Annotated in this window: 85 protein-coding genes, 2 pseudogenes and 3 riboswitches; of the genes and pseudogenes, 42 read left to right on the forward strand and 45 right to left on the reverse strand. The window is 64.0% G+C overall.

All coding sequences use genetic code 11. The features are described 5' to 3' along the window. Positions 1-311 precede the first annotated feature (311 nt). Positions 312-905 (reverse strand): cob(I)yrinic acid a,c-diamide adenosyltransferase, encoded by a 594-nt coding sequence (locus IWX85_RS16295; protein ID WP_196870419.1) that lies wholly within the window; start codon positions 903-905, stop codon positions 312-314. 194 nt (positions 906-1,099) lie between these two features. On the opposite strand from IWX85_RS16295, the gene IWX85_RS16300 reads away from it, so the two are divergent. Both IWX85_RS16300 and IWX85_RS16305 read left to right on the forward strand, forming a co-directional pair. Next, positions 1,100-2,521 (forward strand): FAD-binding oxidoreductase, encoded by a 1,422-nt coding sequence (locus IWX85_RS16300; RefSeq protein WP_196870420.1) that lies wholly within the window; start codon positions 1,100-1,102, stop codon positions 2,519-2,521. A gap of 420 nt (positions 2,522-2,941) precedes the next feature. Further along, positions 2,942-5,611, forward strand: a complete 2,670-nt coding sequence (locus IWX85_RS16305; protein WP_196870421.1) for a CHASE3 domain-containing protein — start codon at positions 2,942-2,944, stop codon at positions 5,609-5,611. Positions 5,612-5,714: 103 nt separating this feature from the next. Here the strand turns inward: IWX85_RS16305 and IWX85_RS16310 are convergent, their stop codons facing one another. Continuing rightward, positions 5,715-6,440 (reverse strand): L,D-transpeptidase, encoded by a 726-nt coding sequence (locus tag IWX85_RS16310; RefSeq protein WP_231379868.1) that lies wholly within the window; start codon positions 6,438-6,440, stop codon positions 5,715-5,717. A gap of 195 nt (positions 6,441-6,635) precedes the next feature. Here IWX85_RS16310 and IWX85_RS16315 point away from each other — a divergent pair, with 195 nt between their 5' ends. Together IWX85_RS16315 and IWX85_RS16320 are read left to right on the forward strand one after the other, a co-directional pair. Then, positions 6,636-6,986: a hypothetical protein gene (locus IWX85_RS16315; protein WP_196870422.1), complete on the forward strand. Its 351-nt coding sequence runs from the start codon at positions 6,636-6,638 to the stop codon at positions 6,984-6,986. Positions 6,987-7,031: 45 nt separating this feature from the next. After that, complete coding sequence (locus tag IWX85_RS16320; RefSeq protein WP_231379870.1) at positions 7,032-7,613, forward strand: hypothetical protein; 582 nt, start codon at positions 7,032-7,034, stop codon at positions 7,611-7,613. A gap of 435 nt (positions 7,614-8,048) precedes the next feature. On the opposite strand, the gene IWX85_RS16325 is transcribed toward IWX85_RS16320, so the two are convergent. The 9 genes from IWX85_RS16325 to IWX85_RS16365 form a co-directional block, all read right to left on the reverse strand. Further along, the gene (locus IWX85_RS16325; RefSeq protein WP_231379872.1) at positions 8,049-8,756 is read right to left on the reverse strand and encodes an alpha/beta fold hydrolase; all 708 of its coding nucleotides are present in this window, start codon (positions 8,754-8,756) and stop codon (positions 8,049-8,051) included. 309 nt (positions 8,757-9,065) lie between these two features. Then, a complete protein-coding gene (locus IWX85_RS16330; protein ID WP_036807374.1) occupies positions 9,066-10,001 on the reverse strand; it encodes a ParB/RepB/Spo0J family partition protein in 936 nt (311 codons plus the stop codon). A gap of 54 nt (positions 10,002-10,055) precedes the next feature. Then, complete coding sequence (locus tag IWX85_RS16335) at positions 10,056-10,616, reverse strand: alpha/beta hydrolase (RefSeq protein WP_196870424.1); 561 nt, start codon at positions 10,614-10,616, stop codon at positions 10,056-10,058. A 114-nt stretch (positions 10,617-10,730) separates the two neighbouring features. Further along, positions 10,731-11,495, reverse strand: a complete 765-nt coding sequence (locus IWX85_RS16340; RefSeq protein ID WP_036807379.1) for a ParA family protein — start codon at positions 11,493-11,495, stop codon at positions 10,731-10,733. A gap of 55 nt (positions 11,496-11,550) precedes the next feature. After that, positions 11,551-12,177, reverse strand: coding sequence for a LysE family transporter (locus IWX85_RS16345; RefSeq protein WP_036807382.1), 627 nt, complete (start codon positions 12,175-12,177; stop codon positions 11,551-11,553). A gap of 29 nt (positions 12,178-12,206) precedes the next feature. After that, the gene (rsmG, locus tag IWX85_RS16350; RefSeq protein ID WP_196870425.1) at positions 12,207-12,872 is read right to left on the reverse strand and encodes a 16S rRNA (guanine(527)-N(7))-methyltransferase RsmG; all 666 of its coding nucleotides are present in this window, start codon (positions 12,870-12,872) and stop codon (positions 12,207-12,209) included. Then, a complete protein-coding gene (mnmG, locus tag IWX85_RS16355; protein ID WP_196870426.1) occupies positions 12,872-14,890 on the reverse strand; it encodes a tRNA uridine-5-carboxymethylaminomethyl(34) synthesis enzyme MnmG in 2,019 nt (672 codons plus the stop codon). Before mnmG ends, rsmG begins: the two co-directional genes overlap by 1 nt. Continuing rightward, positions 14,890-15,312: a type II toxin-antitoxin system VapC family toxin gene (locus IWX85_RS16360; RefSeq protein ID WP_196870427.1), complete on the reverse strand. Its 423-nt coding sequence runs from the start codon at positions 15,310-15,312 to the stop codon at positions 14,890-14,892. The genes mnmG and IWX85_RS16360 overlap by 1 nt, the downstream gene beginning before the upstream one ends. A gap of 10 nt (positions 15,313-15,322) precedes the next feature. After that, positions 15,323-15,568 (reverse strand): type II toxin-antitoxin system Phd/YefM family antitoxin, encoded by a 246-nt coding sequence (locus tag IWX85_RS16365; protein ID WP_036807391.1) that lies wholly within the window; start codon positions 15,566-15,568, stop codon positions 15,323-15,325. A gap of 111 nt (positions 15,569-15,679) precedes the next feature. Here IWX85_RS16365 and IWX85_RS16370 point away from each other — a divergent pair, with 111 nt between their 5' ends. The 5 genes from IWX85_RS16370 (at position 15,680) to katG (ending at position 24,205) form a co-directional block, all read left to right on the forward strand. Further along, positions 15,680-16,267, forward strand: a complete 588-nt coding sequence (locus IWX85_RS16370; protein ID WP_196870469.1) for an NADPH-dependent FMN reductase — start codon at positions 15,680-15,682, stop codon at positions 16,265-16,267. Between the two features lie 217 nt (positions 16,268-16,484). Then, positions 16,485-17,669 (forward strand): beta-ketothiolase BktB, encoded by a 1,185-nt coding sequence (gene bktB, locus IWX85_RS16375; RefSeq protein WP_036807397.1) that lies wholly within the window; start codon positions 16,485-16,487, stop codon positions 17,667-17,669. A gap of 227 nt (positions 17,670-17,896) precedes the next feature. Beyond that, positions 17,897-18,823, forward strand: a complete 927-nt coding sequence (locus IWX85_RS16380; RefSeq protein WP_196870428.1) for a histone deacetylase family protein — start codon at positions 17,897-17,899, stop codon at positions 18,821-18,823. Between the two features lie 109 nt (positions 18,824-18,932). After that, entirely contained in the window at positions 18,933-21,623 is a 2,691-nt protein-coding gene (locus tag IWX85_RS16385; protein ID WP_196870429.1) for a bifunctional acetate--CoA ligase family protein/GNAT family N-acetyltransferase, read from the forward strand. A 386-nt stretch (positions 21,624-22,009) separates the two neighbouring features. Beyond that, positions 22,010-24,205, forward strand: a complete 2,196-nt coding sequence (katG, locus tag IWX85_RS16390; protein WP_196870430.1) for a catalase/peroxidase HPI — start codon at positions 22,010-22,012, stop codon at positions 24,203-24,205. A gap of 134 nt (positions 24,206-24,339) precedes the next feature. Here the strand turns inward: katG and IWX85_RS16395 are convergent, their stop codons facing one another. From IWX85_RS16395 to IWX85_RS16420, 6 genes are all read right to left on the reverse strand, one after another. Then, a complete protein-coding gene (locus IWX85_RS16395; protein WP_036807410.1) occupies positions 24,340-25,635 on the reverse strand; it encodes an acetyl-CoA hydrolase/transferase family protein in 1,296 nt (431 codons plus the stop codon). 63 nt (positions 25,636-25,698) lie between these two features. Next, positions 25,699-25,998 carry a hypothetical protein gene (locus IWX85_RS16400; RefSeq protein ID WP_036812810.1) on the reverse strand — a complete coding sequence of 100 codons (300 nt, stop codon included), beginning with the start codon at positions 25,996-25,998 and terminating at the stop codon, positions 25,699-25,701. 7 nt (positions 25,999-26,005) lie between these two features. Continuing rightward, complete coding sequence (locus tag IWX85_RS16405) at positions 26,006-26,260, reverse strand: MoaD/ThiS family protein (RefSeq protein ID WP_036807413.1); 255 nt, start codon at positions 26,258-26,260, stop codon at positions 26,006-26,008. After that, positions 26,257-27,546 carry an NAD(P)/FAD-dependent oxidoreductase gene (locus IWX85_RS16410; protein WP_036807416.1) on the reverse strand — a complete coding sequence of 430 codons (1,290 nt, stop codon included), beginning with the start codon at positions 27,544-27,546 and terminating at the stop codon, positions 26,257-26,259. Before IWX85_RS16410 ends, IWX85_RS16405 begins: the two co-directional genes overlap by 4 nt. Before the next feature lie 81 nt (positions 27,547-27,627). After that, positions 27,628-29,475, reverse strand: a complete 1,848-nt coding sequence (locus IWX85_RS16415; RefSeq protein WP_196870431.1) for an aldehyde ferredoxin oxidoreductase family protein — start codon at positions 29,473-29,475, stop codon at positions 27,628-27,630. A 12-nt stretch (positions 29,476-29,487) separates the two neighbouring features. Then, entirely contained in the window at positions 29,488-29,964 is a 477-nt protein-coding gene (locus tag IWX85_RS16420) for a 4Fe-4S dicluster domain-containing protein (RefSeq protein WP_196870432.1), read from the reverse strand. 279 nt (positions 29,965-30,243) lie between these two features. Here IWX85_RS16420 and IWX85_RS20520 point away from each other — a divergent pair. Then, a pseudogene (locus IWX85_RS20520) lies at positions 30,244-31,023 on the forward strand (DUF4394 domain-containing protein); the annotation flags it as partial. A gap of 172 nt (positions 31,024-31,195) precedes the next feature. After that, a complete protein-coding gene (locus IWX85_RS20525) occupies positions 31,196-31,762 on the forward strand; it encodes a DUF4394 domain-containing protein (protein ID WP_231379873.1) in 567 nt (188 codons plus the stop codon). Between the two features lie 69 nt (positions 31,763-31,831). Here the strand turns inward: IWX85_RS20525 and IWX85_RS16430 are convergent, their stop codons facing one another. Then, positions 31,832-32,857 carry a LacI family DNA-binding transcriptional regulator gene (locus IWX85_RS16430; protein WP_036807431.1) on the reverse strand — a complete coding sequence of 342 codons (1,026 nt, stop codon included), beginning with the start codon at positions 32,855-32,857 and terminating at the stop codon, positions 31,832-31,834. Positions 32,858-33,040: 183 nt separating this feature from the next. On the opposite strand from IWX85_RS16430, the gene IWX85_RS16435 reads away from it, so the two are divergent. The 5 genes from IWX85_RS16435 (at position 33,041) to IWX85_RS16455 (ending at position 37,082) form a co-directional block, all read left to right on the forward strand. Then, entirely contained in the window at positions 33,041-33,550 is a 510-nt protein-coding gene (locus IWX85_RS16435) for a gluconokinase (RefSeq protein ID WP_036807433.1), read from the forward strand. Next, positions 33,547-34,059 carry a TRAP transporter small permease gene (locus tag IWX85_RS16440; protein WP_196870433.1) on the forward strand — a complete coding sequence of 171 codons (513 nt, stop codon included), beginning with the start codon at positions 33,547-33,549 and terminating at the stop codon, positions 34,057-34,059. Before IWX85_RS16435 ends, IWX85_RS16440 begins: the two co-directional genes overlap by 4 nt. A 4-nt stretch (positions 34,060-34,063) precedes the next feature. Next, complete coding sequence (locus IWX85_RS16445; RefSeq protein WP_036807438.1) at positions 34,064-35,356, forward strand: TRAP transporter large permease; 1,293 nt, start codon at positions 34,064-34,066, stop codon at positions 35,354-35,356. A 47-nt stretch (positions 35,357-35,403) separates the two neighbouring features. Continuing rightward, positions 35,404-36,423, forward strand: a complete 1,020-nt coding sequence (locus tag IWX85_RS16450) for a TRAP transporter substrate-binding protein (RefSeq protein WP_036807441.1) — start codon at positions 35,404-35,406, stop codon at positions 36,421-36,423. Between the two features lie 437 nt (positions 36,424-36,860). Continuing rightward, the gene (locus tag IWX85_RS16455; protein ID WP_036807443.1) at positions 36,861-37,082 is read left to right on the forward strand and encodes a YdcH family protein; all 222 of its coding nucleotides are present in this window, start codon (positions 36,861-36,863) and stop codon (positions 37,080-37,082) included. 34 nt (positions 37,083-37,116) lie between these two features. Here the strand turns inward: IWX85_RS16455 and IWX85_RS16460 are convergent, their stop codons facing one another. From IWX85_RS16460 to IWX85_RS16490, 7 genes are all read right to left on the reverse strand, one after another. Continuing rightward, complete coding sequence (locus IWX85_RS16460) at positions 37,117-38,043, reverse strand: ribokinase (protein WP_231379874.1); 927 nt, start codon at positions 38,041-38,043, stop codon at positions 37,117-37,119. Then, complete coding sequence (locus IWX85_RS16465) at positions 38,040-39,335, reverse strand: TRAP transporter large permease (RefSeq protein ID WP_196870435.1); 1,296 nt, start codon at positions 39,333-39,335, stop codon at positions 38,040-38,042. Before IWX85_RS16465 ends, IWX85_RS16460 begins: the two co-directional genes overlap by 4 nt. Then, entirely contained in the window at positions 39,332-39,802 is a 471-nt protein-coding gene (locus tag IWX85_RS16470; protein WP_196870436.1) for a TRAP transporter small permease, read from the reverse strand. Before IWX85_RS16470 ends, IWX85_RS16465 begins: the two co-directional genes overlap by 4 nt. A gap of 11 nt (positions 39,803-39,813) precedes the next feature. Then, entirely contained in the window at positions 39,814-40,821 is a 1,008-nt protein-coding gene (locus IWX85_RS16475; protein WP_196870437.1) for a sialic acid TRAP transporter substrate-binding protein SiaP, read from the reverse strand. 67 nt (positions 40,822-40,888) lie between these two features. After that, positions 40,889-41,833, reverse strand: coding sequence for a dihydrodipicolinate synthase family protein (locus tag IWX85_RS16480; protein WP_196870438.1), 945 nt, complete (start codon positions 41,831-41,833; stop codon positions 40,889-40,891). Further along, positions 41,830-42,540, reverse strand: a complete 711-nt coding sequence (locus IWX85_RS16485) for a GntR family transcriptional regulator (protein WP_036807455.1) — start codon at positions 42,538-42,540, stop codon at positions 41,830-41,832. The genes IWX85_RS16480 and IWX85_RS16485 overlap by 4 nt, the downstream gene beginning before the upstream one ends. A 4-nt stretch (positions 42,541-42,544) precedes the next feature. Next, entirely contained in the window at positions 42,545-42,991 is a 447-nt protein-coding gene (locus tag IWX85_RS16490) for an RbsD/FucU family protein (RefSeq protein ID WP_196870439.1), read from the reverse strand. Positions 42,992-43,139: 148 nt separating this feature from the next. Here IWX85_RS16490 and IWX85_RS16495 point away from each other — a divergent pair, with 148 nt between their 5' ends. From IWX85_RS16495 to IWX85_RS16515, 5 genes are all read left to right on the forward strand, one after another. Then, on the forward strand, positions 43,140-44,144 hold the full coding sequence (locus tag IWX85_RS16495) for an aldo/keto reductase (protein ID WP_196870440.1): 1,005 nt from the start codon (positions 43,140-43,142) through the stop codon (positions 44,142-44,144). After that, positions 44,141-44,983 (forward strand): amidohydrolase, encoded by an 843-nt coding sequence (locus IWX85_RS16500; protein ID WP_036807462.1) that lies wholly within the window; start codon positions 44,141-44,143, stop codon positions 44,981-44,983. Before IWX85_RS16495 ends, IWX85_RS16500 begins: the two co-directional genes overlap by 4 nt. 46 nt (positions 44,984-45,029) lie before the next feature. Further along, a complete protein-coding gene (locus IWX85_RS16505; protein ID WP_196870441.1) occupies positions 45,030-46,232 on the forward strand; it encodes a fumarylacetoacetate hydrolase family protein in 1,203 nt (400 codons plus the stop codon). 584 nt (positions 46,233-46,816) lie between these two features. Further along, a complete protein-coding gene (locus IWX85_RS16510; RefSeq protein WP_196870442.1) occupies positions 46,817-47,644 on the forward strand; it encodes a hypothetical protein in 828 nt (275 codons plus the stop codon). A gap of 17 nt (positions 47,645-47,661) precedes the next feature. Continuing rightward, positions 47,662-48,723 (forward strand): TAXI family TRAP transporter solute-binding subunit, encoded by a 1,062-nt coding sequence (locus tag IWX85_RS16515; protein WP_196870443.1) that lies wholly within the window; start codon positions 47,662-47,664, stop codon positions 48,721-48,723. 33 nt (positions 48,724-48,756) lie between these two features. On the opposite strand, the gene IWX85_RS16520 is transcribed toward IWX85_RS16515, so the two are convergent. The 6 genes from IWX85_RS16520 to IWX85_RS16545 all read right to left on the reverse strand — a co-directional run bounded on the left by IWX85_RS16520 (position 48,757) and on the right by IWX85_RS16545 (position 55,250). After that, on the reverse strand, positions 48,757-49,812 hold the full coding sequence (locus tag IWX85_RS16520; protein WP_196870444.1) for a malate/lactate/ureidoglycolate dehydrogenase: 1,056 nt from the start codon (positions 49,810-49,812) through the stop codon (positions 48,757-48,759). A 13-nt stretch (positions 49,813-49,825) separates the two neighbouring features. Then, positions 49,826-51,352 carry a UxaA family hydrolase gene (locus IWX85_RS16525; protein ID WP_196870445.1) on the reverse strand — a complete coding sequence of 509 codons (1,527 nt, stop codon included), beginning with the start codon at positions 51,350-51,352 and terminating at the stop codon, positions 49,826-49,828. Positions 51,353-51,374: 22 nt separating this feature from the next. After that, complete coding sequence (locus tag IWX85_RS16530) at positions 51,375-52,766, reverse strand: TRAP transporter large permease (protein WP_196870446.1); 1,392 nt, start codon at positions 52,764-52,766, stop codon at positions 51,375-51,377. A 27-nt stretch (positions 52,767-52,793) separates the two neighbouring features. Continuing rightward, positions 52,794-53,348 (reverse strand): TRAP transporter small permease, encoded by a 555-nt coding sequence (locus tag IWX85_RS16535; RefSeq protein WP_196870447.1) that lies wholly within the window; start codon positions 53,346-53,348, stop codon positions 52,794-52,796. Between the two features lie 76 nt (positions 53,349-53,424). After that, on the reverse strand, positions 53,425-54,429 hold the full coding sequence (locus IWX85_RS16540) for a sialic acid TRAP transporter substrate-binding protein SiaP (protein WP_196870448.1): 1,005 nt from the start codon (positions 54,427-54,429) through the stop codon (positions 53,425-53,427). Positions 54,430-54,509: 80 nt separating this feature from the next. After that, positions 54,510-55,250: a FadR/GntR family transcriptional regulator gene (locus IWX85_RS16545; RefSeq protein ID WP_196870449.1), complete on the reverse strand. Its 741-nt coding sequence runs from the start codon at positions 55,248-55,250 to the stop codon at positions 54,510-54,512. Positions 55,251-55,449: 199 nt separating this feature from the next. Between IWX85_RS16545 and IWX85_RS16550 the strand changes: the two genes are divergently transcribed. From IWX85_RS16550 to IWX85_RS16560, 3 genes are all read left to right on the forward strand, one after another. Then, on the forward strand, positions 55,450-56,181 hold the full coding sequence (locus IWX85_RS16550; RefSeq protein WP_196870450.1) for an SDR family oxidoreductase: 732 nt from the start codon (positions 55,450-55,452) through the stop codon (positions 56,179-56,181). Between the two features lie 59 nt (positions 56,182-56,240). Then, positions 56,241-57,089 (forward strand): fumarylacetoacetate hydrolase family protein, encoded by an 849-nt coding sequence (locus IWX85_RS16555; protein WP_196870451.1) that lies wholly within the window; start codon positions 56,241-56,243, stop codon positions 57,087-57,089. Positions 57,090-57,292: 203 nt separating this feature from the next. After that, positions 57,293-58,066 (forward strand): class II aldolase/adducin family protein, encoded by a 774-nt coding sequence (locus IWX85_RS16560; RefSeq protein WP_196870452.1) that lies wholly within the window; start codon positions 57,293-57,295, stop codon positions 58,064-58,066. Positions 58,067-58,180: 114 nt separating this feature from the next. On the opposite strand, the gene IWX85_RS16565 is transcribed toward IWX85_RS16560, so the two are convergent. The 7 genes from IWX85_RS16565 to IWX85_RS16595 form a co-directional block, all read right to left on the reverse strand. Then, positions 58,181-59,536, reverse strand: coding sequence for a sigma-54 dependent transcriptional regulator (locus IWX85_RS16565; RefSeq protein ID WP_196870453.1), 1,356 nt, complete (start codon positions 59,534-59,536; stop codon positions 58,181-58,183). Next, positions 59,533-61,317, reverse strand: a complete 1,785-nt coding sequence (locus tag IWX85_RS16570; RefSeq protein WP_231379875.1) for an ATP-binding protein — start codon at positions 61,315-61,317, stop codon at positions 59,533-59,535. The genes IWX85_RS16565 and IWX85_RS16570 overlap by 4 nt, the downstream gene beginning before the upstream one ends. 308 nt (positions 61,318-61,625) lie before the next feature. Beyond that, positions 61,626-62,966 (reverse strand): dicarboxylate/amino acid:cation symporter, encoded by a 1,341-nt coding sequence (locus tag IWX85_RS16575; RefSeq protein WP_036807500.1) that lies wholly within the window; start codon positions 62,964-62,966, stop codon positions 61,626-61,628. A 13-nt stretch (positions 62,967-62,979) separates the two neighbouring features. Further along, positions 62,980-63,321: a hypothetical protein gene (locus tag IWX85_RS16580; RefSeq protein WP_231379876.1), complete on the reverse strand. Its 342-nt coding sequence runs from the start codon at positions 63,319-63,321 to the stop codon at positions 62,980-62,982. Between the two features lie 377 nt (positions 63,322-63,698). Then, positions 63,699-64,559, reverse strand: coding sequence for a transglutaminase family protein (locus tag IWX85_RS16585; RefSeq protein WP_196870455.1), 861 nt, complete (start codon positions 64,557-64,559; stop codon positions 63,699-63,701). Positions 64,560-64,618: 59 nt separating this feature from the next. Then, positions 64,619-64,936, reverse strand: coding sequence for a hypothetical protein (locus IWX85_RS16590; RefSeq protein WP_196870456.1), 318 nt, complete (start codon positions 64,934-64,936; stop codon positions 64,619-64,621). Further along, positions 64,933-65,118, reverse strand: coding sequence for a DUF1328 domain-containing protein (locus IWX85_RS16595; RefSeq protein ID WP_036807510.1), 186 nt, complete (start codon positions 65,116-65,118; stop codon positions 64,933-64,935). The genes IWX85_RS16590 and IWX85_RS16595 overlap by 4 nt, the downstream gene beginning before the upstream one ends. 465 nt (positions 65,119-65,583) lie before the next feature. On the opposite strand from IWX85_RS16595, the gene IWX85_RS16600 reads away from it, so the two are divergent. The 16 genes from IWX85_RS16600 to atzF all read left to right on the forward strand — a co-directional run bounded on the left by IWX85_RS16600 (position 65,584) and on the right by atzF (position 84,020). Continuing rightward, positions 65,584-66,693, forward strand: coding sequence for an alkene reductase (locus IWX85_RS16600; protein WP_196870457.1), 1,110 nt, complete (start codon positions 65,584-65,586; stop codon positions 66,691-66,693). Positions 66,694-66,998: 305 nt separating this feature from the next. Beyond that, positions 66,999-67,109, forward strand: a riboswitch (guanidine-I (ykkC/yxkD leader). A 52-nt stretch (positions 67,110-67,161) separates the two neighbouring features. Further along, positions 67,162-68,199 (forward strand): ABC transporter substrate-binding protein, encoded by a 1,038-nt coding sequence (locus IWX85_RS16605; protein ID WP_081932512.1) that lies wholly within the window; start codon positions 67,162-67,164, stop codon positions 68,197-68,199. Between the two features lie 66 nt (positions 68,200-68,265). After that, on the forward strand, positions 68,266-69,279 hold the full coding sequence (locus IWX85_RS16610; RefSeq protein ID WP_196870458.1) for a fatty acid desaturase: 1,014 nt from the start codon (positions 68,266-68,268) through the stop codon (positions 69,277-69,279). Between the two features lies 1 nt (position 69,280). After that, the gene (locus IWX85_RS16615; RefSeq protein ID WP_231379877.1) at positions 69,281-70,069 is read left to right on the forward strand and encodes an SDR family NAD(P)-dependent oxidoreductase; all 789 of its coding nucleotides are present in this window, start codon (positions 69,281-69,283) and stop codon (positions 70,067-70,069) included. Next, positions 70,069-70,833 carry an SDR family NAD(P)-dependent oxidoreductase gene (locus tag IWX85_RS16620; RefSeq protein WP_036807522.1) on the forward strand — a complete coding sequence of 255 codons (765 nt, stop codon included), beginning with the start codon at positions 70,069-70,071 and terminating at the stop codon, positions 70,831-70,833. The genes IWX85_RS16615 and IWX85_RS16620 overlap by 1 nt, the downstream gene beginning before the upstream one ends. 22 nt (positions 70,834-70,855) lie before the next feature. Continuing rightward, positions 70,856-71,773, forward strand: a complete 918-nt coding sequence (locus IWX85_RS16625) for a DMT family transporter (RefSeq protein ID WP_051984170.1) — start codon at positions 70,856-70,858, stop codon at positions 71,771-71,773. Beyond that, positions 71,770-72,534, forward strand: coding sequence for a creatininase (locus IWX85_RS16630; RefSeq protein ID WP_196870459.1), 765 nt, complete (start codon positions 71,770-71,772; stop codon positions 72,532-72,534). Before IWX85_RS16625 ends, IWX85_RS16630 begins: the two co-directional genes overlap by 4 nt. A 12-nt stretch (positions 72,535-72,546) precedes the next feature. Beyond that, positions 72,547-73,224, forward strand: a complete 678-nt coding sequence (locus tag IWX85_RS16635; RefSeq protein WP_370584314.1) for a cysteine hydrolase family protein — start codon at positions 72,547-72,549, stop codon at positions 73,222-73,224. Then, on the forward strand, positions 73,221-74,027 hold the full coding sequence (locus IWX85_RS16640) for an N-acyl homoserine lactonase family protein (RefSeq protein ID WP_036807528.1): 807 nt from the start codon (positions 73,221-73,223) through the stop codon (positions 74,025-74,027). Before IWX85_RS16635 ends, IWX85_RS16640 begins: the two co-directional genes overlap by 4 nt. Beyond that, complete coding sequence (locus tag IWX85_RS16645; RefSeq protein ID WP_196870460.1) at positions 74,024-74,785, forward strand: hypothetical protein; 762 nt, start codon at positions 74,024-74,026, stop codon at positions 74,783-74,785. The genes IWX85_RS16640 and IWX85_RS16645 overlap by 4 nt, the downstream gene beginning before the upstream one ends. A 335-nt stretch (positions 74,786-75,120) precedes the next feature. Beyond that, positions 75,121-75,228: riboswitch (guanidine-I (ykkC/yxkD leader) on the forward strand. 56 nt (positions 75,229-75,284) lie between these two features. Then, the gene (locus IWX85_RS16650) at positions 75,285-76,103 is read left to right on the forward strand and encodes an ABC transporter permease (RefSeq protein WP_231379879.1); all 819 of its coding nucleotides are present in this window, start codon (positions 75,285-75,287) and stop codon (positions 76,101-76,103) included. Between the two features lie 3 nt (positions 76,104-76,106). After that, positions 76,107-76,943 carry an ABC transporter ATP-binding protein gene (locus IWX85_RS16655; protein WP_196870462.1) on the forward strand — a complete coding sequence of 279 codons (837 nt, stop codon included), beginning with the start codon at positions 76,107-76,109 and terminating at the stop codon, positions 76,941-76,943. Positions 76,944-76,987: 44 nt separating this feature from the next. Then, a complete protein-coding gene (locus IWX85_RS16660; protein WP_051984172.1) occupies positions 76,988-77,770 on the forward strand; it encodes an urea amidolyase associated protein UAAP1 in 783 nt (260 codons plus the stop codon). A 58-nt stretch (positions 77,771-77,828) separates the two neighbouring features. After that, complete coding sequence (locus tag IWX85_RS16665; protein WP_036807534.1) at positions 77,829-78,479, forward strand: urea amidolyase associated protein UAAP2; 651 nt, start codon at positions 77,829-77,831, stop codon at positions 78,477-78,479. Between the two features lie 73 nt (positions 78,480-78,552). Continuing rightward, positions 78,553-82,179 carry an urea carboxylase gene (gene uca / locus IWX85_RS16670; RefSeq protein WP_196870472.1) on the forward strand — a complete coding sequence of 1,209 codons (3,627 nt, stop codon included), beginning with the start codon at positions 78,553-78,555 and terminating at the stop codon, positions 82,177-82,179. A 14-nt stretch (positions 82,180-82,193) separates the two neighbouring features. Continuing rightward, positions 82,194-84,020: an allophanate hydrolase gene (gene atzF, locus IWX85_RS16675; protein ID WP_196870463.1), complete on the forward strand. Its 1,827-nt coding sequence runs from the start codon at positions 82,194-82,196 to the stop codon at positions 84,018-84,020. On the opposite strand, the gene thiE is transcribed toward atzF, so the two are convergent. The 6 genes from thiE to IWX85_RS16705 all read right to left on the reverse strand — a co-directional run bounded on the left by thiE (position 83,999) and on the right by IWX85_RS16705 (position 90,151). Beyond that, positions 83,999-84,682 carry a thiamine phosphate synthase gene (thiE, locus tag IWX85_RS16680; protein ID WP_036807536.1) on the reverse strand — a complete coding sequence of 228 codons (684 nt, stop codon included), beginning with the start codon at positions 84,680-84,682 and terminating at the stop codon, positions 83,999-84,001. The genes atzF and thiE overlap by 22 nt on opposite strands. Positions 84,683-84,718: 36 nt before the next feature. Next, a complete protein-coding gene (locus IWX85_RS16685; RefSeq protein ID WP_196870464.1) occupies positions 84,719-85,537 on the reverse strand; it encodes a thiazole synthase in 819 nt (272 codons plus the stop codon). 222 nt (positions 85,538-85,759) lie between these two features. Then, positions 85,760-85,969 carry a sulfur carrier protein ThiS gene (thiS, locus tag IWX85_RS16690; protein WP_036807542.1) on the reverse strand — a complete coding sequence of 70 codons (210 nt, stop codon included), beginning with the start codon at positions 85,967-85,969 and terminating at the stop codon, positions 85,760-85,762. Beyond that, the gene (gene thiO / locus IWX85_RS16695) at positions 85,966-87,039 is read right to left on the reverse strand and encodes a glycine oxidase ThiO (protein ID WP_196870465.1); all 1,074 of its coding nucleotides are present in this window, start codon (positions 87,037-87,039) and stop codon (positions 85,966-85,968) included. The genes thiS and thiO overlap by 4 nt, the downstream gene beginning before the upstream one ends. A 266-nt stretch (positions 87,040-87,305) precedes the next feature. Continuing rightward, positions 87,306-89,234 (reverse strand): phosphomethylpyrimidine synthase ThiC, encoded by a 1,929-nt coding sequence (thiC, locus tag IWX85_RS16700; protein WP_036807548.1) that lies wholly within the window; start codon positions 89,232-89,234, stop codon positions 87,306-87,308. Between the two features lie 91 nt (positions 89,235-89,325). Further along, positions 89,326-89,440: riboswitch (TPP riboswitch) on the reverse strand. A gap of 60 nt (positions 89,441-89,500) precedes the next feature. After that, entirely contained in the window at positions 89,501-90,151 is a 651-nt protein-coding gene (locus tag IWX85_RS16705; protein ID WP_036807551.1) for a hypothetical protein, read from the reverse strand. Between the two features lie 281 nt (positions 90,152-90,432). On the opposite strand from IWX85_RS16705, the gene IWX85_RS16710 reads away from it, so the two are divergent. Together IWX85_RS16710 and IWX85_RS16715 are read left to right on the forward strand one after the other, a co-directional pair. After that, complete coding sequence (locus IWX85_RS16710; protein ID WP_036807554.1) at positions 90,433-91,509, forward strand: flavodoxin family protein; 1,077 nt, start codon at positions 90,433-90,435, stop codon at positions 91,507-91,509. 220 nt (positions 91,510-91,729) lie between these two features. Next, a complete protein-coding gene (locus IWX85_RS16715; RefSeq protein WP_196870466.1) occupies positions 91,730-92,302 on the forward strand; it encodes a Spy/CpxP family protein refolding chaperone in 573 nt (190 codons plus the stop codon). A gap of 481 nt (positions 92,303-92,783) precedes the next feature. Here IWX85_RS16715 and IWX85_RS16720 read toward each other — a convergent pair. Continuing rightward, positions 92,784-93,107, reverse strand: a pseudogene (locus tag IWX85_RS16720) (hypothetical protein); the annotation flags it as partial.

Genomic DNA, 93,107 nt, shown 5'->3' on the forward strand with positions numbered 1-93,107 from the left:
CGTGCTGTGCCCCAAGCGGCCAGGCCGCGTAGAGCCACGCGCGGTCAAGCGACGGCCTAAAAACATGCGCTCTTTAACCCAGCCGCGTGCCCTGCCCAAAGCCCGGCTTCAAGCCAGCCGTGCCCGCTCAATGGCTGAGGTCTGTGCTTAAGGTAGTGCCATTGGGATCAAGTCCGCAATGACAGAAAAAATGAAACCCTTCGATGAGCTGGAGCAGTCATTTCTTTGCAAGTATTTTGGCTATTAGCGCTCGCCAGTCATGCGCTGCCAGCTATTTTTTCAATAGCAGTTGCACGCAATAACAGCCCGGCTCAGGACCCGGTTGGCGCCTCTGCAGCATCGTCCTGCGCCATGCGCGCCATGCGTTCGCTTTTCCAGTACACATCGTCGCCGCCGTTCATGCGGTTGAGCACGCGCGACAGCACGAACATCAGGTCGCTCAGGCGGTTGAGGTACTGGCGCGGCGTGTCTTTCAGCGCGTCCTGCTGACCCAGGGCGACCACGGCGCGCTCGGCGCGGCGGGCCACGGTGCGGCACACATGGGCCAGCGACGCGGCCCGGCTGCCGGCGGGCAGGATGAATTCGGCCAGGCGCGGCAACTGGGCGTTGTAGGTTTGCAGCGCCTCGTCCAGCACCAGCAGCGCGCCGGGCTTGAGCAGCTCAAAGCCCGGAATCGACAGCTCGCCGCCCAGGTTGAACAGCTGGTGTTGCACCTCGACCAGCAGGTCGCGCACGTCAGCGGGCAGGTCTTCGCACAGCAGCACGCCAATGTTCGAGTTCAGCTCGTCAACGTCGCCCATGGCGTGAACGCGCAGGCTGTCCTTGGAAACGCGGGTGTTGTCGCCCAGTCCGGTGGTGCCGTTGTCGCCGGTGCGCGTGGCAATTTGTGAAAGTCTGTTGGCCATGGGAGTGAAGTGCGCGCAAGGCGCAGTGGGTTGAGAAGGTTGATGGGCAGGCGGCAAGCTTATCAAGCTTCAGCCCGGCCCAGCCGGCGATGGCCTTGCCCGCCGCAGGCTTTGGCAGCCCGGCACCCGGCCAGCGTGAAAGCACGGGTGGCGCTTCAGGTCGTAAACTCGGGCTTCCCCCTCAGGAGACACCCATGAACGCACCGCTGTTCCCCCACCTGTTGCCCGAAATCCTGCAGCGCGAGACGCCGCAGGCCCTGATCGACGCGTTGAAAACCCGCTTTGCCGAGCGCTGCTCGACCGCGCTGGTGGTGCGCGAGCAGCATGGCCGCGACGAGTCGTCGTTCACCTCGCTGCCGCCGGCTGCGGTGGTGTTTGCCGAAAGCACGCAGGACGTGGCCGACGCGGTGACGCTGGCCGGCGCGTACCACGTGCCGGTGATTCCGTTTGGCGTCGGCACTTCGCTCGAAGGCCACCTGCTGGCCGTGCAGGGCGGCATCAGCATCGACGTGAGCCGCATGAACCGGGTGCTGGCGATCCATGCCGAAGACCTGACGGTCACCGTGCAGGCGGGCGTGACGCGCAAGCAGCTGAATGAAGAAATCAAGAGCACCGGCCTGTTTTTCCCCATCGACCCCGGCGCCGACGCGACGCTGGGCGGCATGAGCGCGACGCGCGCCAGCGGCACCAACGCCGTGCGCTACGGCACCATGCGCGAGAACGTGCTGGCGCTGGAAGTGGTGACGGCCAGCGGCCGCGTCATCCGCACCGGCACCCGCGCCAAGAAGTCCGCCGCCGGCTACGACCTGACGCGCCTGATGGTCGGCAGCGAAGGCACGCTGGGCGTGATCACCGAAGTCACGGTCAGGCTCTACCCGCTGCCCGAGGCGATTTCAGCGGCGATCTGCTCGTTTCCGGACATCGAGGCGGCAGTGCGCACGACCATCGAGATCATCCAGCTGGGCGTGCCGATTGCGCGCGTCGAGCTGATCGACGCCAACACCGTGCGCATGGTGAACGCCCACAGCCGGCTCGGCCTGCGCGAGGAAGCCATGCTGCTGATGGAGTTCCACGGCACGCCGAACAGCGTGAAAGAGCAGGCCGAACTGGTGCAGGAACTGGCCAGCGGCCAGGGCGGCAACGCCTTCGAATGGGCCAGCACGCCTGAGGAACGCACCCGGCTGTGGACGGCACGGCACAACGCCTACTTTGCCGCCATCCAGAGCAAACCCGGCTGCCGGGCGATTTCAACCGACACCTGCGTGCCGATTTCGCGCCTGGCCGACTGCCTGCTGGAATCGGTGGCCGAGGCCGACGCCAGCGGCATTCCCTACTTTCTGGTCGGCCATGTCGGCGACGGCAATTTCCACTTCGGCTACCTGATCGACCCCGACAAACCCGAAGAACGTGAAACCGCCGAAGACCTGAACCACAAGCTGGTGGCCCGGGCGCTGCGGCTGGAAGGCACCTGCACCGGCGAACATGGCATTGGCCTGGGCAAGATGGACTTTTTGCTGAGCGAGACGGGCGACGGCGCGGTGGACATGATGCGCACCCTCAAACGCGCACTCGATCCGAAGAACATCATGAATCCGGGCAAGATTTTCGCGTTGTAAAAATATGCAGATTTGATTATTTTTTATCTTATTTATCGTTTTTATCAGTTTAAATGATACATTTTGTTTTTTAAGCCAAGAAAAAAAGACTGCTGACACCGCCTGACCTGAAGATCTGTCTGCGGCGTAACGCATCGCTTATCCGCTGGGGTACAGGCACCGTATCGCACTGCGCTATTAAAAAATTAGCAATAAAACCCGGTATTGCAGCACTTCCAGGAAGTCCTGCTGGATTTTCGTCGGCACACGGCGTTGCGTGGGAAGTGTGAATACCTGTCAAGATGCCTCGATTCCTGACCGCTTGACTTCTTTTGCTGCCGATGACACCCCTTCACGTTCACTTTCACTTTTTCGAACAGCCCGCTTCCGGTGTGCTGCCGCAGTGTGCCCAAGCACTGGTTTGCCCGGTCCGGACGCGCCATGACCACGGCTGAACTCGCAGCCGACAGAACGGCGCAGCAGATGCATGAAAGCGCCGTGGCCGGCGCGCCGCCCGATGCCATCAAGCGCAGTCTGGTCAATGGCTTGCTGATACTGGTGCTGGCCTGCCTGGTCGGCGTTGGCGGGCTGGCCTATCGAAGCATGCAGGCGGCGGCCGTTTCGGCACAGCGCGAAGCGCAGAGCCGCGCGATCATGTCGCAGCTTGATGATTTCCTTTCCAGCCTCAAGGATGCAGAGACCGGGCAGCGCGGTTTCCTCATCACCGGGCAGCCGGAGTACCTGAAGCCTTACCTGGAGTCCGTGGGCGTGTTCGCAGCCCGGCTGGAGAGCCTGCGCCTGCTAACCACGGGCAATGCCCGCCAGCAGCAGCGGATTGCCGCGCTCACGCAGGGGCTGGGGGAAAGAATGGAAATTTTCAAAGAAACCATCGCCGTGCGCCAGATCCAGGGCCTGCTGGCCGCCAGCCAGGCGGTCACGGCGCTTGCTGGCAAGAACATCATGGACCCGCTTCGTGCGCTGGTGGCAGAGGCCAAGGCCGAGGAAACTCAAAACCTGAAAAGCCATGAAGCCCAAAGCAACGCCGACAGCCGCCGCACGCTGCAAGCGGTGTTGCTTGGCGGCACGCTGGGCGCGCTGGCGCTGCTGCTGCTGTTTGTCTGCCTGCGCCGGGAACTGGCGCGTCGCCAGCAGGCCGAAAAGGCACTGCGGCATGTCGACTCGCAGTATCAGATGTTGTTCAACTCGATCGACGAAGCCTTTTGCATCGTCGAAATCATTTTTGACGACGGCAAAGTGCCCGTCGACTATCGTTTTCTGGAAGTCAACCCGTCCCGTGGAAAGCAGACCGGCATGTCGGATGCCAAGGGAAGGCGGATGCACGAGCGGGTTCCCGACATGGAGTCGCACTGGTTTGAAATCTATGGAAAGGTCGCCCTGACCGGCGAGCCGCATCGCTTTGTCAACGAAGCCAAGGGAATGGATGGCCGCTGGTTCGATGCCTATGCCTTCCGGTTGGGGGGTCATGAAAGCGGGCGCGTGGCGGTTCTTTTCCGCGACATTACCGACCGGATGAAGTCCGAAGAGGCCATGCGCCAGAGCGAGGCGCGTTTTCGCGCCCTGTTTGACTGGGGGCCGATTGCCATTTTTTCATCCGACGCTGCGGGGCGGCTGCAGGAATGCAATCGTGCGGCGCTGGAGCTCTGGGGCGCCGAACCGGTGGTCAGCGAAGGCGACAGCACATTTTTCACGGCGCAGGGGGTCCGTCTTCCCGACGGGACGCTGACGCCCACCCTGCAGGCCCGCACGGCCGAGGTGCTCAAGGGCAACATTCCGGCGGTCTATGACGAAGCGTTCGTGATCGAGCCACCTGCCGGCCCGAGCATGATCGTCATCACCCATGTGGTGCCCCTGGTTGGCAAGGCGGGACACATCACCGGCGCCATCACCTGCTGCTATGACGTGACCGAACGCGCCCGCCTGCAGCGCGAGACTGTCGAACAGGCGCAGGCGCTGACGGACCTGCACCGCCGCAAGGACGAGTTCCTGGCCATGCTCAGCCATGAGTTGCGCAACCCGCTTGCGGCGCTTTCCAATGCAATGCAGCTGCTGCGCCTGCCGGCGGACGCCGACCCGCTTCAACAACACAGCCGCGGCATCATGGAGCGCCAGCTGAAAAATCTCAAGCACCTGGTGGACGACCTGCTGGACGTTTCACGCATCACGACCGGGAATGTGCGGCTTCGGCTGGAGCAGGTCAGCCTGGACAGCATCGTGGAAAACGCCGTGGAGGCGGTCAACCCCCTCATTGCGGAACACCGGCATGTGCTCACGGTGTCCCGGCCGCCAGAGCCGGTGTTTGTGCATGCCGATGCCGCGCGGCTGGAACAGGTACTGGTGAACCTGCTCACCAATGCGGCCAAATACACCTCAAGCGGCGGTCACATCGGGTTGAACGTTGAAATCGAACCCGTGGCCAGCGGCGCACACGCGCAAGCACCCATGGCGACGATCCGGGTGCGCGATACCGGCCTTGGCATGGCGCCAGAGCTGCTGCCGCGCATCTTTGAGCTGTTCACGCAGGCGGACCGTTCGCTGGACCGCTCGCAAGGCGGGCTGGGCATTGGCCTGAGCCTGGTCAAGCAGCTGGTGGAACTGCATGGCGGCACGGTCACGGTGTCCAGCACCCTTTCCCGGGGCAGCGAGTTTGTCGTTCGGCTGCCGGTCATGCGGGCAGCGCTGGCGCCCGCTTCGCCCGCTTTGGTCGGCAGCGCCCAGGTGCCCGCAAAGGCAGCACAGCGCATCCTGGTGGTCGATGACAACGTCGACGCCGCACAGAGCCTGGCCCTGCTGCTGGAAATGACCGGCCATTGCATCTGGCTGGCTTACGACGGCCCGGCGGCAGTGCAGGCGGCGATTGACTGCCAGCCCGGCGTGATCCTGCTCGACATCGGCTTGCCGGGGCTCGACGGCTACAAGGTGGCGCAGCGGATTCGCCGGCTGGCCGGGCTCAAAAACGTGGTGCTGGTGGCCCTGACCGGTTATGGGCAGGATTCCGACCGGCAGCGTTCCCAGGAGGCCGGCTTTGACCACCACCTGGTCAAGCCCGCCGAGTTCGGCGAGATCGAGAAAATTCTGCTGGCTGTTGCCTAGCAGCCCTGCTTTGCCGCTGCGCCTGGCCCGTTGCCTGGCTGGTGGATGCCATTTGCTCGCCAGCTTCCCGCCTGAGTGATTCGCCTGTTGCCGCCGAAAGTTGTCATGGCGCCAGCGTCCTGCCATCGGCCAGGCCGAACAAGGTGCCCACGGAGCGGGTTTCGGGCAGCACGTAAACAATGGCCGGCTTGAGCCCGAACACCGGTTTGATCCGCGCGTCATAGAACGCGGCAGGGACGTTGACACAGCCGTAGGAGATCCGGTTGTCGGCCACCGTCGGCGTGGCCAGACGCTCCAGCCGCCGGTCGGCCTTGTTGCTGGCGCGGACGCGGTGCATGGAGACAGCCGCGTCATAGTCGATCCAGACAATGTCCTCGCCCTGCAGGTTGCGCCCCGGCTCGGACATAAAGCGGCCTGCCGGCGTGGTGCGTTCGGCAGGCCGGATGTCCGACAGCTTGCGCGTGCCGATGTCCGGCACCGAGTGGTCCCCCACCGCCAGGCCCAGCAGCACCGGCGATGAACCGAGCGGCCTGCCGGACGCGTCAAAAACATGCAGCATGGCGGCCTTTTTGTCGATGACGGCAAAAGGCAATCCGTGGTGATTGCCCGTGGCGCGAATCCACGCGGTCACCTGGGACACATCCTGTCCTACAGAAAGCGGCCGGGGCCGAGGCTCGGCGGTAGCAGACACAGCCGCAGGGGCTGCCCACGATGGCTGCGGCATGGCGAGCAGCGCCACCAGGCTTGCGCAAAGCAACGCCCCTGCCAGGGTACGCGAAAGGAAGAAAAAACGGGTTTTCAGCGGCGAAGCAACACGGCAGGCGTTCATGGAAGGAAATGGTAAATCATTACCAGCATGTCGGAAACCTGCATAGAAAAAAGCGGTCCTCTCCTACGGCGCCATACGGTCACCGCTGAAACGTGATGAAAACTGCGCTTTTTATAGTTGGGACAGCTTGCATTCGAAGCTGATCGAAAACACGCCAGGCGTGTTGACCGCAAAATTTTTCGGAAGGAAAAGACCATGAAACGTCACATCAAATCAATTTCCCTGGGAGCTTTAATGGCACTCGCGGTAGCCAGCGCATCAGCCCAGACCCCAGCGCCGGCAACTGGCGCATCGGCGCCTGACACGGTAGGCGTGACACCACGGGAAGCGGCATCGGCCATGCGGCAGGCCGTGCCACGCAGCGATACCGCCACGGTGGTGCGTACCGCACCCCCGCCTGCGCAGCGTGCCAGCGATGCCATGAGCAACAACAACACCACCACTGCAGCCCCTGCCGCCACGACCGGCAGCACCGCGGCCATGAGCGGCACGACAGGCAACCGCGCCACGGGAATGACCCGCGCAGCGCGTGCCGACCGCAACTGATTGCCCCCGTTCTTTTTGTTTTTAAGTTGAAAAAAGGAGATCATCATGAACATGAACCCCAACGCCACCCCTTACACCGGCAGCAGCAGCACGTCCACCACAGGGACGAGCAACATGGTGACGGGCCTGTTTCCGGACCGCGCCAGCGCCGAAGCCGCCTACAACGCAGCGCATACGCGCGGCTATTCCAAGGATGATGTCAACCTGGTGATGTCTGATGACACGCGCAAGCGTCACTTTTCTGACGACAGCACGGTGGGCAAGGAAACCGAGCTGGGCAACAAAGCTGCTGAAGGCGCCGGTATTGGCGGCGCCATCGGCGGCACCATCGGCGCCATCCTGGCAGGCATTGCAGCCGTGGGCACGAGCATCGCCCTGCCCGGCCTGGGTCTGGTCATTGCAGGTCCGCTGGCGGCCGCGGCGGCCGGTGCCGGAGCCGGTGCTGCCAGCGGCGGATTGCTCGGCGCCCTGATCGGCTGGAACATTCCTGAAGAGCGCGTCAAGGAATATGAAGAAGGTGTCAAAAACGGCGGCATCCTGATGGGGTTGAAAACCCGCAATGACGAAGATGCCATGCACTTTGAAAACGAGTGGAAGCAAAACGGCGGCCAGAATATCTATCGCTGACCATTCGCAGCGGCTGAGAGTCCTGAAGCCAGGGCCTTCAAAAACCGGCAAAGCGGCGTTCCCTCACAGGAAGGCCGCTTTTTTTATGTCAAGCGCCTGGGCGGCGGATAAGGTCACGAACCATGGCAATGTCCACTGCCGCCGGAGCCGGCGCCGGCGGGCAATGGCTTCGCAGTTTTCACTCACGAAATCGCATGCAGCATGAAGGTTTCCACCTGCGCATTGCCCGCTGGTTCTCAGCGATGTGCACGAGGTGTCGCGTCCCTTGCCTGGTCGGGCCGGTTTTTGTAATGGGTGCACAAGCAAGAGACGCGCGCATCACGGCCTGCTTACCGTCAACGACGGCATGGTGTCGTAACCCGGGAGATTTCAGCCAGTTCGCCCATGCAAGGCCGGGCTGCCTGAAGAATCAATCACGCGGTCCGAACGCAGGCTTCAGGCGGCATGCCTGTAAGGCTGCCAGTGGGTCAGAGGCTGGCCAAGGCGGTCGCCCACAATCTGCAGCACCGCCGGATTCCAGCCCATGCCGATATGGCTGCCATTGATCTCGATGTCCTGCACCTGCCTGGCGGGACGGTCATGGCGACAGGTTTCCCACGCCACCACGCCGTCGGAGCGGCTGTAGATCGAGGTCGTGGGCACCGGGGGCGGGGTACGCAGGCGCCGGCTGAGCACCGGATCGATGGCCGCCGACGAGCCGCTGAGCAGGCGGAACAGCCAGCCGACGTTGGTGTGGTCAGCCTCGGCATTGAACGGGGTGCCAATGGAGATGACCTGGCGCACCTGCGGCGCCAGCAATTTTCCGACTTCACGGGCGTAAAGTCCGCCCAGGCTCCAGCCAATCAGTGTGGCTTTTCCCTGGTGCCCGCCCAGCACCTTGGCGGTGTGCGCGGCCAGATCTTCCAGCCAGCGGTCCAGGTCCCCCTTGGGACCGGTGTTGAACCCCCTGCCCCAGTCCAGCGTGCTGTAACCAAGGGATTCGCAGTAGTCGCGCAGCGGGGCAATTGCCGAACTGTCGGTGGCCAGGCCCGGAAAGATGATGACAGGGTGTCCATCGCCTGCGGGAACCATCTTGCTTTGCCTGGCACCGTTGACCTTGAAGGCCAGGAACTCCAGCGCGGCACGCCACGGTTCAGTGCCCAAAAGGCTCAGGGGCGGACGACAGATTTCAAGCGTGGCAGTAGAAGGCATGGCATGAAGGGCATGGGCCAAAAGTTTCGGGTGCGTTCATGGTCAGGCCTGCGGTGGCCATGAAAACACGGGAATCACCTCTAGACCACGTAGGAATAAATCCAGCCCGCTTGCCATACCCGTCGCCTTGACGCTGTCGTCCTGCCATGAACATCGCGCCATTCCGCTACGGAATGGCGAGGCAAGTTGATGACTGAAACTTTGTTACGGGCGTGAGACGGCATGGGTTCACCACGGCAGGCATGCCACACCCTGCCGGCATCAAGCGGTACGGCGCAAACGCTCAATCAGGCCGTTGATCTCGTCCAGCGACGAAAACTGGATAGCCAGTTCGCCCACCGCTTCCCGCTTGCCGTTGCGCTTGACCTGCTTCTTGATGCGCACATCGACAGCGGCCATCAGCAGGTCGGCCAGTTCTTCTTCCACCCGCAGGGTGTCGCGCGCTTTTTCAGGCGGGGCCTTGTTGGGTGTCAGCGAAAACTCGCTGCCGAGTTTCTTGACCAGGCTTTCGGCCTCGCGCACCGACAGCTTGCGGGCGCTGATCTGGTTGGCGGCGGTGATCTGCGTCGCCCGGTCCAGCGCCAGCAGCGCCCGGGCGTGGCCCATGTCCAGGTCGCCGGCCATCAGCATGGTCTGCACCGGATCGGCCAGGTTCAGCAGGCGCAGCAGGTTGGACGCAGCGCTGCGCGAGCGGCCCACGGCCTGTGCGGCGAGTTCATGCGTCATGCCGAACTCTTTCACCAGACGCTGCAGGCCCTGCGCTTCTTCCAGCGGGTTGAGGTCTTCACGCTGGATGTTTTCAATCAGCGACATGGCGGCCGCCGACTCGTCGGGCACATCGCGGATCAGCACCGGCAGGCTGTCGAGCCCGGCCAGACGCGCCGCACGGAAGCGCCGCTCGCCGGCAATGATTTCGTACTTGCCGCTGTTGGCACCGCTTTTCAGGCGCCGCACCAGGATCGGCTGCATGATGCCCTGCGCCTTGATGGATTCGGCCAGTTCGTACAGCGCGCCCTCGTCCATGCGGGTACGCGGCTGGTACTGGCCCGGCACCAGGTCGTCGAGCAGCAGCGAAGCCGGCAATCCGGGACTGCTGGACGCGGTCAAGGCATCGGCAGCTTCGGGCGAGTCATCGACCTTGGGGCCAAGCAGCGCTTCAAGCCCACGACCCAGGCCTTTTTGTTTTTTGGTGACCATGGCGTTGTCTTGTCTTTCTTTAATCGGTATAGGGGTTGGCGCGGTCTGGGAAGCTCAAGCGGAAGTATCCCGCATCAGCCAGACCAATTGTTCATGCACCTGCGGCCAGTCGCCCAGGCCGCTTTCGGCATTCAGGTGGCCGCACGCGCCCACATCGGTGAGATCGGCGCCCCAGGCCAAGGCAAACTGCCGGGCGCGCGCCAGGCTGCAAAAGGGGTCGTTGCCGCTGGCGAACAGCATTGTTTTGAAGGGCAGCTTTGCCAGGGAAACCGGTGACCAGCTGGGCAGCAGCGTGCGCACATCGTCGCGTTCGACATCGGCCGGCGCGACCAGCAGGGCGGCTTTCACCCGGTGGGTGTTGCGGCTGTGCGCGGCCCAGGCGGCCACATGCTGGCACCCCAGGCTGTGTGCGACCAGCACGGCGGGCCCATCGCGCTCCACATCGCACGCCAGCAGCACATCTTCCAGCCGCGCAATCCAGTCGCCGCGCAGCGGGCGCATCCAGTCGTGTTGCTCGACCCGGGTGTAGCCATGCAGGCGCTCCCAGCGGCTTTGCCAGTGGTCCGGGCCGCTGCCTTGCCAGCCGGGAAGAATCAGGACATTGGAGGGGTTCATGGCATGGCTCAGGCATTCAGTGCAAAAATTTCAATTTGCTATGTTTTTAATAGCTACTTGCGCCCGTCGCATATGCGCAAAGCACTGTTTTAACCCGTAAATTCGGCGTAAAACCTAAAGAACGCGTCCGACCATCTCCTGGGCAAAGGCCACGAAGGCTTGCGCGCCCTTGGAATTCGGGTCGAAAATCACGCCCGGCAGACCGTAGCTCGGTGCTTCGGCCAGGCGCACATTGCGTGGAATCACGGTGTTGAACACCTTGTCGCCGAAATGCCCCTTGAGCTGCTCGCTGACCTGCTGTTGCAGCGTGATGCGCGGGTCGAACATGACGCGCAGCAGGCCGATGATCTGCAAATCCTTGTTCAGGTTGGCATGCACCTGCTTGATGGTGTTGACCAGGTCGGTCACGCCTTCGAGCGCAAAGTATTCGCACTGCATTGGCACGATGACGCCGTGCGCCGCGCACAGCCCATTCAGCGTGAGCATTGACAGCGACGGCGGGCAGTCGATCAGGATGAAGTCGTAGTCCTTGTCCACCTTGGCCAGCGCCTGCTTCAGGCGCTTTTCACGCCGCTCCAGCGTCACCAGTTCAATCTCTGCGCCCGACAATTCGCGGTTGGCGCCCAGCACGTCGTAGCCGCATTTCTCGCTGTGAACGCGCACATCGACAATCGAAGCGGCTTCAAGCAGCACGTCGTAGACCGTCATTTCCAGCTTGCGCTTGTCCACGCCCGAGCCCATGGTGGCATTGCCCTGCGGGTCCAGGTCGACCATCAGCACGCGCTGGCCGATCTGGCTCAAGCCGGCGGCCAGGTTGACGGTGGTGGTGGTCTTGCCCACGCCGCCCTTTTGGTTGGCAATGCAGAATATTTTGGCCATAGCGTCTTGTTGGGTTGTCGTTCCGTTGAGGGAATCGAGGATTGCAGTGTCTGGTTTACCGGGAAAGGGCGAGCTTGATGCCAAAGGCAATCAAAAATATGCCAGCCGCCTTTTCGAGCGTTATCGATATTTTTGGATTGGCCCGGATGCGCGCGGCCAACTTCCAGGTCAGCAGCACGGCCGTCAGGCCATAAAGAAATGTCAGTACCGCGATGGTGGCAGCCATCACGCCAAAGGTCTTTAGGCCCTGGTGCTGCGCCGGGTCAACGAACAGCGGAAAGAAGGCCAGGTAAAACACGATGGCCTTGGGATTGAGCAGGGTGATCAACAAGGCCTGGCGAAAATAATGGCGCGGCTTGATCTGCAAAATGGGCGCGGCGCCCGGCTTGGCCAGCAGCATCCTCAAGCCCAGCCAGGCCAGGTACAACGCGCCCAACCATTGAACGGCATGAAAAGCAGCGGGATAGGCCGCCATCAAGGCCGATACGCCCGCCACAGCTGCCCAGAGCAGCAACTGGTCACCGGCAATCACACCGAAGGTAGCGCCCATGCCGCCCGCAACACCGCCCTTGCCGGTCGAGGTGATCAACGCCAGGTTGCCGGGGCCGGGAATGGCCAGAAAGACCAGAATGGCAACAACAAAAGCGCCATAGTCGGCAACACCAACAAACGAGCCCGGCATGAAAGGTTCCAGTAGTAGAGACCCCGAGTTTACGACACGGGGCGCAGCCACAGCAGGCAGCGCTCTGCTTCCAGACCGGGAACCTTCAATTGTTCCACGTGAAACATTGCAATGTTTTCGGGCAAGGCCAGCAATTCATCGCCTGGATGCTTGCCTTTCATGGCCATCCAGACACCCTGCGGCGCCAGCGCGCCCACCGACCAACTGGTGAAATCAACCAGCGACGCAAACGCACGCGAACAGATCACGTCGAAGGGCTGGATGATGCTTTCGACCCGCGCATGCAGGCCGGTAAGGTTCGGCAGCTTCAAGGCGAGCGCCGCCTGCTTGATGAACGCCGCCTTTTTGGCCACGGTGTCCACGCAAGTAACGTTCACGGCCGGGCAGCAAATCGCGAACACCACGCCCGGCAGGCCAGCGCCCGAACCCACATCGAGCAGGCGGCTGCCCTGGTCCAAGCCTGCACCCAGCAAGTAACGCTTCAAAGCCGGCACCACGGACAGGCTGTCGAGCAAATGATGCGTCATCATTTCAGATGGATCGCGCACCGATGTCAGGTTGTAAACCTTTGTCCATTTGCCAATCATCGCCTGATAGTCCAGCAACTGGCTGATTTGCGACTCGCTCAATTCCAGTTGCAGTGCCGCAAGTCCTGCCAGCAAAGTAGCGCGCAAATCTGCTTCCAGCGCCACCATCAAACTTCTGCCTGTTCAGCGGGCTTCAGTGGAACCGTATTTTTCCAGAGGTTCTTTTTCAGGTGTACCAGCAGCAATGAAATGGTGGCCGGCGTGACGCCCTGGATGCGCGACGCCAGACCAAGGGTTTCAGGCCGGTGCTTGGCCAATGTCTGTCGCGCTTCAAAGCTCAAGGCCGACACCTGCAAATAATCCAGATCGGCAGGAAGCTTGAGGTTTTCGTAATGCGAGGCGCGTTCAACCTCCAATTTTTGCAGGTCGATATAACCAGCGTACTTCGCCGTGATTTCAATTTGCTCGATCACGCTTTTCACCAGGTCTGCCGGCAAGGCTTCAACCGTTGATGTTTCACGTGAAACATCGGAGTCACCCGTCGGAATTTCAGGGTTAGCATATTTGCCATCGCTGAGCGACATCAGCCCGGCATAGTTCACATCGGGGCGACGCAGCAGATCGGCCAAATTGTATTCACGCTCAATCGCCTTGCCCAGCACACGTTCGGCTTCGCTCGCCGGCAGGTTGTTAGGGTTGATCCAAAGCGAACGCAGGCGCTGTGTTTCACGTGAAACAATGTCACGTTTTCGGTTAAAGGCATCCCAGCGGGCGTCATCGACCAGGCCCAGTTCACGCCCTTTTTCGGTCAGCCGCATGTCGGCGTTGTCCTCGCGCAGCATCAGACGGAACTCGGCCCGGCTGGTGAACATTCGGTAGGGCTCGGTCACGCCCTTGGTGATCAGGTCATCGACCAGAACGCCCAGATACGCTTCGTCGCGTTTGGGCAGCCACGCTTCCTTGCCCTGGCATTGCAATGCGGCATTGATGCCGGCAAACATGCCTTGCGCAGCGGCTTCTTCGTAACCCGTGGTGCCGTTGATCTGGCCGGCAAAAAACAGGCCGCCAATCGCCCGGGTTTCAAAGCTGGTTTTCAGTGCGCGCGGGTCGAAGTAATCGTATTCAATCGCGTAACCGGGCCGCAGGATATGGGCGTTTTCCATGCCGACCATCGAGCGCACCAGCGCGTACTGGATGTCGAAGGGCAGGCTGGTCGAGATGCCGTTCGGGTAAATCTCGTGCGTCGTCAAGCCTTCGGGCTCCAGGAAAATCTGGTGGCTGTCCTTGCCGGCAAAGCGGTTGATCTTGTCTTCCACACTCGGGCAATAGCGCGGCCCCACGCCGTCGATTTTGCCGGTGAACATCGGGCTGCGGTCAAAGCCCGAGCGAATGATGTCGTGCGTTCGCTCGTTGGTGTAGGTGATCCAGCAAGGCATCTGCTTCGGATGCGGGATGTTGCCGCCCATGAAGCTGAACACCGGCACCGGCCCTGGCGTGCCGCCCGGCATGCCGTCGCCAGGCTGAACGCCGCATTTGCTGAAGTCGATCGAGCGGCCGTCGATGCGCGGAGGCGTGCCGGTTTTCAGCCGGCCTTGCGGCAGCTTGAGCTCCTTCAGGCGTGCGCTCAGCGACACCGCTGGCGGGTCGCCGGCGCGGCCCGCCGCATGGTTGCTCAGGCCGACATGGATCTTGCCATCCAGAAAGGTTCCCGCCGTCAGCACCACGGTGCGCGCGCGGAACTTGATGCCGACCTGCGTCACCGCGCCGACAACGCGGTCGCCCTCGACCATCAGGTCATCGACCGCCTGCTGGAACAGCCACAGGTTCGGCTGGTTCTCGACCATGCGGCGAATAGCTGCCTTGTACAAAACCCGGTCGGCCTGGGCGCGAGTTGCGCGCACTGCCGGGCCTTTGCTCGAATTCAGGATGCGGAACTGGATGCCGCCCTCGTCGGTGGCCAGCGCCATCGCACCGCCCATGGCATCGACTTCTTTCACCAGATGGCCCTTGCCAATGCCGCCAATCGACGGGTTGCAGCTCATCTGGCCGAGCGTTTCAATGTTGTGGGTCAGCAGCAACGTTTTGCAGCCCATGCGGGCAGCGGCCAAAGCAGCCTCGGTGCCGGCATGGCCGCCACCCACCACGATCACGTCAAATTCTTGCGGGTAAACATAGGGTGAAGTCATCACACATCTTTCAATAAGGTAGCGTTCAAGCCAAGCGCTTGTGCGCCGTTGAACTGGCGAATGTCCGCCGTCACAAACAAATCAACCCCGGCCGCCAGCGCGGCACCGACATGCAGCGCGTCCATGCCGCGCATGCTGCTGACCTCGAGTGCGCGAATGGCGGACCGCTCAACATTGGCGGACAGGAGAACGACCTGCATTTCAGCAAAATTTTTCTCGACTTCGGCGCACGTGTCCCGGTAAGACGCTTCGCTGGCCTGGGTTTCTCGCCGTACCCGGTTCAGCGCCGAATAAAGCTCCACCTTGCAATGCGGCGCTGCCACAACTGACGCGGCCTGCGCGACCAGCGCCAGCACCGCGTCACGCCCGCTTTCGGGCAAATAGCGTTTGAGCAGCGCCGAGGTGTCAAAAAGAATTTTCATACGGGGTTTTTCACCACGGTGCGCTGTCGCGCTCATCAAGCAGTGCCTTGACCGCCGAATAGCCGGCCGGCAATTGCAGCAAGGGTTTGAACGGCCGCTGGTAGCTGGGCACCGGGCCAGACGGGTCGGGCTTGATGCCCACCAGTTCGGCCACCGGTTTGCCATGCCGCAAGATGCGCACGGTTTCGCCTTGCTCGACCCGGTCGATCATGGCCGAGGCATTGGCGCGGAATTCACTCAGGGAAATGGTATGCATGGCTCATTTGTACAAAATAATGGTTTTGTACATTTTATGGGTTTTGCGGGTTCTCAGGCCTTTCGGGGGGTTTCTTGCCGGCTGTGATGAAATCAATCCATGAACCCATCCATGTCCCGTCCCAAGCTGCTGGTGTTTGCCGGCAGCACCCGCCTCGATTCTTTCAACCGCAAGCTCGCCAGCGTGGCCGCTACCCTGGCACGCGCCAGCGGCGCCGAGGTCACGCACATTGAACTGGTGGACTTTGACATTCCGATGTACAACGCCGACCTGGAAGCGCGCGGCACGCCGCCTGACGTGATGAGGTTGAAAAAAATGATGCACGACCACCCCGCCTGGATCGTCTGCTCGCCCGAATACAACGGCAGCTACACCGCGCTGCTGAAGAACACCATCGACTGGGTGTCCAGCCCGGTCAAGGGCGATGCGCAATGGAGCGACGGCTTCAAGTCGTTCACCGGCAAGGTGGTCGGCGTGCTCAGTGCGTCGCCCGGCGCGCTGGGCGGCCTGCGCTCGCAAAGCCACCTGGTGCCGCTGCTGTTCAATTCGCAATGCTGGGTGGCGCCCACGACTTTTGCGCTGGGCAACGCCGGCACTGCATTCGATGCGCAGGGCGAACTGGTCGACGACAGCCACCGTCATAAAGTGCAGGCGGTGATTGACCAGGTGCTGTTTGCCGCGCAGCGCCTGGCAGCCTGACCTGGCAGCGCCGACAGCTTATTTTTTTTGATAGCAGCGTTCGCAGGCGGGAATTGCGCAAAAGCCCTTTTTTATCTACAAATGATGCAGATCAAACAAATGCCCAGGCCGTGTTCGCCATCAGTGCCATACTGATATTTGCCAGTTCCCGTGTCAGCCGGGCGTAGCCAAACCGGTTCACACTTCAAGCGGCTTTTTTTAAATCCAGGAGATATTCATGACCCGTGAAGTTGTAGTTGTCAGCGGTGTGCGCACCGCCATTGGAACGTTTGGCGGCAGCCTGAAAGACACGCCGCCCACCGAACTGGCCGCGCTGGTGGTCCGCGAATCGCTCGCGCGTGCCGGCGTCGACGGCAAGGATGTCGGCCATGTGGTGTTCGGCCATGTCGTCAACACCGAGCCCAAGGACATGTACTTGTCGCGCGTGGCGGCGATCAACGGCGGCTGCGCCGAAGGCACGCCGGCGTTCAACGTCAACCGCCTGTGCGGCTCGGGCCTGCAGGCGATCATTTCGGCCAGCCAGTCGATCATGCTGGGCGACGCCGACATTGCGATTGGCGGCGGCGCCGAGAACATGAGCCGCGGCCCCTACGCCAGTCTGGCAACGCGCTTTGGTGCACGCCTGGGCGACACCAAGATGATCGACATGGTCGTCGGTGCGCTGCATGACCCGTTCCACACCATCCACATGGGCGTGACTGCCGAGAACATCGCCGCCAAGTGGGGCATCACCCGCGAAGAGCAGGACGCGCTGGCCGTGCAAAGCCACAACCGCGCCCAAAAAGCCATCGAGGCTGGCTACTTCAAGGAGCAGATCGTCCCGGTCATGCTGAAAAGCCGCAAAGGCGAAGTCGCCTATGACACCGACGAGCATTTCCGCCCCAACTGTTCCATGGCCGACATGGCCAAGCTCAAGCCGGTTTTCCTGAAGGAAAACGGCACCGTCACCGCCGGCAACGCGTCGGGCATCAATGACGCCGCCGCCGCCGTGGTGTTGATGGAAGCCGGCGTGGCCCAGGCGCGTGGCCTCAAGCCGCTGGGTCGGCTGGTGGCCTACGCCCATACCGGCGTCGATCCGAAATACATGGGCATCGGCCCGGTCAGCGCCACGCAACTGGCACTGAAGAAAGCCGGCCTCACGGTGGCTGACCTGGACGTGATCGAGGCCAACGAAGCCTTTGCCGCACAGGCCTGCGCCGTCACGCGCGACCTGGGCCTGGACCCGGCCAAGGTCAACCCGAACGGCTCGGGCATCTCGCTCGGCCACCCGATCGGCGCCACCGGCGCGCTGATCACCGTCAAGGCGCTGCACGAACTGCAGCGCATCCAGGGCCGCTACGCGCTGGTGACGATGTGTATTGGCGGCGGGCAGGGCATTGCGGCGATTTTCGAACGGATGTAAAGAGCGGCGCTTGACGCCCGTGAACACCCGTTCTTGACAACGCCCCGAGCCCGATCCACAGGGCTCGGGGCGTTTTTTGCATGTGCCTTGATCTTGTCAGCGCCGCGCACTGTGTCGCGTGAAATTGCAAGCCTTGCCTTACATCAACACGGCAGAAAAACAGTCAAACTAGACTGACAGACGCATCCGGCCAAAGTCGCCCGAGCCAATACCCAAGGAGACAAATCTTGCTGCCCGCCTACATCACCCATGCCGATTGCGCCCGCCACGAAATGGGTGCGCACCATCCCGAATGCCCCGAGCGCCTGGGCGCCATCAACGACATGCTGCTGGTCAAGGGCCTGCTTGACTACATGCACCCCTACGACGCGCCGCTGGCGACACCGGAACAACTGGCGCATGCCCATTCGTCGCGCTATGTCAGCGAACTCATGGCCGCCTCGCCGACCGAGGGTTACCACAAGGTCGATCCCGACACCGACATGAACCCGTTCACCGTCACGGCCGCCCTGCGCGCGGCCGGCGCTGCGGTGCTGGCCACCGACCTGGTGCTGACGGGCGAAGCGCCCAGCGCCTTTTGCTGTGTGCGCCCGCCCGGCCACCATGCGCAGCGCGACGCCGCCATGGGCTTTTGCTTTTTCAACAATGTCGCCGTCGGCATCCGCCATGCCCTCACGAAGCACGGCCTGCAGCGCGTGGCGCTGATCGACTTCGACGTGCACCACGGCAACGGCAGCGAAGACATCTTTCGCGGCGACGAGCGGGTGCTGATGTGCTCGATCTTCGAGCAGGGCATCTACCCTTTCACCGGCGAAAACGCCACGGGATCGAACATGGTCAACGTCGGCCTGCCGTCGCGCTCGGGCAGCGACAGGTTCCGCGAAGCCGTCACCACCCACTGGCTGCCCGCCCTGAACGCCTTCAAGCCTGAGCTGATCTATGTTTCCGCCGGCTTTGACGGCCACCGCGAAGACGACATGGGCAACCTGGCGCTGGTCGAGGCCGACTACGAATGGGTGACGCAGCAGATCGTGAAAGTGGCCGGGCAGCATTGCCAGGGCCGGGTCATTTCCTGCCTGGAAGGCGGCTATGTATTGAGTCCGCTGGCGCGCAGTGTGGCGGCCCACGTCAAGGTGCTGATTGGCGCCGACTGACTTGCCTTGCCGCCTTGAGGCAGGCGCATCGTGGCGGCCTGTGCCGGAACAAAGCGGGGCGGGCCACAGCCCATCGAATTTGAAAACAGCAATGGATTGAAAGCCCCTGATGGACAAACACTACCTCACCCCGCTTTTCGCTCCCCAGTCCGTCGTCGTCTTTGCCGGCCAGGTCGATGACCCCGAAAGCCTGACCTCGCGCGCCCGGGTGCTGCACCAGGCTTTGCGCGCCCAGCAATACACCGGCACCCTGCAGTTCCTGGACAGCCACACCACCGGCACACTGGCCGACCTGGCGCAGACCGGGGCCGACCTGGCGATCATTGCGCTGCCGCCGGAAGAAGTCGCCGCCGCGCTGGAGATTGCCGGGCGCATGACCTGCCGCTCGGCGCTGGTGATCACCAGCGGCATCAATGCCGACGGTGCGGCCAAGCTCAAGAAGATTGCGCGCCGCGAAGGGGTCTTCCTGATGGGGCCCAACGGCCTGGGCCTGCAGCGCCCACACCTCATGCTCAACGCCAGCGCCGCCGGCCCCATGGCCCGGCCGGGTTCGCTGGCCCTGGTGTCGCAGTCGGGGGCGCTGACGTCGTCCATCCTGGACTGGGCCACACAGAACGGCGTCGGCTTTTCCTCGGTGGTGTCGCTGGGGCCGAACACCTCGGTCGACATTGCCCAGGTGCTCGATTTCCTGGCCAACGACCGGCACACCCAGAGCATCGTCATCTACCTCGAAGGCATCTCCAGCGCCCGCCGCTTCATGAGCGCGCTGCGCTCGGCGGCCAACGCCAAGCCGGTGGTGGTGCTTAAGGCCGGGCGCCGGCCGGCCGGCAACGAGGCGGCGCAAACCCACAGCGGCACCATCGTCGGCAGCGACGATGTGTTTGACGCCGCACTGCGCCGCGCCGGCGCGGTGCGCGTGCGCTCGTTTGTTGAGCTGTTTTCGGCCGCTAAGTGCCTGGCCTCGCGCTACCGCCCGGTGGGCAACCGGCTGGCCATTGTCACCAACGGCGGCGGGCCTGGCGTGCTGGCCGCCGACTGGGTGAATGAAATCCATCTGGAACTGGGCAAGCTGTCGCCTGAATCGGCCAGCACCCTCAAGCCGCTGCTGCCCGAGCTGGCGTCGCTGTGCGACCTGATCGACCTGTCCGAAGAAGCGACGCCTGAACATTACAAGACCGCCATCGAGGCAGCCGGCAGGGACCGGCAGATCGACGGGGTGCTGGCGATCTTCTCGCCCAAGGAAGGGGTTGATGCAGCCGAAGTGGCGAAGGCACTGGCCGAGGTCAAGCGCAGCATGGGCAAGCCGCTGCTGTCGTGCTGGATGGGCGATGCGTCGGTGGTGGCGGGGCGCGGCATCTTGAACGACGCGGCGATTCCCACCTTTCGCACGCCGGAAGCGGCCGTCGGTGCATTTGGCAACATCGCCTCCTTCTACAAGAACCAGCAACTGCTCCAGCAAACGCCGCCGCCGCTGTCCACGCTGGCCAAGCCCGACATCGAGGGCGCGCGCCTGATCATCGAGAACGTGCTGGCCGAGCGCCGCAAGGTGCTGACCGAGATGGAATCAAAGACGCTGCTGTCGGCATTCCACATTCCGGTCACGCAGACCATTCTGGCGCGCACCGCCAACGAGGCGATGATGATCGCCACGCAACTCGGCTTTCCGGTGGCGCTGAAGATCGACTCGCCCGACATCAGCCACAAGTCCGATGTCGAGGGGGTGGCGCTGAACCTCCTGAACGCCACCAGCGTGCGCGACACCTTCACCGACATGATGCAGACCGTCGCCCGCCTGAAGCCCAACGCGCGCATCAACGGCGTCACGGTGCAGACCATGGCGCGCGCCAAGCGCGGCCGCGAGGTGTGCGTCGGACTGGTCACCGACGACCCGTTCGGCCCGGTGATTGCCTTTGGCGCCGGTGGCACCATGATTGAGCTGATCGACGACCGGGCCATGGAATTGCCGCCGCTGAACCAGTTCCTGGCGCGCCAGCTGATCGGGCGCTCGCGCGTGGCCGAAACGCTGGGCGCCTGGCGTGGCGCCACGCCGGTGAACATGACAGCGCTGGAGCAGATCCTGCTGCGCGTCTCGGAAATGGTCTGCGAGCTGCCCCAGCTGCGCGAGATGGACATCAACCCGATCATCGTCGACGAGTCCGGCGCCGTGGCGGTCGATGCCCGCATCGCGATCGACAATGCGCCGCAGGCCATCAGCGGCCGCGCCAACACCTACAACCACCTGTCCATCCTGCCGTATCCGGCTCGCTACGAACAGGTCTGGCCACTGCGCGGCGGTGGCGAATACACCGTGCGCCCGATCCACCCGGACGATGCGCACATGCTGCAGGAAATGATGTCGCACCTGTCGCCCGAAAGCCGTTATTTCCGCTTCATCTCGTCCATGGTCGAGCTGCCGCCCAGCATGCTGGCACGCTTCACGCTGATCGACTACGACCGTGAAATGGCGCTGGTCGCGGTCTTCAGGGAACGCCGCCTGGACACCAACGGCGAGGCGGTGGAAACCGAGCGCATCGTCGGCGTTTCACGCTACGTCACCAATCCCGACCAGTCAAGCTGCGAGTTTGCGCTGGTGGTCGCCGACGACTTCAGCGGCAAGGGCCTGGGCTCGCGGCTGATGCTCAGCATCATGGACGTGGCGCGCGAAAAGGGCCTGTCGGAAATCGAAGGCCTGGTGCTGGCGCAAAACCCCGGCATGCTCAAGCTCATGAAAAGCCTGGGCTACACCATCAAGCCATTTGCCGAGGACCCGGATTTCAGGCTGGTGACGCACGCGCTGTAGCTCAAACAGCAACCCTGGCACTGCGGCCATACAGGCATACAGACGCACGGTTACCTGGCAGGGATCAACCGCGTTCGCTGCTGATGCGCATAAGGCGGACCGGCTCAGTGTCCGTAACCTGGGCTGGCCGGCAAAAACATCGCTTTTTAGATTTTGAGCCGGAGTTGGCCTTCGCGGCGCGTGAGAAGGCGGTTTTACTGCCTGGCATTTTTGTCTTTTCGTGACTTCCAGCATCGTGTTCGAAACCGGTATGAAACCAAGGCCGGCGCTTCAAATCTCAATGCGGCAGAACCCTATCGCTCCGATTAAAAGTATTGCATTGATGGCATCACTGTCCCAGCTTTAAAGTCAAGCTTGTAATCAAATGCGAAAACCAAGCGAGAAATATGACAAACGAAATGAAATGCCCGTTCTCAAGCAGTGCGCTCAAGTCCCCAGTGGCCGGCGCCAGGACAAAGGCTGACTGGTGGCCCAACCATCTGAGCCTGACTATTTTGCAGCAGCATTCCGAGCGGTCAAACCCCATGGGCAAGGCGTTCAACTACGCCAAAGCGTTCAAAACGCTTGACTTGCATGCGGTGGTGAAAGACCTCCATGCGCTGATGACCGAATCGCAGGACTGGTGGCCCGCTGACTATGGCCACTACGGGCCTTTTTTCGTCCGCATGGCGTGGCACAGTGCAGGCACTTACCGGATTGCCGACGGCCGGGGTGGCTCGGGCTTCGGCATGCAGCGCTTTGCGCCGCTCAACAGCTGGCCAGACAACGTGAACCTGGACAAGGCGCGCCGCCTGCTGTGGCCGATCAAGCAGAAATACGGTCGCAAAATTTCCTGGGCTGACCTGATTGTGCTGACGGGTACGGTCGCCATGGATTCGATGGGCTTGAAAACTTTCGGCTTTGCCGGCGGTCGCGAAGACGTCTGGGAACCCGGTGAGGACATTTACTGGGGTCCTGAAGACACTTGGCTGGGTAACGGGCGCTACACCGGCGACCGTGAACTCGAGCAGCCTCTCGGTGCCGTGCAGATGGGCCTGATTTATGTGAACCCGCAGGGACCGGACGGCAACCCCGACCCGGTCGCTGCCGCACGGGATATTCGCGAAACCTTCGCCCGCATGGCGATGAATGACTATGAAACCGTTGCGCTCTGCGCGGGCGGACACACCTTTGGCAAATGCCATGGCGCGGCGTCTGAAGACTTTAAGGGCACGGAACCCGAAGGTGCCAGCATTGAAGAGCAAGGCTTCGGCTGGACCAGCAGCATGGGCAGCGGCAAGGGCGTGGACACGATTTCCAGCGGGCTGGAAGGCGCCTGGACGGCCAGCCCCATCACGTGGGACAACGGCTATTTCGACGCGCTGTTCGGCTACGAGTGGGAATTGACCAAGAGCCCTGCAGGCGCGCACCAGTGGACGCCCAGGAACGGCGCTGGCGCGGGCACCGTGCCTGACGCCCACGACCCGGCGAAGCGCCATGCGCCCTTCATGGCGACGACCGATTTGTCCCTGCGCATGGACCCGGCCTACGAAAAGATTTCCCGGCACTTCCACCAGAACCCGCAAGAGTTCGCCGACGCGTATGCCAAGGCCTGGTACAAGCTGACACACCGCGACATGGGTCCGATTGCCCGCTACCTGGGCCCCTTGGTTCCCAAAGGCCACGAGCTGTGGCAAGACCCGGTTCCCCCGGTCGATCACGAACTGGTCGGGGCGGACGACATCGCGGCACTCAAGGCCACCGTGCTTGCCTCCGGACTGTCCATCTCCCAACTGGTCTCGACAGCCTGGGCATCGGCGGCAACCTTTCGCGGCAGCGACAAGCGCGGCGGGGCCAACGGGGCGCGCATACGGCTGGCGCCACAAAAAGACTGGGAAGCGAACCAGCCGGCCCAACTGGCACTGGTGCTGCAGACGCTGGGAAGCATCCAGCGGGACTTCAACGGCGCGCAGTCGGGCCACAAGAAAGTGTCAATGGCGGACATGATCGTTTTGGGCGGCTGCGCAGCCGTTGAAGCCGCTGCCAGGAACGCCGGTCAAGACGTGACGGTTCCGTTCACGGCAGGGCGAACCGACGCTTTGCAAGAGCAGACCGACGTGGACTCGTTCGCCGTGCTGGAACCTTCTGCCGATGGCTTTCGCAACTTCATCAAGAAGGACCACTCACGGCCGGCGGCTGAACTGCTGATCGACCGCGCCAACCTGATGACCTTGACGGCGCCAGAGATGACGGTGCTGATCGGCGGCCTGCGCGCGCTGAATGCCAACGTCGGGCAAGCCCCGCACGGTGTTTTCACCACGCGAGCCGAAACGCTGACCAACGACTTCTTCGTGAACCTGCTGGACATGCGCACCCAGTGGCAAAAGTCGGCATTGTCCGAAGACGTGCTGGAGGGGCGTGATCGGGCGTCGGGCGAGGTCAAGTGGACTGGCACGGTCGTGGACCTGGTCTTCGGTTCGAACGCCCAGCTCCGGGCGCTGGCGGAAGTCTATGCCTGCAGCGATTCGCAGCCGGCGTTTGTGCATGACTTTGTGGCGGCTTGGACCAAGGTGATGAACCTGGATCGTTACGACCTGGCTTGATTTGAGAAAAAATCCCAAGGGTTGCTGATGCATGGCCGCAACTGGGTTCCGGACGATTCCGGCCCCGTTCGCGGCCAGCGCGCCTGAACCATTTCCCCAAACAGCGCCGGTTCAATGCCGGCGCTGCTTCGTGATCACAGCAACTTCATGCGCCGGGCCTCATCACGCAACTGGCCGCGAAAGTCCGGATGTGCAATGGCGATCAGCGCCTCGCAGCGCTGCCGGGCGGTCTTGCCGCGCAGCTGGGCCACACCGTACTCGGTCACCACATAGTTGATGTCGTTCTTGCTGGTGGACACATGCGTGCCGGGCGACAGCACCGGCACGATGCGCGAGATGGTGTCGTGCTTGGCGGTGGAGGGCAGCACGATGAAGGCTTTTCCGCCGTTCGAGCGGTTCGCCGCGCGCACGAAGTCGGTTTGCCCGCCGGTGCCGGAGTAGGGCGCAAAACCCAGGCTTTCCGAGCCGCACTGGCCCATGAAGTCAACCTGCATGGTGGCATTGATGGCGTGCAGGTTGTCGTTCTGGCCGGCCAGGTAAGGGTCGTTGGTGAACCCGACCGGGTGCATCTCGACCGCCGGATTGCGGTGCAAAAAATCGTACAACTTTTTCGATCCCAGGGCAAAGGTGGCGACCATCTTGCCGGGCAGGTAGTTTTTCTTTCGGTTGGTGATGGCACCAGCCTCGACCAGCGTCATGATGCCGTCGCCGATCATCTCGGTGTGCACCCCCAGGTCGTGCTTGTGCGTCAGCTGCATCACCACTGCGTCCGGAATGCCGCCGTAGCCGATCTGCAGCGTGGCGCCGTCCGGAATCATGTCGGCAACGTACTTGCCGATGGCTTCCTGCACCGGGCCGATCTTGGGCAGACCGACTTCGAGCAGGGCGTCTTCGCTTTCCGTCAGCGCCGTGACCTGGGAAATGTGGATGTGGCAGTTGCCGTTGGCAAACGGCACGTTCGGGTTGACCTCGAGCACCACCGCCCGGGCCTGCGCAATTGCCGCCATCGTGTAGTCAGGCGCCAGCGACAGCGAGAAAAAGCCATGCGCGTCCATGGGCGAGGCCATGGACAACACCACGTCGGCAGGAAGCAGCTTGCGGCCGATCAGCTCAGGCAGTTCGGAAAAATTGGCCGAGATGAAATCGGACCAGCCCTCCTGTCCGCCGGCGCGCGAAATGCCGCTGAAAAAATAGGCAACATGCGCGATGTGCCCGGTCGTTTCCGGGTCAAAGTAGCCGTACTTGCGGACTGGCAAAATTTGCGAAATCCGCACATTGCGAAACTCGCGGCGCGCGCTTGAAAGCGCCGTCAGCAGGGCAGGCGGCTCGCCCACGGCGGTCGGGACCACCACCGTGTCGCCATTCATCACCACACCCACCGCCTCCGCGGCTGACATGCGTTTTTGCTGGTACAGGGTTTGAATGGACACGGTAGCTCCTTTTTTGACAGCTTTTGATCATGGCACAGCCGGCAATCGGCAGACTGACAAAAATCAGCCGCCGCCGCGCTGCATGTACAAGTCAAAGCGCTTCATGAAGACATGGCGCTGCCCATCGTCCAGCCCGGTGAAGGCAAAGCGCACCAGCAGGCGCGGAATGCGGGCGCTTCCCAGCACCCGGGGTGGCGCCGGCTGCCAGGCCATCTGCAGGCAGCCCGGACCGATGTGCGCCTGTACCGTGGAGCCGCTTCGCTGCCAGGGGTGGTCACCCAGCGCAGCGGGCAGCCAGCCCAGCCATTCGGCTTGGGTGCAACCCATGTCGCGGTCGAACTGTTCGGCGTAATGCGACTGCACAACGCGGTCAGCCGCCGGCAATCGGCGGCCAGATGGCCAGCACGTCGCCCTCCAGCAGCGTGGTGCTCAGGCGTTTGTCAGGTTCGATGTAGCGGCCGTTGACCAGCACCAGATGCACCAGTTGGGGCGGCAGGCCGAACGGCGCGATGATCTGGCTGATCGGCGCATCCGCCGCCACGTCGAGTTCGATGATGTTGCTGCGCCGGGCCTCGACCGGCAGGTAGTCGGTCAGGGTGGCGAACAGCTTGAAGGTGATGTTCATCGGCGCTGCCCGTCGCCGGCGCCGTGCCACATGCCCTGTGCCTGCGCGCTGGCAAGGTAGGCCTGCACCAGCCGGGTGGGGTCTTGCTTGAGCTTGTCTTTCCAGGGGCCAAGGTGAATGCCGCCCTCGACCAGCCCGCGCATCACGCCGACATGCTCGGTCCAGCCAACACTGTTGCAGCCCACCAGCACGTCGTCCTTGAACTGCAGGCTCAGGTGCCGGCCCTGGCCGCCGCCCGCCTGGTGCTCGGTCAGTTCGACCTGTTCGCTGCCGGGCACGCCCTGCCAGTTGCCGAAACTGGTCGAGATCAGGCCCAGCGTGTCGAGCACATTGATCTGCGTCACGCCGCGCAATTCAACCCGCTGGCCGACCATGTTCAGCGCCGCCACGCGGGCCTGCTCGGCCGCGTTGGGCTGGATGGCGCTGACAATGGTCGTGCCGCTGATTTTGTCAAAGGCCTCAGCGCAGTCGCCGGCGGCATACACGCCGGGCACGCTGGTTTGCAGGTGCTCGTCGGTCAGCACGCCCTGCAGGCAGGTGATGCCGGAGTTTTCGAGGAAACCGATGTGGGGCTGGACACCGGTGGCGCTGATGACCAGGTCGGCGTCTACCGTCTGGCCGCTGGACAGCCGTACCTTCAGGGGTGCGCCGGGCGCAATGGCTTCCACGCGGGTGCCGGTGAACACCTGCACACCCTGCTTTTCACACCAGTCACGAATCATGCCGCCAGCTGTCAGGCCCATCATGCGCGGCACCATGCGGTCGCCCATCTCGACCACGCTGAGCTGCACGCCGCGCTGCTTGAGCGCTTCCATGATGATGCAGCCGATGAAGCCCGCACCCATCTGCAGCACCCGCGCGCCGGGTCGGGCCAGCGCCATGATCTTGCGCGCGTCGTCGAGCGTCCAGCAGGGATGCACGCCGTCGCTGTCGATGCCGGAAATCGGCGGGCGGGCAGGGCGCGAGCCGGTGGCAATCAGCAGCCGGTCGTAATTTAAACAGCCTCCGCTATTAAGTGCTACGCTTTTAATAGCTACATCCACTGATACAGCCTGCGCGAGCAGCTGATTTATTCTTAAATTGGCAAAATGCGACGGTGTTTTGCGCAGGTAGGTGCCGGCCTCGTCGATGTTGCCCATCAGCAGATAGGGAATCGCCATGCGCGAATACGGCGGCTCGGCCTCGTCGCCGACCAGCGTGATGGTGTCCTGCGGCGCGTGCTTGCGGATGGTTTCGGCGGCAATCACGCCGGCCGGGCCGGCGCCCAGGATGACATGGTGGGTCATTCATCGTTCTCCAGAAAATTCACTGCAATTGCAGAACCCCCATCCCTGCCTTCCCCCAGTGGGGAAGGAGCCAGAAAAAGGCTACAGGCTGAGGCGCTCGCGGGTCTGCGCCGTCGGCACGCCTTCGGCATCCCAGCCGCGCGCGGCATAGTATTTGGGCAGCATCTCGGCCAGCATGTTGACCTTGCCCCTGGCCGGGCCGGTCTTGGCCGCTTCGGTCAGCAGCCGCTTGGGCAGCGAATCGTCGGCCTTGGTGAAGCCAGCGGCGTTGTTGAACTCGCGCTCCATGTTCCAGATGCGCTCGCCGATTTTCTCCAGTTCTTCGGGGGTGAACTGCTCGCCGCAGGCGGCCTGAATCTGTGGTGCCACATCGGCCAGACCCCAGGCGAAAGACGTGAACACGCAGATTCCGGCCGAGTCGAACGCCGCGGTCGCATCCTGGAAAGCCTTGACCAGCTCGGGCTTGCCTTCGTGCTCCAGCGGGTCGGTCTTGACCGGAATGCCCAGCACTTCGGAAGCAATCGTGTAGCCGCGCAAATGGCAGCCGCCCCGGTTCGACGTGGCGTAAGCCAGGCCGATGCCCTGGATGGCGCGGCCGTCGTAGGCCGGGAACTCCTGGCCCTTGGACGACATCGACAAATCCGGATGACCATATTTGGCCGTCAGGCGCTTGGAGCCCTGGCCGATTTCCCTGCCAAAGCCCCGGCCGTAAATGGTTTCCTCGGCCAGAAAGGCCAGGGCGGCGGCCGAGCCAAAGGGCGCATCGATGCCGAGTTGCTCCTTCGTCAGCACGCCCATTTCATACAGCTCCATCACCGCGCCCAGCGTGGCGCCAAAGCTGATCGGGTCGATGCCTTCCTCGTTGCACAGCATGGTGACGTACTGCAGCGTTTCCAGGTCCTTCACGCCATTGGCCGCGCCGAGCGCCCAGGCGGCTTCGTATTCCAGCCCGCCGGACGCGCCCCAGTACTGCGGCTTGTTGGACACGGTGAAATGGCCCTTGTCCATCTTGCTGACCCGGCCGCAGGCAATGGTGCAGCCAAAGCAGGCCTGGTTGGTGATCAGCTGCGCCTTGCCGTCGGTCTCGCGCGGCGTGGCCATGGCTTCGGCTGAAATGTCCTTGGCGCTTTCAAACTGCACGTCCTGGTGGTTGCGGGTCGGCAGGCCGCCGACTTCGTTGATCACGTTCATCAGCACCTGGGTGCCGAAGGTCGGCAAGCCCTGGCCGGTCACGGCGTTGTCATGCAGGATTTTTTTCTTTTCGTAGGTCACCTTCATGAAGGCCCTGGGGTCGCGGATATTGCCCACGCCCTTGGTGCCGCGCACCGCAATCGCCTTCAGGTTCTTGCTGCCCATCACCGTGCCCACGCCCGAGCGGCCGGCGGCGCGGTGCAGGTCGTTGACGACGGCGGCATACAGCACGCCGTTTTCACCCGCCTTGCCGATGCAGGACACGCGGATCAAGGGGTCCTGCAGGCTTTTCTTGATCAGCGGCTCGGTTTCCCAGACGCTCTTCCCCCAAAGGTGGGCGGCGTCGCGCAGCTCGGCGGTGTCGTCGTTGATGTAGAGGTACACCGGCGTGGGTGACTTGCCTTCGAAGATCACCATGTCCCAGCCGGCCATTTTCAGCTCGGCGCCCCAGTAGCCGCCCGAGTTGGAGCAGGCGATGGCGCCGGTCAGCGGGCTCTTGGTGATGACGGTGTAGCGCCCGCCGGTCGAGGCCATGGTGCCGGTCAGCGGCCCGGTGGCCCAGATGATCTTGTTGTCAGGCGACAGCGGATCGACCTTGGGATCGACCTCGGACACCAGGTATTTGCTGCCCAGCCCGCGCGAGCCCAGGTAGCTGTGCGCCCAGTCCATGTTGAGGGGTTCTGCGGTGACGGTGCCCGCCGTCAGGTTGACGCGGAGGATTTTTCCAGCCCATGACATGATCGTGGCTCCTTAAATCGCCGTGGGCTGGTTGCCCAGCTTGTCGGCCCATTGCCGCATCCGGTCCAGGCCGGTCCAGTTGGCGTCGATGAAGGTGATGGCCGCCGTCGGGCAGGCCTCCACGCAGGCCGGCTCGCCGCCACACAGGTCGCACTTTTGCACCTTGCCGGTTTCCTGAACGTAGTTGATGGTGCCGAACGGGCAGGCAATGGTGCAGACCTTGCAGCCGACGCAGGTGGAATCGTTCACCACCTTGGCGCCGGTGAGCTGGTCCAGCGTGATGGCTTCGACCGGGCAGGCATGCAGGCACCAGGCTTCGTCGCACTGGGTGCAGGTGTAGGGCACCTTCTTGCCGGTGTCGTGAAAGTCGAACACCTTGATGCGCGACTTGGCGGGGGCAAACACGCCATAGTTTTCATACGAGCAGGCCATTTCGCACTGCAGGCAGCCAGTGCATTTTTCCGGATTGATGTGCAACACCTTTTGCATGAGGGAAGCTCCTTGGGTAACGGCACCCAGGGATGCCTTGCCTATGAATGAAACCGCCTGTCCATTGTTGGGTTCAAGCCGTCTGGCGACGCTTCGTACTAACCCGGATAGCGGGCTTTTTTTTGTCTTTGCCATGTGTGATATCCGGCGGGCTTGCGGCAGCACCGGTAACCGGAAGTAATGCTGCCGGACAGGTGCATCCAAATCCAGACCTCGCGGGTAGTCCCTGCGTGGCGTGGTGAAACGCCACCGCCTTTCAACTTTTTTGAGGAACCCCTCATGCCCACCTCTCGCGTTTCTTTTTCCCTGGCGCTGCTGGCTGCGGCCGCCCTGGCGGCCTGCGGCAGCAACAACGATGACCAGCCCTTACCGGCGACGCCGCCCGCCACCGCCACCGTCGCCGTCGGCGACACCGTGGCCTTGAGCGTGTCCGGCAGTGTCCTGTCCTTTGACCGGGCAACGCCAGCGACGCTCAAGGGCCGCATCGCGGTCAGCGGCCTGCAGGCCAATGAAAAGCTGGTCGGTCTGGACATGCGCCCGGCCGATGGCCGGCTGTATGCATTGAGCAACCAGGCGCGGCTCTACACGCTGAATGCCGCCACCGGCGTGGCCATGTTCAAGGCGGCACTCTCGGCCGCCGCCGGGGACGACAACCCCTGCACCGCGCTCACGGGCAGCCAGTTCGGCGTCGACTTCAATCCCGTCGCCGACCGGCTGCGCGTCGTCAGCGATACCGGCCTGAACCTGCGCATCGACGTGACGACCGGCGCTGCCACCACCGACGGCATGGTCAACGGCGCAGCCGCCGCAATCACCGCAGCCGCCTACAGCAATGCCTTCGCCGGTACCACCTCGACCCAGCTCTACAGCCTGGAGGCCGCTAGCGGCCAGGTCTACCTGCAGGACCCGCCCAACAATGGCACGCTGACCGCGCCAATGGCGCTGGGTGGCACGTTTGACAGCGCCAACGGCTTTGACATCGACGCCCGCAACAACACCGCCTATGCCGCGCTGACCAGCGGCGGCAGCACGGCGCTGTACACCGTGCCGCTGACCGCCGGCAGCGCCGCGACGCGCATCGGCACCATCGGCACGGGCGAAGCACTGGCCGGGCTGGCCTTGATGCAGCCAGCGACGCCCAAGGTGTATGCGCTGACCCAAGGCAGCCGCCTGGCCAGCTTTGACCCGGCCGCGCCTGTTGACCGTGGATGCGGACAGCGGCGCCAGCACCATGGTCGCCACGCTCAGCGCCGATGCCGCCGACACCACGCTGCCCTGCACCGGCCTGGGCAATGCCGCACGGTTCACGGTGGACTTCAACCCGGTGGCCGACCGCCTGCGCGTGATCAGCGACAACGGGCTGAATGTGCGCATCAATGCCGACACCGGCGCGACCACCACCGACGGCGCCATCAACCGCGCCGGCGTGCCGCCCCTGGTGGCCGGCGGCGCCTACGGCAACAGCTTTGCCGGCACGCGCAGCACCGTGCTGTATGACCTGGACGCCGCCAGCACCGTGCTGGCCCAGCAGGTCCCGCCGAATGACGGCACGCTGGTCAACGTCGGCGCGCTGGCCGTGCCGTTCAGCGGTGCAGCGGCCATGGACATCGCGGGCGGCGCCAACGGGCTGGTGCTGGCGGCCCTGCGCACCGGTGCTGCCGGCCCGTACACGCTGTACACGGTGTCGCTGACGACTGGCGCGGCCACGCTGTACCGCAACACGACCGGCGACGCCACGCGCTCGCTGATTGGCGGCAGCGCCGGGCCGTCGGTGCAGGACATTGCCATCAGGTTTTAAGAAAAATCAGGCGTTTGCGCAGGTGTAGCATGCGTAAGCAGCTATGTTTTCAATAGCATTCAGGCCCGGTCAGGTGCTCTCCCGCACCACCAGCTCATAACCCAGGTCGACGCACGGCGACGCCACGGCGACGCCGTTCATCAACGCCAGCAGCATGCGCGCGGCGGCCGTGCCGATGTCGGCGCGCGGCGTGCGCACCGTGGTCAGCGCCGGCAGCATCTGGTCGCTGCCGGTCAGGTCGTTGAAGCCGGCCACGGCCACGCGCCCTGGCACGGCAATGCCCAGGCGCAGCGCGGCCAGCAGCGCGCCTTGCGCCAGGTCGTCGTTGCAAAAAAACACCGCGTCCACACCGGGCTGCTCGCGCATGATCTGCGCGAACATCCGGGCGCCCAGCGCCATCGACGAGGGCGCGGGATCCAGCCATTCCAGCGCCGGGTTGTACAAACCGGCCGCGCCCAGTTCGCGGCGCCAGCCATCGAGCCGCTGCAGCGTGCGCGCATCGAGCTGCGCCGCCGCAAAGGCGATGCGCCGCCGGCCGCGCGCCAGCAGGTGCCGCGTCATCTCGGCGCCGGCTTCAAGCTGCGAAAAGCCGACGCTGTAGACGCCCGGCGCCTGCGACATTTCCATCAGGTGCACGCAAGGCACGCGGCTTTGCGCCATCAGCGTGCGGGCAGCATCGCTGCGCGCCAGGCCGGTTACCAGCAGGCCGGCCGGGCGCTGCAGCAGTTGCTCGCGCAGCAGCAATTCTTCTTCATCAAGGTTGTAGTGCGTCACGCCCATCAGCGTCTGGTAGCCGGCCGGCCGCAGGCTGCGCTGCACCGCTTCGAACACATCGACGAACAGCGCATTCGAGAGCATCGGGATCAACACCGTGACATGCGCGCTGCGCTGCGACGCCAGTGCGCGGGCGGCCGGGTCGGGCACGTAACCGAGCGTGCGCGCCGCCGCCTGCACCCGCTCGACCAGCGCCCGATCGACGGCACGCTCGCCACGCAGCGCACGTGATACGGTGATCGGGCTGACCCCGGCGGCTTGCGCCACGTCAGACAGGGTGATGCGGCCGGTGGCACGGGAACGGGGGGGGAGTGAAGTCATGAATCCTAGGGAAACTACTGAGTTGTCGTTGCAGGATGCTCGCATAGGATAGCGCTATCCCACGGTGAACGCCAGCCGGAAAATCCCTGAGTTGCCCCTTGCAGGCAGTTGTTGAAACAGATTTTTCCGGCACTCACCTTTTATTTTGGCCCATCAGGATAGCGCTATCCAGAGTTTGAAAACATGACGGAATCCTTAGTAATCATGGGCGTGGCCGGTTGCGGCAAGTCCAGCCTGGGCGCAGCCGTGGCGCAGGCCACGGGCCTGGCGCTGGTCGAAGGCGACAACTTCCACAGCCCCGACAGCCGCGCCAAGATGAGCCAGGGCATCGCCCTGACGGACGCTGACCGCGACGGCTGGCTGTCTGTGCTGGGCGAGCAGTTGCGCGCGCATCCCCAAGGGCTGGTGCTGACCTGCTCGGCCCTGAAACGTTCCTACCGCGAGCGCCTGCGCCAGGCCGCACCTGGCCTGCGCTTCGTCTTTCTCGACATCAACCGCGAACAGGCGCAGGCCCGGGTATCGGCACGGGCGCAGCAGCATTTTTTCTCGACCACGCTGGTGGACAGCCAGTTCGCCACGCTGGAAGACCCCACGGGCGAGCCCGGCGTGCTGCGTGTCGATGCCCTGAAATCGCTGGCAATGCTGCAAGCCGAAGTCAGCCAATGGCTGGTCATGCGCAAGGAGCAGGCATGAACGACGAAACCCTGGTCGAAGCCCCCAAAAGCCGCTTCCAGCGCATCAGCAACGGGCTGCTGGCCAGCTGCCTGGGCGTGATGGCCCTGGCAGTGTTCGTCAACGTCGTGCTGCGCTACGGCTTTGGCAGCGGCCTGCCCGCCAGCGAGGAACTGTCGCGCCTGCTGTTCGTCTGGATGGTGTTCATCGGCGCCACCGCCGCCTACCCGGCCGGCGAGCATATGGCCTTCACCAGCCTGGTCGGCCTGCTCAAGAACCGCCCCGCACTGTTCCTGGGCATGACGATTTTCATTCGCCTGCTGGTGCTGCTGGCCTGCGTGCTGATCGGCTGGGGTGCCTGGCAACAGGTGGGGGTCGGTTATGGCAGCCAGTCGGTGGTGCTCGGTTACTCAACCGCGCTGCTGCCGCTGCCGGCCTTTTTGTGCGCCACGGCCATCGGCCTGATGGCGCTGTTCGAGATCATCCGGCGCACGCCGCTGGACCTGGGCCACACCGTGGAAGTCGAGTGAAGAAATGAGCAACGAAGGCCTCGCATTCATCGTTTTTTCCGTCGGCATGCTGACGCTCATGGGCATCGGCATGAACATGGGCCTGGCATTGGTGCTGACCGGCGCCGGCATGGCCTGGGTGCTGGACTTCTGGGACACCCAGCTGCTGGCGCAAAACCTGGTCGCCGGCGTGGACAGCTTTCCGCTGCTGGCCGTGCCGTTTTTCATCCTGGCCGGCGAACTCATGAACTCGGGCGGCATCAGCCGCCGCATCATTGCCATGGCGCAGGCCTGGGTCGGCCACATTCGCGGCGGCCTGGGCTATGTGGCGATTGGCGCGTCGGTGCTGATGGCCAGCATGAGCGGCTCGGCGCTGGCCGACACCGCCGCGCTGGCGACCATTTTGCTGCCGATGATGCGCAAGCAGGGCTACCCGATGCACACCTCGGCCGGGCTGGTGGCCTCGGGCGGCATCATCGCGCCCATCATTCCGCCGTCGCTGCCCTTCGTGATCTACGGCGTGACGACCAACACCTCGATCTCGTCGCTGTTCCTGGCCGGCATCGTGCCGGGCATCGTCATGGGCGTGGGCCTGATCGTGGCCTGGAAGCTGGTGCTGCGCAAGACCGACCTGCCCGAAGGCCAGCCGCTGCCGATGCGCGAACGGCTGCGCGCCACCGCCAAGGCCTTCTGGGCGCTGTTGATGCCAATCATCATCATCGGCGGCATGAAGACCGGCCTCTTCACGCCGACCGAAGCGGCCGTGGTGGCGGCGTTTTACGCGCTGTTCGTCGCGCTGTTCGTGCACCGCGAAATGAAGCTGCCCGAGGTGCATGGCGTGCTGGTGCGCGCCGCCAAGACGACGGCCATCGTGATGTTCCTGTGCGCCGGCGCCCAGGTCGCCAGCTACATGATCACGCTGGCTGACCTGCCCAGCACGCTGACCGGCTGGCTCGGTCCGCTGGTGGACAGCCCGCGCCTGCTGATGGCGGTGATGATGGTCGTGCTGGTCGTCGTCGGCACCGCGCTCGACCTGACGCCGACCATCCTGATCTTCGCGCCGGTGATGCTGCCGATTGCCGTCAAGGCCGGCATTGACCCGGTGTACTTCGGCCTGATGTTCGTGCTCAACGGCGCCATCGGCCTGATCACGCCACCGGTCGGGACGGTGCTCAACGTGGTGGCCGGTGTCGGCCGTATGCCGCTGCACCAGGTGATTCGCGGCGTGAATCCGTTTTTGATCACCTACACGCTGATCCTGTTCCTGTTCGTGCTGTTCCCGCAGATCGTCACCGCGCCCGTCGCGTGGATGCGCTGAAGTTTTCCAATCTTTTCAACTTTCCCCCTCAACCCCAGGAGACTCCCATGACATTTCTTCGCAGAACCCTTGTCGCCGCTGCCGCCGCAGCAACGCTGACCGCCTCTTTTTCCGCATTGGCGCAGGACATCAAGCCGCGCCTGATCCGCTTCGGCTACGGCCTGAACGAAGCCAGCAACCAGGGCCGCGCCGCCAAGGTGTTTGCCGACGCGGTTGAAAAAGCCTCGGGCGGCAAGATGAAGGTGCGCGCCATCGGCGCCGCCGCGCTGGGCCCCGACACCCAGATGCAGCAGGCCCTGATTGGCGGTGCGCAGGAAATGATGGTCGGTTCGACCGCCACGCTGGTCGGCATCACCAAGGAAATGGCGCTGTGGGACACGCCTTTCCTGATCAGCAATGCCAAGGAAGCCGACACCTTGCTCGACGGCCCGATCGGCGAAAAAATCAAGGACAAGCTGCAGGAAAAAGGCCTGGTCGGCCTGGTGTACTGGGAAAACGGCTTTCGCAACCTGACCAACAGCAAGCGCCCGGTCACCAAGGTCGAAGACCTCGACGGCATCAAGCTGCGCGTGATGCAGAACAACGTGTTTTTGAACAGCTTCAAGACATTGGGCGCCAACGCGATTCCGATGGCGTTTTCAGAACTGTTCGGCGCGCTCGAAACCAAGACGGTTGACGGCCAGGAAAATCCGTACAACACCATCTTGTCGAGCAAGTTCTACGAGGTGCAAAAGTACCTGACCGTGACCAACCACGTCTACAGCCCGTGGATCGTGCTGGTCAGCAAAAAATGGTGGGACACCCTGTCGCAGACCGAGCAAAAGATCTTGACCGATGCCGCCAAGACCAGCCGTGACTTTGAACGCAAGGACACCCGCGAAGAAGCTTCCAGGGCCATGGCCGACCTCAAGTCCAAGGGCATGCTGGTCAACGAGCTGTCGCCGCTTGAAGCCGAGCGCATGCGCAGCAAGCTGACCGGCGTGTATGCCCAGGTCGCCACCGAAGTCGGCATGGACCTGTGGAACGAAACGCAAAAAGAACTGGCCCGGATTCGCGGCACGAAGTAAGCGACTCGGCAGGGCGTCACGTTTTGCGCCCTGCGAAATCAGGCGGCCTGGTACGAATTACTATTAAATAAATAGCTGCTCGCGCATAGCAGCATTGCGCAAACAGCACTTTTCTCTTGTAATTTTGATTTGGCGGCAACAACGGCTTGGCCACGCTTCGTTTTCAGGAAGACAGACTGCCGACAATCTTTCACGCCTGCACAACGGCGGCGGTCTGCGGCTCGACGACTTGCCGGCATCCTGAATGGCAATGCGATGCGCCTGTTGGGCATGGCGCAAACGTCGCTTTGCAACAGGCCGGCATTCGTCTTGCAGGCAGGCGGGAATAAACACTGCGCGCGCCAGTCTGGCAGCGGCCTATAGTGAATGCCATCACCTCGCGTTCGTAGCCCTGCTTTTTTACGGGCCGGGCGCGCGTTGTTTCATCAGGAGTTTTTATGTTTCCCGAATACCGCGACCTCATCACGCAACTGAAAACCACGGACAACCACTTCACCCGCCTGTTCGACGAGCACAACGCCGCGGACCAGAAGATCACAAACATGGAGTCCGGCATCGACATGGCGACACCCGACGAAATCGAAGTCCTGAAGAAAGAAAAACTGCAGCTCAAGGACCAGCTTTACGCCATCCTCAAAAAGGCTGAAACCGAAAGCTGAAACGCAAGGGACTTGAAGCGGCCGCGCATTCCGCTCAAGCCAGCAGGGCCGTCACCTCGGCCCGGGTCGGGATGCCGGTGATGGCGCCATGCCGCGTCACCGACAGCGCGGCGGCCGCGTTGGCCCACTGCATCGCGGCTGGCAACGCTTCGCCACGCGCCAAGGCTGCGGCCAGGCTGCCCGTGAAGGTGTCGCCGGCGCCTATTGTGTCGGCCACCTGCATCGCGCGGCCTGCCAGATCAACCGGCACCTGACCACGCCGGTAGAGCCGGCAGCCTGAGGCGCCCAATGTCACCAGCACATTGCGCATGCCGCGTGCCAGCAAGGCCATGGCAGCCGCATCGACCGACCCCGCGCAGCCGGGTCCGGCCAGTTCGAACAACTCGCTTTCATTCGGCGTCAGCACATCGACCAGCGCCAGCAGTTCCCCAGGCAGCGGCCGGGCAGGGGCCGGATTCAACACGGTCATCGCATGGGCCTGCCGGGCCAGCCGGAAGGCCTGCAGCGTGGCTTCGAGAGGCACTTCGCACGAGGCCATCACGACCCGGCAATGCGTCAGCAGATCGGCGGCCGCCAGCGCATGCCGCGCGCCCAGGCCCGCGCCCGCGCCCGGATACACCGCGATGCTGTTGTCGCCGTCGTCATACACCAGGATTTGCGCCACGCCGCTGCGCTCGCCGGCGGCCTGCTCGACATGGCCGGTGGCAATGCCTTCGGCCCGCCACAGGTCCAGGCCCATGCGGCCAAAGTCGTCGTCGCCGATGCGTGCAATCAGCGCCACGCGGGCGCCCTGGCGGGCGGCGGCGACGGCGGCATTGCTGCCCTTGCCGCCCGGGCTGATACTGAAAGCACGGGCCATCAGCGTCTCGCCCCGGGCCACGGGCCGTGCCACATGCGACACCAGGTCGGCATTCCAGCTGGCGACGCAGACCACGTCACAGGGTTCGGCCGCCCTCATCATTTGCCGCCGTAGCCCATCTGGTGCGGCAGCCACAGCACGATCTGCGGAAACAGCGTCATCAGCACCAGCGCCACCAGCAGCACGCCGATGAACAGCCAGGCCTCGCGGATCATGCCCTTGAGCGACACGCCGGCCAGCGCATTGATGACGAACAGCAGCATGCCGAAAGGCGGCGTGACCAGCCCGATCATCATGTTGACGGCCAGCACCACGCCCAGGTGCACCAGGTCAATGCCCAGCAGCTTGGCGGTGGGCAGCAAGATGGGCACTAGCACCAGCAGCATGATGGAAGTGTCCAGAAAGCAGCCCAGCACCAGGAACAGCACATTGACCAGCAGCAGAAAACCCAGCGGCGACAGTTCCATGCCGGTCAGCCACGCGGCCACCAGCCCGGGAACGTTTTCGGCCGTGAAGGCGTAGTTGATGACAAACGCCGAGGCAATGATCAGCGTGACCGAGGCGCTGGCCTTGGACGACTCGACCAGAATCTCGTACAGCCGCCGCCAGCTGAGCGCGCGGTAGACGAGGCTGGACAAAAACAATGCATACAGCGCCGCCACCGACGCCGCTTCGGTCGGCGTGAAAATGCCGGTGTAGATGCCGCCCAGCAGCACGACCGGCAACGTCAGCGGCAGGATGCCGCGCAGCAAAATGCGCGGATAGGCCTGCAGCGCCATCTTCTCGCCGCGCGGCAGGTTGCGCTTGGCGGCAACGACCTGCACCGCCAGCATCAGGGCCACGGCCATCAGCAGACCGGGAACGACACCGCCCAAAAACAGCGCGCCCACCGACGCACCCGACACCATGGCATAGATCACCAGCGGAATCGACGGCGGAATGATCGGGCCGATGGTCGATGACGCCGCCGTCAGCGCGCCGGCAAATTCGGCGCTGTAGCCGTTTTTCTGCATCATGCGGATACTCACGATGCCCGGGCCGGCCGCGTCGGCAATGGCGCTGCCGCTCATGCCCGAGAAAATCACGCTGACGATGATGTTGACATGCGCCAGCCCGCCGCGCAGCCGGCCGACGATGGCCAGCGCAAAGTCAAACAGGCGCTCGCTGACGGTGCCCGAGTTCATCACCGACGCGGCAAAAATAAACAGCGGCACGGCCAGCAAGATGTAGCTGTTGTACAGGCCGTTGAGCACCTGCTCGGCCACCAGCCCCAGGTCTTGGCGCTTGAACACCAGGTAGGACACGCCGCTGATCAACATGCCAAAACCGATCGGCAGGCGCAGCACCAGCGTCACCACCAGCATGCCGAGCAACACCATCAAGGCCTGGCTCATAGCTGCTCCTTCCAGTTGCGCCCGAGCAAACGGACGAACTTGACGACATATTGAAGGCCGATGACCGCCACAAACAGGATGAAGGGCGCAAATACATAGGAAAAGGGAATGTCCAGCACCGGCGTTTTCTCGCGGTGCATGAAGCGCACATAGTCAAACGCCTCGGGCAGCATCCACAGCAGCAGGCCGGCCGTCAGGGCAGCGCCCAGCAGGCCGAAAATCCGCTGCCCGCCGGGCGGCAGGGCGGCGTACACCAGGTCGAGCATGACGTGTTCTTTTTCCTTGAGCAGCGTGGCGGCACTCCAGAACACCATCAGGATGTACAGCACCACGATCAGCTCGTCCGACCAGGCCAACGGCCGGTTGAACAGGAAGCGCATGCCGACCTGCACCACGAACACCCCAAAAAGCAGGGCAAAAACGGCCGCAGCCACGCCTTCGGCGATACGCCGTGAACGCTCCAGCATGGACATCTCCTTTATTGGGTCTGGTTCACGCGCTCAAGCAGTCCCTTGGGCCAGACCTTGGCGTAATCCGAGTTCTGGTAGGTGGTTTGCACCGACTTGCGAAAGGCGTCCACGTCGGGCGTGGTCACCTGCAGGCCTTGCTGCTTGAAGAACTCGACCAGTTGCCCTTCTTCCTTGAGGCGGTTGTCGTTGTTGTAGGTGGACGCGGCCTGCGCCGCTGCGGTGACCTTCTGCTTTTGCGCCGTATTCATGGCGCCCCAGGCCTTGTTGGATACCGCAATGAAGATCCCATCGACCAGATGGCTGGTCAGCACGATCTGCTTGGTGACTTCATAGAACTTGGCGGCGCGCACCGACGGCAGCGGGTTGTCCTGGCCGTCGATGGTGCCGGTCTTCAGCCCCAGGTACACCTCGCCAAAGGCCAGCGGGGTGGCGGTAGCGCCCAGCGCTTCGCCTAAAAACAGCCATTCCTTGGTGCCGGGCATGCGCAGCTTCACGCCCTTGAGGTCGGTCGGCGTCTTGACATTGCGCACTTCGCGCAGGTTGACCTGCCGGGTGCCGAGGTACACGGTGGACAGCGGCGTCACGTCCATTTTTTCAGAAACGGTCTTGAACAGCTCGGCGCCGATCGGTCCGTTAAACACCTTTTGCTGGTGCTCCGGGTCACGAATGACATAGCCCGCAGTAAAGAGCGAGAACTCGGGCACCAGCTTGGCAATGTCGAAGGCGGAAATGGACGACAGCTCCAGGTTGCCGCGCGCCATGGCGGCCGGCTCGGTGCCTTGCTTGAACAGCGAGGCGTTCAGGTTGATCTGCACGTCGAATTCGCCGGGCGCGGATTTTTCCAGGTTGTCCTTGAACACCGTCCACATCTTGGCGTGCCAGTCGTCCGGCACGGCCGGGGTGGACACGCGCAGCACCACCTTGTTCTGGGCCTGGGCGGGGGACAGCAGCGTGCCCATCAGCAGGACGGCTGAAGCACTGGCCAGCAGGGTGCGGCGAAGCAGGGAAGTTTTCATGGGGATGTCTCCTTGTTGTTTATCGGTGGCTAAGGTGTCAAAACCGGGTCCGTCGGTGGGGCCCGGCTCAGTCGGATTCCGGAGCCATGCCGAAATCCCGAATGGTTTTTTCCAGTCGCTGGAACTCATCAGGTGTCAGGGCGACCAGCGGCGGGCGCACACGCAGCCAGCCCGGCTCACCGCTGAACAGGGCCATGATGCCCTTGAGCGCCGGCATCAGCGAATAGTCGCCCAGCAGGCCGATCAGCCGGACCACGCGTTCGCGGTCGGCGGGTGTGACGTCTGCATCGGGTTGCGTCACCAGGCGGCTGACCACGCGCGGCATGAAGTTGGCCAGGCCGCTGATGGCGCCCGTGCTGCCGCGCCGGCCCATTTCCGGCAGGTCGGGCTCGAAGCCGACGTACACCGTCAGGTCCTTCATGAAAGCCTCGGCCAGTCCGATGGAATGCGCGGTCGTGCAGGCGCTGTCCTTGATGCCCAGGATGGTGTCGGGGTACATCGACTTGAGCGTGGCGATGACGTGGTGCGACAGGCCGACGCCGGTGACCTGCGGAATGTGGTACAGGTACAGCTTGAGCTGGGGCAGGTCTTGGCCCATGCCGTCGATCACATGGCGGTAACAGTCGATCACGCCCTGGTCGGACACGCCCTTGAGGAAAAACGGCGGCAGCATCAGGCAGCCATGTACGCCGGCCCTCACCGCATGGCGCGTGAGTTCCAGCGTTTCGGGCAGGGCGGCGCAGCTGGTGGACACCATGATCCGGTCGGCCGGAATGCCGTTGGCCATCAGCTGCTCGATGGCTTCCTTGCGCTCGGCCATGGAAAACGACGGGCCTTCGCCGGTGGTGCCAAAGGCGGTCACGCCGGCGCAGCCTCGGGCCATCAGCGACTTGCAGTGCGCGGCCAGCCGGGCATGGTCAATGCTCAGGTCGGCCTTTAGCGGGGTGAGCAACGCCGGCCAGATGCCACTGAAGGCGGCGGATTTTTGTTCAGGATTGGGGGGCGTGGTCATCCAGGGTTCTCCAAAGACCACGGCATTGCAGGCCGCGGCAGTCCAAGCACGCGAAGGTGCGCGCTTTCAATGTGGTGGCCTAGCCGCTCCAGCACGGCTTGCGCGTCGCGCCGCTTCAGCGCCTCGATGAACCAGAGGTGCTCTTCCATCGCCGGAACCAGCACCTGCGGCGACAGCGTCGAGCCTTCGAGCTTGATCAGGCGAACGCGCAGGCTGTTGATGCGATACACCTCGGAAATCAGCTCGTTGCCCAATGCGTCGATCATCAGGTCGTGCAGGCCCCAGTCCACCGCCGTGGCATCCTTGAGCAGCACATCATCAATCGCGCTGCCGCTGCGCGCGCGCTGCACGATGTCCAAGTGGCTTTGCTCGATGGCGGCCAGGTCCCGGTCGGACACCGTCGTCACAAAGCGGCTGGCGGCTTCGCGTTCGAGCAGCTGACGCAACTGGAAGGCGTTGTTGATCAGCTTCAGATCGACATGCGCCACCTGCAGGCCGCGCTGCGGCACGGTTTTCAGCAACCCCTCGGCTTCCAGGCGCGGAATCAGCTCGCGCACCGCGCCCAGCGGCATGCCGAGCAGTTGCATCAGTTCGCGCTGCGAGATGAACTGGCCGGGGCGAATGTTGGCATCGACGATTTGCTGCTGAAAGCTTTCGTAGGCCTGTGCGCGCAGGCTCAAAGGCGAGGTGTGGGGCAGGGTGCTCATGGACTCAAGCCGCGTCGCTGGCGATGACGCCCTTGCGCAGCAAAATGTTGCCGTATGCGCGCGTCTCGCCGGTGCGCAGAATCAGGAAGGCCGACTGCGCGCGCTGGTAAAAATCAAAGCTCTCCAAGGTCGCGGCGGGCGCTTCGCCAGCCTGCCGCAGTTCGGCCGCGAACTCGGCCACGGGTTCGGGAATCGCATCCGCATCGCCAACCACCTGCATGGTCCAGGCCGCTTGCGGCACGAAATCGTCGAGCGGCAGGACCTGCAGCACGGCCTTGAGCGCTTGCGTGGCGTTGGCCCCGGCCAGCTGCACCAGCCGCGCACCGCCTTTGCCGGCCGTGCCGGCTGCCGGAAAATTCGCATCGACGATGGCCACGTCGTCGCCATGGCCCATGCTGGCCAGCGCATGCAGGGCATCGGGCGTCAGCAGCGGGGGAATGTTTTTCAGCATGCGTCGAGCGTGGTTTACGGGTCAGTGCGGCGTTGGATCAAGGCGTGAAGGTGGTGCAATTTGTGGTCGGAACCTCGGGATTTCCCGGTGCCAAGAACTAACATGTTAGTTATACGATTGGTAAACTTTTATCAGGATTTACCCTGAAATGACTTTTTTCTTTCCTCCCTGCGCTGGCAGCGGCTTGCGGCTCGGCCTGGGCGGCGCGCCACTGGGCAACCTGTTTGAAGCGGTCAGCGATGATGAAGCCCGGCAACTGGTGGATGCGGCATGGCACAGCGGCTGCCGCAGCTTTGACACCGCGCCGCACTACGGCCACGGCCTGTCCGAACACCGGCTGGGCGCTGCACTGCGCGGCCAGCCGCGCGGCGGCTTCGTGTTGTCGAGCAAGGTCGGGCGGCTGCTCACGCCCGATGCTGCTGCCGCGCGCGCCCAGCATGGCTATGTAGACATCCTGCCGTTCCGGCAAGCCTGGGATTTCAGCACCGCCGGCACACGCCGCAGCGTGGAGGACAGCCTGCAGCGGCTGGGCCTGGCCCGGTTCGACGTGGCCTATGTGCATGATCCCGACGCGGCCACGCACGGCACGAACGCGCCAAAGGTGCTGCGGCAGGTGCTGGACGAAACGCTGCCGGCGCTGCGGCAACTCCAGGAGGAAGGCCTGGTCGGCGCCATCGGGCTGGGCACCAATGACGTGAACGTGGTGCGACAGGTGCTGGCCGAAGCCGCCCTCGATGCGCTGATGCTGGCCGGCCGCTACAGCCTGCTGGACCACAGCGCGCTGGCCGAACTGCTGCCGCAATGCACAGCGCGCGGCGTGCGGGTGGCGCTGGGCGGGGTGTTCAATTCGGGCATTCTGGCCACCGGCACGCGCGGCGGTTCGGCGACGTTCAACTACGCACCGGCGGCGCGTGAATGGGTGGAACGCACCGCCCGGATCGAATCGGTGTGTGATGTTTTTGGCGTTCCCCTGCGTGCGGCGGCCCTGCAATTTCCCCTCGCGCATCCGGCGGTGGAAATCGTCATGCTGGGCGCGCGCAAGGTGGCGGAATGGGAGGATGCGCAAGCCATGCTGCGGCATCCAATAGCGCCTGAATTCTGGGCCGCGCTGCGGGCACAAGGGCTGATTCCTGACGCGGCGCCCACGCCATGAGCATCGACGCCCACTTTCATTGCTGGCAGCTGGCGCGTGGCGACTATGGCTGGCTCACGCACGCGCTGGCGCCAATCTGCCGCGATGTGGCGGTTGATGACTGGCAGGCGCAGTCGGCACCGCATGGCGTGACCGGCGGCGTGCTGGTACAGGCTGCGCCGACCGAAGCGGAAACCGCTTTCCTGCTGGCGCAGGCCGACGCCCACCCGGCCGTGCTGGGCGTGGTCGGCTGGGTCGATCTGGCGGCCGCCGACGCGCCGGCACGCATTGAACGGCTGGCGCGCCAGCCCCGGCTCAAGGGCTTGCGCCCCATGCTCCAGGACCTGCCGGACGCCGAATGGATCCTGCAGCCCGCGCTGGCACCGGCGCTGCGGGCCATGGCCGACTGCCATCTGGTGCTCGACGCGCTGGTCAAGCCGGTGCATCTGCCGCACCTCCTGACGCTGGCCGGGCGTCATCCGGCGTTGCGCATCGTCATCGACCACGCCGGCAAGCCCGACATGGCCGCCGCCCTATGGCAGCCATGGGCCGACGGCATGGCCCGGCTGGCTTCGCAGACCAATGTTTTTTGCAAACTCTCCGGCCTGCTGACCGAGGCCGGACCCGCGCCCGCCCCCGGTGCGGTACGGCCCTGGGCCGCGCATGTGCTGGCCTGCTTTGGCGCCGACCGGCTGGTGTGGGGCAGCGACTGGCCGGTGCTTGAACTGGCTGGCAGCTATGGCCAGTGGTTCGCCGAAACGCGGCACTTGCTCGCCGGCCTGGGTCCGCAGGCGCGAGACGCCGTGATGGAGGGCAATGCCCGGCGGCTCTACCGGCTGCCGCCGGCATCCGATACCTGAATCTTTCCTTTCCACGCAATCACAACTTAAAAACGGAGACATTCCCATGAAAAAACCGCCTGCCACGCATTGGCTGCCTGACGACGGACTCACCGGAACCCTGGTCGGCCGCGCCTGGGTTCCCGGCCCGGTGCCGGGGCCATCGGTCATCGTCTTGCGTCCGGACGGCGTGTACGACCTGTCGGCGCATTTCGCCACCATGAGCGACCTGCTCGATGCGGCCGATCCGGTGGCGCAGGTGCGCGCCGCCCCCGGGCGCCGGGTTGGCAGCATCGACCAGCTGATGCCCGACTCAGGGGTGCAGTCTGACGACCCGCAAGTGCTGCGCCTGCTTGCGCCCTGCGACCTGCAAGTCATCAAGGCCGCCGGCGTGACCTTTGCCGCCAGCCTGATCGAGCGGGTGATCGAGGAGCAGGCCCGGGGCGACGCCGCGCAGGCGGACGCCGTGCGCCGGCAGGTTGTGGAACTGCTGGGCGGCGACCTGGCCGCCATCCGCCCCGGTTCGCCGCAGGCCATGCAGCTCAAGGCACTGCTGATCGACAAAGGCCTGTGGTCGCAGTACCTCGAAGTCGGCATCGGCCCCGATGCCGAGGTGTTCACCAAGGCGCCGGTGCTGTCCAGCGTCGGCAGCGGCGCGCAGATCGGCATCCATCCCGGCTCGGCCTGGAACAACCCCGAGCCCGAGATCGTCCTGGCCGTGAACAGCCGGGGCGACACCGTGGGCGCCAGCCTGGGCAACGACGTGAACCTGCGCGACTTCGAGGGCCGCAGCGCGCTGCTGCTGGGCAAGGCCAAGGACAACAACGCCTCGTGCGCCATCGGGCCCTTCATCCGGCTGTTCGATGCCAGTTACTCCCTTGACGATGTGCGCCGCTGCACCGTCAGCCTGCAGGTCGAAGGGCTTGACGGTTTCGCGCTGCAGGGCAGCAGCTCGATGGCGCAGATCAGCCGCGACCCGCTGGACCTGGTGGCGCAGACGCTGGGCGCGCACCACCAGTATCCCGATGGCGTGATGCTGTTCCTCGGCACCCTGTTTGCGCCGACGCAGGACCGGGGCCAGCCCGGCAGCGGCTTCACCCATCAGCTCGGCGACGTGGTGCACATTTCCAGCCCGCAGCTCGGCCGGCTGGTGAATGACGTGAACCACTGCGACCGGGTGGCGCCCTGGACCTTCGGGCTGCGCGCGTTCTATGCCAACCTGTTGGCCCGCGGGCTGCGGGTGCAAACCGGAGACAGCACGGCGCCGTGACAGGGTAACCACTGGCCGTTTCAACCAGGTGTTTTTCTCCCGACATTTTCATTTGCGCGACATAAATCCAGGCACCGCCACTTTCGAAACATGCGCTTTCAGCCTTCCCGGGCGAAAGCACAGTTTTGCAATGGGAAGCTAATTTATAAACGTTGCAAACGTTGCAACGTATTGTTGTGCGGTCTTCGAGGCCTGCATTGCCGGGCTATCGTCGGTCGATGAGCATCCCCAAGGGTTTAGCAGCGTTTTTCGCGAAGCGTACGGTGTCCGGAACAGCGCCTCAGGCAGAAACAGGGAACAAACCGCGCTCGCACCCCACCGGTGAACTGCCCAAGCGTGAGGCTGCGCCGCAGCAAACCATGTCCGAGCGGGTGACAGCCGATCGTCCATTTCCAGCGTCAGGGTCTGGCCCTGTCCCGCCCGATGTTGCGCCGCCAGCACTCGGTGCATCGGCACTTCTGGATGCCTGGCAGGCGCGAGGGTCTGCATCAAGCGAGCCGCCTGACCGACCAAAGCCTGATGGCTTTTCGTTTCCGCAAGGGCTTGGTCCGCAGCAGCCAGCAGCCCCCGGGCTCGGGCCCATCATGGCGCAGCCGAGGCACCTTGCGGCCTTTGCCCCGTGGTTCATCGCCATTGGCGGGGCCATGGGACTGGGTGGATGGCTGCTGTTGAACACAGGCCCTTCAGACCTGCCTGGCGGGGAAAGACCGAATGCTGCACGGTCCGGGTTGGCCGGACCGGAATCGGCGCAACTCGTCATGTGTCCCTCGGAGCCTGTGGTGCCAGCGGCAGGCGACAAGGACGGAAAGTTCCCCATGCAGGCGGACGTGACCGGCCTGGCAGCGGTGGACATTGCCTCTTTCGTTGTCCTGAGCAATGAAGCCTCGGCCTCGGGTCGCGAGCGCGACGCCGAGGTGGGCTTGTTGATGTCGTGCAGGATCGCAGACAAGCTCAAGGGCGCGGCTTCCGTCGAGTCCGCCGACGCGAAATACCGGCTTGGACAGCACTATGCAGACCTGAGCCTTCGAGAGAATCCTGCGGCCGCGTTTCACCGCGCCGAATGGCTGGCGCGCGCGCAAATCCTGTTGGCGGACAGCCTGCTGACGTATTCAACCCGGTTTGGCGACAACGATGACAGGTCGCGGCTTGCGGCCAGCGGGCTGGCGTCAGTCCGGCAGAGACTGGCGCAAAAAATGCCGCCGGAACCCGCAACTGCTGGATCGCCTGGTAGAAATGGCGCTGCCGGGGCAGCAAAATTGCCAGCCCCTTCGCAGCCTGGCATGGCCGCCCAAACGCCTGCCAGCCCTTCGCCGGCCATTGAAGCCAGGGGAAAAACCCGCCCGATCCCACCCGCCATCAAAGAATGTCTTCCGGCCGTTGCAACGCTGGGGCTATGCGACTCGCCTTCATGAACCGAAAGAGAAACACCATGGAAAAACCCGTCTTGAGCGCACTGCTGACAGCAGCAATGCTTTGCCACGCTTCGACGGCAGTGGCTGAGGTGAATTACAAGATCGTGACCGCGTCCGAACGCGGCACCTACATCAAGATAGGACGCGATCTGGCGCAGTTCGTGGCGCCGGCGGCGGACATCAAGCTTGACGTGCTGCCCTCAGCCGGATCGGCCGAGAACGTCAAGCTGCTGCGCTACGAACCCGGTGTCAAGCTGGCCCTGGTGCAGTCAGACGTCTACCAGTCGTTTCTTGACGTTGCAGCCGGGGGCAATTCTGCCGCCCGCGCCTTGATACGGCCGCTGCGCGTGATCATGCCGCTCTACAACGAGGAAATCTACTTCATCGCGCGGGCAGATTCGGAGCGAAACTTCATTCACGACATCAAAAACGCAAAACTCAACGCCGGCGAGTCCGGCAGCGGCACGGCGCTGACATCGACCACGCTCTACCGCCAGATGTTCAACGAAGCCATGCCCGACAGCACGAGCTACCTTTCCAACGAGGAAGCCCTGGCCAAACTGGTCACCGACAAGACCCTTGACGTGGTCGCCGTCGTGGCAGGCCAGCCTGCCAAGTTGCTCGTGGACATGAAGCCCGAGTCGCGAAAGCTGATCAAGCTGCTCAAGTTCGACCCCAGCCATGCCTCCAGCGAAGCCGTTCTCAAGACCTACTTTCCCGCTACCGTGCGCGCCAGCAATTACCCCAGCCTGCTGGCAGCCGACATCCCGGGACTGGCGGTCAAGGCTTTTCTGGTGACCTACGATTTTCAGCTCAGGGACACCGAAAGCCACCTGCGGGGCATGGCGCGCTCCTTGTGCCAGAATTTCTCGCAGCTCAAGGAAAAAGGACACCCGAAGTGGGGCGAGGTTGAACTGGCCCTGCCGGAACTCGGTCGGGGATGGATCTACTACGCCCCGACAGCGCGCGAGCTTCGGTCCTGCGTGGCCGAAACCGCCAGGCCGGCTGCCACGGTGAAATCAAGGCAACCGGCAAGAATGTGCTCGCAGCAGGAACGGATTCTTGGCCTGTGCCCCTAGCGCCATGAACGCCAGGCCATCCGTTCCATGGAATCAGATGCTGGCGCCGACCTTGCCGGCGGCCAGGATGATTTCCTGCCAGGTCTGAAGGTCCACCTCGATGCCGTCCTGCTCGCGCTGCAGGCGCATCGCCCGCTCGGGCTCGCCGGCCACCTGCACCGTGCCAAAACCGCCTGCGGGCGGACTCTGGCGCAGCCAGTCCACGAAAGCCCGGGCTTCGGTGTCAAACGCCGCCTGCGTGCCGAGCTTCACCGGATCGATCAGCACCGTCAGCATGCTGTTGAGGATGGCCCGGCTGTGGACGTTGGTGGAATGCCAGGTGCCGCCGCCGGTCAGCGCGCCGCCCAGCAGTTCGCAGGCCACCGCCAACCCATAGCCCTTGTGTTCACCGAAGGGCATCAGCGCGCCAAAAAATCCGTTCGGCTGCGGCACGACGACCACGCCGGGGTCGGTGGTCGGCCGGCCGTGCTCGTCGATCAGCAGGCCGGGTGCTACCGCCTGGCCCTGGTTGTAGGCGACGCGCATCTTGCCCTGGGCCACGCGGCTGGTCGCAAAATCAAGAATGAAGGGCGGCTGTTCTTTCAGCGGAATGCCGATGCAGCACGGATTCGTGCCAAAGCGCCCGTCGCTGCCGCCCCACGGCGCGACCACCGCTCGCGACTTGACATTGACGAAATGCAGCGACACCAGCCCCTCGGCCACGGCCATCTCGGCAAAGTGGCCGATGCGCCCCAGGTGGTGCGACTCGGCCAGCGCCAGGATGCAGCTGCCGTGCAGTTTGGCTTTGGCCATGCCCAGCGCCATCGCCTGCTCGCCGATGACCTGGCCGTAGCCGCGCTGGCCGTTCAAGCTGAGCAACGATCCCGCATCGAGCACGGTCTGCACGCTGGCGTTGGGCGTCAAGCCGCCTTCGAGCACTGCATCGACATAGCGCGGCAGCATGCCCACGCCGTGCGAGTCGTGGCCGCTCAGGTTGGCCATGACCAGGTTGGCGGCGACTTTTTCGGCTTCTGCCGACGAACTGCCCGCCGCTATTAAAACGCTAGCGCACTGTGCCCGCAGGGTGTGCGCAGGAATCACTTTTTGCATAAAATCCTTGGGTTTACATCACCGCGCCAACTTGCCACGGCACAAACTCGTTCTGCCCGTAGCCGTGCTGCTCGCTCTTGCTCTGCCGGCCCGAGGCCGTGGCCAGCACCTGCTCGAAAATGCGTTGACCCATGGCCTGCACCGACACGCCGCCGTCGATGATCTCGCCACAGTTGATGTCCATGTCTTCTTCCTGGCGCTGCCACAGCGCGGTGTTGGTGGCGAGTTTCAGCGACGGCGAGGGCGCGCAGCCATACGCCGAGCCGCGTCCGGTGGTGAAGCAGATCACGTTGGCGCCGCCCGCCACCTGGCCGGTGGCGCTGACCGGGTCGTAGCCCGGCGTGTCCATGTAGACAAATCCGTGGGCGCTGACCGGCTCGGCATATTCATAGACGGCTTCGAGGTTGCTGGTGCCGCCCTTGGCCACCGCGCCCAGCGACTTTTCCAGAATCGTCGTCAGCCCGCCGGCCTTGTTGCCGGGCGACGGGTTGTTGTTCATCTCGCCTTCGTTGATCGCGGTGTAGTGCTCCCACCACTTGATGCGGGCAATCAGTTTTTCGGCAATGTCGGGCCGCACGGCGCGGCGCGTCAGCAGGTGTTCGGCGCCGTAGATTTCGGGTGTTTCGCTCAGGATGGCGGTGCCGCCGTGGGCCACCAGCAGGTCCACCGCCGCGCCGAGTGCCGGGTTGGCGCTGATGCCCGAATAGCCGTCGGAGCCGCCGCACTGCAGGCCGATGGTGATGTGCGCGGCGCTGCACGGTTCGCGCTGCACGTCGTTGGCGCGCGGCAGCATGTCCTGGATCAGCGCAATGCCTTTTTCCACCGTCTTTCGCGTGCCGCCAGTGTCCTGGATGTTGAAGACGCGAAAGTTGTCGCCTTCCTTCAGCGCGCTGTGCGCCAGCCAGGCATTGATCTGGTTGGCCTCGCAGCCCAGGCCGACGACCAGCACGCCGGCAAAGTTGGCATGGGTGGCATAGCCGGCCAGGGTGCGCTGCAGGATCTGCATGCCCATGCCTTCGGTGTCCATGCCGCAGCCGGTGCCGTGGGTCAGCGCCACCACGCCATCGACGTTCGGAAAATCCTGCAGCGCCGACGGGTGGGTCTGGCGCGAGAAATGGTCGGCAATCGCGCGCGCTGCCGTGGCCGAGCAGTTGACGCTGGACAAAATGCCGATGTAGTTGCGCGTCGCCACCCGGCCGTCGGCCCGCTTGATGCCCATGAACGTCGCTTCGCGCAGCGGGGCGGGCGGCTTCACGTCGGCGCCAATGGCGTAGTCGCGCGCAAAGTCGCCCTTGCTAGGTCCCATGTCCAGGTTGTGGGTGTGCACATGCTCGCCCGGCGCAATCGGCTTGCTGGCAAAGCCGATGATCTGGTTGTAGCGCCGCACCGGCTCGCCGGCGGCCAGCGCGCGCGTGGCGACCTTGTGGCCGGGCGGGATCAGGCCCTTGACGGTGATGTGTTCGACCTGGGTGCCACCGACCAGTTGGGCCCGGGCAATCAGCACGTCGTCGGCGGGATGTAGGCGGATAAAGGGGGTCATGGCGTGGCCTCTCAACAATCAATCAGTAAAACATCTTTGGCAGCCAGAGCACCGCCTTGGGGAAGTAGGTGATGATCCCGAGGCTGACCAGCAGGGGAAACAGCCACGGCAAAATAGCCATGGTGGTGCGCTCGACCGACAGCTTGGCCACCCGCGCCAGCACGAACAGCACCATGCCCATCGGCGGGTGCAGCAGGCCGATCATCAAATTGAGCACCATCACCAGCCCGAAATGCACCGGGTCGATGCCCAGCTTTTGCGTGATCGGCAGCAAGATAGGTACCAGGATGGTGATGGCGGCGGTCGGCTCCAGAAAGCAGCCGACAAACAGCATCAAGAGGTTGGCCAGCAGCAAAAACACCCACGCTTCCTGCGTGAAACCCAGCACCCATTCGGCAATGCCGGCCGTCACGCCGGTGGCCGTCAGCATCCAGCCAAAAATCGAGGCGGCGGCGACGATGAACAGCACGGTGGCGGTGGTTTCCACCGTGTCCAGGCAGACCTTGACGAACATCCTGAACTTCAGCGTGCGGTACCAGGCAAAGCCCAGCACCATGGCCCAGACGCAGGCGGCAATCGCGCCTTCGGTGGGGGTGAAGAGGCCGGTGGTCATGCCGCCAATCAAAAGCACCGGCGTCATGATGGGCAGCACGGCTTCAAAGCTGAACAGCTTGTCGAGCACGAACAGCGCCACCAGGCCCAGCAAAACGGTGAGTTGCGGCGGCGCGCCCACGCTGATCAGGCCCCACAGCGCCAGCGGCCAGCCGGCCACCACGGCGAGCTCGACCAGCGCCTTGCCGAAACGGCTGCCTGAAAAGCGGATGTCGCCGCCCCATTGGTTCTTGTGGGCAAAGTACGCCACCGTCAGCATCATCAGGAATGCCAGCAGCAGCCCCGGCAGCAGCCCGGCCAAAAACAGCGCCCCGATGGACACATTGGCCATCATCCCGTAGATCACGAAGGGCAGGCTGGGCGGAATGATGGGGCCCAGCGTGGCCGATGCCGCCGTCACGCCCACCGCAAATTCGGACGAATAGCCGTGCTCTTTCATCGCCTTGATCTCGATGGTGCCCAGCCCGGCCGCGTCGGCAATCGCCGTGCCGCTCATGCCGGCAAAGATCACCGAGCCGACGACGTTGACATGGCCCAGGCCGCCCTTGAGCCAGCCGACCAGCGCCAGGGCAAAGTTGTAGATGCGCGTGGTGATGCCGGCGTTGTTCATCAGGTTGCCGGCGAGGATGAAAAAGGGCACGGCCAGCAGCGGAAAGCTGTCAATGCCCGACACCATGCGGTGAATGACCACAAACGGCGGCAAGCTGCCGCTGAACAGGATGTAGACCAGCGACGCGCCGGCCATGGCGATGGCCACCGGAATGCCGGCGCCCATGAAGAGCAGGAAGAAAATTTTCAGCATGTGGGGGCCTGTTGGATGGCGGGGGGTTTACCGGTCCTGCATGGTGGCGTCGGGCCGTTCCAGCACGCTGTAGCCGCGCCGGTAATGGACCACGGCGACCTGCACCGAGCGCAGCAGCATCACCGCAAAGCCCAGCAGACACAGCGCATAGACGATGTTCATCGGCAGGTCCACCACTGTCATGCGCGTCTGGTTGCCGATCTTGAGCATCATTTGCACCGTCATGACCACGGCGGCGGCAAAAAAGGCGATGCGCACCCCGTCCACCAGGCCCGACATCAGCCGGCCCATGCGCGCCGGCATGTGGCGGTAAAAGAAATCGACCTGGATGTGGTTGTTCTTGACGACGCCGATGGCCGCGCCAATGAACACCACCGCAATCAGCTGATAGCGGGCGATTTCCTCGGTCCAGGCGGCCGAATCGTTGAACACATAGCGGGTGATGAACTGGTAGAACACCGTCAGGCCCAGCAGCCAGAAAAAGGCCAGTGCCAGCCAGGCCTCGGGTGTGGTGGTGGACAGATCGAATTCCTCATCCTCGGTGTGGAACTCGCCGTCGTCGCTGATGATTTTGTCGCTCATGGGCACTCCGCAAACAGTCAATCGGGTCACAAGACGGGCCGCCAGGCCCTAAGGCAAGGCGGCCAGCGGGCGTCATCTACTTCAGCGCCGTGATGCGGTCGTAGTCCTGCTGGCGGTAGCCGTGGTCGGTCGGCTTGGTGTTCTTCAGCACCGCCTCGCGAAAGGCGGCCTTGTCCACCGTGATGACGTTGTTGCCCTTTTTCTTGAACTCCTCGGCCAGGCGGATTTCGGAGGCAATGATCTCGCGTCCGGTCTTCTCGGCGGCTTCCTGCATCACCTCCGAGAAAATCTTTTTCTCGTCGGCCGACAGCTTGCCCCAGAGCTGGCCGGAGGTGATGGTCAGCAGCGAGTCGATGATGTGGCCGGTCAGCGAGATGTTCTTTTGCACTTCGAAGAACTTCTTGGCCTCGATGGTCGGCAGCGGATTTTCCTGCGCATCGACGGTGCCGTTCTGCAGTGCCAGGTAGACCTCGGCAAAGGCAATCGGCGTGGCATTGGCGCCGAGCGCCTTGGGAAACGCCAGGTAGGCCGGTGCATCGGGCACACGGATCTTCAGGCCCTTCATGTCCTCGGGCTTGGCGACCGGCTTGGCCGCGCTGGAGGTGACATGGCGCGCGCCGTAGTAGTTGAGCGCGGTGATGTGGTTGCCGCTCTTGTCGTCGTAGCCCTTGGCCAGTTCCTTGAACACATCGCTCTTGGCGTAACTCAGCAAGTGCTCGGCGTCGCGAAAGATGAAGGGAAAGTAGGTGACGGCCAACGGCCGGTAGGTGTTGCCGGCAAAGCTGGCGCCGCTCAGGATGATGTCCACCGAGCCCAGCGTCAGGCCCTGGTTGATGTCGGCTTCCTTGCCCAGCGTGGAGGCCGGGAACACCTGCACCTCGTACTTGCCGTTGGTGCGCTTCTTGATTTCGTCGCCGGCCCAGACCGACCATTTGTGAAACGGCTCGGAGGTTTCATAGACATGCGCCCATTTCAGCTTGGTTTGCGCCGATGCCATGCCCGAAATGCCAGTGGCGCCCGCCAATAATGCGCAGCATGCTATGGTTTTCAGCATTGATCGTTTTGTTTTCAAGTCGTTCATGGTGTCTCCTCTTGGTGGTGAATGGGCTGGCTTTGGGGGGCCGGTGCATGTGCCAGTCATGCACCGCGCGGTTCATGTCTCTAACTGGGTTCCCTGGGCTTTTGCGCCTGCCGCCAGCTCACGCTGAAGCGGGTGTGCGAGTTGTCCATGTGCTGGTGCATGGTTAGCCGGGCGGCGGCCGGGTCGTGGCGGCGGATGGCCTGCAGGATGGCTTCATGCTCGGCGATGGCGGCGCGCCAGGAATCCAGGGTTTCAAAATAGCCGGTCAACCGCTCGAACAGCGGCCCGCGCCGCGAGTCCCAGAAGCGCTGCACGGTTTCAATCAGCACGGCATTGCCGCAGGATTCGACGATGGCGGTGTGAAAGTCTCGGTCGCCTTCAAGCGGCAGCACGTCCTGGTCGGCGTCAAGTTGCATCCGGGCCAGCGCCTGGGCCATGGCTGCGATGTGCCCGGGCCTGGCCTCGGTGGCGGCGATGGCGGCGGTTTCGCCTTCCACCACCCGGCGCGCGCGGATCAGCTCCAGCGGCCCCCATTCGTCGGCCGGAATTTGCGGGCTGCGGGCGGCCACGCGGCTGGCCTGGCTGCTGCGGTCCAGCACATAAACGCCCGAGCCGGTGCGCACCTCGACCCAGCCTTCGACTTCCAGCGCAATCAGCGCCTCGCGCACCGATGGCCGGCTCACGCCCAGTTGTTTCGCCAGGTCGCGCTCGGCCGGCAGGCGGCTGCCGACGCTGAGTTCGCCCTGGCTGATCAGCGCGCGCAACTGCGTGGCAATCTGCCGGTACAGGCGCTGGGGTTCGACAGGTTGCAGAGGCTTCATGCGGAAAAGGTAAAACCAAAAATTAAGGGTTAGCCAGAATTGGCCAAGTGGTAAGGCCAATTAATAATCCCATGAAACCGGTTTCTCACCCATCAGGCAAAACCCTGAGCCTGAGCTTTTAATCGTTCAGGTGCGGGGCCTGCTGGTGAAAAAACGGGGCATGGCCGGTCTGTTGTTGGAAAAACCCAAGGAATCGAACATGAGACTTGAAGGAAAAACTGCCCTCGTCACGGCCGCCGGACAGGGCATCGGCAAGGCCAGCGCACTGGCCATGGCGGCCGAAGGCGCGCAGGTCTGGGCGACCGATGTCAATCCGGCGCTGCTGGCCAGTTATGACGGCGTGGCCCATGTCCGCACGGCGGTGCTCGACGTGCTCGACAAGCAGGCTATTCAAACGCTGATGAACGACTTGCCGGCGCTCGATGTGCTGTTCAACTGCGCCGGTTTCGTGCATGCCGGCTCGGTGCTGCAGGCCACCGATGCCGAATGGGACTTTGCCTTTCAGTTCAATGTGCGCGCGCAGTTCTGGATGATCCAGGCGGCGCTGCCGAAGATGCTGGCCAACCAGGGCGGCAGCATCGTCAACATGGCCAGCGTCTGCGGCTTCAAGGGCCTGCCCAACCGCTTCCTGTACGGCGCGTCCAAGGCCGCCGTCATCGGCCTGACCAAGAGCGTCGCCGCCGATTATGTGGGTCAGGGCGTGCGCTGCAATGCGGTCTGCCCCGGCACGGTGGATACGCCGTCGCTGCAGGAGCGTATCAATGTGTTTGACGACCCGGTGGAAGCGCGAAAAGGCTTTGTCGCGCGCCAGCCCATCGGCCGGCTGGCGCAGGCGCATGAAATTGCGCCGCTGGTGGTGTTTCTGGCCAGCGACGAATCGGCGTTTGTCACCGGCCAGGCCTACCACATCGACGGCGGCATCACGATCTGACGCCATTGACTGAAGATGCATTGATTCAACCCCCCAAGGAAAAAAAGGAAACCCCATTCATGAAACTTGTTCGCTACGGCCACCCCGGCCAGGAAAAACCCGGCCTCATCGATGCGGCAGGCCAGCTGCGCGACCTGAGCGGCCTCGTCAGCGACATCGGCCCCGACCAGCTGGGCGATGCGGCGCTGGAGTCACTGCGCCAGCACGACGCCAGCGCCCTGCCGGCGGTCGAAGGCGCGCCGCGCCTGGGCAGCCCGCTGACCGGCACCCGCAAGTTCATCGCCATTGGCCTGAATTACGCCGACCATGCCGCCGAATCCGGCTTGCCGATTCCTGCCGAACCGATCGTCTTCATGAAAGCCACCAGCTGCATCCAGGGCCCTGCCGACGCCGTCATGCTGCCCCGGGACTCGGTCAAGACCGACTGGGAGGTCGAGCTCGGCGTGGTCATCGGCACCCGCGCGCGCTATGTGGACGAGGACGAGGCGCTCAATCACGTCGCCGGCTACTGCACCATCAACGACATCAGCGAGCGCGAATTCCAGATCGAGCGCGGCGGCACCTGGGACAAGGGCAAGGGCTGCGACACCTTCGGCCCGCTTGGGCCCTGGCTGGTCACGCGCGACGAGGTGAGTGATCCGCAGAACCTGGGCATGTGGCTGGACGTCAACGGCCGGCGCATGCAGACCGGATCGACCCGGACGATGATTTTCAGCGTCGCCAAAATCGTCAGCTATGTCAGCCAGTTCATGACGCTGGAGCCCGGCGATGTGCTGACCACCGGCACGCCGCCTGGCGTCGGCATGGGCATGAAGCCGCCGGTCTACCTAAAGGCAGGCGACGAAATGGCACTGGGGATTGAAGGGCTGGGCGAGCAGCGGCAGGTGGTGGTCGCCTTCCAGCGCTAGGCGCCTGCCCGAAAAAGTGGCCAAAACCTTGTCTTGCGCACTGTTTACCGGCAGTTTTAGCTATATTTTTAATAGCATTCAACCGAGGTTTTGCTGGCCCTAAATCCGGACCGGGGCCAGCGGTGTCGCGCGGGAAACACCGGCCCGGGCGGCAGGCGTTGTAGCCTCTCGGACCCCACCACGCATATTCCAGAAAGCACCCCATGAACATTCCTTCCCTGCACGGCGCGGTCAGCGCCGAAGAATGGCAGCTGCGCTGCGACCTGGCGGCCTGCTACCGGCTGGTCGCACTGTACGGCTGGAGCGACCTGGTGTTCACCCACATCAGCGCCAAACTGCCCGAGTCGGTCTCGGGCGCCGGCGCGCACCATTTCCTGATCAACCCCTACGGCCTGATGTTCGACGAGATCACCGCGTCCAGCCTGGTCAAGGTGAACGAGCAGTGCCACAAGGTCATCGACTCGCCGTTTCCGGTCAACCCCGCCGGCTTTGTCATCCACAGCGCGGTGCATGAAGCCCGGCCAGACGCCGCCTGCGTGCTGCACACCCACACCCGGGCCGGCGTGGGCGTCAGCGCGCAGGCCGGCGGCATCCTGCCGATCAGCCAGCAGTCGACCTTTGTGCTGGCGTCGCTGGCCTACCACGGCTACGAAGGCGTGGCCTTCCGGGACGACGAGAAGCCGCGCCTGCAGGCCGACCTGGGCCGCGCCAATTTCCTGGTGCTGCGCAACCACGGCCTGCTGGTCGTCGGCAAGTCGATTGCCGATGCGTTTTTGAGCATGTACACCTTTGAGGCCACCTGCCGCATCCAGGTGGACGCGCAGGCCGGCGGCGGCGCGCTGACACCGGTCAACCCGCTGATCGTCCAGGGCGTGTCCGAAGCCATGCGTGTACAGACCGGCGGCCTGGGCGGCGCCTTTGTATGGCCTTCGCTGATCCGCAAGCTGGAGCGCCTCGACACCAGCTATCGAACCTGAACGGAGCGACCGGGTCGGCGCCATTGCGTTGCGGCCGGTCGTGCGCAGCATGGCCAGGCTTGGGCACTGGAGCCGCGAACCGGGACCGCCAGCTGAAAGCCGCCCGGCCGGGTATCAAGGGGTCTTGAATTCCTCGGCGCTGAGCCGGAACCGGCGCAGCTTGTCGTACAGCGTCTGTTTGGGCAGGCCCAGCGCCCGGGCGGCGACCCCGACCTCGCCATGGTGGCGCCGCATGCTTTCAATGACCATGCCGCGCTCAAAATGCTCCACCTGTTCGGGCAGGGTATGGGGCATGTCGCCCTGCTGCGCGCCCAGGTTGAAGTGGTCTATGGTCAATCCCAGCACAAAGCGGTCGGCCACGTTGCGCAGTTCGCGCACGTTGCCGGGCCAGTCATGGGCCATCAACTCGGCCAGTTGCCCGCTGGTGAGCGCAGGCGCGGCCTGCTGGTAGCGGCTGGCGGCCAGCAGCGCGAAATGCTCGAACAGCAGCGGAATGTCTTCGCGGCGATCGCGCAGCGGGGGCAGCTCGACAAAGGCCACGCCCAGGCGGTAATACAGGTCCGCCCGGAACTTCTGCTGGTCGCTGAGCAGCTTCAGGTCTTCCTTGCTGGCCGCAATCACCCGGCAATCAATCGCCACCGGCTTGTTCGATCCCACCCGCTCCACGCTGCGCTCCTGCAGGGCACGCAGGAATTTGATCTGCACCGACATCGGCATGCTCTCGATCTCGTCAAGAAACAGCGTGCCGCCCTGCGCGTATTCAAATTTGCCAACGCGCATCTTGGTGGCGCCGGTGAACGAACCCACCTCGTGGCCAAACAATTCGCTGTCGGCCAGCGCCTCGGGCAGGCCGCCGCAATTCAGCGGCACAAAGTGGGCGCGCCGCCGGTGGCTGTGGTCATGCAGGCAGCGCGCTACCAGTTCCTTGCCGGTGCCGGTTTCACCATAAATCACCACGTCGGCCGGTGTGGACGCCAGCGACAGGACGGTGCGGCGCACCCGTGTCATCTGCGGCGAACGGCCGATCAGGACCGCTTCAATGCCGTGCCAGTTCTCCAGCTGGTGGCGCAGCTGCTGCACCTGCAGGGTCAGGGCGCGCTTGTCGGCGGCGCGCCGGACCACCGCCACCAGGCGCTCGGAGGAACAGGGTTTCTCGACAAAGTCATAGGCGCCCTCGCGCATGGCCTGCACCGCCATGGAAATGTCGCCGTGGCCGGTCACCAGGATCACCGGCAGTTCCGGGTCCATGGCGTGAAGGCTGCGCAACCACTCGGTGCCCTGCATGCCGGGCAGCTTGACATCGCAGAGCACCACGCAAGGCTCGCCGACACCCAGTGCAGGGCTGACCTGCTCGACGCTGGCATACGGCTTGACGCCAAACCCCGCCAGCTCCAGGGCCTGGGAACAACCGACGCGTACGTCCTCGTCATCCTCGACAACGATGACCTTGATGGCGGGCGCCTGGCTCATGATTTGATTTCCTTTGACATTTCGGCGAGCGGCAGCTCAAGGGTGAAACAGGCGCCGCCCTGTGACAGATTACAGGCCTGCAGCGTCCCGCCCAGCTCGCGCAGGAGGTGGTCCGAGATCATCAGCCCCAGGCCGAGCCCCTGGCCCATGGGCTTGGTGGTGGTGAACGGCTCGAACAGGCGCGGGAAAATGTCCGCTCGCACCCCCGGACCGGTGTCGGTCACGGTGAGGCGGCAACGCCCCTGGGCGGCGCAGGCCTCGACCCGCAAACAACGCACGGTGGCCTGCGCCATGGCGTCAATCGCGTTGCCGAAGAGGTTGACCAGCACCTGCTCCAGCCGGGCCGCCTCGGCCTGGGCCGCCAGGTCGGGCGGCGTTATCGACACCTCCAGCGTGGCGCCGCATTCCCGCAGCCGCTGCACCACCATCAGGTGGGCGCTGGCCACCGCCTGTTCGATGCCGACCGGCGCGAGCGCAATCGCTGACTTGTAGGAAAACGACTTGAGCTGCAGGGTCAGGCGGGCCATGCGGTCCACCAGCAGGGCGATGCGCCGCAGGTTGCCCCGCACGTCGTCCAGCCGCTGCTGCTCCAGCAGCACGCCGGCGTTGTCCGACAGCGTTCGCAGGGCCGCCAGGGGCTGGTTGAGTTCATGCACCATGCCGGCGGACATCTGGCCCAGCACCGCCATCTTGCCGGCATGGACCAGCTCGTTCTGGGCGGCGCGCAGTTCCCGGGTACGGTCGGCCACCTTAGACTCCAGGCTGTCGTGGGCCGCCTGCAGCGCCGACTGGCTGGCCAGCGTCAGGCGTGTCGTGCGCCGCCGCTGCAAGACCAGCATGGTCGCCAGCAGCAGCAAGGCCGCCGCCAGCCCGGCGGTCAGCGCCCCGTCAAGCCCGGTTTCCTGCAGCTGCGCTGCGTCGTCGAGGACAAACACCTGCCAGTGCATCGGGCCATAAGTCCGGCTGCTGGCGACAAAGCGTTCGCCCTGCACGTCAAGCCGGCTCAGCCCGGACACCATCGTTTCCACCGACTGCCAGCGCAACAGGTGCATCCCGGACCTGCCATAGGGCTTCGACTGCGCAACGCTGGCCAGCGCGCTGGCGGACAAGGGCGCCAGCGGCCGGTACTTCCAGTCGCCACGGGTCGAGAGAATGACCACGCCCAGCGCGTCCGCCACCACCATCTCTCCGGGCAGGCGGCGCCAGGCGGCCTCGGTCTGCGCCAGGCTGACCTTGGCGACGGCAATGCCGCGCAGGCGCTGATCCTGTCGCAGCGCATATGACAGGTAGTAGCCAGCCTTGCCACTGGTGGTGCCCACGCCGAAAAAACGTCCCCGTCCGTGCGTCAGCGCATCGCGCACGTAGGGTCGGAACGAAAGGTTGGCGCCCAGCGGGCTGCCTGGGTCGGCGGCATCGGAGGCCGCCAGGGTCAGGCCCTGGTCATCAATGACGTAAAGGGTGCTGGCACCCGCGGCGTCGTTGATGCGGCGCAGGTACTGGTTCGCCTCTTCACGCAAACCGCTGTCTCCGGGACGGTCCAGCAGCTTGAGCACGGTGGGGCTCGTCTCCAGCAGCGAGGGCAGGTATTCAAAACGGGCCAGCTCGCCGTCAAGCGATGCCGACACCACATCAAGCCGGTGACGCTGTTCTTCGCGCAGCTGCACCATCCCGGCGCGCGTGGCCAGCAGGTAGCCGACGGCCGCGACCAGCGCCACCGTGAGTCCTGCCCCCAGCCAGGCGCCCAGCCGCCGGCCCGCGCCACTGCGGTTGATTGTGCTCAAACCTTCCCCCGTTCCTGTTGTATCCGTTGCCTCGGCGCACCGTGGCCATGGCTGCCGATTGTGCATCGGCCCGGCGCACGCAGCGGTATCGGGGCAGGCCGCCGCTGGCCGGCGCATCAGGCCTTTGGACAAGGCCAGACCCGGGACGGGGTCCCATCATGGCGCACGGAGACGAAGGGAAAAAAAGGGGAGCGGACAGCGGGACAGCGGGACAGCGGCCAGCGCAACGCCGCTGGACGTGCTGCGGGGCGATGCGCCGCATGCTCAGACGCGCCAGCGCGCGCAGCGCGCCACGGACAAAGCCGTGCTCAGCCCGCCACGACGGGCAGGTGCGTCTCGGTGACGTCGAGCACGGCTTCCGGCTCGTCGGCTTCAGCGGCCGTTTCCTGGTTGAGCTGACGGTGAAGGCGGTCGGTGTCAAGGTCGCCGGTCCATTTGGCCACCACCAGCGTGGCCACGCCGTTGCCGATCAGGTTGGTCAGCGCGCGCGCTTCGGACATGAAGCGGTCAATGCCCAGGATCAGCGCCAGTCCGGCCACCGGTACCGTGCCGACGGCCGACAGCGTGGCCGCCAGCACGATGAAGCCGCTGCCGGTCACGCCCGCCGCACCCTTCGAGGTCAGCAGCAGCACCAGCAGCAGCGTGATCTGTTGCATCAGCGTCATCGGCGTGTTGGTGGCCTGCGCGATGAACACCGCCGCCATCGTCAGGTAGATCGAGGTACCGTCGAGGTTGAACGAGTAGCCGGTGGGAATGACCAGGCCGACGACGGACTTCTTGGCGCCCAGGTTTTCCATCTTGGCCATCATGCGCGGCAGCACGGTCTCGCTCGACGAGGTGCCCAGCACGATCAGCAGCTCTTCCTTGATGTACTTGATGAACTTCCAGATCGAGAAGCCGTGAAAGCGCGCGATCAATCCGAGCACAATAAAAACGAAGAACAGGCAGGTGGCGTAGAAGGTCGCCATCAGCGCGCCGAGCGACACCAGTGAGCTGACGCCGTACTTGCCGATGGTGAACGCCATCGCACCGAACGCACCGACAGGCGCCACCTTCATGATGATGCCGACGATGGAAAACAGCACATGCGAGGTCTTCTCGATGAAGTCGAACACCAGCGTGCCGCGGCCGCCAAACTTGTGCAGCGCGAAGCCAAACATCACCGCAATCAGCAGCACCTGCAGGATCTCGCCCTTGGCAAACGCATCCACCACCGTGTTCGGGATGATGTTGAGCAGGAAGTCGGTGGTGCTGACCATCTTGCCCGGGCCGGTGTACGCGGCGATGCTCTTGGTGTCCAGCGTGCTCGCATCAATGTTCATGCCGGTGCCGGGATGCACCAGGTTGATGATCACCAGGCCGACCACCAGCGCGATGCTGCTGACCACCTCGAAGTACAAAAGCGCCAGGCCACCGGTCTTGCCCACCTTCTTCATGTCTTCCATGCCGGCGATGCCGACCACCACGGTGCAGAAGATGATGGGCGCGATGATCATCTTGATCAGCTTGATGAAGCCGTCGCCCAGCGGCTTCATGGCCGCGCCGGTTTCGGGATAGAAGTGCCCCACCAGCACACCGATGACGATGGCGCTGATGACCTGCAAGTAGAGCGAGCGATAAAAGGGCTTGGGGGTGGAATTTTGTTCCATCAATGTCTCCTGGTTAGACGGTAAAGGGGGGTTCGATGCTGGCCGTCACAGCGCTGGCGGCGCAGGCATGAAAGGCGCGCACTGGCTCAGCCATCGCCCTGGCTTTCATGGCTTGTGTTGTCATGGGTTTGTGCTTTTTAGGTCTTGTGGCCCGGTTGCCCGGCTGGTTTTTGACTAGGGAATAGATAGCAAGCCTGATGCCAGCGTTCTGACGCCCCAAAAACGAATGCAAGTGCTTGATTTGTATAGACTTATCATCATTGGATGTCGAATGCAAGGCTGGGACTCCGTGATTGCGGCAAGCCTGCGTACCCGGGCTGCCATACACAGAAGTTAGTGAAAACCCTTGGTTCATTTCGGGATTCATCGTCAACATGAAGGGCAAGCCCGGTCCGTGCAGACGCGCGGCCAGCAAAGCCGGCGCACAACACGGTGAGGTGGAATGCAATCAAGCTTGTGCGGGGCGGTGAAATCAAATTAACCGAATGCAGCCGCGATGGCGCAAGCGCATCGGCATCCGGGCGCCTCAGGCCTCGGGCCTGTCCGGGGAATCGGCAAAAACCGCTGACAAGCCTGTGCAGTGAAGCCTGGCACGGCGGGCAGGGGCCAAAGGCGTTATTTTTGAATAAAATCGGCCTGTGGTGCAATCAGAGTGGGGGCATGAAGCTATTTTTTTTATAGCAAACCACCGCTTCTTCAAACCCCTGTCGAGCCGGGGTTTGGCGCTAAAGCTCAGGCCGCGCTGACCGGCGTTGCCGGCGGCGCGTCGGTGGCCGTGCCGTCAGCCGGCACATCGCCCTCATCAACCGTAATGGCCATGCAGCGCATGGTCACATCGCCAAAAATCGTGGCAAAGGCCACGTCCTTGGCATCGCGGCCGGTGCCGATGCGGACCAGCCGGTCGATGGGCGCCCTGCGCGTGGCATCGAACAGCACCCAGCGGCCGTCAAGCCAGGCTTCGAACACGGCGTGAAAGTCCTGCGGCGGTTCGGCAAATCTCACATAGCCCACCACCAGCCGCGCCGGAATGTTCAGCGCCCGGCACAGCGTGATGGCCAGGTGCGCAAAGTCGCGGCACACGCCGACGCGCTCGACGAACACGTCCTGCGCCGTGGTGGTCGGCTGGGTGCTGTGCGGCGGGGTGGTGCCCGGCTGGTAGTCGACCGATTCGTGAATCCAGCTTTCCACCGCGCGCACCCGGCCCATGCCCGGCGGCAGGTGGCCGAACAGCTGCTGCGCCACGCGGCGCAGCGAATCCGATTCGCAATAACGGCTGGGCATCAGGTAGTGCAGCACGTCGTCGGGCAGGGCGCTGACAGGCGTTTCGTCCATGGGCAGCGGCTGCAGGGCCGGATGCAGGTGCACCCTGGCGTGGTAATTGACCGTCAGGACACCCTTGGGCGCGTCCAGGCGAATGAAGCGGTTGCCACTGCGCTCGTCCGAAAAATGGCGCACCTTCATGCTGGGCGTGATGGTCAGCCGCTCCTCGACGACTTCGTGGCCGGGATGGAACGCAGCGCCAATGTTGAGCAGAAAATGCGCCGGGCTGCTCACTTCGTATTCGAGCAGGCAGTCAACCAAAGAGGTATGCATGGAATGGGTGGCTCCTGTGGGGCAAACAAAAAAGGCCGGGGGCGTGAGCCGCCGGCCGGCTAATCATGCCTGCGTGGCGGGGGAGTGGGCGAATCGGTGCCGGTAAACCAGTTTTTGCAGGTCACGAACACGACGCGAACGGCGCGCTCCAGGATGTCCGCAGACAGCGTGGAACGGCGGCGCGCCCTGAGCCGGAACACCAGCAAAAACTCGGCGATCCGGGAGGGAAACCCGACCGGGCGCTGGGGTGCGATAGCCGGCACGGGGTGGCTCGCAGGCTCATCGGACTCTTCCCGGGACGACCAGCCCTGGAAAATACGGTCCTTCAACCGTGACACGGCCGAGATGGGCGGCTTGCTGTCGGCGGGCTCCATCACTTCATCATTTTCTTGGCAGCGCCCACGCCCAGGGCCGCCAGCACGATGAAAATCAGCGCCAGGATCAGAAACAGTCCAAACAAGACCTTTGCAATGCCTGCGGCCCCGGCGGCGACGCCGCTGAACCCCAAGGCGCCGGTGATCAGTGAAATTAGCGCAAAAATAATGGCGTACTTGACCATTTTTAGTTCCCTTCAATGACTTGGACACAAGCCCGGGCACACATAAATCAGTGACAAGCATCCGTAGGATGACGACTTGTATCTTAAAAAAGCATGCCGGCTTTCAGAATAAGCGCGACCCCTCTCGCTTTGTAGGACATCGCTTTGCCCAAAGCGATGTCGCCGCCCGCACGACGGTCGGGCGGTCCTATCGTCACATGATTGAATGACCGCGGAATGACGAAATTTTCTATGCCATTATGGCCCGATGGTCAAATCGTAAACCTCGGGCAAAAGCTGTTTTCCTTGCCCAGAATCAACAAGCTCAGGGTGCGCTGCGCCGCATGCCCGGGTTCACAATCGGTACCTAGTTTTCTCAAGGCTTGCCGTGTGCCAGACAGCCCAGGCAAGCCGATCCTGTGCAGCACGCCTGTGATTCAGTTCTGGCCGGCGGCCTGCCTTTTCACACCAGAACCAGGAAATCCAATGCCCTCTTTATTCGACACTGTCCAGACCGGCGATCTTCTGCTGGCGAACCGCATCGTGATGGCGCCGCTGACGCGCAACCGCGCGCCCGATGCCATTCCCACGCCGCTGATGGCCGAGTACTACACCCAGCGCGCCACGGCAGGCCTGCTCATCACCGAAGCCACGGCCATCAGCCACCAGGCCCAGGGTTATGCCGATGTGCCCGGCCTCTACGGCACCGAGCAGCTCGACGGCTGGAAACACGTGACCCAGGCGGTGCATGACGAGGGCGGCAAGATCGTGGTGCAGCTCTGGCACGTCGGCCGCGTCTCGCATTGCGACCTGCAGCCGGACGGCGGCCGGCCGGTGGCGCCTTCGGCCATCACCGCCAAGACCAAGACGGTGCTGATCCGGGACGGCGTGCCGACCTTCGTGGCCACGTCCGAGCCGCGCGCGCTCGACGCCGGGGAACTGCCCGAGATCGTGCACACCTACCGGGCGGCGGCGCTCAATGCGGTGGACACGGCCGGTTTCGACGGCGTGGAAATCCATGCTGCCAACGGCTACCTGCTCGACCAGTTCCTGAAGAACGGTTCCAACCAGCGCACCGACGACTACGGCGGCCCTGTCAGAAACCGCGCGCGCCTGATGCTGGAGGCGACCCGCGCCATCGTGGACGCGATTGGCGGCGGCCGCACCGGCATCCGGCTGTCGCCCGTGACGCCGGCCAACGATGCCTTTGACAGCGACCCGCAGCCACTGTTCGAGTACGTCGTGAGGCAGCTGGCCAAGCTCGGCCTGGCCTATGTGCACATCATCGTCGGCGCCACCGGCGGCGCGCGCGAACTGCCCGAGCGCCCGTTCGACTACGCAGCGCTGAAGGCCGCCTACCGCGCGGCAGGTGGCAAGGGCGCCTGGATGGTCAACAACGGCTACGACAAGACAACGGCCGAGCAGGCCCTGAAGGACGGCGCCGACCTGGTCGCCTTCGGCAAGCCCTTCATTGCCAATCCGGACCTGGTCACGCGGCTGCGCCTGGACGCGCCGCTGAACGAGCCCGACAAGGCGACGTTCTACGGCGGCGGCGCCGAAGGCTACACCGACTATCCTGTGCTATCGAATGAATAGCTGAGAGCGCCCGCCAGTATCTGGAATTTTTCAATCCAAAGGCTGGCGCCTTTTTTTCTCCAGGCATCACGCCGCCAGCGCTGCTTGATGAACGTGCAAGGATCAAAGCGGGTCCGGATCTTTCCCTGCACCACGACAAGGCGCAGCGCTACCGGGACAAGGGCAAAACGCACCTGGTTTGTCTAAGTTGGTGCGAAATGCAGGCGCTGGCGAGGACACATGCCTGCCATAAAGATGGCACGCGTATTGCGTGCGCTGATTGCGCAAGAAAGGCGATTTGTGCAGAAGAAGCGCAAATCCTACTCGCGTAGGGTCACTAGGGTTCCGGTCGCCGAAGGATGAATTCGGCTGATGTCTGGTCCGAGAGTGGCCCGGCCTCGCAAGAGGCTCCACGGAGGGATAAAAGCCCGGGAGAACGATGTACAAGTCGTATTTCCTGTGCCCGTCATTCACTTCAGGAGCCTCGTCATGAAATCATCTGGTTTTCCCCTTTCCCCTGCCGGCAAGGCGTCGCTGCTGGGTCGCCTGTTCAAGCCCGCCCTCGGTGTGGCGGTCGCTCTGGCGGCTGCATCGGCCGTTGCCGCTGCTCCGACGAGCATGAAAATCGGCACGGTGGTCTGGATCGGCTACGGGCCTTTTTATGTGGCGGACGCGCTCGACCTGTACAAGAAATACAACCTCAAGGTGTCTTTGCAGGTCTTCAATGACCCGGCCCTGATTCCTTCCGCAATGGCTTCGGGCGCCGTTGATGGCGCCATGCTCACCTATGACCAGGTGGTCGGCCAGGCCGCCAGCGGCAAGCGGCAGAAAGTGGTGATGCCGATCGACTACTCCAACGGTGGCGATGCCATCGTGGCGGACAGCAGCATCACCAAGGTGAGCGACTTCAAAGGCAAGAAGGTGGGCTTCAATCCCTTGTCTCCCTCGGACTTTCTGCTGTCTTACGCGCTCAAGACCAATGGCATGACCGACAAGGACATCACCGCCGTCAACATGACGCCCGAGGCGGTGCCGGCGGCCATGGCTTCGGGCCAGATGCCCATCGGCGTGACGTATGAGCCCAGCCTCTCGCAGATTCTCGGCCAGGGCGGCGGCAAGAAGTTCAAGGTGGTGTATTCCTCGAAAAACGCCCCCGGCCTGATTGCCGACGTGCTGGTGTTTGACGACCAGGCCATCAAGACCAGGCCGGCAGAGATCACCGGCATCATGAAAGCCTACCTCGATGGCCTGGCCTACATGAAGGCCAAGCCGGAAGAGTCGGCCAAGATCATCGGCAAATTCATGGGTGTCACGCCCAAGGAAGTCAAGGAGCAGCTCGCTGGCGTGTACAACATTCCGCTGGCCGAAATGCCCAAGGCTTTTGTGAAGGCCAAGGAAACGACTTCGTACTATGCCAGCGGCGACGTCATCGGCCAGTTGCTCAAGGCCAAGGGCCAGATCACCACGGTGCCGCCGATCGAAACCACGTTTGATGCGCAATTCGTCAGCGCCCTCGCCAAGAAGTAAGCCCGCCCGGAGCGCAGCGCTGTTGAGCGGCGCTGCGCTCCGGCGAACAAAGGAAAAGGTCTGGTCATGAAGCAATTTTTTCGCTATCCCGACGGCGTCTGGCCGAATGTGGCCGCATTGAGCATCACGCTGCTGGGCTACGGCGCCGGCGTGGCGCTGCTGGGCGCGTCGAACTGGGCGCTGAATGCGCTGGGGTTTTTGCTGGTGGCGCAGACCCTGATCTGGTCCGCCTATTTCATCCATGAATTTGCCCATCAGGCCATCTTCAAGACGGCGGCGGCCAACCAGCGCTGGGGCACGCTGATGAGCTGGATCAACGGCAGTTGCTACGCCACGTTCTCCGACATGCGTCGCAAACACATGCGCCACCATGTGGAGCGGGCCGATGTGATCACCTTTGACGTGCACGGTTTCCTGCTGCGCGCCCCGGCCTGGTCGCGCCACACCGTGCTGGCGCTGGAGTGGGCTTATTTTCCCGCCGTTGAGTTCCTGATGCGGGCATTTGTCCTGGTGCTGCCTTTTCGCGACGCGCGCAAGCGGGCGGCAAGAGGCCGGGTGCTGGCCATTGCCGCAGTTCGCCTGACACTGCTGGCGGCGCTGGGCTGGTGGTCAGTCAAGGCATTGCTGCTGTACTTTGCCGCCTACCTGGTGTTTGTCACCGTGCTGCGCTTTGCCGACTGTTTTCAGCACACCTACGATGCCTATCCCATCCTGGACGAGACGCCCATACCCGCAGACAAGGTGCGTGACCGCGCCTATGAGCAGGCCAATACCTACAGCGACATCGTCAGCCTGGACAGCACATGGCTCAATCTGGTCTGGCTGAACTTTGGGTTCCACAACGCGCACCATGAGCGGCCCACGGCGCCGTGGCACCGCCTGCCGGCCTTTCACCGCGAGCTGTACCCTGTGCAGCACGCGCAGGTCATCACGGTGCGGGAGTTGCTGCGCAGCTTTCACACCAACCGCGTCAAGCGCGTGCTGTCGAGCGACTACGGCGCGGTTCAGCCCCTGGGCGTGAACGGGCGCGCCGACGGTTTTGTCGGCGCCGTGGGGGTGTCATTCCTGACGGCGGTGTGAGTTGAAATCCAGTTACGCCTTGCAAGGCAAGACCGTGGTGATCACCGGCGCAGGGGGCGGCATTGGCAGCGCGCTGGCGCAGGCGTTTGCACAGCAGGGCGCACGCCTGATGCTGCTGGACCGGGATGGCGCAGCGCTGCAGTGCCTGGCCAATGCACTGGCAGCGCACACGGATGTGGGAACGGCGGTGTGTGATCTGGGCGACGACGCGCAGGTGGCTGCCCTGGCGGTCCGTTTGCAGAGGCAATGGGACGGGGTGGATGTGCTGGTCAACAACGCAGGCGTCGAGTACCCCACGCCGCTGGACAGCAGCGCGTCTGATGCCATGGCGCGCTGGGCCGGCCTGCTCGACAACAATGTGGTCAGCATGGTGCGACTGACCCGTGCCTTGCTTCCGTTGATGCGCTCCGGCGCCAGCATCATCAACCAGTCCTCGATCTGGGGCAAGACCGGCGTGGCCGACTTTTCAGCCTACGCGGCCAGCAAGCACGCGGTGATCGGGCTCACGCGGTCGCTGGCATTCGAGCTGGCTGCGCGCGGTGTTCGCGTCAATGCGGTTTGCCCCGGCTGGATTCGCACCGACGCGGCCATGCGCTCGCTGGCCAGCATGGCCCGGCAGCAAGGGCGCAGTGAAGCCGAGATTGAGCACGAGCTGCTGTCGCAACAGGCTTTGCCCAACATGCTGGCGCCCGCAGACATTGCGGGCATTTACCTGTTTTTGGCCAGTGCAGACGCCGCTCCCCTGACCGGTCAGGCCATTGTGGTGAGCAACGGCGAGGTGATGAGCTGATGTCGGCCGCCTTCACGCTGTCTCTGTCGGGGCGCATGGCGCTGGTCACCGGGGCTGGCACCGGTATCGGCCGCGCCATTGCGCTGGCATTCGCACAGGCGGGCGCCTCGGTCGTGGTCAACCATTGGGGCCGCGCCGCGCTGGCCGGCGAACTGGCGCGTGAGATCGAGGATACGGGGGCGCGGGCATGGGTGGTTGAGGCCGATGTAAGCCAGGCCGGCGATGTCGTCCGCATGGCCGAGCAGGTTCAGCGCACGTGCGGACCGGTGGATGTGCTGGTGAACAACGCCGGCATCATCCAGGAAAAGCCTTTTCTGCAAACCACCGAAGAAGACTGGGACCGGATGTTGTCTACCGATCTGAAATCGGTGTTCCTGATGTCGCGCGCATTCCTGCCCGCCATGGTGGCGCGCCAGCGCGGGGTCATTATCAACATGGCATCCGACCTGGCGGTACTGGGGCGCGCCCACTATGCGCCTTACTGTGCCGCCAAGGCGGGCGTCATTGGAATCACGCGGTCTCTGGCGCGCGAGTTTGCGCCGGCCATCCGCATCAACGCCATCGCACCGGGACCCGTGAACACGGCCATGGTCTCACCGGAATCCATGAGCCCCGAATGGATGGCCAGGGAGCTGGACATTCCGCAACACCGCATTGCCGAGCCGCAGGAGATCGCCGCCACGGCGCTGTTTCTGGCTTCCGATTCATCACGCTTTTATTGCGGACAGGTGCTGGGCCCCAACGGCGGCTCGGTGATGGCCTGACGCCGAACCCACTTCAGTTTCCATGTCTGTTTCATCCCTGCCCGTTCGATCGCCTTCGCTGCCTCTGCTGGTGCTGCTGTTTTCCTCGTCCTTGTGGGGGCTGTCGTGGTGGCCCTTGAAACAGTTTGTGGGCGTCGGGCTGGCAGGCCCGGTTCTGTCCATGCTGGTGTACGGCCCGGTAGGCGTGGTTCTTTCCGTACTGCTCTGGCGGGAACGGGCCGCCTGGCGGCCTCAGGCGGGACTGCTGCTGGCGCTGGCGCTGGTGGGCGGCTGGGCCAACACCTCGTTTGTGAACGCGCTGATGCTCGGCGATGTGGTGCGGGTAATGTTTCTGTTTTACCTGTCGCCGGTGTGGTCTGTGCTGGGTGGCTGGCTGTTTCTGGGCGAAAAGGTGGGCACGCGGCGCAAGGCGGCCGTGGCCGTGGCCCTTGCCGGGCTCTGGCTGGTGCTGGGCGGCACCCAGGCCTTGGCCACCGCGCTGAGCGTCGCCGACCTGTTGGCGCTCTCCGCAGGCCTGGCGTTTGCAGGCAACAACGTGATCGCACGGGCCGGGCAGGCGATTCCCGTCCGTTCCAAGACAGCGGCTGTTTTTCTCGGCTGTGGCGTGCTGTCGGGCGCCTGGGTGCTGGGCCAGGGTGCAGCTGTTCCTGCCGTTTCTCTGTTCGTCTCAATGGCGGTATTGGCCTACGGGTTTGGCTGGATGCTGCTGGCCACGGCCACCTGGCAATTTGGCGTCACCCACATGGAAAGCGGCCGCGCCGGTGTCGTGATGCTGGCCGAATTGCTGGTGGCCGTGCTGACCGCCACCTGGTGGGGTGGCGGGCAACTCTCTGCCATGGAATGGGTGGGGGGCGCCCTGATTGCCTGCGCCGCACTGATCGAGGCCACGGACACGGGCGCGCCGCCGTCTTTAACTACTGTTGTGAAGGAAGCACCATGAGCACCGTCTGGATGAACGAGCTGTCCTGGCTGGATTACCAGGCCCGCATGGCGACTGACAAGCCGCCCATTTTGCTGCCGGTGGGGGCGCTGGAGCAGCATGGCCCGCACCTGCCGCTGGGCACTGACGGCTTGCTGTCGGCGGCCGTGGCGGCCGACGCGGCGGCCCGCGTCGGCGGGCTGGTGGCACCCACGCTGTCCTATGGCTACAAGTCACAACCCAAGTGCGGCGGTGGCCAGCATTTTTGCGGCACCACCAGCGTGGACGCCGCCACGCTGATTGGCTCGGTGCGCGACGCGGTGCGCGAGTTTGCCCGCCATGGCGTCACCCAGCTGGTGATCGTGAATGGGCACTATGAAAACCAGTGGTTTTTGATTGAAGGCATCGACCTGGGCTTGCGCGATGCCGGCCCCGGCACGCAACTGGAAGTCATGCGCCTGGAATACTGGGACTTCATGACGCCCGAAACGCTGGCGGACGTCTTTCCACAGGGCTTTCCCGGGTTCGCGCTGGAGCACGCAGCCGTGCTGGAAACGTCGATGATGCTGCATTACCACCCCTCGCTGGTGCGCCTGGACCTGATTCCCGACGACGGCCCGGCCGACTTCCCGCCTTACGACATGTACCCCCCGCGCACCGACTGGGTTCCGCCGTCAGGCGTGCTGTCTTCGGCCAGGGGTTCGGACGCCATCAAGGGTCGCCTGCTGGCGCAGGAAGTGTCTGTGCGCATCGCCCAGGCGATCAAAAACGGTTTTCGTTAAGGACAGGCGTTCGTGGAGCACCCTGACGGTCCGATGGACCTGGCAACAACGGCGTTATTGGTCATCGACATGCAGCGTGATTTTTGCAGCCCGCAGGGCTATGCAGCACGCGCCGGTCTGGACGTGGCGCGACTGGCGCAGCCCATCGCTCGCATACGCCGGCTGCAGGATGCGGCGCGCGCAGCGGGCATGCTGGTGGTGCACACGCGTGAGGGCCATCGGCCCGATCTTTCCGATTGCCCGCCCGAAAAGATGCGGCGCAGCCTGAGGGCGGGCGCGGCCATTGGCAGTACCGGGCCGATGGGTCGCCTGCTGGTGCGCGGTGAATATGGCCACGACTTCATTGATGAGTTGCAGCCCGTCGCAGGCGAAGTGGTCATTGACAAGCCGGGCTATGGCGCCTTTCACCAGACCGATCTTGCCCAGGTGCTGCAGAGCCGCACCATCCGCCAGCTCATCCTGTGCGGTGTGACCACCGAAGTGTGCGTGCATTCCACGTTGCGCGAAGCGGTGGACCGTGGCTATGCTTGCGTGACGGTGGGCGACGCCACCGCTGCGAGTGATCCGGCGTTGCAGGCACCCGCACTGGCCATGCTGGGTGTCGAGGGCGGAATTTTCGGCGCTGTGGTCGCAACCGATCAACTGCTCGCCGCCCTGCGGGCGGCATCCACCCACCAAGGCATTGCATGACACAAGTGAAAAAACTATGGCCGCTGCTGACAGGGACCTACCGCTACGACAAATCCATCTCGACGTTCAACCGGGGGCGAGGGCAGCAGATCGAGGCGCCCATCCTGGCCTACCTGCTTGAAACCACGAACGGCCGCATTCTCTACGACGTCGGCTGTGACCACGGCAAGATCAGCGACCCGGTGGCCCGGGACCGTTACTACAATCCCGCCGTGTTCAAGTTCGGTGCGCCCGAGATGCGCGACGAGCAGCGCATTCCCCACCACCTGGCGCGCCTGGGACTCACGGCCGCCGATGTGGATGTGGTCTTTATCGGCCACCTGCATTTCGACCATGCGGGCGGCCTCAAGGAATTGCGCCGCTGTGGCTGCGGGGCGGAGATCCATGTGCAGCACGAGGAAATGGACGTCGCCCGCAGCGGTGCCGACAAGGCAATCTTTTCCGACGACCTGGTTGACGATGCGGGCGCACCCCTGCAGTTCCGTCTGCAGCGCGGGGAATATACCCTGTTGCCCGGCGTGCAGGCGATCGCGACCCCGGGGCACACGGTGGGCCACATGTCCATGCTGATCGAGTTGCCCCAGGGACCACCGGTTTTGCTGGCCGGTGACGCCGCAGACCTGCAGGAAAACCTGGACGACGAAGTGGCACCGGGCACCTTGTGGCAGGGGCGCGAGCAACAGGCAATCGACAGCATCCGCAAACTCAAGGCATTGGCCCGGGAGACCGGTGCGCACATCTGGCCGAACCACGACATGGCGTTTTACCGTACATTGCCCACTTTTCCGCTGGCCTGCGAATGAACGCGGTACCTGATCATTACCGTGGCGTCTGGATCCGCAAACTGCTGGAGACGCCCCAACTCCGGGATGTGACGACGTTTGTGTCCTGGATGCAGACCAGCGCCTGGCATGCAGATCTGCGCATTCCCGAGTCGGCACGGCAGGGCGGCGTGCCGACGGCGCACATGCGGGCATCCCAGCAGGGCTTCTGCGGCGTGACAGCGGTGACGCAGGAAGCGCCAGGCGAGGTGTGCACCTGGCATCGCCGCATGGACTTTCAGCCGCCCCAGGCAGCGGCGGATGCGGGGCTGATGGTGTTTGAAGCGCCCGACCGCGTCATCGAGACCGGCTTGCACGCAACGTATCTGGAGGTCTGGGAGCGACTGCCGGATTCGACGGGGCAAACGATCGTGCTGGGCGGACTGGACAGCGCGGGCGGCGATACCCAGGCGCGGGTACTGGTGGCGGGCCGCTATTTTGTCCAGGTTCGCCCGCGGCGCATGGCCTGGCCGAACGACAGGCCGCCCGGACAGTCGCTGGCCGATCTGGTCGCCCATCATCCTGCACTGGCGCGGGAGATGCTGGATTTTGAGATTTCCTTTGGCGTTCTGGAGGCCGGCCGGTGGACGATTGAGCGCTCCACCCTGCCCGCAATGGAAGGCCGCAGCCTGCCCTGCGTGCTGCGGCGCGAGTCTGAATCCCAGGCGAGCATCACGGGTGGTTTTTCAGCCGGTCCCTGGCAGATCCTCGAATGGAGTTGCGCGGAATCAAACGTTTAGAGCGCATTCGGTCTGCGTATAAAACGAATTTTTTAATAAAAAATGCCTTTTGCGCAGTCTACATATGTGTAAGCAGCTATTGATTCAGTAGCAACCATCAGATTTTCGCCCTAGGTCGGACAGGTGAAAACAAGGACCACCATCCCGCAAAAACGCCTCCTATTGGGGCGTTTTGTCCTTTATTGGTGCATCTCTGACAACTTGAACAAAGCGAATGCCCATGAGGACGACGGCCATGGCCCAAGACCGGGTTTCAGGCATCACGAAACATCTGGCATTGAAGTTGCTTGTTTGAATGCAAGAGAGGTGTCGTGCTGATTACAGCGCCGCTTTGCTTGCTAGACCGCTAGGGTTCCGGGCTCCATGACGAATGGCGCTGTCTGGTCCGAGAGCTGTCGGCCGCAGTCGCTGCGGCTCCACGGAGGGACAAAAGCCCGGGAGGAGATGGTGTGTATTGCCGTCCTCTCTTGCCTTGATCCTTCAACTTTTGGAGCCCGTATTGTCCGAAAAACCCTTGCCACCCGCTCGCCCAGGCATCTGGCGCGTCGCGGGCCATTTATCCCGCCGGCAATACTGGCTGTTTGCCGCGCTCGGATTGTTTCTTCCGTTTGCCGCCTGGGCCGCCCTTTCTGCATCGGGCTGGGTCGATCCGGTTTTCCTGCCCGGACCGGTCCAGGTCTTCACCCGTATGCTGTCATGGCTGCTGGAGGATGACCTGATGGGCGATGCCGCCATCAGTATCTACCGGGTCGCTGCCGGCTTTGCGCTGTCTGCCGCGCTGGCGCTGCCGCTGGGCCTGTTGATCGGTTCATTCCGCCCGGTGGAAGCATTGTTGGAGCCCCTGACCGATTTCATTCGCTACATGCCGGCCGTGGCCTTCATCCCGCTGGTGATGCTGTGGCTGGGCATTGGCGAAAGCGCCAAGATTTCCATCATTTTCATCGGCACTTTTTTCCAGATGGTGCTGATGGTGGCCGAAAACGTCCGGCTGGTGCCCATGGCGCAGATTGAAGCGGCCCTCACCATGGGTGCCACCCGCTTCGAGATGATCCGCCTGGTGCTGGCGCAGTCGGCCAGACCGGCGATTCTGGACACCTTGCGCATCACGATGGGCTGGGCCTGGACGTATCTGGTCGTGGCTGAACTGGTGGCGGCCAATTCGGGGTTGGGCTACGCCATCCTGAAGGCGCAGCGTTACCTCAAAACCGACACGATTTTTGGCGGAATCATCCTCATCGGGGTGATTGGCCTGTTGATGGATCAGGGCTTTCGCTGGCTGCACCGGCGTTTGTATCCCTGGGCACAAGCGAGAGGGTAAATCATGTCCAAGGTCAGTATCCAAAATGTCGGCAAGGTGTTTGAGCGCGCGGCCAGCCCCGTGCCTGCACTCGACAACGTCAACCTCAGCATTGAAGACAACGAGTTCATCACGCTGGTCGGCGCATCCGGTTGCGGCAAGTCCACACTCCTGCGCATCCTGGCGGGGCTGGAGTACCGTACCAGCGGCGAGGTGCTCTGCGATGGCAAGCGCATCAACAGCCCCGGTGCGGACCGGGCCATGGTGTTTCAGCATTACAGCCTGTACCCGTGGCTCAACGTGATCGACAACATCAAGTTCAGCCGGCAGCTTCAGGTCAACCGTGAGAACCTGACCTCGTCCGACGTTGAGGCCGCCTCGGGCCGTGCCGATGCCTTGTTGAACCTGATCGGCCTGGGCAAGGTGCGCAACGCCTACCCCAACCAGCTGTCGGGCGGCATGCAGCAGCGCGTGGCCATTGCCCGCGCGCTGATGGGCCGTCCGTCGGTGTTGCTGATGGACGAGCCGTTTGGCGCGCTGGACTCGCAGACGCGTGAGGTCATGCACGACCTGATCCTGCACATCCACCGGGTCGAAAAAACCACCATCGTGTTTGTGACCCACGACGTCGAGGAGGCGGTTTACCTGGGGCAGCGCGTGGTGCTCATGCAGCCGCGTCCCGGTCGCATCCACAGCATTTTCCCGGTGCCCCTTCCGGCCCAGCGCACCCAGGACATGAAGTACTCGGCACCATTTCGCGAATTGCGCGCCGAGATTCTGGCGCGCATTCGTGAAAGCACCGGCATCACCACCGACCTGGACCTGCTCGAAAAGCTCAATGTGCAGAGCGTATCGGCCTGAACCGCTTGCCACCTGCTTCATCAACTCATTTAAGCGATACCGCCATGCAAACGTCTTTCGCCAATTTGCCGCCACTGGCCCGCACGGCCGTGCCCGAGACTTCGTCCACCTTCGCGCCAGACCGTGTGCTGTGGGAAGAAGCCTTGCCCGGTGGCTGTCACTGGTCGGGCATCCTGCGCCGCGGCAACACGCTGCGGCTGACCGACCTGAGTGGCAGCGCCAATGTGGCGGCCCTGTTCTTCAACCAGGAAGAAAAGACCGAACGTTACAACATGCCGGACACGCTCAAGGCACAGCACACCGCCTTCCTGACGAAGGGCCATGTGTGCTACTCCGACATGGGTCGCGTGCTGTGTTCTATTCCGGAAGATGCCTGCGGCTGGCATGACACCTTTTGCGGCGTGCTCGATGCCGAAGGTGTCCGGAAAAAATATGGCGAAGCGCGCTACCAGGCGCACCGCAACGGCATGTTCCGCAGCGGTCAGGATGGTTTGCTGGTGGAGCTCAACAAGTGGGGCCTGGGCCGCCGCGATGTCGGTGCCAACGTCAATTTTTTCAGCAAGGTCACGGCCGATGCGCAAGGCAAACTGCAGTTCGACACCCGCCACCGCCAGCCCGGCCAGCAGGTGGACCTGCGTTTCGAGATGAATGTGCTGGTGGTGCTGTCTGCCGCGCCGCATCCGCTGGACCCGGCGCCCAACTACGCCCCGGGCGCGGTCAAGCTCACGGCCTGGCGCTCGGGCACGGCCGGCGTCAGTGATGTGTGCCGCCTGTCGTGTCCCGAAAACGGCCGGGGCTTCATCAACACCGAGCGCTGGTTCCTGTAACCCAGAGCGCCGTTCATCGCATCCTTTCTTCCAGCCCCCCCTTCCAAGGAAACCCACCATGTCAGTCACGACTCAGGCCAGCGCACTCGACCCTGCGCAGGCCACCCTGGACGAAATTATTCCCGCTGGCGAGCCGTGGATGAAGCGGCTCGCCAAGGGTCAGATTTTCCGGATTGTCGATCTTGAAGGCAATCAGGCCGTCGACACGCTGTTCTTCAACGCCGAGGACCCGGAAGAACACTACAGCCTGACGCACACCATCCAGGCGCAGGCGAGCTTGTACCTGGGACTGGGCAGCCGGCTCATGTCAAGCGAAGGCAAGCCGATGCTCACCATCGTCGCCGACACCTGCGGCCGCCACGACACCCTCGGCGGCGCCTGCTCGTGTGAAAGCAATACGGTGCGCTACGCGCTGGAAAAACGCTTCATGCACAGCTGCCGCGACAACTTCATGGCGGCCATCGCGACCAACCCGTATGGCCTGCAAAAGCGCGACATTGCCAGCAACATCAACTTCTTCATGAACGTGCCGGTCACGCCGCAGGGCGGCCTGACCTTCGAGGACGGCATTTCCGCGCCCGGCAAGTATGTCGAGATGCGCGCCGAGATGGACCTGGTCGTGCTGGTGTCGAACTGTCCGCAGCTCAACAACCCGTGCAACGCCTACAACCCGACCCCCGTGCGCTGCCTGGTCTGGGACCCGGCCTGAAACCCGCCAGGGCGCCGGACGACCGGCGCCTGTTCTTGCCCGGCAGGACGACCTGCTGCCAGCCTTGAAGTCGATCATGTTCAAAAAAGTTCTTGTGGCCAACCGGGGGGCGATTGCCTGCCGCATCATCCGTACCCTGCGCCTGATGGGGGTGGGCGCCGTGGCGATTTATTCCGAAGCCGACGCCGACTCCGCCCATGTCGCCATGGCCGACGAAGCGGTCTGCGTGGGTCCGGCGGCCGTGGCCGGCAGCTACCTGGCGATGCAGCGCATCATCGAGGTCGCGCTGGCCAGCGGCGCACAGGCCATCCATCCGGGTTACGGTTTCCTGTCTGAAAACGCCCAGTTCGTCGAGGCCTGCGAGGCCGCCGGTCTGGCCTTCATCGGCCCCACGCCGCAGCAGATGCGCGTCTTTGGCCTCAAGCACACGGCGCGGGCGCTGGCGTCTCAAGCCGGCGTTCCCTTGCTGCCCGGCACCGGCTTGCTGGCCGGTCTGGACGACGCGCTGGCGCAGGCCGAATCCATCGGCTACCCGGTGATGCTCAAGAGCAGCGCGGGCGGTGGCGGCATCGGCATGCAGATGTGCCGCCATGCCGGCGAGCTGCGCGCCGCTTTCGATTCGGTCAAGCGCCTGGCGCAGTCCAACTTCTCCGACGCCGGCGTGTTTCTGGAGCGCTACATCCTAGACGCCCGCCACATCGAGGTGCAGATTTTCGGCGATGGCACCGGCGGGGTGATTGCACTGGGCGAGCGCGACTGCTCGCTGCAGCGGCGCAACCAGAAGGTGGTCGAGGAAACCCCGGCCCCCAACCTGCGCGAGGAGGTGCGCCAGGCCCTGCTGGAGACCGCGCGCACGCTGGCCCGCTCGGCCTGCTACCGCTCGGCCGGCACGGTCGAGTTTGTGGTGGACGCGAGCACGCAGGAGTTCTTTTTTCTCGAAGTCAATGCGCGCCTGCAGGTCGAGCACGGCGTGACAGAGGCCGTCACCGGCGTGGACCTGGTGGCGTGGATGGTCCGTCTGGCGGCCGGGGAGATGCCGCCATTGGACTCGCTGCAGGTGACGCCGCGCGGCCATGCCGTGCAGGCGCGGCTGTATGCCGAAGACCCGGCAAAAGACTTCCAGCCCTCGACCGGCCTGCTGACCGAGGTGCGTTTTCCGCACGATCTGCGTGTCGATACCTGGATTGAGCGCGGCACCGAGGTCAGCGCCCATTACGACCCGATGCTGGCCAAGCTGATCGCGCATGGCGACAGCCGCGAGCAGGCACTGGCCAAGCTGGCGCAGGCCCTGGGCGAGACCCGTATTGCGGGGCTGGAGTCCAACCTGGACTACCTGCGCGCCCTGATGCGCTTTACGCCCTTTGTTGAAGGGCAGCACACCACGCGCAGCCTGGCCACTTTCACGGCGCCCAGCCAGGCCATTGACGTGCTCAGCCCGGGCGTGCAAACCTCGGTGCAGGACTGGCCGGGCCGGCTTGGCTACTGGGACGTGGGCGTCCCCCCTTCGGGGCCGATGGACGGACTGGCGCTGCGCCTGGGCAACCGGCTGCTGGGCAACCCCGAGGGCGCTGCGGCGCTGGAGATCACGGTGGCCGGGCCGACCCTGCGCTTTCGCAGCGCGCGGCAGGTCGCGGTCACCGGCGCGCCCATCGACCTGACGCTCGATGGCAGGCCCGTGCCCATGGGCCAGGCGCTTTCGCTGGCCGCCGGCCAGACGCTGCGCATCGGCCGCGTGACAGGGGCGGGATGCCGCGCCTATCTGTCGGTCAGCGGCGGCCTTGACGTGCCGGCTTACCTGGGCAGCGGCTCGACCTTCACGCTGGGCCAGTTCGGCGGCCATGGCGGCCGGGTGCTGCGTGCCGGCGATGTGCTGCATGCCGGCGCGACTGCCGCCTTGCCGGCCATGGATGCCGCAACGGCGGCTACCTTGACGCCGGTGTACGGCACGCACTGGGACATCGGTGTGCTGGTCGGGCCGCATGCCGCGCCTGATTTCTTCACGCCCGAAGACATGGCCATGTTTTTTGCCACCGATTGGCAGGTGCACTACAACTCCAGCCGCACCGGTGTTCGGCTGATCGGCCCCAAGCCGAGCTGGGCCCGGCGCGATGGCGGCGAGGCCGGTCTGCACCCCTCCAACATCCACGACAACGCGTACGCCATCGGCGCCATCGACTTCACCGGCGACATGCCCGTCATCCTCGGACCTGACGGCCCCAGCCTGGGCGGCTTTGTCTGCCCGGCCACCGTGGTGCAGGGCGAGTTGTGGAAGCTGGGCCAGTTGTCGCCGGGCAACACGGTGCGCTTCAAGCCCTTGCGGCAGGAAGAAGCGGCCGAACTGGCGCGCGCCCAATATGCCGCGCTGACCGGGCCTGCGCCAGCAGCGCCGCCTGTGCTGGCGCTGGCGCAGTGCCAGCCGCTGGACGCCGCTGTGCTGCACCGCTCGCCGGCAGACGGTCATGGCGCCCGGGTGGTGTATCGGCGTGCGGGTGATGCCTATGTGCTGATCGAGTTTGGCGAGCTCAAGCTGGACCTGACCTTGCGCTTTCTGGCCCATGCCCTGATGACACGCCTGCAGGAATGGCGCGATGCGGGCCGCTTGCCCGGCGTGATTGACCTGACCCCGGGCATCCGCTCGCTGCAGGTGCATTACGACCCGCTGCGTCTGCCGCTGCCGCAGCTGATGGACCAGCTGCTGACGGCCCAGGCGGGTCTGGCGGCTGCCGACGACATCGAGGTGCCCAGCCGCACGGTCTGGCTGCCGCTGTCGTGGGACGACCCGGCGACCAGGCTGGCCATCGAAAAATACATGCAGTCGGTCAACGCCGACGCGCCCTGGTGCCCGAGCAACATCGAGTTCATCCGCCGCATCAACGGCCTGCCCGATATCCAGGCGGTCTATGACATCTTGTTTGACGCCAGCTACATGGTGCTCGGACTGGGTGACGTGTACCTCGGTGCGCCGGTGGCCACGCCGCTGGACCCGCGGCACCGGCTGGTGACCACCAAGTACAACCCGGCCCGCACCTGGACCCCGGAAAACGCCGTTGGCATTGGCGGCGCCTACCTGTGCGTCTACGGCATGGAAGGCCCGGGCGGCTACCAGTTCGTCGGCCGCACGGTGCAGATGTGGAATCGCTGGCGGGTAACGCAAGCGTTCCCCGAGGGCAAACCCTGGCTGCTGCGCTTTTTCGACCAGATCCGCTTCTACCCCATGGGCGCCGAGGAGTTGCTGGACTACCGCAAGGAGTTCGTTGCCGGGCGTGTGGCGTTGCGCATGGAGGAGGGCGTTTTTCGCCTCTCGGATTACCAGCGTTTCCTGCGCGACAACGAGGCGTCGATCAAGGAGTTCAAGCAGGGCCAGCAAGCCGCTTTCGAGGCCGAGCGCGAACGCTGGCGCATTGCAGGCGTGTCCGAGACGCCCGATGCCGACGCCGGGGGCACTGGCGACGCGGACGCCCGCGCGGCGGCGGCCCAGGCTTTCGAGGGCGAAGTCGTGGCGTCCCAGGTTTCGGGCGGGGTCTGGTCGGTGCTGGTGGCGGTGGGCGCCGAGGTGACGGCCGGGCAGGCGCTGCTGGTGATCGAGTCCATGAAGATGGAAATCACTGTGCATGCCCATTGCGCTGGCCGTATCGAGCGGCTGCTGTGCGTGGAAGGCCAGGCCGTGACAGCCGGCCAGCCGCTGGTGTTGATGTGCTGAACAAGGAAATAATCATGCGACTTGATCTTTCAATCCCCGCCCTGCGGATCCGCTACCTCGACGGCAGCTTGACCCCCGCCCAGCTGGTGGAACTGCTGCATGAACGAATGCTGGCAGAAGAGGCCAGCGTGCAAAGGCATGTCTGGATCCGCCGGCTGACGCTCGATGAAATGCGCGCCCATGCCGCCGCGCTGGACGGGTGCGACCCCAAAACATTGCCTCTGTACGGCATTCCGTTTGCCATCAAGGACAACATTGACCTGGCCGGCATTCCCACCACCGCCGCCTGCCCGGAGTTCGCCTACACGCCGCAGGTCAGCGCCACCGTGGTGCAGCGGCTGATCGCGGCCGGTGCCATTCCCGTGGGCAAGACCAATCTCGACCAGTTCGCCACCGGCCTGGTGGGGGTGCGCTCACCCTACGGGGCCTGCCGCAACAGCATCAACCCGGACTACGTGTCAGGCGGTTCCTCTGCCGGCTCGGCGGTCTCGGTGGCGCTGGGTCTGGCGAGCTTTTCGCTGGGCACTGACACAGCGGGCTCTGGCCGGGTGCCGGCCATGTTCAACAACCTGGTGGGCCTGAAACCCAGCTGTGGCCGCCTTCCCGCCACCGGCGTGGTGCCGGCCTGCCGCACGCTGGACACGGTGTCGGTGTTCGCGCTCACTGCGGCCGATGCGGCCACGGTGCTGTGCGCAGCGCAGGGCGAGGATGCGCTGGATGCCTATTCGCGCGACCTGCCGCCGCACGGCGACAACTTCGGCGCCGCCAGCAGCTTTCGCTTTGGCATTCCGCGCGAAGCCGACCTTGAATTTCACGGCAACCCGGACGGCCCCGCGCAGTTTGCCCTGGCAGTGGCGCATTTGCAGGCGCTGGGCGGCACGCCGGTGGAGGTCGACCTGACGCCGTTTCGTGCGGTGGCTTGCCTGCTCTATGAAGGCCCCTGGGTGGCCGAGCGCTACCAGGCGATACGGCCGTTCATCGAGGCGCAGCCGCAGGCGCTGCACCCCGTCACGCGCGCCATCACTGAAAAAGGCGCGAATATTTCGGCGCCCGACACCTTTGCCGCGCTCTACCGCCTGCAGGAACTGAAGCGGCAGACCCGGCCGGTCTGGCAAGGCATCGACTGCCTGGTCACGCCCACCGCCAGCACCATCTACACCATCGAAGCGGTGCAGGCCGACCCGATCCGGCTCAATTCCAATCTGGGCCACTACACCAACCATGTGAACCTGCTGGACCTGGCGGCGGTCGCCGTGCCCACCGGTTTCATGACGCAAGCCATGGCGGGCATGCCCTGGGGCGTGACGCTGGTCGCGCCCGCCGGACAGGACCTGCCCCTGCTCACGCTCGCCTCGCGCCTGCATGCGCGCACGGTGCCCACCGTGGGCGCCACAGCGCATGCGCCGCACCGCCTGGCCAGCGCCGTCCCGGATGAGGCCGGTTTTCCCTCGGGCCAGGTCCGGGTGGCGGTGTGCGGTGCCCATTTGAGCGGCCTGCCCCTGAACGGACAATTGACAGAGCGCGGCGCCCGGCTGGTGCGCGTGGTGAAAAGTGCGCCCTGCTACAAGCTGTTCGCGCTGCCAGGCGGGATGATCAAGCGACCCGGCATGCTGCGGGTTGACGAGGGAGGTGCGGCCATCGAGATGGAGGTGTGGGAGCTGCCTGCTCGCGAGTTCGGCTCTTTGGTGGCGGGCATTCCGGCCCCGCTGGGCATTGGGACGGTGGCGCTGCAAGACGACAGCCAGGTGCAGGGTTTTGTCTGCGAGGCGCACGCTACGGTCCACGCGCAGGACATCAGCCATTTCGGCGGCTGGCGCAGTTACCTGCGCAGCCTGTCCTGAGGGGTCTGCCGGGATTCAACGCATCGTGCCGCCAACGTCAGCCCGCTCGCCACGGCCTGCTGCGGGTCCGCCGCCAGCGTCACCGCGCTGACCACCGCCACGCCCTCCACGCCGCAGGCCATGACGCCCGGCATGCGCTCAAGCGAAATGCCGCCAATCGCCACCACCGGACAGGGCGCTGCCTGCGGCACCCACAGCGCCAGACGCTCCAGGCCCACGGGCTCGTAAGGCATGACTTTGAGCGTCGTCGGGTAAATCGGGCCGATGGCCAGGTAGGACGGCTGCACCGCCCTGGCGCGCGCCAGTTCGGCCGGCGTGTGCGTGCTCAGGCCCAGCCGCAGGCCGGCGCGGCGCAGCGCGTCAATGTCGGCCGTGTCGAGGTCCTCCTGGCCCAGATGCACGCCGTAGGCGCCGGCCGCCAGCGCGAGTTGCCAGTGGTCGTTGATGAAGACCTGCGCGCCCGGCACTTGTTGGCCCGCTTCGATGGCGGCGTTCACTTCCCGCCCGATGTCGGCCGGCGTGTGGTCGGCGGCCTTGATGCGCAGCTGAATCGTTCGCACGCCCCAGCCCAGCAGGCGCTGCACCCAGGCGGCGTCGGGCACCACGGGGTAAAAGCCAAGGGGGCCGGTCAGGGGGGCGAAGTGGGCAGTCGGTGGGGTCATGGTTTTTCCAGCGCGTTGATGAAGGCTTCGACAGGCTCAGGCGCCATGCCAGAACGGCACACCGACGGTCGAAGTGGATGCCTGCGCCGCAGCGCGCTCGGGCATGGGGGTTGATTCATACGCGGCACGGCCCGCTGCCACGCCATCGGCAAACGCCCGCGCCATGCGCACCGGGTCGCCCGCCTGCGCGACGGCGGTGTTCAGCAGCACGGCGTCAAAGCCCAGTTCCATCACCTGCGCGGCATGCGACGGCCGGCCCAGTCCGGCATCGACGACCAGCACCGCATCGGGCAGGCGCCGGCGCATGGTTTCCAGTGCGTAAGGGTTGAGCGGCCCGCGCCCGGTGCCAATCGGCGCGGCCCACGGCATCACCGCCGCGCAGCCCGCCGCGTGCAGGCGCTGCGCCATCACCAGGTCGTCGGTGGTGTAGGCGAATACGGCAAAGCCGTCTTTCGCCAGCGCCGTGGCGGCTTCCAGCGTGGCCACCGTGTCCGGCTGCAGCGTGTAGTCGTCGCCGATGACTTCGAGCTTGATCCAGGTCGTGCCGAAAATCTCGCGCGCCATCTGCGCCAGCGTGATGGCCTCTTCGGCACTGTGGCAGCCCGCCGTGTTGGGCAGAATGTGGCAGCCCAGCGCCTGGATGCGCTGCCAGAAGCTGGTGCCGCCACCGGTTTCAGGCTGCAGCCGGCGCAGGCCGACGGTGAGCACTTCGGTGCCGCTGGCACGCACCGCATCGCCCAGCACCTGCGGCGACGGGTAATGCGAGGTGCCGAGAAAAAACCGGCTGTTCAAGGTCTTGCCACCCACCGTCCACGGGCTGCCGTGGGCGATGGGGGAATGGGTGGAGGGGGTCATGTCAGCAACTCCAAAACGCAAAAAATAAGCGAAAGGTATGAAAAAAGCACGGCAGCAAATCAGCAGACGCCCGGCAACCGGCTCTGCCGGGGCCCAGGCGTCGCCCCCTGCAAGGGGGGTTGGGCGCTGCACGAAGTGAGCGCCCGGCGGGGGTGTACAAACCTTCCCCTGCAAGGGGAGGTGGTGCTACACGCAGTGAGCATCCGGCAGGGGTGTTCTATTTCAGCCTCCGGTGATCGGTGTCACCACATCGATGCGGTCGCCGCCCTGCAGGCTGCGTTCCGGCCACTGCGGGCGCGGCACGAAGCCGCTGTTGACCGCGCAGGCAAAGGCGTTTTTCAGGTCGTAGCCGCGCTCCAGCAGCAGGCCTTGCAGCGTGGCGGCTTCGGTGGCGATGCGCTCGCCGTTCAGGGAAATTTCAAAATTGCTCATGTTTTCTCCATGCTCTGAGTGCCCAAGAGTTTATGGGCGAGTTCATCGACCACCGCCGGCGCGCACAAATAGCCATGCCGGTACAACCCGTTGATGTGCCACACGCCGCCCCGCAGCACCACGGCGGGCCGGTGGTCGTCCAGTGCCGGGCGCAATGCCGCCGACAGGCGCAGCACCCGCGCCTCGCCAAACGCCGGATGCAGGCTGTACAGCGCGCTGCCCAGCTCCAGCGTCGAGCGCAGCGTGACCGGGCCGTTGTCTTCCGATTCGAGTTCGGTCGCACCGACGACGAACTGGTGGTCCGGCCGGGGCGCCACGTACAGCGCGTAACGCGGATGCATCAGCCGCACCGGGCGCTGCAGGGTGACGCCAGGGCATTCGACCCGCAGCACCTCGCCGCGCACGCCGCGCACGGCTGACCATTGCGCCTTGCTGCCAACGCCGCGCGCATCGACCGCCACATCGACGGCATGCGTGGCATCGGCGCACACGATGCGGCCTTCTTCCAGCCTTTCCACCGCCTGGCTTTCATGCCACTGCCCGCCCAGCCGGTCGATTTCAAGCGCCAACGCGGCCATCCACTGGTCGTTGGCCAGCTGGCCTTCGCCGTCCAGGAACAGGCCGCCGCCAAAGCGTCCGGCCAGTGCCGGTTCCTGTGCGGCCAGCGCTGCCGCATCAAGTGTGTGGACCTGCGTGCGGCACGACTCGGGCAGCTTGTGCTGCAGCAGCCGGGTGAAGTGTTCCAGCGACGACTGGTCCGGCGCATGGGCCACGACCAGCGTGCCTTTCTGGCGGAAATACACCGGCTCGCTGCCGCCTTCCGCCAGCTCGGCAATCCAGCGCGGCCACAGCACCATCGAGCGCTGGCCCAGCGCGAACACGGCGTCGTCCGACACCGCCAGTTCGGCCAGCGGCGACAGCATGGCCGCCGCCGTCATGCTGGCCGTGTCCAGCGCGTCGCGCTGGCGCGAATCAAACAGGCTGACGCGGCAGCCGGCGCGCAGCAGCCGCCAGGCCAGCGTGCGGCCAGCCAGGCCGGCGCCGGCGATGCCGATGTGAAGTGTGGTCATGGTGAAAGATGTGAATGCGCAGCGCTTCCTTCTTCCTCCCTCTCCCTCTGGGAGAGGGCTGGGGTGAGGGCCAGCGGTGCGCACGAAGGTGGACAAGAAAGTCTGCCGATGAAAGTCACTGAATTTCAATAAAAAGTGAAGCTAGCGCAATATAGACGGGCGCGAGCAGCTATTTTTTCGATAGCAAATCTACCATTCCCGAATGGTGCGGGGAGCCCTCACCCTAACCCTCTCCCGGAGGGAGAGGGAACAAGGCGGAGAAAACTTCAGGAATAAATCTCGCTGCCGCCCTTGCGGAACTCCTCGGCTTTGGCTTCAAAGCTGCTTTCGACTTCGACCGCGATTTGCTTGATGGCAATCACACCCGAAGCCTTCGCCAGCGTCATCGTTTCCGGATTCAACCGCGCAAATTCGCGCACCTCCTGCGAGATTTTCATCGAGCAGAACTTCGGCCCGCACATCGAGCAGAAATGCGCCACCTTGGCATTTTCCTTCGGCAGCGTTTCGTCATGGTAGGCCATGGCCGTGTCCGGGTCGATGGCCAGGCGGAACTGGTCTTCCCAGCGGAACTCGAATCGCGCCTTGGAAACGGCGTTGTCCCACATCTGCGCGCCGGGGTAGCCCTTGGCCAGGTCGCCCGCGTGCGCGGCGATCTTGTAGGCAATCAGCCCCTGCTTCACGTCGTCGCGGTTCGGCAGGCCCAAATGTTCCTTAGGCGTCACATAGCACAGCATGGCCGTGCCGTACCAGCCAATGTTGGCCGCGCCCATCGCCGACGAAATGTGGTCGTAACCGGGCGAAATGTCGGTGATCAAGGGGCCGAGCGTGTAGAACGGCGCTTCAAAACAGGCCTCCAGCTGCTTCTCGACGTTTTCCTTCACCAGCTGCAGCGGCACATGGCCGGGGCCTTCGATCATCACCTGCACGTCGTGCTTCCAGGCGATCTGCGTGAGTTCGCCCAGCGTGTGCAGTTCGGCGAACTGCGCTTCGTCGTTCGCGTCGGCAATCGAGCCCGGGCGCAGGCCGTCGCCGAGCGAGAAGCACACGTCGTAGGCCTTCATGATTTCGCAGATGTCCTCGAAATGTTCGTACAAAAAGCTTTCCTTGTGGTGCGACAAACACCATTTCGCCATGATGGAGCCGCCGCGCGAGACGATGCCCGTCAGCCGGTTCGCCGTCAGCGGCACATAGGCCAGGCGCACGCCGGCGTGGATGGTGAAGTAATCGACGCCTTGCTCGGCCTGCTCGATCAGCGTGTCGCGAAAGATTTCCCAGGTCAGGTCCTCGGCCTTGCCGTTGACTTTCTCCAGCGCCTGGTAAAGCGGCACCGTGCCGATCGGCACCGGCGAATTGCGCAGGATCCATTCGCGCGTTTCGTGGATGTTCTCGCCGGTCGAGAGGTCCATCACGGTGTCGGCGCCCCAGCGGATCGACCACGCCAGCTTGTCCACTTCTTCCTCGATGCTCGACGTGACCGCCGAGTTGCCGATGTTGGCATTCACCTTGATCAGGAAGTTGCGGCCGATGATCATCGGCTCGGTTTCGGGGTGGTTGATGTTGTTCGGAATCACGGCGCGGCCGCGCGCCACTTCGTCGCGAACGAATTCGGCGGTGATGTCTTTTGGAATCGACGCGCCGAACGCGTGGCCGGTCTTGGGCACGCGCTCGGTCGCCAGGCGCTCGGCGAGCTGGGCGCGCACCAGGTTCTCGCGGATGGCGATGTATTCCATCTCGGGCGTGATGATGCCTTGGCGGGCGTAATGCATCTGCGACACGTTGGCGCCCGCCTTGGCGCGGCGCGGCACGGGCGCGTCGTTCATGCGCAAGGCCTTGAGGGTCGGGTCGTTCAGGCGTTCGCGGCCGTAGGCGCTGGTGATGCCGGGCAAGGCGTCGGTGTCGCCGCGCTCGGCAATCCAGGCGGCGCGCAGGGCGCCCAGGCCGCGCGTGATGTCGATGGCGACCAATGGATCGGTGTACACGCCCGACGAGTCAAACAGGCGCAGCGGCGGATTGGCTTCGCGGCGCGTTTCGCTGCCTTCGGCCACCAGCGTGTCGGTCAACGTGACCTCGCGAAACGGCACGCGGATGTCGGGCCGCGAGCCTTCGATGTAAATCTTGCGGGAACCGGGAAAAGGGGTGCGCGTGATGCGGCTGGTCAGGTCCGCTGCATCAACGGTCAAAGAAGTCTTGGCCATGGCTGTCTCCAGAAGGTGGTGGGTGCCTGCCTGGGGAGCCGGAGATGCCGCCGTAAGACCACCACGTGAAGCGGTGAAAAACGCAATACCGGAGCCAAAGTGCCTTGTTTCCTACGCGGGGATGATCCCGATCAGGTTCAGCGGGTCTCGCAAAATTGCGATCTCAGCCCCGGATGTGAACATCCTGGGCACCCCGACAAGCTGCGGCGATTGTAAGCACAGCAGCCGGCGGCAGGCAAGACCCGAGCGGTAAGCAGTTGCAGGCTTCAGCCAAAGCGGCTGGGCTGGCCCAGCAGTTTTTTCGCCAGCTCGTCGAGCAGCCTGGTGTTGACCTGCGCGGCCGGATAGGTGGTGGTGAGCACGCCGAACCCGCCCACATTGGTGATGCGAAAAGCGATGCAACCGGTGTCATGCTCGGGCGTCAGCGTGATGAAGGCGCGCGACTTGGTCTGGTAGTCGAACACATAGGCCAGCAGCTTGCCGCTGTCGGGGTGGCGCAGGTCCTTGCGTTCATGCGTGACCTGGCCGACCGACAGGCGCTGCATCACCCGTTCCAGATCGGGCGGAAAGTTGACGCTGACGGTGTGGGTCGCTACCTGCCCGGTGACCGGCAACAAGTCCCAGCCGACGCCGATGTAGTCGGACACCTCGGCATTGCGCAGCATCTTGCGGCGCGCATCACAGCGGAAATTGCGCTGCGCCAAGGCCGGAAACGGTGACTTGCCGTCCAGACTGTAGGCCCCTGGCGCAGGCGGCCGGATGACGTTGAGCTGGGCGCACAAATCCTGCAGATAGGCCAGCGCCGTCCGGCAGGCCTGCTCGCAGGCCTCGATGCCCGCCATGAGATCACGCTGCGCGCCGAGTTCCAGGCCTTGCAGCGCGTTGGCACGGCTTTTCAGCTCTGATAAAAAACTCATGGGCGACCCGCTTCCTGTTGCGTTTTGAGGCCAAAGCATAGCGCAAGCAGGGCAGCCCCGCAGCCGCACCAGATGCGCTTGCATGCGTGCCGATGAAAGTTTTTTTATGCTCGCATTGACATTCTGCTTGCTATATTTTTGATAGCTATACAGCCATCTAAATATTGCGCTATCGGGGTATTTGATGCTATTTTCATGCTGGACGGTAATTTTGCCAAGGGTGATGTAGGACAAAGTCCAGAAACAGCATTGAAATACCAATGCATGATTAAACTTGCCCGATGACTGAAGTTCGCAAAGGCCAGGCGCCAGCCACGTTGTCGCGCACCGTGTTTCATGAACGCTTCATGCAGTCCTTCATGGACCCGGCTTTCAGGGCCGAGGACCAAGCCATCTCGCGCGTCGAGGCCATCGCCTGGGACGCCTACCAGGAAGGCCGCAAGTCGCCGGTGACCCGCAAGGCCGGCCCGGGCTATGCCGATCCTGCCTATGACTTGTCAGTCGAATGGCTGGACACGAAGCAACAGATTGAAAAAGCACAGGCGGCCTGGAAAGAGCCTGCCACGCCATCGCGGGTATTGCTGGTTTGCGGATCGTCCCGCAACGATGGCACCTGTCCCGGTGAAATTTCCAAGTCCTTTCGCATGGTCGAATGGGCCAGGCAGACGCTGCAGGCCGAACCGCTGGCACTGGAGGTTGATGTACTCGACCTGAGCCTGCTGACCTCCAGCTACCACCTGAACATTCACCCCTGCAAGGGCTGCGTTTCAACTGCCATGCCGCTGTGCCACTGGCCGTGCAGCTGCTACCCCAACCATTCGCTGGGCCAGACCAGCGACTGGATGGCCGAGATCTACGAACGCTGGACCGCCGCGCATGCCGTCATCATCGTCACGCCGGTGTACTGGTACCAGTCGCCCAGCCCGCTCAAGCTCATGATCGACCGTCTGGTGTGCTCCGACGGCGGCAATCCGGACCCCACCACCACCCACGGCAAAAAGCCTGAGGAAGCCAAGGCGCTGGAACTCAAGGGCTGGGATTATCCCAAGCACCTGGCCGGCCGTGTGTACGGCCTGGTGGTGCATGGCGACGTGGCTGGCATTGAAGGCTCCCGGCGGGGCTTGTCGGACTGGCTGGACTGGATGGGCCTGATCGACGCCGGCACACAGGCGCGCCTGGACCGGTTCATCGGCTACTACGAGCCTTATGCCACCAGCCACGAAACGCTCGACGCTGACAAAGCAGTTCAGGCCGAGGTGCGCAACGTGGCAAGGGCGGTGGCCCAAGCCGTCAAGGAATTGCGTGCCGGGACGCTGTCACAGCCAGACAAAGGCCTGTCTCGGCCACGGCCCAAGTAGCGTATGGCCCCAGCGCTTTTTTCATCACACAGAAAAAAGCATACGCCGTGCAACACAGCCTGATGCCGCGCAGGCGCTCCAGACGAGTTTCATGCACGCATGAGACGGCTGCGTGCCAGCTGAAAAAACCCAGCGACGGCGACACACAGGCTCGCCACACTGGCGTCCAAGCTGTCGCCAATTTTTGGCACCAGACCTTGTTCATTCAAAAGAAGCTTCCATGAAATCTCCATTCAAATCCATGAACGGCCTGCGCCTTGCCGGCCTGCTGGCAACCGCTGGCGCAGCCATGGCGCAAGGCACCGACGCGGCGCCGGCAGCGCTGAAACCCGGCACGTCGGCACCCGCAGCACAGAACGCCATGCCGCAGCATGGAAGGCACATGATGGGCCAGCACGACCCTGCCAGGATGCAGGCCTGGATGGCCAAGCGTCAGGCGGAAATGAAGGCCAGGCTCAAGATCACGCCGGCCCAGGAAGGCGCCTGGACCACCTTCACCGCCTCGATGCAGCCGCCGGCCCGCATGATGGGCGGCGAGCGTCCCATGGCCGCGCAGCGCGCCGAACTCGACAAGCTGAGCACGCCCGAGCGCATCGACACGATGAAGGCGCTGCGCACCCAGCGCATGACTGAAATGAATGCAGCAATGGACAAGCGTGAAGAAGCCGCCAAGGCCTTTTACGCCGCCCTGAGTCCGCAGCAGCAAAAGACTTTTGACAGCGGGCATGTGAAGATGGGCGAGCGCCGTGGCGGCGGTCGCCACGACGATGGAGGCATGCATTCCAGAGGCTGAACCCTCAGGTTTTGATCCTCGATAAAACTTGCACCAGCTGCCTACACGTGACAGTGCGGGTTTTTCACCTGAAACCTGAATCGTTTTGCTCTATTTTCAATAGCTAAAGGCAGTGGCAGTTGCTCCGCGAGATACCTGTTTAAAGACTTTTCCCGTGTTGGCCTATGGTGGTGGATTGCACACGCCGTCGCCTTGTCGCACGTGGCCGGTCACCAGGCTTACCTTCAGTGGTGTTGGGATTGAGCGGCGCACCAAGGCGCGCACTTGGATAAAAACGGTCGCTGTAAGAGATGGAGGCCCGGAGCATTCCATACGGCCCATTTCGGCTCCGTGCAGTGCCTTGTGAAGCCAAAGCTTCCCGAAGCGCAGTGGATATTCGGGTCAGACGCAGCAGTCATGCCGCTGCGCCCGGTCCGAAAGCATCGGGCAAGCATTGAGCTCCAGAGCCGCTCACGGGCGAGCCGCCCACGTCGGTGGTGCCCTAGGGGGTCTTGCCCGCGCCTGAACCGGAAGCATCTGGCGAGCCCTGCACGCCGGAGCCAGTCATCGGCGAGCCAGTCCCAGGCTTGGTGCCCGACTGGGTCATGCCCTTGCCGGTCCCCGTTGCGCCCTTGTTGCGCGTCATGCCTGCTGCCGAGCCGGAAGCATCTGGCGAGCCCTGCACGCCGGAGCCAGTCATCGGCGAGCCAGTCCCAGGCTTGGTGCCCGAATGGGTCATGCCCTTGCCGGTCCCCGTTGCGCCCTTGTTGCGCGTCATGCCTGCTGCCGAGCCGGAAGCATCTGGCGAGCCCTGCACGCCGGAGCC

Source organism: Polaromonas sp. CG_9.11, from assembly GCF_015752225.1.
In the GTDB taxonomy this organism is placed as follows: Bacteria; Pseudomonadota; Gammaproteobacteria; order Burkholderiales; family Burkholderiaceae_C; genus Polaromonas.

Bases quoted from the DNA above. Each gene is read 5' to 3' on its own strand.
- IWX85_RS16630 (WP_196870459.1), top strand. From the start codon at position 71,770: ATGAGCACCGTCTGGATGAACGAGCTGTCCTGGCTGGATTACCAGGCC.
- IWX85_RS16685 (WP_196870464.1), bottom strand. From the start codon at position 85,537: ATGACCCCCTCCACCCATTCCCCCATCGCCCACGGCAGCCCGTGGACG.
- bktB (WP_036807397.1), top strand. From the start codon at position 16,485: ATGACCCGTGAAGTTGTAGTTGTCAGCGGTGTGCGCACCGCCATTGGA.
- IWX85_RS16710 (WP_036807554.1), top strand. From the start codon at position 90,433: ATGACTGAAGTTCGCAAAGGCCAGGCGCCAGCCACGTTGTCGCGCACC.
- IWX85_RS16585 (WP_196870455.1), bottom strand. From the start codon at position 64,559: ATGCATACCTCTTTGGTTGACTGCCTGCTCGAATACGAAGTGAGCAGC.
- IWX85_RS16430 (WP_036807431.1), bottom strand. From the start codon at position 32,857: ATGACTTCACTCCCCCCCCGTTCCCGTGCCACCGGCCGCATCACCCTG.
- IWX85_RS16530 (WP_196870446.1), bottom strand. From the start codon at position 52,766: ATGCTGAAAATTTTCTTCCTGCTCTTCATGGGCGCCGGCATTCCGGTG.
- IWX85_RS16450 (WP_036807441.1), top strand. From the start codon at position 35,404: ATGACATTTCTTCGCAGAACCCTTGTCGCCGCTGCCGCCGCAGCAACG.
- IWX85_RS16510 (WP_196870442.1), top strand. From the start codon at position 46,817: ATGGCGCAGCCGAGGCACCTTGCGGCCTTTGCCCCGTGGTTCATCGCC.
- IWX85_RS16665 (WP_036807534.1), top strand. From the start codon at position 77,829: ATGTCAGTCACGACTCAGGCCAGCGCACTCGACCCTGCGCAGGCCACC.
- IWX85_RS16360 (WP_196870427.1), bottom strand. From the start codon at position 15,312: ATGAAAATTCTTTTTGACACCTCGGCGCTGCTCAAACGCTATTTGCCC.
- IWX85_RS16415 (WP_196870431.1), bottom strand. From the start codon at position 29,475: ATGTCATGGGCTGGAAAAATCCTCCGCGTCAACCTGACGGCGGGCACC.
- mnmG (WP_196870426.1), bottom strand. From the start codon at position 14,890: ATGACTTCACCCTATGTTTACCCGCAAGAATTTGACGTGATCGTGGTG.
- thiE (WP_036807536.1), bottom strand. From the start codon at position 84,682: ATGACCCCACCGACTGCCCACTTCGCCCCCCTGACCGGCCCCCTTGGC.
- atzF (WP_196870463.1), top strand. From the start codon at position 82,194: ATGCGACTTGATCTTTCAATCCCCGCCCTGCGGATCCGCTACCTCGAC.
- IWX85_RS16625 (WP_051984170.1), top strand. From the start codon at position 70,856: ATGTCTGTTTCATCCCTGCCCGTTCGATCGCCTTCGCTGCCTCTGCTG.
- IWX85_RS20525 (WP_231379873.1), top strand. From the start codon at position 31,196: ATGGTCGCCACGCTCAGCGCCGATGCCGCCGACACCACGCTGCCCTGC.
- IWX85_RS16335 (WP_196870424.1), bottom strand. From the start codon at position 10,616: ATGAACCCCTCCAATGTCCTGATTCTTCCCGGCTGGCAAGGCAGCGGC.
- thiS (WP_036807542.1), bottom strand. From the start codon at position 85,969: ATGAGCAATTTTGAAATTTCCCTGAACGGCGAGCGCATCGCCACCGAA.
- IWX85_RS16320 (WP_231379870.1), top strand. From the start codon at position 7,032: ATGAACATGAACCCCAACGCCACCCCTTACACCGGCAGCAGCAGCACG.
- IWX85_RS16315 (WP_196870422.1), top strand. From the start codon at position 6,636: ATGAAACGTCACATCAAATCAATTTCCCTGGGAGCTTTAATGGCACTC.
- IWX85_RS16560 (WP_196870452.1), top strand. From the start codon at position 57,293: ATGAACATTCCTTCCCTGCACGGCGCGGTCAGCGCCGAAGAATGGCAG.
- IWX85_RS16705 (WP_036807551.1), bottom strand. From the start codon at position 90,151: ATGAGTTTTTTATCAGAGCTGAAAAGCCGTGCCAACGCGCTGCAAGGC.
- IWX85_RS16540 (WP_196870448.1), bottom strand. From the start codon at position 54,429: ATGAACGACTTGAAAACAAAACGATCAATGCTGAAAACCATAGCATGC.
- IWX85_RS16310 (WP_231379868.1), bottom strand. From the start codon at position 6,440: ATGAACGCCTGCCGTGTTGCTTCGCCGCTGAAAACCCGTTTTTTCTTC.
- IWX85_RS16420 (WP_196870432.1), bottom strand. From the start codon at position 29,964: ATGCAAAAGGTGTTGCACATCAATCCGGAAAAATGCACTGGCTGCCTG.
- IWX85_RS16595 (WP_036807510.1), bottom strand. From the start codon at position 65,118: ATGGTCAAGTACGCCATTATTTTTGCGCTAATTTCACTGATCACCGGC.
- IWX85_RS16305 (WP_196870421.1), top strand. From the start codon at position 2,942: ATGACCACGGCTGAACTCGCAGCCGACAGAACGGCGCAGCAGATGCAT.
- IWX85_RS16505 (WP_196870441.1), top strand. From the start codon at position 45,030: ATGAAAAAACCGCCTGCCACGCATTGGCTGCCTGACGACGGACTCACC.
- IWX85_RS16525 (WP_196870445.1), bottom strand. From the start codon at position 51,352: ATGACCCCCTTTATCCGCCTACATCCCGCCGACGACGTGCTGATTGCC.
- IWX85_RS16330 (WP_036807374.1), bottom strand. From the start codon at position 10,001: ATGGTCACCAAAAAACAAAAAGGCCTGGGTCGTGGGCTTGAAGCGCTG.
- IWX85_RS16610 (WP_196870458.1), top strand. From the start codon at position 68,266: ATGAAGCAATTTTTTCGCTATCCCGACGGCGTCTGGCCGAATGTGGCC.
- IWX85_RS16475 (WP_196870437.1), bottom strand. From the start codon at position 40,821: ATGAAAACTTCCCTGCTTCGCCGCACCCTGCTGGCCAGTGCTTCAGCC.
- IWX85_RS16655 (WP_196870462.1), top strand. From the start codon at position 76,107: ATGTCCAAGGTCAGTATCCAAAATGTCGGCAAGGTGTTTGAGCGCGCG.
- IWX85_RS16640 (WP_036807528.1), top strand. From the start codon at position 73,221: ATGACACAAGTGAAAAAACTATGGCCGCTGCTGACAGGGACCTACCGC.
- IWX85_RS16620 (WP_036807522.1), top strand. From the start codon at position 70,069: ATGTCGGCCGCCTTCACGCTGTCTCTGTCGGGGCGCATGGCGCTGGTC.
- IWX85_RS16575 (WP_036807500.1), bottom strand. From the start codon at position 62,966: ATGGAACAAAATTCCACCCCCAAGCCCTTTTATCGCTCGCTCTACTTG.
- IWX85_RS16365 (WP_036807391.1), bottom strand. From the start codon at position 15,568: ATGCATACCATTTCCCTGAGTGAATTCCGCGCCAATGCCTCGGCCATG.
- IWX85_RS16465 (WP_196870435.1), bottom strand. From the start codon at position 39,335: ATGAGCCAGGCCTTGATGGTGTTGCTCGGCATGCTGGTGGTGACGCTG.
- IWX85_RS16605 (WP_081932512.1), top strand. From the start codon at position 67,162: ATGAAATCATCTGGTTTTCCCCTTTCCCCTGCCGGCAAGGCGTCGCTG.
- IWX85_RS16385 (WP_196870429.1), top strand. From the start codon at position 18,933: ATGGACAAACACTACCTCACCCCGCTTTTCGCTCCCCAGTCCGTCGTC.
- IWX85_RS16520 (WP_196870444.1), bottom strand. From the start codon at position 49,812: ATGCAAAAAGTGATTCCTGCGCACACCCTGCGGGCACAGTGCGCTAGC.
- IWX85_RS16660 (WP_051984172.1), top strand. From the start codon at position 76,988: ATGCAAACGTCTTTCGCCAATTTGCCGCCACTGGCCCGCACGGCCGTG.
- IWX85_RS16490 (WP_196870439.1), bottom strand. From the start codon at position 42,991: ATGCTGAAAAACATTCCCCCGCTGCTGACGCCCGATGCCCTGCATGCG.
- IWX85_RS16495 (WP_196870440.1), top strand. From the start codon at position 43,140: ATGACTTTTTTCTTTCCTCCCTGCGCTGGCAGCGGCTTGCGGCTCGGC.
- IWX85_RS16445 (WP_036807438.1), top strand. From the start codon at position 34,064: ATGAGCAACGAAGGCCTCGCATTCATCGTTTTTTCCGTCGGCATGCTG.
- IWX85_RS16300 (WP_196870420.1), top strand. From the start codon at position 1,100: ATGAACGCACCGCTGTTCCCCCACCTGTTGCCCGAAATCCTGCAGCGC.
- IWX85_RS16715 (WP_196870466.1), top strand. From the start codon at position 91,730: ATGAAATCTCCATTCAAATCCATGAACGGCCTGCGCCTTGCCGGCCTG.
- IWX85_RS16515 (WP_196870443.1), top strand. From the start codon at position 47,662: ATGGAAAAACCCGTCTTGAGCGCACTGCTGACAGCAGCAATGCTTTGC.
- IWX85_RS16435 (WP_036807433.1), top strand. From the start codon at position 33,041: ATGACGGAATCCTTAGTAATCATGGGCGTGGCCGGTTGCGGCAAGTCC.
- IWX85_RS16455 (WP_036807443.1), top strand. From the start codon at position 36,861: ATGTTTCCCGAATACCGCGACCTCATCACGCAACTGAAAACCACGGAC.
- thiO (WP_196870465.1), bottom strand. From the start codon at position 87,039: ATGACCACACTTCACATCGGCATCGCCGGCGCCGGCCTGGCTGGCCGC.
- IWX85_RS16480 (WP_196870438.1), bottom strand. From the start codon at position 41,833: ATGACCACGCCCCCCAATCCTGAACAAAAATCCGCCGCCTTCAGTGGC.
- IWX85_RS16470 (WP_196870436.1), bottom strand. From the start codon at position 39,802: ATGCTGGAGCGTTCACGGCGTATCGCCGAAGGCGTGGCTGCGGCCGTT.
- IWX85_RS16550 (WP_196870450.1), top strand. From the start codon at position 55,450: ATGAGACTTGAAGGAAAAACTGCCCTCGTCACGGCCGCCGGACAGGGC.
- IWX85_RS16545 (WP_196870449.1), bottom strand. From the start codon at position 55,250: ATGAAGCCTCTGCAACCTGTCGAACCCCAGCGCCTGTACCGGCAGATT.
- IWX85_RS16580 (WP_231379876.1), bottom strand. From the start codon at position 63,321: ATGAACCAAGGGTTTTCACTAACTTCTGTGTATGGCAGCCCGGGTACG.
- IWX85_RS16555 (WP_196870451.1), top strand. From the start codon at position 56,241: ATGAAACTTGTTCGCTACGGCCACCCCGGCCAGGAAAAACCCGGCCTC.
- IWX85_RS16600 (WP_196870457.1), top strand. From the start codon at position 65,584: ATGCCCTCTTTATTCGACACTGTCCAGACCGGCGATCTTCTGCTGGCG.
- IWX85_RS16295 (WP_196870419.1), bottom strand. From the start codon at position 905: ATGGCCAACAGACTTTCACAAATTGCCACGCGCACCGGCGACAACGGC.
- IWX85_RS16500 (WP_036807462.1), top strand. From the start codon at position 44,141: ATGAGCATCGACGCCCACTTTCATTGCTGGCAGCTGGCGCGTGGCGAC.
- IWX85_RS16345 (WP_036807382.1), bottom strand. From the start codon at position 12,177: ATGCCGGGCTCGTTTGTTGGTGTTGCCGACTATGGCGCTTTTGTTGTT.
- IWX85_RS16405 (WP_036807413.1), bottom strand. From the start codon at position 26,260: ATGAACATCACCTTCAAGCTGTTCGCCACCCTGACCGACTACCTGCCG.
- IWX85_RS16440 (WP_196870433.1), top strand. From the start codon at position 33,547: ATGAACGACGAAACCCTGGTCGAAGCCCCCAAAAGCCGCTTCCAGCGC.
- katG (WP_196870430.1), top strand. From the start codon at position 22,010: ATGACAAACGAAATGAAATGCCCGTTCTCAAGCAGTGCGCTCAAGTCC.
- rsmG (WP_196870425.1), bottom strand. From the start codon at position 12,872: ATGGTGGCGCTGGAAGCAGATTTGCGCGCTACTTTGCTGGCAGGACTT.
- IWX85_RS16535 (WP_196870447.1), bottom strand. From the start codon at position 53,348: ATGAGCGACAAAATCATCAGCGACGACGGCGAGTTCCACACCGAGGAT.
- IWX85_RS16410 (WP_036807416.1), bottom strand. From the start codon at position 27,546: ATGACCCACCATGTCATCCTGGGCGCCGGCCCGGCCGGCGTGATTGCC.
- IWX85_RS16370 (WP_196870469.1), top strand. From the start codon at position 15,680: ATGTCCCGTCCCAAGCTGCTGGTGTTTGCCGGCAGCACCCGCCTCGAT.
- thiC (WP_036807548.1), bottom strand. From the start codon at position 89,234: ATGGCCAAGACTTCTTTGACCGTTGATGCAGCGGACCTGACCAGCCGC.
- IWX85_RS16460 (WP_231379874.1), bottom strand. From the start codon at position 38,043: ATGATGAGGGCGGCCGAACCCTGTGACGTGGTCTGCGTCGCCAGCTGG.
- IWX85_RS16340 (WP_036807379.1), bottom strand. From the start codon at position 11,495: ATGGCCAAAATATTCTGCATTGCCAACCAAAAGGGCGGCGTGGGCAAG.
- IWX85_RS16645 (WP_196870460.1), top strand. From the start codon at position 74,024: ATGAACGCGGTACCTGATCATTACCGTGGCGTCTGGATCCGCAAACTG.
- IWX85_RS16565 (WP_196870453.1), bottom strand. From the start codon at position 59,536: ATGAGCCAGGCGCCCGCCATCAAGGTCATCGTTGTCGAGGATGACGAG.
- IWX85_RS16485 (WP_036807455.1), bottom strand. From the start codon at position 42,540: ATGAGCACCCTGCCCCACACCTCGCCTTTGAGCCTGCGCGCACAGGCC.